This is a genomic window from Micromonospora sp. CPCC 205539 (genome assembly GCF_036906815.1).
GTDB lineage: Bacteria > Actinomycetota > Actinomycetes > Mycobacteriales > Micromonosporaceae > Micromonospora.
The window spans coordinates 57,672-149,548 of the sequence record NZ_JBAKHW010000019.1 but is presented as its reverse complement, the minus strand read 5'-3'; the positions used below and the strand labels follow the sequence as shown (position 1 = coordinate 149,548).

Sequence of the window (91,877 nt, the reverse complement as noted above, 5' to 3'; positions counted from 1 at the left end):
GGGGGGGGTGGGGTGGGGGGGGGGTGGGGGCGGGGGGTCGGGGTTGGGGGCCGAGGGGCGGGGGTGGGGTGGGGTGGGGTGGGGACTACGCGGCAGGGCACGGGGCGGCACGAACCACCCGCGGCAGCGGCGTCGGTCACCCCGCAGGGGGTGGCGAACGGCCGCTGGGCTGGGCAGCATGGGTGGCATGGACTACGAATACGCGCCGCTGCGGCTGCCGCCGAACGTCGACCGGTTGACCGCCGCGGCGCAGTTGGCGATCCAGGCGGAGTTCTCCGGTTGGGAGTTGGCCCGGGTGCGGCTGTTCCGGGACGGCACCCGGCAGGTGGTGCTGCGTCGGCGTCGGGTCAACCACCCGCAGCCGGGTCTGTCGTACTGACGAGCGCCCGGCGGGCCCGATCACCGTGTGATCGGGCCCGGGGCTCGGCCGTGTTTAGTGCTGGTGCCCTGCGTGGTCGTGATCGTGGTCGTCGTCGTCGAGCTCCAGGAACGGGTGCTCGTCGAGGCGGCCGACCAGCCGGTCGTCGGCCGCAGGCTGGAACGGGCCGACCGCGTCGTCGTCGTCGAACGACTCCAGGTCGACCGGGGTGCCCACCTCGCTGACCATGACCACTCCGTCGAGCGGCTCCAACTCGGGGACGTCCAGTGCGCCGAGCGAGCCGTCGCCGCTCTGCAGCAGCTCCAGCACCGCCTCGCCGACGCCCTCCACCGGGGCCGGCTCGTCGTCCTCCGGGGTGCCCTCGCGGCGGGCCACCTCGGCCACCCGCAGCAGCGCGGACACGCTCGGCACCCGGTAGTCGCGCCGCTGGCGTACGGAGATCACCCGCGGGTGTGGGTCGCTGGCCTCGGCGCCCTCGCCGCCGCCGAAGCGCTCGTCGGCCTCGTCCGGGTCGATCGAGTCGACGTCCCACGGCGTCACCTCGCCGAAGGCGTCGAGCAGTTGCTCGTCGTAGGCGTAGGAGGCGTTGTTCAACGCGACGTACGCCTGCCAGACGTCGTCGTCGTCGACGCGGCCCTGGGCGGCGCGTACGGCGGCCAGGTGGTGGCGGGCCGCTTCGATCACGCGCTCGAGAGCGGCGTCCAGCTCACCGTGCTGGTCGGTCATGTGGGGCAGTCCCTTCACAATGGGGAGGTCGCGCGCCGGATCACGCTACCGGGCACGGCTAGCAGGTGCGGAGGAACCGGTCGAGAACCCGCACGCCGAACTGTAGTCCGTCCACCGGAACCCGCTCGTCGATGCCGTGGAACAACGCGGAGAAGTTCAGGTCGGCGGGCAGTTGCAGCGGTGCGAACCCGAAGCAGCGGATGCCGAGCTTCGAGAAGGCTTTCGCGTCGGTGCCGCCGGAGAGCATGTACGGAACGGCGCGGGCACCCGGATCCTCGGCCAGCAGGGCGGCCGACATGGCCTCGACCAGATCGCCGTCGAAGGTGGTCTCCAGTGCCGGCTGCCGGTGCAGGTACTCGATGGCGATGTCCGGGCCGACCAGCTCGCGCAGTTGCCGTTCGAGAAGCTCGGACTGGCCGGGCAGGCTGCGGCAGTCGATGGTGGCGGTGGCCCGGCCGGGGATGACGTTGTCCTTGTAGCCGGCGCTCAACCGGGTCGGGTTGGCGGTGTTGCGGATGGTCGCGCCGATGATGTTGGCGATCGGGCCGAGCTTGGCGATGGCCGTCTCCGGATCGTCCGGGTCCAGTTCGATGCCGAGCACGTCGGAGACCTCTTCGAGGAACGCCCGCACGGTGTCGGTGACCACCACCGGGAAGCGGTGCCGGCCGACCCGGGCGACCGCCTCGGCGAGCGCGGTGACGGCGTTGTCGTCGTGCATCATCGAGCCGTGCCCGGGGCGGCCCTTGGCGTGCAGTTGCAGCCAGTCCAGGCCCTTCTCGGCGGTCTCGATGAGGTAGAGCCGCTGGCTGTCGTTGACCGAGTAGGAGAAGCCGCCGACCTCACCGATCGCCTCGGTGCAGCCGTCGAAGAGCTCCCGGTGCCGCTCGACCAGGAAGTGCGCGCCGTAGTCGCTGCCCGCCTCCTCGTCGGCGGTGTACGCGAGCACGATGTCGCGCGGTGGCCGTACGCCGGTGCGCTGCCAGTGCCGCACCACGGCGAGCACCATCGCGTCGAAGTCCTTCATGTCGATGGCGCCCCGGCCCCAGAGGTAGCCGTCGCGCAGCTCGCCGGAGAAGGGGTGCACCGACCACTCGTCGGCGTCGGCGGGCACCACGTCCAGGTGGCCGTGCACGAGCAGTGCGCCCCGGCTGGGGTCGGTGCCGGGGATGCGGGCCAGCACGTTCGCGCGGCCCGGCGCGGACTCGTGCAGCACGGACTCGACGCCCACCTCGGCGAGCTTCTCCGCCACGTACTCGGCGGCGGCGCGTTCGCCGACGCTGGTGTCGTTGTCGCCGGTGTTGGTGGTGTCGATGCGCAGCAGATCGCGGCAGAGGTCGACGACCTCGGCGGTGGGATCAGGTCGGGAGGGGGCTGCGTCGGTCGTCATCGCCCCTTCATACCAGCCCGGCCGGACCGGGAAGCAGGCGCACCGCCGGGGGCGGCCGGGCGCCGGTTTCGCCGTACCCGGGTTCGGGTACCGCCGGCATTGACCGAACATCCCCCTGTCGGAGCTTCCGCCCGCCAGTCGAGGAGGGCATCATGTCCGCCGTTCCCCTGCCACCGTTGCCGCCCACGCCCGAGTCCGCGGAGAGCTACCGGCCCGGTGGCAGCAGCATCGCCGAGATCGTGGCCCGGGAGCACCAGCAACTGCTGGCGCTGCTCGACCAGCTGACCGGCCCGGAGGCCTCGCCGCAGGGGGCTCCGGCGGTGCTCACCGCCGCGCTGTCCCGGCACCTCTCGGCGGAGGAGCAGTACCTGCTGCCGGCGGTGCGGGCGGCGCTGCCGACCGCGGCCGAGCGGGTGGACGCCGAGGTCGACGCCGACGCGGCACTGCTGACCACCCTCAAGGGCATGACCGACGAGACGCTGACCGAGGTCGCCGAGCGGGTCCGCCGGCACGTCGACGGGGTGGACGCGCTGGTCACCGAGCTGTGCACGGTGGCCACCCGGGAGGAGATGATCCGGCTGGGCAACCGGCTGGAGATCGCCGAGGAGGCCGCGCCGACCCGGCCGCACCCGAGCACCCCGGGCACCCCGCCGTGGAACCGGGTCGTCGAGCCGGCCGTGGGTGTGGTGGACAAGGTGCTCGACACGTTGACCGGGCGGCCGACCCGCCTGGCGGACCTGCCGGAGCCGCCACGCGGCTGAGGAGCGGCGACGCGGTCCGGGCATTCAATATCACCGATCTGCCCGGGCCCTTCCGCCGGCTGTGGTTGTCGTCCTACCGTCACCTTATGAACCTGGAGCTGCGACACCTGCGGGTGGTCTGCGCGATCGCCGAGACGGGGAGCGTCACCAAGGCGGCGTCGGCGCTCGGCCTGGCGCAGCCGGCGCTCACCGCTCAGCTCCAACGGATCGAGCGGACACTGGGCGGCCCACTGTTCGAACGGGACCGGCGCGGTGCCCGGCCCACCGCGCTCGGCGAGTTGGTGCTGGCCCGGGCCCGGGTGCTGCTGCCGGCGATGAAGGGCCTACAGGACGAGGCGGCCCGGCTGGCCGGGGCCGGCGACGCGCCCCGCCGCTATCGGTTCGGCGGGGTGAACAGCCCGATCCTGGGCCGGATGGTGCACCGGTTGGCCGCCGAGCAGCCGCCGGCCCAGATCAGCACGTTCGCGTCCTGGTCGGTGGACGAGCTGGCGCAGTTGGTGGCCGGCGGCCGGCTGGACTTCGCGCTGACCGGCGTGTGCGGCGATGCGACGCCGTCGGCCGAGTTCGGGTTGAGCTGGCGGGAGGTGGCCGTCGACCCGGTGCTGGTGCTGCTGCCGGAGAGCCACTCCCTCGCGGAGCGCGACGAGGTGCGCCTCGTGGACCTGCGCCACGAGCAGTGGGTGGCGGCGCCGGGCGACGGGTGCTTCGGCGACTGCTTCGCTGCCGCCTGCGCCCGCGCCGGCTTCACACCCCGCAAGGTGTACGAGACCGATGTGCGCGGCTGCGTCGACCTGGTGGACGCCGGCGAGGCGGTGGCGCTGTGCCAGGCGACGTTCCGGCCGGTGGCCGGGCTGGTCACCCGACGGCTGGCCGGGGTGCCGTTGCGGTGGCGTCTGCTGCTGGGGTGGCATCCGGACTCCCCCGCCGCCCGGGTCGCCGAGCTGGTGCTGGGGACGGCGAAGGCCGCGTACACCGATTCGTTGGCGCCGCACCCCAGCTATCTGGCCTGGCTGGTGCGCAACCCAGGGTTCGGTGTGCGGCAGCCCAGCGGGGTCTGACGCATCGGACTTTCAGTCAGACCTGCAAAAGTTCCGTACGAACGAGCTTAACTTCTGCTTTACACGTCCGTCATCCCATGCCTAGGGTTCGATGTCACAGTCGTCGATCCGTTGGGGTGACCGGATGACCGCTGACCCTCGCCCACCCGACCCGGTCGTGCTCGGCATGTACGGCATCAGCAAGCGGTTCTTCGGCGTGACGGTCCTCGACGACGTACGCCTGGAGTGCCGGCCCGGCGAGATCCACGCGGTGATGGGCGAGAACGGCGCCGGCAAGTCCACCCTCATGAAGATCCTGGTCGGGGTGCACCAGCCCGACGCCGGCCGGATCGAGTTGCACGGCAGGCCGGTGCACTTCCACCACCCACGGCAGGCGCTGGCCGCCGGGGTGAGCATCGTGCACCAGGAGCTCAACCTGCTCCCCGACCGCACGGTCGCGGAGAACATCTTCCTCGGGCGGGAGCCCCGGCGCCGGTTCGGCGTGGACCGGGCGGCCATGGACGAGGCCGCCACCCGGCTGCTGGCCACGCTCGGCGCCGAGGACGTGATCTCCCCGCGCAGCCTGGTGGGGCGGCTGCCGGTGGCACGCCAACAGCTTGTGGAGATCGCCAAGGCGCTCTCCTTCGACCCCCGGGTGCTGGTGCTCGACGAACCGACGGCCGCGCTCAGCCCGCACGAGGTGGACGCCCTCTTCGAGCGGATCCGCCGGCTCCGCGGGGATGGACTGACCGTGCTGTACATCTCGCACCGGTTGCCGGAGGTCTTCGACCTCACCGACCGGATCACCGTGCTGAAGGACGGCCGCCGGGTGGACACCGTGGACACCGCCGAGGTGGACACCCGCCGGCTCGTACACCTGATGGTCGGCCGGGAACTGGACCACTACTACCCGCCCCGGGCCGCTCCGGAGCGGATCGGCCCGGTCCGGCTCGCCGTCCGGGGGGCGGGCGCCGGCCCGCTGCACGACGTCGACCTGGACCTGCGCGCCGGTGAGATCGTCGGGTTGGCCGGGTTGGCCGGGTCGGGGCGTACCGAGTTGGCTCGGCTGCTCTTCGGCGCGACCCGGATGACCGCCGGCAGCCTGACCGTCGACGGGCTGGCCCGCCGGCTGCGGTCGCCCCGACACGCCATCCGCTGCGGGATCGGCCTGCTCACCGAGGACCGCAAGAGCGAGGGCCTGGTGCTGCAACGCTCGGTCCGCGACAACACCCTGCTGGCCGCGCGGTCGCTGGGGCGCGGCGCGGTCCGCCGGGTCGCCGTGGCCGACCTGCTGGACCGGGTCCGGCTGCGCGGCGGCACCGACCGGGAGGTGCGCTACCTCTCCGGCGGCAACCAGCAGAAGGTGGTGCTGGCCCGGTGGCTGGCGACAGGCGCCCGGGTGCTGATCTTCGACGAGCCGACCCGGGGCATCGACGTGGGCGCCAAGGCCAGCATCCACGAGCTGATGCGGGAGCTGGCGGACGCCGGCGCGGCGCTTCTAATGATCTCCTCCGAGCTGCCTGAGGTGATCGGGATGGCCGACCGGATCGTGGTGCTGCGCCAGGGGACGGTCGCCGGCGAGCTGCCGGCCGGCGCGAGCGAGGCCGAGATCATGCTGCTGGCCACCGGGGAGCCCGACCGGGCCGGGGCCGGCGCGAGCAGGAGGGGCGGTATCGCATGATCGCCGACACGATGCACGGACGGCTGCGCCCGCCCGGGTTGAGCCGGGACACCGCCGCCGCGTCCAGCGCGCCGGTCTGGCTGGTCTTCGGCGGGGTGTTCGCCGTCGCCTGGCTGCTGGTCGAGCTGAACGGCGGCCAGTTCATGACGGTGGACAACCTGCAGAACATGGCCGTCCGCTCGGTCGCACTGGGTCTCGTGGCGGTCGGGCAGACCATCGTGTTGATCGGCGGCTCGCTGGACCTGTCGGTGGCGTACCTGGTCAGCGTCACCGCCGTCGGCGCCTCGTTCGTCATGCAGGGCGACCCCGACCGGATGGTCCTCGGCGTCGTCGTCACGCTCGTCATCGGCGCGCTGATCGGCCTGGTCAACGGCTTGATCATCACCGGCCTGCGGGTGAACGCGTTCATCGCCACGCTGGGCACCTCGCTGGTGATGAGCGGGGTGCTCAACGCGCTCTTCACCAACTTCACCGGCTCGGTCCCCCGGCAGTTCCAGGCGTTGGGCTACAACGCGCTCGGGCCGGTGCCGGTCGCGGTGATCCTGCTGCTCGCGGTGGTCGGGCTGGCCTGGTACGTGCTGCGCCGCACCCGGTTCGGCTATCACCTGTACGCCGTCGGCGGCAACGCCGAGGTGGCTCGGCTCTCCGGGGTCCGCACCGACCGGACGGTGGTGCTCGCGCACGTGCTGTGCAGCCTGACCGCCGTGCTGACCGGGCTGTTCCTGGTCAGCCGGCTGCGCTCGGGCGCGCCGTGGGTCGGCCCGGATGGCGGCTACGACCTGGAGTCGATCGCCGCCGCGGTGGTGGGCGGCACCGCGTTGGCCGGTGGCCGGGGCGCGGTGGCCGGCACCCTGGCCGGCGTGCTGATCCTCGCCGTCATCGACCAGGTCTTCAACGAGTTCGAGGTGAACGCCTTCCTCAAGACGCTGATCCGGGGCGTGATCATCGTCGGCGCGGTGGCGCTCTACGCCCTGCGCCGGCGGGACGAGGGGAGTTTCTGAGATGACCACGACCGCCGAGCCGGGAGCGCAGCCTTCCGCCGTACCCCCGCAGGAGCCGGCGGGCGCGCGGGCCCGGCGGCTGCTGCGCGCGGTGCCGCCGATCTGGCTGGTGCTGGCCGTGGTGATCCTGTTGATCGCCTGGCGCAACCCCACCTTCGTCGAGCCGGCGCCGTTCCTGGCCTTCCTGCGCCGCTGCGCGCCCCTCGCGGTGCTCGCCGCCGGCCAGGTGTACGTGATCATCGCCGGTGAGTTCGACCTGTCGGTCGGCGCGCTGGTCACCGCCGTCGTGGTGGTGGCCGCCCGGCTGTCCGACGGCGACGCGGCCCACACCTGGTGGCTGATCCCGTTGCTGCTCGCCGGGGGTGCGCTGGTCGGGCTGGTCAACGGGCTGGTCACCACCCGGCTGCGGGTGCCCTCGTTCATCGCCACGCTGGGCATGTTGTTGGTGCTCAGTGGGGCCGTCTTCCTCTGGTCCGGTGGCGCGCCGCGCGGTTCGCTGGCCGACAACTTCCGCCAGTTCGGTCGCTTCGGCGTGGAGCTGCCCGGGTTCGGTCAACTGCCGTACGCCGTGCTGATCCTGGCCGCCGTCGGGGTCGGCCTGTGGTTGCTGCTGTCGCACAGCCGCTTCGGTCACCAGGTGTACGCGGCCGGCGGCAACCCCCGCGCCGCCGCGCTCTCCGGGGTCGACGTCCGCCGGGTGCGGACCGCGGCCTTCGTTCTGTCCGGCCTCTCGGCCGTGGTCGCCGGGATCCTCCTCGGCGGCTTCACCGGGGTCACCGCCGAGGCCGGTGCGGGTTACGAGTTCCAGGCGATCGCCGCCGTCGTGCTCGGCGGCGCGGTGCTCGGTGGGGGGCGCGGCAGCGTCGGCGCGTCCGTGGCCGGCGCGCTCACCCTGCAGTCGGTGTTCACCCTGCTCAATCTGCTCGGCCTGGCCAAGTCACTGCGGGACGCGGTGCAGGGCCTGATCATCATTGGCGCGGCCGCGTACGCCGCACACCGGCTACGCCGGTCCGGCTGACGCCGCGCCTCGACCCGTCGCGAGGAGAAGCCCATGAGACGTCCGATGCGATCCCTGTTCGCGGTGCTCGGCGCCGCCGTCCTGGTCGTCGCCGCCGGCTGCACCTCGACCGCCCCGGAAGACGGCGACGACGGCCCGGCCGGCAGCGGCACCGGTCAGCAGTCGACCTTCTTCGTCCAGGCCGACTACGACCGGCAGATCGCCCAACGCGACACCGCGCCGACCGGGCCGGCCGACCAGCCGTGGTTGCAGGCGATCAACCCGCAACCCTTCGACACCACGAAGTACAAGAAGGCGGGCAAGCACACCATCTGCTTCTCCAACGCCGCCGTGAACAACCCGTGGCGGGTGGTCGGCTGGACCACCATGCAGGCCGAGGCGAAGCTGCACCCGGAGATCGCCGCGCTGACCGCGGTCGACGCCGAGGGCAAGGACGACAAGCAGATCAGCGACATCGACGGCCTGCTGGCCAGCAAGAAGTGCAGCGCGCTGATCGTCTCGCCGAACACCACTGCCGCGCTCACCCCGGCGGTGGAGAAGGCCTGCCAGGCGGGCCTACCGGTGATCGTCTTCGACCGTGGCGTGAACACCGACTGCCCGGTGACCTTCATCCACCCGGTCGGCGGGTACGCCTTCGGCGCCACCGCCGCCGAGTTCCTCACCGGCGAGGTCAAGAAGAACGGCAAGATCCTCGCGCTGCGGATCCTGCCCGGCGTGGACGTGCTGGAGACGCGCTGGTCGGCCGCCAAGGTGATCTTCGACAAGGCGGACGTGGACGTGGTCGGGGTGGAGTTCACCGACGGCGACGCGGCCAAGGTGAAGACCATCGTCAACGACTACCTGGAGCGCTACGGCAGCATCGACGGCGTGTGGATGGACGCCGGGGCCACCTCGGTCGCGGCGGCCGAGGCGTTCGAGGACGCCGGTCAGAAGGTGCCGGCGATCACCGGTGAGGACCAGCAGGACTTCCTGCGGCTCTGGCAGGACAAGAAGCTGACCGCCATCGCACCCACCTACCCCACCTACCAGTGGCGTACGCCGATCATCGCGGCGCTGGACATCCTGAACGGCAAGCCGGTCGCCAAGGAGTGGGTGCTGCCCCAGCCGACCATCGCCTCGGACAACCTGTCGAAGTACCTGCTGCCGCAGTTGCCGCCCCTGCACTACGCCCTGTGCGGCTGCGAGCAGATGCCCGGCTTCCCGCAGAACTGGGGTGGCACCCAGTGACCGTCGCCGTCGGCGCGAACACCTGGATCTGGGTCTCACCCCTGACCGACGCGCGGCTGGCGGATCTGGCACCCCGGATTCGCGGCTGGGGCTTCGACACCATCGAGCTGCCGATCGAGTCGCCGGGCGACTGGGACCCGGACCGCACGGCGGACCTGCTGGCCGGGCTCGGGCTGACGGCGACCGTCTGCGCGGTGATGCCGCCGGGGCGGGACCTGGTCACCGACGACCTGGAGGTGGTCGAGCGGACCGGCGACTACCTGCGGTACTGCGTCCGGGCCGCGGCCCGGGTCGGCTCCGGCGTGGTGGCCGGTCCGATCTACGCGCCGGTCGGCCGGACCTGGCTGCTGGACCGCGACGCCCGGGCCGCGACCGTACGCCGGTTGCGTGAACGGCTGAGGCCGCTGGGTGAGGAGGCCGCCGCGCAGGGGGTCACCCTTGCCCTGGAGCCGCTGAACCGGTTCGAGACCAGCCTCCTGAACACCGCCGAGCAGACCCTCGAGGTCGTCGACGGCATCCCCGGGCTCGGTATCGCGCTGGACACCTTCCACATGAACATCGAGGAGCGCGACATCCCCACTGCGATCCGTACCGTCGGCGAGCGCCTGTCGCACGTGCAGGTCTGCGCCAACGACCGGGGCGCGCCGGGCAACGACCATCTGGACTGGCCCGGCATCGTCGCGGCGCTGCGCGACGTCGACTACACCGGGCCGCTGTGCATCGAGTCGTTCACGGCGGAGAACCGCACCATCGCCACGGCGGCGGCGATCTGGCGGCCCCTGGCTCCGAGTCAGGACCAGCTCGCGACCGCCGGGTTGGCGTTCCTCCGGGCCCTGCTGGACCGGGCGACGGCGAGCGCCCGCTAGGCGGCCGGGACAAGTCCACAGCACCGGGCTCGTCGCACCGCCGGGGCACCCTCGGCCGGCGGTGCGACGAGCCCTGCCCCGAAATCTCCCGAAACTTGCGGTGATTTCGCAATCTCTGCATTAGACGTTGACATGTATCGATTGCTGGCGGAGGGTGGCGACAGCACCACGGCGAGCGCGGGGGAAACCCATTCGGCGGCGTATCGCGACCCCTCCCGCCCGGCTTCGTCGGGCGGCCACTTCCGCATTTCGAGGAAGGGAGCCGGCATGCGCCGCCGACACCTCGTACTGGGTGCGCTGTGCACCCTGCTGCTGTCCCTACTGGTCGGGCCGGCCAACCCGGCCACCGCCGCGGCACCGTTCCGCGCGCTGCTGTTCTCCGAGACGGCCGGCTACCGGCACGACTCCATCCCGGACGGCATCGCCATGTTCAACGACCTCGCCGCCCAGAACGGCTTCACCGTGGTGCACTCGGAGGACTCCGCCGTCTTCACCGCGGCCAACCTGGCCACCTTCGACGTGGTGGTGATGTTCCAGACCTCCGGGATGGTGTGGGACAACGACGCCCAGCGCCAGGCCCTGCAGAGCTACGTCGCGGGTGGCGGCGGGATCGCAGCCATCCACAACGCCACCGACATGGGCATCGAGAGCGCCTTCGGATGGTGGGACGACCTGGTCAACGCCGGCGCGCACATGCCCGAGCACTCCCCCGGGGTGCTGGCCGGGACCGCGCACGTCGCCGACAAGGTGCACCCCTCGACGACCGGGCTGCCGGACCGCTGGCAGCGCAGCGAGGAGTGGTACAACTTCGACAAGAACCCGCGCGGAGACGTGCACGTGCTGGTCACCGCCGACGAGAGCACCTACAACCCGGGCGGCAGCGCGATGGGCGCGGACCACCCGATCTCCTGGTGTCGCAACGTCGGCGCGTCGCGGGTGTGGACCACCGCGATGGGCCACGCCAAGGCGTCGTACACCGAGGCGTTCTTCCGTCAGCACGTGCTGGGCGGCGTGCAGTGGGCGGCCGGGGTGGCCGCCGGTGACTGCGGCGGCACCGTCTGGGGCAACTTCGAGAAGGTGTCCCTCGATCAGAACACCGCCGACCCGATGGCCCTGGACGTCGCGGCCGACGGGCGGGTCTTCTACGCCCAGCGCGCCGGTCAGCTGAAGATCTTCAAGCCGGCCACCAGCGGCACGGTCACCGCCGGCACCCTGCCGGTCTACACCGGCGGCGAGGACGGCCTGGTCGGTCTGGCACTGGACCCGAACTTCGCCACCAACGGCTGGATCTACCTCTACCACTCGCCCCAGGCCAGCGCGACCGACGTCAACCGGCTGTCGCGGTTCACCATCACCGGCGACACCCTCGACACCAGCAGCGAGAAGGTGCTGCTGGAGGTGCCGGCGTACCGGGACCGCAGCTTCCCCGAGCCGGGGCACACCGGCGGCTACCTGGCCTTCGGCCCGGGCGGCAACCTCTACCTGTCCACCGGCGACGACAGTCCGCCGAACTACGACCCGGCCTGGCAGGGCTACGCGCCGCTGGACTGGCGGCCGGGCAAGAGCTTCCTGGACGCCGCCCGCTCCGCCGGCAACACCAACGACCTGCGCGGGAAACTGCTGCGCATCCACCCCGAGCCGGGCGGGACGTACACCGTGCCCAGCGGCAACCTGTTCGCGCCGGGCACCGCGAAGACCCGGCCGGAGATCTACGCGATGGGCTTCCGCAACCCGTTCCGGTTCTCCGTCGACCCCGTCCGGGGGTGGGTCAACCTGGCCGACTACGGGCCGGACCGGGGCGGACCGACCACCGAGCGTGGCCCGGAAGGGCTGGTCGAGCTCAACGTGATCAAGCAGGCCGGCAACTTCGGCTGGCCGTTCTGCCACGGAAACAACCAGCCGTACGCGCCGTACAACCCGGACACCGGCGTGGTGGGGGCGAAGTTCAACTGCGCCAACCCGGTCAACAACTCGCCCAACAACACCGGCCTGACCACGCTGCCGCCGCTGGTGCAGCCGCAGGTCTGGTACGGCTACGGCGCGTCCCCGCAGTTCCCGGAGGTGGGCTCCGGCGGGGCGGCGCCGATGGGCGGGCCGGTCTACCGGTACAACGCCGCCAACCCGTCGCCGACGAAGTTCCCCGCGTACTACGACGGGGTGCACTTCTTCTATGAGTGGTCCCGCAACTACCTCAAGGAGATCCACTTCGACGCGAACGGGGCGCTCGTGAAGATCAACCCGTTCCTCCCGGCCGGCAACTTCGTCAAGCCGATGGATCTGCGCTTCGGCCCCGACGGCGCGCTGTACCTGCTGGAGTGGGGCTCCAACTTCGGCGGCGGCAACAACGACTCCGGGCTCTACCGGATCGACTACGTCAGCGGCGGCCGAGCCCCCCTCGCCCGGGCCTCCGGCACACCGACCAACGGGCGCGCGCCGCTGGCCGTGCAGTTCTCCAGCGCCGGGTCCGCCGACCCGGACCCGGGCAACACCATCACGTACGCCTGGGACTTCGACGGCAACGGCAGCACCGACTCCACCGCCGCCAACCCGACGTACACGTACACCGCCAACGGTGTCTTCACCGCGAGGCTCACGGTGCGGGACAACACCGGTCGCAGCGCCTTCGCGAACGTCCCGATCACCGTGGGCAACACCGCCCCGACGGTACGGATCACCGGCCCGCCCAACGGCGGGATGCTCGAGTTCGGGCAGCAGGTCGCGTACACGGTCACCGTCACCGACCCGGAGGACGGCACGATCGACTGCCCACGGGTGCTGGTCAACCCGGCGCTGGGGCACGACGACCACGAGCACGGCACCACCGACTACCCGGGCTGCTCGGGCACCATCTCCACCGACCTGCTCGGCGGCCACCCCGACGGCGCGAACCTGTACTACGTGCTCAACGCCCGCTACCAGGACCGGGGCGCGAACGGCGTGCCGGCGCTCACCGGGTACGGCCGGGCACTGCTGCAACCCAAGCACAAGCAGGCCGAGTTCTTCACCGCCCAGTCCGGGGTGCGGGTCGTCGAGCAGGCCGGCGCGGAGAGCGGCAAACGGATCGGCGACGTCAGCAACGGTGACTGGATCATGTTCGACCCGATGAGTCTCCAGGGCATCAGCACGATCAGCCTGCGGGTCTCCTCGCCGTCCGGCGGTGGCACCGTCGAGCTGCGCGCCGACTCGCCGACCGGGCAACTGCTCGCCACCCAGGCCGTGCCGAACACCGGCGGCTGGGACGCCTACCAGCAACAACCCGCGGTGAACGTGGCCGCGCTCGGCGGCACCCACAAGCTCTACCTGGTCTTCCGGTCCGGCCAGGACAACTCGTTCGACGTGGACTCGATGACCTTCGGCGGCGCCGGGGTCGGCACCACGCCCACCGGCGGGATCGCCGGGAAGACGTACACCCTCACCGCCCAGCACAGCGGCAAGCTCGCCGACGTCAACGGGGTGTCCACCGCCGACGGGGCCGTCGTCCACCAGTGGGCGGCCACCGGCGGCGCCAACCAGAAATGGCAGGCGGTCGACGCCGGCGGCGGTTTCGTCACGCTGCGGGCCGTGCACAGCGGCAAGTGCATGGCGGTGACCGGCGGTTCCACCGCCACCGCCGCCGCGGTCGTCCAACAAACCTGCGGTACGGCCACCAGCCAGCAGTGGCAGGCGGTGCCCACGGCCACCACCGGGGTGTACGACCTCAAGGCCCGACACAGCGGGCTCTGCCTGGACGTCAACGGCAACTCCACCGCCGACGGTGCACCGCTGATCCAGTGGACCTGCACCGGCACCCCCAACCAGCGGTGGCGGTTGACCGTGACCAGCTGAGCCGCGTACCGCCGGTAATGCCTGGCCGGTGGCGGTGCGAACCGCCGCCGGCCGGGTATCTGGCGGACATGACCGACCTCTACCCGACCGCCGACGACCGGGAGCTGCTCCGCCAGGCGGCCGCCGCGCACACCGCAGCCACCCGTGAGGTGGAGGCGTTCCTGCGCCGGCTGCCGGAGGTGCCCGACCCGGCCGACATCACCGAGTACGCCAATCTGCTCAGCCGCGAGGACCGGGCCCGTGGTGAGCGGGACACGGCCGCCGACGCGGCGGGGCTGATGATCGGCAGCATGGAACCCGACCAGGGCTGACCGACGCCGCGGTGCCGTCCCCGGACCGGGGGCGGCACCGTCGGCGTGGTCGGTCAGCGTTCGACGAGCGGGTCGTGACCCAGGTCGAGCAGCGAGTGCCGCCAGTCGTCGTCGGCGTTGCCGCGCTTCGGCTTGGCGTCCATCAGCTCACGGATCCGGTCGACCGCGTCCTGCATCACCTCGATGTCCTCCGGGGTGAGGTCGACCTTGCGCTTGTTCAGCACCTTGAGGATCTCCCGGCCCGGCTGGGGCAGGTCGAGATCCGGGCTCGACCCGAACGACTCCTCCCCGGAGCCCCGGGTCATGAGCCAGGTGCGCAACTGCTCCGACGGGACGTTGACCTCGGCGTGGAAGTCCTCCCAGAGCACTTCCACCTCGGGGTCGAGCCGCGTTTCGCGTACCATCAGGTCTCCTCTCCGGGCGGCGACCCGGACGTCTCCGGGTCATCCTGGTCGGTCTTCGGATGCAGGCCCTCTGGCGGCACCCGCGTCCTCCTGGGGTTCGCGGTGGGCGGCGCCAGGATCGGGTCGGGATGGTCGTCGGCGTCGCGCGATTCCGCGGACTCCGCGGCCTCGTGCGGTTCCTCGGGTTCCGGCCGTCGCGCCGTCCCGCTCATCGCGGATGCGACGTCGTGGCGGGGGCGTAACCCCGCTCGCCGGCCCCCACGTCGAACGTGAGGTTGCCGTCGCGGGCGTCCACGGTGACCTTCTGCCCGGGCGAGATCGCCGACTCCAGCAGCATCCGGGACAGGTGGTTGTCCACCTCCCGCTGGATCACCCGGCGCAGCGGGCGTGCACCGAACTCCGGCTGGTAGCCGTGCTCGGCGAGCCAGTCGACGCCGGCGGTGGTGAACTCCACCTGGATGTCCTGTGCGTGCAGCCGGCGACGGGTCTCCTCCAACAGCAGCGCGGTGATGTCGCGCAGCTGCTCGGCCTCCAGCCGGCGGAAGATGATGACCTCGTCGATCCGGTTGAGGAACTCCGGGCGGAAGTTCTCCTGCAGGCGGCGCATCAACCGCTCCCGCAGCTCGTCGTTCTCCTGCTCGCTGCCCACGTCCCCGGTGCCGAAGCCGACCGCGCGCTGGGCGCCGGTGATCAGCTCGGAGCCGAGGTTGCTCGTCATGATCAGTACGGTGTTCTTGAAGTTCACCGTCCGGCCCTGACTGTCGGTCAGCCGCCCGTCGTCGAGCACCTGGAGCAGGATGTTGAACACGTCCGGGTGGGCCTTCTCGATCTCGTCGAGCAGCACCACCGCGTACGGGCGGCGACGTACCGCCTCGGTGAGCTGGCCGGCCTCCTCGTAACCGACGTACCCGGGCGGGGCGCCGACCAGCCGGCTCACGGTGTGCCGCTCCTGGAACTCGCTCATGTCGACGCGCACCATCCGGTCCGCCTCGCCGAACAGCGCCTCGGCCAGGGCACGGGCCAGCTCGGTCTTGCCGACACCGGTCGGCCCGAGGAACAGGAAGCTGCCCATCGGTCGCTCCGGGTCGGCCAGCCCGGCCCGGGAGCGGCGGACCGCCTCGGCGACCGCGGTGACCGCGTCGTCCTGCCCGACCACCTTCCGGTGCAGGTGCCCCTCGAGGCGCAGCAGTCGGTCGCGTTCCTCCTCGGTGAGCTGGCTGACCGGGATCCCGGTCGCCCGGGAGACGACCTCGGCGATCTCCTGCGGACCCACCTCGGGCACCTGGGAGGAGGACGAGCCGTCGGCGCCGTGTGCCCGGCGCACGTCCTCCTCCAGCTCGGAGATCCGGTCCCGCAGCGACGAGGCCCGCTCGTACTGCTCGTCGGCGACGGCCTGCTCCTTGTCCCGGCGTACGTCGTCGAGCTCCTGCTCCAGCTCGCGCACGTCCGACGCGGGCGTACGGGTGCGCAGCCGGACCCGGGCGCCGGCCTGGTCGATCAGGTCGATGGCCTTGTCCGGCAGGAACCGGTCGGTGACGTACCGGTCGGACAGCTCGGCGGCGGCGACCAGCGCCTCGTCGGTGAAGCGCACCTGGTGGTGGGCCTCGTACCGGTCGCGCAGACCGCGCAGGATGGCGATCGTGTCGTCGACGCTCGGCTCGGGCACCAGCACCGGCTGGAAGCGTCGGGCCAGGGCGGCGTCCTTCTCGATGCTCTTGCGGTACTCGTCCAGCGTGGTCGCGCCGATCACCCGCAGCTCGCCACGGGCCAGCGCCGGTTTGAGCATGTTGGACGCGTCCATTCCGCCCTCGCTGCCGGCGCCACCGGCGCCGACCAGGGTGTGGATCTCGTCCAGGAAGATGATCAGCTCGTCCCGGTGCGCCCGGATCTCGTCGATCACCTTCTTCAGGCGCTCCTCGAAGTCACCCCGGTAGCGGGTGCCGGCGACCAGGCCGGCCAGGTCGAGCTGGATCACGCGCTTGCCGAGCAGGGTCTGCGGCACGTCGCCGTCGCAGATCCGCTCGGCGAGGCCCTCGACGATCGCGGTCTTGCCGACGCCGGCCTCGCCGATCAGCACCGGATTGTTCTTCGTGCGCCGGGACAGGATCTCGATGGCCTGCTCGATCTCGTCGGCGCGTCCGACCACCGGGTCGATCTGGTCCATCCGCGCCAGCTCGGTGAGGTCCTGCCCGTACTGGTCCAGGGTCGGGGTGCCACGGTCCGGCTTCGGCCCGGTCATCGGCCCCCGCTCGGCGTTGGCGGCCTGCAACGACTCCGGCTGGATGCGGCCGGCGGCGAGCATCCGGCCGGCCGGCGACTCCGGGTTCAGCGGCAGCGCCATCAGGATGTGCTCGGGGCCGATGTAGTTCGCCCCCATCGCCCGGGAGAGCTGGTGGGCGTCGAGCAGCGCCCGCTTCGCGGCTGGCGTCAGCGACAGGTTGGGCGGCACCTCCCCGCGCGGCGCGCCGTCGCCCTTGCCGCCCAGCGCGTTGAGCAGGGTGTCCGGGTCTGCGCCGGCCCGGCGTACCAGGTCACGCAGGGGTTCGCGTTGCAGCGCCGCCCAGAGCAGGTGGTCGGTGTCCAGGTCGCTGCTCTGCCGTTGCGCGGCCCTGCGGGCGGCGTCGGCGAGCATCTCCCGGGCGTCGGCGGTCATCAGTCGGGTGATGTCGACCCGGTGTGGCGGTCGGCGTCCTCCCTCACCCCGGCCGAAGTACCGGGCCAGGAATTCATCCCACGGGTCGGAGCCGAGGTCACCGGGTCCCATCATGTCTGTCCTCCGCAGTCGGGCGCGGCACGGTCGCCAGGGGCTACCCGGCGCTCGCCCTGACAAACGCCGCAGGCGACGGCGTACGGGAGTGGCGTCGGGCCGTTCACCGGCCGGCGGTGGCAGGCTGACGGCATGGATGACACCCCGCTGCTGATCGTGGACGGCGCCAACGTGGTGGGCTCCCGTCCGGACGGGTGGTGGCGGGACCGGGCCGGCGCGGCCGCCCGGCTGCGTGACTCGCTGGCGCCGGTGGCCGCCGGCGGGCTGCCGGCCCGGCTGGCCGCCCCGGTCGAGGTGGTGCTGGTGGTCGAGGGCGCCGCGCGGGACGTACCGGGCACCGACGGCGTCCGGGTGGTCTCCGCCGCCGGCTCCGGTGACGACGCGGTGGTCGAGCTGGTGGCGGCCGACCCGCAGCGCCGCCGGCTGGTGGTCACCGCCGACCGGGAGCTGCGCGGCCGCGTCACCGCCCTGGGCGCCGAGGTGTACGGCCCGCGCTGGTTGCGCGAGGCCCCCGCCAACAGTTGAGAAGCTCTCGTATTGGGACTCCCACAGAACGGACTCCCGGCGCATCCGGGTGGCTTACGGACAGCCGGGCAGGAACACCGACAGGGCGGATGTTCTCCCACGGACACCGATAGGCTCTAATGGAGATCTCCCCGCCCCCAGGAGGTTCCGCCGTGGCGAGCGTCGCCGAGCTGAAGGCTGCCATCGATGTCGCCCTCCAACAGATCGGCGACGGGCAGACAGCCGTGCAGGCCGCCGGCGAAAAGCTGGCCGAGGCGCAGCAGACCCTGGCCGGCGCGCTCGAGGGCAGCGGGCACGAGACGGTCGAGGCCGCCCAGGCGTCACTGACGCAGGCCAGCCAGGAGCTGGAGGATTGTCTCGCCGCGACACTTGTCGCGGTGGAGCAGGCGCAGCTCTACGTCTCCACCCTGTAGGCCGCCATGTCCATCATCGAGGACGTCGGTGGGCAGGTCCGCGCCGCCAGCGAAGAGTTCCCGGTGGGCCTGCTCGGGCAGGCCCTGGAGAAGTTCGGCCTGGCCGCCGAGCGACTGCGCTGGGTGCGGCAGGAGTCGGCCAACCCGATGGGTGTGCCCGAGCTGTCGGCAGCCACCGAGCACGCCGAGACCGCCGGCTACGCGCTGCGGGTGGCGCAGGAGCAACTGTCGGCGTACCTGGCCGCGATCGGGCTGGCCGCGGACGGCGCGCCGCCGCCCCGACCGCAGCCCGGCGGCGAGCCCCGACACGACGCGCCCCCGGCAGCCGGCCCGACCGCGGTGGCAGCCGAGCCGGCCGAGCAGGTCCGGCTGCGCCGCTGGTGGTCGGTGCGGGTGGCCGAGCTGACCGGCGGGCGTGACGGCGGCGCCGACGAGCCCGACGAGCGCGTGGACGACTCACAGGAGCTGCTCCGCCGCGTGGTGCGCGGCGTCCGCGCCGGCGACCGGGACCGACTGCGTACCGAACTGCGCCGCGCCCCGGCGGACGTGGGGCTGGGGATGGCGGCACTGGCCCCACCGCTGCTGCGTGAGCTGGCCGGTGAGCTGCTGGGGCATCCACCACGCGCCGCCGACCTCGGGCGACTGCGCGGGGAGTTGGACGGGCGGGTGCGCGACCTGCTGCCCGGCCTGCCGCCTCCGGTGCTGGAGACGCTGCTGACCCGGGTGTGCCGGATGCCGCCGCCCCGCGCCTCCGGAGAGCCGCCGCACGCCGCGGACTCCGCGGTGACCGCCGGTGTGGCGGCCGGGCTACTGTTCGCCCGGCTCGGCCGGGACCTGCCCGCCAATGCCGGCGCCGCCAGTGGGCAACCCGGCGGTCCGGCCCCGCGCTCGGGCAGCCCGTGGCGGGACGCGCCCGCACCGCCGCGCCGACGGGGCTCCGATGGCTGACCGGCGCGGCCAACTGGCCACCCGGGTCCGGGACACCCTCGCCGAGGCGCTGGGCTCCACCCGTACCCGGCTCTCCGCCGCGCAGGCCGAGCTGACCGCCGGGCGGGAGCAGCTGACCCGGGTCCGCCGGGCCGCCGCCGCCGTCCCGAGCCGGGTGGGCGCCCAGCGCGACCGCCGGTTGGCCGAGATCGACGCCCGGCACGCGACCCGCATCACCGAGCTGGCCCGCGCCGCCGCCGACGCCGCCCGCCGGGAGGCCCCCGGGTGCGCCGGGGCCGACTGGCCGGGTTGGACGCCGACCCCCACCCAGCGCGCCGAGCCGCCCGGCGCGCTGCGCGTCGGCACGGTCCGGATCGACGGCACCGACCCGGTGCCCGCCCTGGTGCCGCTGCTCGACGCCGGGCACGTGCACCTCTCCGGGGCCGACCGGAGCGGCTGCGACGCGGTGCTGTCCGCGCTGCTGCTGCGGGCCGTCGGCCGGGCCGAACCGGGCGCGGTCCGGCTGGTCGGGTACGACCCGGAGCACCTCGGCGGCGGCCTGGCCGGTTTCGCACCGCTGGGCACGGCGGGGCTCCTGACCTTCGTCGGCCCGGGCGGGCTGGGTCCGCTCCTGGACGACCTGGTCGAGCAGATCCGGCGTATCAACGAGACCGTGCTGGCCGGCGAGTACGGCTCCCTGCGGGAACTGGCCGCCGCGACCGGCCGCCGCCCCGAGCCGTGGCGGATAGCGGTGCTGCTCGGCGGCGACGAGCTCAACCGGCACGAGCGCGGGCAACTGGACCGGGTGGTGCGGGCCGGCGCCGCCTGCGGGGTGCACCTGGTGGTCCGTGGTGTGCCGCTGCCGGAGGACCCGCCGGTCACGCGGGTGGTCGCCGAGGCCGGCGCCCGGATCGGCGGCCCGTCCGGCCTACCGGTCCGGCTGGACCCGCCACCACCGGCGGCGCTGGTCACCGAGACCTGCCGGGAGATCGCCGCCCGGGTGAACGCCGGCCCGCCACCGACCCCGTTCGCCGACCTGCTGCCCCCGCCGGAGCTGATGTGGCGGGAGGACTCCGCCAGCGGGCTGACCGCCCCGATCGGCGAGGGCCCCCAGGGCCGACCGGTCCGGCTGACGCTCGGCGACTACCCGCCGCACGCGCTGATCGGCGGCCCGTCCGGCACCGGCAAGACCAACCTGATCTTCGCCTGGATCGGCGCGCTGGCCTCCCGCTACTCCCCCGCCGAGCTGGAGTTCTACCTGCTCGACTTCAAGGAGGGCGTCTCCTTCGCCCGGTTCGCGCAGGGCCGACGCGACCCGAGCTGGTTGCCGCACATGCGGCTGGTCGGGATCAACGTCAACACCGACCGGGAGTTCGGGCTGGCCCTGCTGCGGTTCCTCACCGAGGAGTTGCGCCGGCGGGCCGACGCGGCCAAGAAGCACGAGGTGACCAAGCTGGCCGAGCTGCGCGCGGTCGACCCGACCGGGCACTGGCCGCGCATCGTGGCGGTGGTCGACGAGTTCCAGATGCTGCTGGCCGGTCGCGACGTGGTCGCCCGGGAGGCGGCCGACCTCCTGGAGGACCTGGCCCGGCGGGGCCGCTCGCAGGGCATCCACCTGGTGCTCGCCTCGCAGGACGTCCGCGGCATCGAGGCGCTGTGGGGTCGCCCCGCGCTGGTCGCCCAGTTCACCCTGCGCATCGCGTTGCCGAAGGCGTTGCGGATCCTCGCCGAGCGCAACGACGCGGCGCAGTCACTGCCTCGCTGGCACGCGGTGGTCAACGCCGAGTCGGGCATGGTGGAGGGCAACGAGGTCGCCCGGATCCCCTCGGCCAGCGACTGGGAGACGTGGAGCGGTCTGCAGCACCGGCTCTGGCGGATGCGTCCCGCCGACGCGGCGCCGGCCCGGCTCTTCGACGGCGACGCGATCCCGCAACTCGCGGAGGCCCCGGATTACCGGGCGCTCGCCACGCCACCCGACGGGACCGCGCCGCGCAGCCCGGTGGCCCTGCTCGGCGAGATCATCGACGTGCAGTCCCGCTCGGCGGCGCTGCGCCTGCCGCGGGCGCCCGGGCGCAACCTCGCGGTGCTGGGCACCCGGGTGGACGAGGCGTGCGCGGTGCTCGACGCGGCGGCCCGGTCGCTGGCCAGCCAACACCCGCCGGGTACGGCCCGGTACTCCATCGCCTGCCTGGACGCCGACGCCGACCCGATGGCCCGGGCGCTCTACGACGACCTCGCCGACGACGCCGCCTGGTACGACGAGGAGACCGTCGGCGAGCTGATGGCCGAGACGGCCGACGGGCTGACCGGCCCGGGCACCGCGCACTACCTGCTGCTGTTCGCGGTCGACGCGGCGGCCGGCGCGCTCGCGGCACGGGCCGGCCGCCGCACCGGCCTGGAGCACCTGCGCCGGATCCTGCACGACGGCCCGGAACGGCGGACCCACGTGCTGGCCTGGTGGCGGGGGGTGGCGCGGATGCGCGCCGACCTGGGCGGGCCGGCCGCCCGTACCGATCAGATCGGCGCCTGGGTGGCGCTGGACGCGCACGGCGGCGAGTTGGGCGCCTCGCTCTACCCGGGCACGGGCGGCCCGGACTGGTATCCCCGACCGTGGCGGGGGCTCTTCTTCGACCGGGCGGTGCACCGCACCGGACAAGTGATCATCCCCTATGGACCGGCACGATGAACCAACCCGTGGCCAGTGACACGTACGCGGCGCACCTGCGCAGGTTGGCCGAGCTGACCGCCCGGGTGCACGAGCAGCGCGCCGAGGCGCACACCTGGTACGACCGGCAGTGCGCGGCGGCCGACCGTGCCGTCGCCGACGCCGTTGACCAGGTCGAGCGGGCCGAGGTGGAGCTGGTCGCGGCACGGGAGCAGCAGGAACGGGTCGACGCCGAGGTCGCGCACCTGTGGCAGCAGGCACGCGCGCGGCTCGGCTCCGGCGCCCGCCGCCTCGGCGGCCCACCCGCGCCGGCCAACGGCGGCACCGCTGATCCGGTGCTGCTGCTCGGTCGCGCCCGGGACCTGCTCGACCGGGCCGGGCAACCGGGCGAGTTGCCCGGTTCGGTCAACCCGCTGCTGGCGCTGTGCGGGGTGGCCGGCGCCGTGCTGGCGTACGGGCTGGGTGCCGGCGCCCGGGCGCTCGGGGTCGGGTACGGCGGGGACCTGGCGGTCGGGATGCCCGTACTGGCGCTGGTGGTGACCCTGCTCGGCCCGCTGATCGGCCTGGTGCCGGCGCGGGTGCTGGCCGACCGCCGACACGCGGTGCTCGGCCCCCGCCCGATCACCGTGGTCCTCGGCGCCGGCCTGGTAGCCACCGCCCTGCTGCTGATCGTGGGCCGCTGACCCGCGCCCCCTGCGAAGCCGTGATCAAGAGGTTTGCGTCAGCGCCGGGACGTTTCCTGACGCAAACCTCCTGATCACCGCCGTCGGGCGAGGGTCACGCTGGGACGAGGACTGCTTCGCGCAGGAGGCGGCGGGCCAGGGTCACGCGGTCGTTGTCGTCGGGGAGGCCGGGGAGGTCGCCGACCCGGGTGACCTCGCCGCTGAGCAGGGCGCGGGCCGCTGGTTCGCAGGTGGTCGGCAGGGTTATGGTCCGGTCGAAGAGCCGCAACGCCACCGTGTCCGGCCCGTGCGGCACGAGCTGCCAGCGCAGCCCCGGACGCAGGGTCAGTCGGGAGTCGGCGTCCAGCGCGGCCAGCGCGCCGGCCTGGGCGAGCGGCCGGATCGGCGCCGGGCGGGCGGCCGGCCAGGCCCGCTGCCGCAGCCGCGCCGCGACGGCGGCGGGGTCGGCGCGCAGCAGCCAGTCCCGAAGCGCCTCCACCGTCTCCGTCAGCTCCGGTTCGATGGCGTCCGGGTCGGCCACGTCGGTGCCGAACGGCAGGCTGGCCCGCAGCCGCTGGTCCTCGGCGGCCAACGCGAGCAGCTCCTCGACCATGGCGTACCGGGTCAGCGCGCGGATGCCCACGGTCAGGTGCAGCGAGCTGGCATCCTGCGCCTGCGCGCTGTGCAGCCACCCGCGCGGCAGGTAGAGGGCGTCACCGGGGGCCAGCACCACGTCCAGCGCGGCGGGGCCCTGCGCGGTGGCGCCGACCTCGTCGGCGCGGCCACCCCACGTCTGCTTCTCCAGCGGGTCGGGCAACACCGGCGGGTGGATCCGCCAGTGCTTGCGGCCGTCGACCTGGAGCACGAACACGTCGTGGGTGTCGTAGTGGGTGGCGAAGCCCTGGCTGCCCGCCGGGGTGAGGTAGGCGTTGATCTGCAGCGGTTGGTTCAGCGCGAGGCCCAGGTCGCGGGCGAAGTCGACCAGCGGCGGCCAGATCCGGTGTAGACCCTGCACGACGAGGGTCGCGCCGCCGGCGTACTGCTCCAGGATCTTCTCGTCGAGCACCTGGTCGCCGATCTCGGCGCCGGCGCCACCACCGCCGGTCCACCGCGCCGCCGGCACGAGCTGGCCGTCCTTGGCGACGCGCAGGAAGGGGGTACGCAGGCCACGCCGACTGAGCAGCTCGTCGGCGTCGGCGGGGCTGAACAGGTCGGTGAACCCGGCCGGGTCGGGCAGCTCGGCGGCGCGGGACAGCAGCGGGGTGTGCCCCCAGTGCGCGGCGGCGAACTTGGCCGGCTCGACCGAGACGCAGCGTGCCAGCGCCGCGGCGGCCGCCGCGGACGGAACCGCCGGGCGGCCGTGGCCGCCCGGCGGATCAACGTACGTCATGACGGAGCTACCGGGCGCTGCCGTCGGCGCCACCGTCCTGGTGACCCGGGGTGGCACCGCCGTCGGCGGGGCCCTCCGCGCCACCGTCAGCGCCACCGTCCTGGTGACCCGGGGTAGCTCCACCGTCGGCCGGGCCCTCCGCGCCACCGTCAGCGCCACCATCCTGGTGACCCGGGGTAGCGCCACCGTCGGCCGGGCCCTCCGCGCCACCGTCAGCGCCACCATCCTGGTGACCCGGGGTCGCACCGCCGTCGGCCGGGCCCTCCAGGCCGCCGCCGCCCGTGGTCTGCATGTCGTCGTCGTTGAGTGCCATCGGTACTCCCTCGGGTGTGCCGCCCCGCCCGTGCGCCGGGGTCCGTCGTGCAGCGGGTGGTACCCCACGCGCGATCTTCTCTAACCCACACCGTAGACGCCGAATTAGGGCGACATGGGCAGTTCACCAGTGGCTGGCCCCCGTGGCGTCAGGGCAGCATCCGGGCGAGGTCCTTGGGCATGGTGGCCTTCACGTCCTGCCACTCGCCCTGGGTCACGTGCCGACGCAGCGTGTCCAGCACCACCTGCGCCAACCGCTCCGGGCCGCCCTCCACGTCGTACGGGAAGCCCTGGCGGACCTCGTAGAGGAAGTCGTCCCGGTTGAGCTTGATCGGCACGTCCGACGGGTTCCACCCGTCGAAGTAGATCCCCCGGACCAGCACCGGCAACTGCTGGGCGAACTCCACGCTCTCCTGCACCGCCAGTCGATCGCGCAGCAGATGCAGGACCGTGCGCAGCGCCGCGTACGACTGGTTGCGTCGGTCCTTGGGCCACCCGTAGGCGGTCTCGATGTCCTTGAGGATCAGATTCGTCTTGTCCAGCGAACTGTCGAACGCCGAGATCAGCGGGTCAGCCATCGGTCGTCCCCCGTTCCGGGGTCTCCCACCGTCGTTCGTCGGTCCGGGGCGGCGGCCCCACCGGGCCACGTCGCGCCCGGACCGGGCTGCCCTGCGGGGCGCGTCGGGCGTTGTCGGCCGTGCCGACCACGTGCAGGACGGCACCGCGCCGTCGATCAGTCACCACTCGAGCCGTCATTCCCCGTCACCTCCGAGTCGTCTCCGGCGCCGGCCCTGGGCGGGCCACGCGCACACGTCCAGCCTGTCGCTCGGGCGGGTGAGGCGGCCCCACCCCGATCGGGTGAGTCAGTCGACGCCGAGCAGACCCGCCAGGGTCGTCGCGTTCGTCTGCGCGTAGTCGCGGTAGCAGTTGTTCATGAGGACGTGCGTCTGCTCCGCGTCGTCGGCCAACTCGCGCAGCTTCGGCGCCCAGTCGGCCAGCTCACGCTTCGAGTAGTCGTACCCGAACTTCTCGTGGATGTCCTTGCTGGTCCACTTGTCGCTGTGCCCGTGGAAGCGCATCACCGCGAGGTCCGCGGTGGCGGCCAGCACCGGCGGGAGTGACGAGCGGTGCCCCTGCGGCATGTCCACACAGACGTACGGCAGCTTGTGCTCGCGCAGGAACGCCAACGTCTCGTCGGCGTTGGCACCGTCGAACCAGGAGGCGTGCCGGAACTCGTAGACCGGCCGCAGTGGCGCGCAGCGCTTCGCCACCTCCAGCAGATACTGCTTGTTGTCCCGCTTGATGGTGAACCAGGGCGGGAACTGGAACAGCAGCGCGCCCAACTTGCCCGCCTCGATCAGCGGGTCCAACGCGGACAGGAAGCGCGTCCACACCTCCTCGTACGCCTGCGCGGGCAGGTCGTCGGGGTAGACGTTCTTCTTGTCGGTCTCGGGCCGCAGGTCCTTGTAGAGCGCGCTGACCTTGGTGGGGTGCCCGGTCAGCAGGCTGAACGCCTTGATGTTGAACGTGAAGCCTTCCGGGGTGCGCTCGGCCCAGAGCCGCGCGGTCGCCTCGGCGGGCGGCGCGTAGTAGGTGGCGTCCACCTCGACCAGCGGGAACTGCCGGGCGTAGTACGCCAGCCGCTTCTCCGGCGTGTCCGCGGTCTGCGGATACCACCCCGAGTCGAGCAGCGTGCGGTCGGTCCAGGACGCCGTGCCCACCAGGATCTCACCCATGGAAGGAGTCCACCGCGTCCCGGACCGACCGGCAACCGCCGACGTCGCTCAGGCCGCCCGCCGCTCACGGGTCTGCTTGCAGGTCACACAGGTGGTGGCGGATGGGAAGATCTCCAGCCGCTCCACCGGGATCGCCGCCGAGCAGCCCTCACACCAGCCATAGGTGCCCTCGGCGAGCCGGCCGAGGGCGCGCTCGTACTGGGCTCGACGGTCCAGGATGGTCCGCAGCAGGGATTGCGCGGTGTCCCGCTCGGCCGTCTTGGTGCCGCTGTCGGCCTGGTCGTCGCCAGCGGTGTCGCCGACCTCCACCAGCCGCAGGACCTGGCTCTGCAGCATGGCCTGCTCGTACTCCGCGGACAGCTCGTCGTAGCGCGCCTGGAGGGAGAGCCGGATCTGGTCGATCTCCACCTGGGAACGGCCCGTACCGACCGTGTCGTGGACGAGCATCGCTGCCTGCCTTTCCTGAGCCTTGAGTAAACCGGCAGGTCAGCGGCGGGCTGGCCCCGGTCACGGTCGCATTCGGTACGCGGGCCGTCACCCGCGCTCTGTGAGCCGGGCGAGTACCCGCCCGACTGGTCGACCAAACCGGCCAGTTTTCGGCGGGTTCAGGCGTCGGCGTCGGGCTCCACGAGCGCGGGACGGCGGGGATCCTCGACCCGGACCACCACGTCGGCGAAGCTGGCCGGGACGACCTCCTCGGCGTACCGGTCGAAGGCCGGCAGGGTCCACTCCTGGCCCGGCTCGGTACGCCGCCGCAGCGCCGCCGGGGACACCTCCAGGTGGACGGTGACGTCGAAGGGCAGCCCGCCGCCGAGGAGCAACGCGCCGCTGACCAGGACCACACCGCCGGGCGGCAGGTCGACGTAGCGGGCGCGGCTGGCACGGTCGGCGGCGGCGTCCCACAGCGACGGAAGCACCCGTCCGTGGCCGCCGGGGCCGGTCGGGTCGAGCACCTCCCGGCGCAGCCCGGCCTCGTCCACCCAACCCTCGTAGTAGGCGTCCGGGCTGTTGCGACCGAACTCGAAGCGCAGCGAGGCGGGCCGGAGGAAGTCGGCGGCCCGGACGTGCAGCACGGGACGGCCCCGGGCCCGAAGCGGGTCGACCAGCGCGGCGGCCAACTCGTCCGGGCCGGCGGCGGGAGCGCCGTCCACCGCGACCCGCAGCCGCTCGACGGTCGCGGCTTTCGCCGCGGCATCGGCGAGCCGGTCGGTCAGCTCGGCGACGAGAAGCTCGGGCGAGATGGGACGGATGCGCACCAAGCCATCCTGCCCCCACGCCACCTCGTGCGCCCACCGCGCCCGCACACCCCGTGTCCGCCTTGCGCCGCGCGCCACGTCCCCGCGCCCCGGCTCCGCGCCCACGGCCCGGCGCCCCGCGATCGTGCAGGCGGTGTCCGGTCGTCGTCTTGGCGATGATCCACTCGAGTTCACCGATATCGCGGTGTCTGGCGCGACGGGAGACCGCGATATCGCCGACCTCGTGTCGATCAAGCGAGCCGGGCACGCCCAAGGTCGCGCTCGATCCTGGATCTAGTGGTCACGCACGCCTACAAGGCCACTACATCCAGGATCGAGCGCGATCACGCACCTCCGAGGCGACGCTCCAACCGGGGACGAGCGCGAGCGTGCGGGAGCCGGGAACTTCGGCGTGAGCCGACCCGCCGTCAGCCGGTGCGGTCGACGGTGACCAGGGCGTCGTCGGCGAGCCGGTAGCCCACCCCGTAGACGGTCGTGACCAGGGGGACGTCCACGCCGACCTTGCCCCGCAGCCGGCGGACGTGCACGTCGACGGTGCGGACGCCCGCGTGTTCGTAGCCCCACACGGCGTTGAGCAGTTGCAGCCGGGTGAACACCCGACGGGGGTGGGCGACCAGGTGCAGCAGCAGGTCGAACTCCAGCCGGGTCAGGGGCAGCGGACTGTCGTCGCGCAGCACCGACCGGGACGAGGCGAGGATGTGCAGCGCCGGAATGGTCGGGGTGAGTGGCCGGCTGGGCGGCCGGCTGGGCGGGGTCGCGTCGGGGCGGCGGTCGGCAGGGACCGAGCTGGTGATCACGCCCTCACCGCGTTCCAGCAGCTCGCGGGCCGCCTCGAGCAGCCGACGCGCCGGTGGGGTCAGCGACTCCTCGCAGGCCAGCGGGATGGACAGCGTCACGGTGATCATGGGTGCGGCGGTGGTGTTCGACGGGCGGCGTTGGCCGCCCGGGGGCCGACCGGGGACCGCGGGTTGGGACGTATGCCATCCGGCGCGCGACGAGGCGGGGCTGACCGACATGGTCCTCCTTGGGCTGATCCGGGTATCTCCCCACGGCCCGGGATGCCGCTTCATCGATGTTTCCCGGCGCCCGGGCGAGGGTCAAGAGGCGGCTGCGTTGCATGAATGTGACAATTGACGAACACATCGGAGCCGAATGCTCGCTCTGCGTACGACGCCCGATGATTACAGCAGAGCCGCCGAGATGACCCGATACGGGGGTCCCCGTCCCGTTCACCACTGCCAGGTCCACCGCCCGCGGGCCGCCGGCCGGCCGGCGCTCACCGGCTGTGGTCCACGATGATCGGGGCCTCGTCGGCCAGCCGGTAGCCCACCCCGTACACCGTGGTGACCAGCTCGGCGCCGGCCAGCTTGGCGCGGAGCCGCCGGACGTGCACGTCCACCGTCCGGGCCACGGCGTGCTCGTAGCCCCAGACGCTGGAGAGCAGTTGGAGGCGGGTGAAGACCCGGCGCGGCCGCTCGGCCAGGAACAGCAGCAGCTCGTACTCGATGCGGGTCAGCGCGATCACCTCATCGCCCCGACGGACCATCCGGGAGCCGGCCAGGATGCGTACCGGATCTCCGTCGGCCGCGTCGGCCGCCACCCCGACGGACCCCACCTCGGTGGGACGCGCACGGTCCGGGACGGGCCGCGGGCCCGGGACAACATCAGCGGTACGCAGCTGGCCCTCCCCCGCCTCGGCCAGCTCACTGAGCAGTTGCACCAGCCGGGCCAGCCGAGGGCTCAGCGGCCCCGGGGCGAGGTCGAGGGTGATGGTGAGGGTCGGGCCGGTGCGCTGGCGGGCGGGAGCGGCCCGGTCGGGGCGACCCGTGGGATGGGGGCGCGCGAAGCTGGCGACGGCGGACATGGTGCCTCCTGAAACTGGCGGTACGCCCGCCACGCCGGGTGAGGCGTGGCGGTCAGCGGAGCGCCCGGCCGGCGGTCACCGGGGACGCGAGGGGGGACGCGCGGTGCAGCGGGGTCGGGCCGAGGGCCGGCAGACCGGCGATCCGCCAGGCGGCGAACCCACCGTCCACGTCGGTGGCCCGGTGCAGGCCGATGTCCTGCAGGGCGGCGGCGGCCAGCGACGAGGTGTAGCCCTCCTGGCAGATGATCACCACGGGGACGTCGTAGTCGACCGCCTGTGGCAGCCGCGCCGGGCAGCGCGGGTCGAAGCGCCACTCCAGAACGTTGCGCTCGACCGTGAGCGAGCCCGGCACCATGCCGTGCGCGGCCCGCTGGGCGGCCGGGCGGATGTCGACCAGCAGCGCACCGGCCCGGTACGCCAGGTGGGCCCGCTCCGGGTCCAGCCGGTCGAGCCGGGCGCGCGCGGCGGCCAGGATCTCGTCGATGCCCCGGGAGCCCGGCGGCGGCACGGGGGCCGGACAGCGGGCGGCGGTTACCTGCATTTCTCGATTCCTTCCGACGACAGGGGTGGTTCGTGGCAGGTCGGCGCTCACCAGGACCGCCCGGCCTCGGCGACCTCGGCGACCCGCAGCCGGCCGTCGACGAGGTGGTAGCGGGTCATCCGGGTCAGGGCGGGCCGGTAGACGTGCACGCTGACCGCCGGGACGTCGCCCCGGTTGGTCACCACGTGCACGTGCCGGGGGCCGAAGCGGCGACCCGAGCCGGTGACCAGCAGGCGTGGACGCAACCGGCCGCCGGTGACGACCTCCTCGGTGAGCGCGCCGGCGACGACCCGGAACCCTCCGGAGGAGCCGCCGTGGTCGTGCAGGTCGGTGCCCTGCCCGGGCAGCCAACTCAGCGCCCACACCTCGTGGTCGGCGTCGGCGGCGAGGCGCGCGTACCAGCGCTCGACAGGGTCGAAGCACAGCGAGACCGGCCAACCGGCCGGGTCGGCCCATCGGGCGGCGACGGCGAGCAGGTCGAGCTCTGGGCGTTGGTGGTCCATGACGGTCCTCGCGGGTCGTTCGGCGGGGTGCTCCCGCACTCTATCCGTCAAACCCTATAGGTTTAGTAGGTAATTCCACCTGTCGGGACGCGGCGGGCGGGCTCGGGACCTCCCCCACGCGCCGGCCGAGCGACCTGCGGGGTCCCGGCGACTAATCTGGACTGGTGACCGACGACCTCGACGCCGAGACGCTGGCGTTCGCGCACCGGATGTTCGACCTCGCCCGCGCGGGCTCCACCGAGGAGCTGGCGGCACAGCTCGACGCCGGGCTGCCGATCAACCTGACCAACGACCGGGGCGACACGCTGCTGATCCTGGCCGCGTACCACGCTCAACCGGCCACGGTGGCCGCCCTGCTGGCCCGCGGCGCCGACCACTCGCGGACCAACGACCGGGGCCAGACGGCGCTGGCCGCGGCGGTCTTCCGCAGCAGCACCGACGCGGTCCGCGCGCTGCTCGCCGCGGGCGCCGACCCTGCACACGGCGAGCCGTCCGCGGCGGAGACGGCGCACTTCTTCAACCTGCCGGAGATGGCCGAGCTGCTGCGCGCCGGCTGACGCGGGCCTCGGCGGGCCGGTATACAGGGTCGGTGGAAGATCCTCTGCCCGAGCAGATGCGCGCGGCCGGCGTCGCGCTGCTGACCGCGCTCGATCCGGCGGCCCGAGCGAGCGCCGCGTACCCCTTCGACGACGAGGCGGCCCGCCGCTGGCTGGAGTACCGGCCCCGGCCGCGCCCCGGCGTCTGCCTCGCGGAGCTGGACGTCGCCGGGCGCAAGGCCGCGCATCGGCTGCTGGCCACCGCGCTCAGCCCGTCGGCGTACGCGCAGGCGATGGCGATCATCGCGCTGGAGGAGGTGCTGGACCGGACCGAGGGCTGGCGGCGGGGCCGGCACAGCGGCGACTACTGGATCGCCGTATTCGGCGACCCGGCGCGCGACGACCGCTGGGCGTGGCGGCTGGAGGGGCACCACCTGTCGGTGAACATGACCGTGGTCGACGACCAGGTCTCCCCCGCGCCGATCTTCTTCGGTGCCAACCCGGCGGCGGTCCGGTACGCGGGGCGCCCCGTCTCCCGGCCACTCGGCATCGAGGAGGACCTGGCCCGCGCCCTGCTCGACGCTCTGGGCCCGGCCGGCCGAGCCGCCGCGATCATCGCCGACGAGGCGCCCACGGACATCATCAGCGCCACCCGCCAGCAGGTCGACGGGCCGCTGGAGCCGCTCGGCGTGCCGGCCGACCGGCTCGGGCCGACCGGCCGGGCGCTGCTCGACCAGGTCGTGGCGCTCTACCTGGACCGGCTGCCGCCGGAGCTGGCCGTCCGCGAAGCGCGCCGCCTCGACGGCGGCCACCTGCACTTCGCCTGGGCCGGCCCGACCCGCCCCGGGCAGCGGCACTACTACCGGGTCCAGGGCGACGACCTGCTGATCGAGTACGACAACACCACCGAGGACGGCAACCACGCGCACACCGTCCTGCGCCGCCCCGACAGCGACTTCGGCGCCGACGTCCTAGCGACCCACCACCAAACCCACCACCACTAACCCGTCAGCAGGACGCGTGGACGTGTCGGCGGCCTGAACGCGATGATCATGAGGTTGACGGGCGAATTCGGCCGTCTGCCGCCCGCCAACCTCATGATCATCGAGACTGGCCGCACCTCGGCGGCTGCGCCCGGTGTCGGCAGCGCACGGGTCAGGGGCGGGGGCGGGCGATCTCGACGGGAGCACCGGCCAGCGCATCCAGGCTGCCGGCCTCGGCCCGGCCGGTGTCGAACTGGCGCATCAGCCGGGCCCCCAGCCGTACGCCGATTCCGCCCACGGCCAGCGCGACCAGCTCGGTGACCAGAATCGCGACCGACGCGCCGCGCTCCGGGGAATGGGCCCGGACCAGACAGGCGACCAGGAACATGCCGGCCATCGCCGCGTTCACCAGGTTGAAGGCGATCGCGGTCCGGCGGGTGCGGTCACCGGGGACGTCCCAGAGGTCGACCATGCCGGCCACCACGGTCAGCGCGGCGGCGAACAGCGCGGCGACACCGGTCCAGTAACCGACCTCGCCCAGGAAGGCCGGCCCACCGGCGACGTCGGTGAGGTCGAAGACGGTCGCGCTGACGAAGAGCCCGAACGGGAACGTCACCAGCATCGGTTGGATCGGGTGGCCCTGCACTCGCAGCCGGCTCTGCATCGGGGCCTCCCCGGGTCGGCGCAGCTCTGAGACCAGAGTGCTACCCGAGCGCCAGCGTGGCGAAACGACACCGCCCGACTCGCCACCCAGCGACAGAAAGGGCAGCCGGGCGGCTGTCGCCGCGGAGCCCGGCCCGCCCGGGGTAGGCCCATCACGGCCGGGCGGGCGGGTCAGCGCGGCCGGGCGGGCGATCAGCGCGGCCGGTCGGGCGGGTTAGCGCGGCCGGTCGGGCGGGTTAGCGCGGCCGGTCGGGCGGGTTAGCGCGGCCGGTCGGGCGGGTTAGCGCGGCCGGTCGGGCGGGTTAGCGCGGCCGGTCGGGCGGGTTAGCGCGGCCGGTCGGGCGGGTTAGCGCGGCCGGTCGGGCGGGTTAGCGCGGCGCCGCCAGGACGTCCCGGAGGACGTCCTGGAGCGTGACGCGGGCCAGCTCGCGCCGCAGCGACTCCTCGATACCGTCGTAGATGCCCTGCATCGCTGGCTGGATGCCGTAGCCCACCACGCATTCCTGGTCGGGAGTGGCGCGGTGCATCGCGAACAGCGGCCCGGGCTCCACCGCCTCGTACACGTCGAGCAGGGTGATCGACTCCAGCTCGCGCGCCAGCGACCAACCGGCGCCTCCGCCACGTCGGGACTCCACGAATCCGGCCCTGCGCAGCTCACCGAGGAGCCGCCTGATCACCACCGGGTTGGTGTTCGCGCTGGTCGCGATCTGCTCGGACGTGGCGACCGCGTGACCCTGGCGCTGGTAGAGGCCGATCCAGGCCAACGCGTGGGCGGCGATGGTCAACCTGCTGTTGGCGCTCATGGCCCTCTCCCTTCCGAGGTAACGCTCCATGTTACGACCGCCACGTCGTAACAGAAGTTGTTGCGACTGGCCGGTTGTAACTATTAACGTTACGACCTCCTGACGGATCAACACGCGAGGTGGGACGAATGGACAAGCCACTGACGGGCAAGGTCGCCCTGGTCACCGGAGGCTCCCGCGGGCTGGGAGCCGCCACCGTACGGCTGCTGGCCGAGAAGGGCGCCGACGTCGCCTTCACCTATGTCAGCTCGGTGAGCCGGGCACAGGCCGTCGTCGACGAGGTGCGCGCGAAGGGTACGAAGATTGCCGCCTTCCAATCCGACCAGGCCGACCTGAGCGGAGCGCCGGCACTGATCGAGGACGTGGTCGCAGAATTCGGCGGTCTGGACATCCTGGTGAACAACGCGGCGATCTCGCCGGAGCAGGGCCGCACGGTGGACGACCCGGACGTCGACACGGCCGCGCTGGACCGGATGCACGCCACCAACTACCTCGGCGTGATCGCCATCATCCGGGCCGCCTCCCGGGTGCTGCGCGCCGACGGCCGCATCATCACGGTGAGCTCCGGGCTGGGCTCCCGGGTCGGCCTTCCGGGTCTCGCCGACTACTCGGCGACCAAGTCGGGCATCGAGCGGTACACCATGGGCGTCGCGCGGGACCTCGGGCACCGAGGCATCACGGCCAACGTCGTCGAGGCCGGGCTGATGGAGAGCGGCATGGAGCCGCCGGACCCGGAGACCCTCAAGGCTCTCGTCAGCTCGCTGTCCCTGCAGCGCATGGGTCACCCCGACGAGATCGCCGCGGCGATCGGCTTCCTGGCGAGTCCCGCCGCGTCGTACGTCACGGGCGCGGTGCTGGACGCCCACGGCGGCTACAACGCCTGAGCCCGGAGCCGGGTCCGGTCAGTTCCCCGGGCCCGGCACGGACAACGAGCAGCAGCGCGGGCGCGAGTGGCACGCAGCGCGGGCGTGAGTGGCGCGGCCCCTGATCGACTCGACGTCGGCGATATCGGGGCATCCCGAGGACCCGGACACCCCCACATCACCGAAACGGAGTCGATCAACCGCGGGTAGGCCCCGAGTGGCCGGCCGGCCCGGCGAACCAGGCACCAGATCAACTCGACTTCGGCGAAATCGCGGCATCCCCGCCATCCGGACACCCCTCCATCACCGATACCGAGTCGATCACCCGCCCGGACACCCCCACATCACCGATACCGAGTCGATCACCCGCCCGGACGCGGCCCACCCGACTGCGGCCCACCCGACCGCGGCCCACCCGACCGCGGCGCACCGTCCGCGGGGCCGCGGCCTGGATGGCCCACCGACAATCAGGCCATCCAGGCCGGGCGGGCGGGCGGACGGGTTAGTTGTCGCGGGGGCGGGACACGGTCCGGACCAGCCGCTCGGCCACCTCGCGCAGCGGGATGGCCAGCGAGGACGCCGCGGAGCGCAGCACCTCGAGGGCCTCGGCCGGTGGGCACCCACGCTGCGTCATGATCACGCCGACGGCCTGCCCCACCACGCCGTCCTGGAGCAGCGAGGCGTCCCGCTCGCCGGCGAACACCACCTGCCGGCCCCGGTCGCGGACCGCGGCCAACAGCAGGCCGGCGTGCTCGGCGAGCAGCATCGCGGTGAGCTGGTGCTGTGGGGTGAGCAGGTCGGGTGCTCCGGCGTACAGGTTGATCGCGCCGATCACCTGGTCGTCGATGTCCACCGGCGCGGAGATCACCCCGTGTACCCCGAGGTCGCGGGCCCGCGCCGTCCAGGCCGGCCAGCGGGATTCGTCGGTCAGGTCGGCGGCGAGGATCATCTCGCGGCGTCGGATCGCGCTCATCGCCGGCGAATCCGGGCCGTGTCGCAGGTCGTCGAGGCCGGCCAGCCGCTCGTCGGAGGCGGCCACCCCGGCCGGCTCGCCGGCCCGCAGGGCGGTGAACCCGCACCAGCGCACGCCCGCCACCGCGTCCCGGGTGACCCGGACGAGCGCCAGCAGCGCCTGATCAAAGTCGGTCAGCGCGATCAGGCCAGCGGTCAGTTCACGCAGCAGCGCGGCGGTCTCCAGCACGCCGAGGCGCTCCCCCACCGGCTCCCGCAGGTCCCGGTCCATCGGTCGACAGCCCCCGTACGCCTGTGTCATCGTCTGCTCTCTCCCGATTTGACGGACCCGGCCTTCTACCCTCGGCGACCGGGGTCGAAACGGCGTAAATCGGGGCCCCTGCGGCACGCGGACGTGCGACAGGGGCCCCGGAAGCCGTACCCCCGGTGGGTCAGCGAGCGCCGCTGAGCCGCCGCCCGATGGAGGCGATGAGCCGGTCCAGCTCGGAGCCGAACGGGTTGTCGTGCACCAGGTACGTCCAGGTGGCCGTCGGTCGGACGAGGGCGCCGTCCTCGGGCTCCCAGTCCTCGTCGATCTCGGCCTCGTTGAAGGTGGCCAGCGTCCGGGCCTCGATCTCGGGGATCAGGTCGTTGAACGCCGGCACCGCGGCCCGGTGGAACTCGTCCAGCGGGTCGAGCCGGCCCAGCGCGCGCAGGTGGACGCCCTCGCGGACCTCGGACAGCTCGGCGAGGTGCTCGGCCCAGAGCCGGTCGAGGTGGAACAGCGCGATCGACCGGGCCGCCTGGGCGAGCAGCTCCTCGTCCATCTCGCCGGCCCGCTCGGGCTCCTTCTCGAGCAGCATGACAGCGGCGATGTCGCTGGTCAGCAGCCGCTCCCGCCGCTCGGCGAGGGCCTTGCGCTGCTGCTCGATCACCACGCTGTAGCGCCAGGTGTTGCGGTGGATCTCGTGGTTGACGCCCTCGGCGACCCGCTGAGCGTGCTCCACCGCGTAGTCCACCTGCTCGTCGGTGACGAGGCCGTCGGCGTTCATCCGGGGCGATGCCGGCACCGCGTCGGCGGCGTGCCGGACGACGAGGTCGTCCTCCAGGCTGACGAAGAAGACCGAGCCACCCGGGTCGCCCTGCCGGCCGGCCCGGCCACGCAGCTGGTCGTCCACCCGGCGGCTGTCGTGCCGGCCGCTGCCGATGACGTACAGCCCGCCCAGCTCGGCGACCCGCTCCTGGTCGGACTGGTCGCTGCCGCCGAGCCGGATGTCGACGCCCCGGCCGGCCATCTGGGTGGAGACGGTCACCGCGCCGTACGCGCCGGCCTCGGCGATGATCGACGCTTCCTCGTCGTCGTTCTTGGCGTTGAGCACCACGCAGGGCACGCCGGCCGCGTTCAGCCCGGCGGCCAGCCCCTCGGACTCCTTGACGTCGAGGGTGCCGACCAGCACCGGCCGCCCCGCCTCGTGGCAGCGCCGGATCTCGTCGATCAGCGCCTCGTCCTTCTCGGCCCGGGTGGCGTAGATGCGGTCGGGCTCGTCCTCCCGGATGCACGGGGTGTTCGGCGGGATCACCGCGACCTCGAGGCCGAAGAACTCCCGGAGCTGGTCGCCGACCAGCACCGCGGTGGCGGTCATCCCGCAGACCTTCGGGTAGAGCGCGATGTACGCCTGCATGGCGATGGTGCCCAGCACCTCGCCCTCGGCGGTGGCGTCCAGGCCCTCCTTGGCCTCGACGGCCGCCTGCAGACCGTCCGGCCAGCGGCGACGCTGGGCCACCCGGCCGCGCATCTCGTCGATCAGCTCGACCGAGCCGTCGCGGACGATGTAGTCCACGTCGCGGTGCAGCAGGGTCTGCGCGTGCAGCGCCACGTGGACGGCGGAGAGCTGCTCGACGTGCTCCTCGTCGTACAGGTCGATGCCGAGCTTGGCCTCGACGGCGGCCAGGCCGGCGGAGGTGAAGGCCACGCTGCGCCCGTCGTCAGCGACCGTGTAGTGCTTGCCCTTGCGCAGCCCGCGCACCTGCGCGGCGGCGGCGTGCACCGGGTCCTGCTCGCCCGGCACCGCGCCGGCGAGCACCATCGGCACCCGAGCCTCGTCGATCATGATCGAGTCGGCCTCGTCCACGATCGCGGTGGTCAGCGCCGGCTGGACCCGGTCCTCCACGTCGGTGACCAGTTGGTCGCGCAGGTAGTCGAAGCCGGCCTCGCTGACCGAGACGTAGGTGACGTCACAGGAGTAGGCCTCGCGGCGCTCCTGCGGGGTGGACGCCTCGTTGACCCAGCCGACGGTCAGGCCGAGCAGGGTGTAGACCGGCTCCATCCACTGGGCGTCGCGGCGGGCCAGGTAGTCGTTGACGGTGAGCACGTGCACCGGCCCGTTGCCGAGCCGAACGTGCCCGTACGCGGCGATCGTGGCGGTCAGCGTCTTGCCCTCACCGGTGGCCATCTCGGCGACCTTGCCGGAGAGCAGCGCCATCGCGCCGAGCAGCTGCACGTCGTACGGCCGCTGGTCGAGGCCGCGCCGGGCGGCCTCGCGGCCGACCGCGCAGATCGCCTCGTAGTCGGCGGCGGCACCGGCCGCCTCGGTCAACTCGGCGTCGTCCAGCGCGGCGAGCTTCTCCTCGCGCGCCTCGATAGCCGGCAGCAGCTTCTCCAGCGGAGCAAGATCCACGGTCGTGCCCGGGCGCTGGAGGAACCGCCGGAACTTGCTCTTGAACCGTTGCGACACACCCATGAGCGGCAACGGTACGCGATTCGAGCCGACTCCTGCGGCCCGGCCGGCCGACCACCCGTCGGCATGTCGACACCGAACCCCGGCGGGCTCAGCCGACCAGCAGTTGGTGGGCGGCCAGCTCCCGGTAGAGAGGGTCGGTGGCGGTCAGTTCGGCGTGGGTGCCGACGGCCACCACCCGGCCTCCGTCGAGCACGACGATCTGGTCGGCATCGACCACGGTGGCGAGCCGGTGCGCCACGATCAACAGCGTCCGGCGGGCGGCCACCGCGTCGATGGCCCGACGCAGCGCGGCCTCGTTACGGGAGTCCAGGTTGCTGGTCGGCTCGTCGAGCAGCAGCACCGGCGGGCCGGCCAGCAGCGCCCGGGCGATGGCCAGCCGCTGCCGCTCACCCCCGGAGAGCAGCACGCCGCCCTCCCCGACCTGGACGTCCAGGCCCAGCGGTGTGCGGCCGGTCAGATGGCTCAGGTTGACCTCGTCGAGCACGCCGTGCAACCGCTCGTCGCTGGCGTCCGGCGTGGTGATCAACAGGTTCTCCCGCAGGGTGCCGGCCAGCACCGGGGCCTCCTGCTCGACGTAGCCCAGCCGGGCCCGCAGCGCGTCGCGGGGCAGGTCGCGCACGTCGGCGCCGTCCAGCCGGACCGCGCCAGCGGTCACCTCGTAGAAGCGCTCGACCAGGGCGAGCAGCGTCGACTTGCCGGCGCCGGAGGGACCGACCAGCGCGGTACGCGTGCCAGCCGGCACCGCGAAGCTGACCTCGTGCAGCACCGGCGCGCCGCCCGGGTAGCCGAACCCCACCCGGTCGAACTCGATCATCGGGGCGGGCGGGCGCGGAGTCGCCGAGACGGCGGGCGGCGGCCGGTCCGCCGCTCCCTCCGCCGGCACCGTCAGGATCTCCTCGATCCGTTGCAGCGCGCCCAGGCCGGACTGCAACTGGGTGTACGCGCGCAACACCTGACCCAACGGCAGGGCCAGGAAGAACAGGTACATGACGAAGGCGACCAGGTCACCGACCGTGATCGCCCCGGCGGCCACCCGTGCCCCTCCGATGCCGAGCACCAGCAGGAAGGCGCCCTGCACGGTGACCGAGCCGACGGGTCCGACCACCGCCTGCACCCGGGCCACCCGCAGCCCCGCCTCGTACGCCGCCCGCGCGCTCGCGGTGACGGCGTCCGCCTCCCGGGTCTCGGCCCGGCTGGCCCGGATGGTCCGGGCCGCCGAGATGGACCGCTCGACGGCCGAGGTCATCTCGCCGATCCGCTCCTGGGCGGTACGCGCCAGCGCCCGGACCCGCCGGGCGAAGGTGGCCGCGAAGCCCAGCCCCAGCGCCACCCCGAGCAGGGTGACGCCGAACAGCAGCGGGTCGAGCAGCACCATCGCCGTGCCCGCGCCGAGCACCATCACGGCACCGGTGACCGTCTCGAAGAGCCCGGAGGTGACCACCGCCCGCAGCAGGGTGGTGTCCGAGCCCACCCGGGAGAGCAGGTCACCGGTGCGTCGGCTGTCGTACTCGGCGATGGGCAGCCGCAGCAGGTGCCCGGCCAGCCGCCGTCGGGTGCCCAGCACCAGCCCTTCGGCGGTGCGTTGCAGGAGGTAGTCGCGCAGCCCGCCGATCGCCGCGCCGAGCACCACCAGGCCCACGAGCACCGCGACCAGCCCGGACACACCCTGGGCGGTGCCGACCCGGTCGAGCACCGATCGAGTGAGCAGCGGCTGGCCCAGCGAAGCCGCCGCGCCGACCAGCGACAACGCACCGACCACGGTCAGGGTGCCGCGGTGCTCGCGCAGGTAGGGCAGCAGGGCGCTCAGACCGACCGGCCGGCCCTCGGGGGTGCTCATGCCCGGAACGCTAGCCCGCTGTGGCGCGCTGCGGCCCCGGCTCAGCCGGACAGCACCACCTGCAACTCCTGGCGTCGGCGCTCGGCCAGGTCGGTGAGCAGCGTGGGCGCCTCGTCGAAGGGCACCACGGCCGAGACGAGGTGCTTGCGGATCACGTCGCCGTACGCCCCGAGCAGGTCGATGGTCTCGGCGGAGAGCCGTTCCCGGTCCCAGGTGGGTGCGAGCCCACGCGGCACCCGGCCGATCTGCGCGCAGCGCAGCGACAGCCCGTTGTGGTGGAACTCCTCACCGAGCCGGACCGCGTCCGCGCCGCCCTGGTAGAAGGCCAGGTCGATGACCGTGCCCTGCGGCCGCAGCAGCCGCAGGGCGAGCTGCAACCCCCATGCCTGCCCCCGGCACTGGAACACCACGTCGGCGCCCCGGTCACCGGCGGTGTGCGCCCAGCGGGTCTTGAGCACCGCCGCCGGATCGTCCGCGTCCGGGTCCAGCGTCTCCAGGCCGAACGCCTCGGCGACCTGGCGGCGCTGCGGGGTGGGGTCGAGCACGACCACCGACGCGGCGCCGTGCCGCCGGGCGAACAGGGCGGTCAGCAGCGCCACCACACCCGCGCCGACCACCGCCACCCGCCGGCCGCGCACCCCGTCGCCGAGCGAGCGGACGTCGGTGCCGTGCAGGTCGGCGGCGGCGTGCAGCAGGCCGTTGGCGCAGATCGGGCCCATGTGCGCGACGTAGACGCCGAGTAGCGGGTCCAGGTCGTCGGGCAGGGGAACGAACCGCTCGGCGACCGGGTCGGCGAGCCAGCCGGTGCGGTGCCCGTACGTCATCGCGCCGACCGCGCCCACCGCGACCGCCGGGGTGGCGCTCTCCACCACCCGGCCGACCTGCATGTAGCCGAGCCGGTTCACCGGGTACGGGGTGCTCGCCGCGCCCGGTTGGAACAGCCCCAGGTCGGCGTTCCAGGTGACGTTCAGGTAGGGATTCGTGCCCTTCACGTAGCTCAGCTCGGTGCCGGCGGAGACGCCGCTGTAGAGCGTCTCGACCCGGAAGGTCCCGGGGCGCAGCGGCTCTGCGGCCTGCTCCACCAGCTCCACCCGACCGGGGCCGGCGACCACCACGACCTTGTCACGCATTGACGGTCACCCCACTGCTCAGCATCGGCGCGGCGGCCGGCACGAGCCGCACGGTACGGCCGCTGCGGGCCGAGTCGGCCACCGCGAGGGCGAGCCGCTGGGTGCCCAGAGCCTCGGCGTACGGGACGCGCACGTCGTCGCCGACGCCGCGCACCGCGTCGACGAAGGCCCGGTCCACCGCCACCCGGGCGGCCTCCGGGTCGGCCGGGACGTGCCGCTCGCCGTCTGCGTCGCGGATCAGCAGGCCGTCCTCGCGAAGCGACAGGGCCAGCCCGTCGGCGAGGATCTCCAGCCCCGCCCGGTGCTTCCAGCCGAGCACGCAGGCCGCGCTGAGCGTGCCCACCGCGCCGTTGGCGAAGCGCAACGCCGCGGTGGTCACCGAGTCGATGTCGGCGCCGTCCACCGGCGGCGGGGTGCCGTTGCCGTACGCGGTGACCTCGGTGACCTCGCCGACCAGCGCCCGGATCAGGTCCAGCACGTGCGCGGCCTGCTCGACGACCGGCCCGCCGGAGCGGTCCCGCCGCGCCCACCAGGCCACCGGCGGCACCTTGTCGAGCCAGGCGCCACTGACCATCCGCACCGGCCGGTCGGCGAGCAGCTCGCGGACCTGATCGAGCACGCTCAGGTAGCGCCAGTGGTGCCCGACGGCGGTGAGGAGCCCACGCTGGGCGATGAGGTCCGCGATCCGCTCGGCGGTGCTCAGGTCGACCGCGACGGGCTTCTCCACGAACATCGGCACCCCGGCATCGATCACCGCCTCCTCGGCGGGGCCGTGCGCGAACGGCGGCACGCAGACGTACACCGCGTCCGGGCCGGCGGCCAGCAACTCGGCGACGTCGCCGTAGGCGCGGCCGCCGTAACGGGTCGCCAACGCCGTCGCCGCCTCCGGCGCCACGTCGGTCACCCCGATCAATTCAACGTCATCAAAATCGGTCAACACCCGGGCGTGCCGCTGTGCCACTCCGCCGGCGCCCACCAAACCCACCCGGCAGTTTCGCATTTCGGATAACCCCCTCGTGGACGGAATCTGCTCTGATGGGAGCACTCCCCTGGTGTGGGCGCAATCAAACGTTCATCCCCAGGGAACAGGGCCGCGTCACCCTTGTGATCAAGCTGTTGCCCTGGAAGCGGTTAGCGCTGGGTGGAGATTGGGAACTACCAATGCTGGTGATTTCCGCCCACGATTCGGGAGGGGTGCCCGTGCGGGATACGACATCAAATGTGTCGCCGGTGGTGGAGGCGTGGGCCACGTACCGGACGACGTCGGCGGCTGACTGGCCGGCGCAACGGCTACTGCAGGCCAAGGGGGAGAGCCGGGTCAGCGTGGTGCTGCCGGCGCGCAACGAGGAGGCCACGGTCGGCGCGATCGTGTCGACCATCCGGGAGCACCTGATGGATCGGGTGGCCCTGGTCGACGAGCTGATCGTGGTGGATTCCCGGTCGACCGACCGTACGGCGCAGGTGGCTCGGGCCGCCGGCGCGGAGGTGGTCAGCCAGGATGCGATGACCCGTGGGCTGCCGCGGTTGACCGGCAAGGGCGACGCGCTCTGGGCCGGCCTGGCCGCCGCCGAGGGGGATGTGGTGGCGTTCATCGACGCCGACCTGCGGGAGTTCCGCCCGCACTTCGTGAGCGGGCTGCTCGGCCCGCTGCTGACCGACCCGTCAGTCGATTTCGTGAAGGGCTTCTACCACCGGCCGTTGGTGGGGACCGCCGGCGTGGAGCAGGACGGCGGTGGCCGGGTGACCGAGCTGATGGCCCGGCCGTTGCTCAACCTCTTCTGGCCGGAGCTGGCCGGCTTCGTGCAGCCGCTCGCGGGCGAGTACGCGGCCCGGCGTGACGTGCTGGAGAAGGTGCCGTTCGTCTCCGGGTACGGGGTGGAGACGGCGATGCTGATCGACCTGCTGGATTTGGTCGGCCTGGACGCGTTGGCGCAGGTCGACCTCGGTGAACGCAAGCACCGGCACCAGGACACGGCGGCTCTCGGCCGGATGTCCGCGCAGATCATGTTGACCGCCTGGTCCCGGCTGCAACGGAGGGGCTGGGCGACGCCCGGCATGATGCCCGAGGCGCTGCTGACCCAGTTCCGCCGGGGCGGTTCGGACACGCTGCCGCACCTCGACCGCGAGATCGTGGTGAGCGACGTGTCCATCGAGGAACGGCCACCGTTGGCCGAGCTGCGGCACCGGGTGCCCCGCCGACGGGTGACCGCGGCGTGAGCGCGACGAATCTCACCGTGCTGATGAACGCGGGTCCGTGGCTGTCGGTGCCGCCGCCCGGCTACGGCGGCATCGAGAACGTCATCGCCACGCTGGTGCCGGAGCTGCGGCGACTCGGCGTACGGGTGGTGCTCGCCTCGGTGGGCAGCAGCACCCTGCCGGCGGACGAGCGGGTCTCGGTCTTTCCCGATGGGCAGTTCGCCGCGTTGCAGCGGCCGTACAACCAGGTGTGCGGGATCGCGCAGGCGCACCTGGCCGGCGTGGTCCGCGAGCTGCACTCCCGCGACGACATCGACCTGGTGCACGACCACGTGGAGGCGGTCGGGCTGGCCACCCTCGCCGCCATGGGGCCGAGCGGCCCGCCGACCCTGCACACCCTGCACTGGGATCTGGCCAAGCATCCCGCGCTCTACGACAGCCTGGACGGCGGCGACCGGGTGCGGGTCAACGGCGTCTCCGCCTCGCAGCTGGCCCGTGCGCCGCGCGCGCTGCGGGAGCACGCGGTGGGGCATGTGCACCTGTCGACTCCCCTCGCGGTGAACGCCGACCGGCGGCCGCGCCCGGAGAAGGGCGAGCACCTGCTCATCCTCGGTCGGATCAACCCGGGCAAGGGGCAGGACGTGGGTGCCCGGCTCGCGCACCGGGTCGGTTTCCCGCTGGTGCTGGCGGGGCCGGTCGGCCCGTACCATCGGCCGGCCGACCTGGCCGCGGCCGGCGACGAGGCCAGGCAGAACCCGGACGCCCGGTTCTTCCTCGACGAGGTCGCGCCGCACGTCGACGGTGACCTGGTCCGCTGGGTGGGCACCGTGGCCGGCCAGGCCCGCGACGACCTGCTCGCCAGCGCCCGCGCGTCGCTGTTCCCGCTGCGGTGGGAGGAGCCGGGCGGCACGGCGGTGGTCGAGTCGCTCGCCCTGGGCACCCCGGTCGTGGCGACCTCCCGGGGCTGCCTGCCCGAGCTGATCGAGCACGGCCGGACGGGGCTGCTCACCGCCGACGAGGAGGAGCTGGGCGAGCTGGTGCTGGCGGCCGACCTGCTCGACCCCGACGAGTGCCGGCGGGTGGCGGCGCAGCGGTTCACCCCCGCCGTGATGGCTCAGCGCTACGTCGAGCTGTACCAGCGGGTTCGCGAGGTGGCCGGTACGCCGCGGCTGCAACCGGCCTGACCGGTACGCCGGGTTTGCCGGCGGTGACCGTGGGTAGCCGGCAGCGCCCACGCCCGCCGCGCAGCTGAGGAGTCGGTGATGGTCGGACCGATGGCCCACTCCCGAGCCCGGGCCAACCCGGCCGACGGCAGGGCGCCGGTGCGCCGAGCGGCCGGGACCGTGGCCGTGCTGTTCCTGCTGATCGGCGCGCTCGGCTTCGTGCCGGGGATCACCAGCGGCACGGGTGACCTGCGGTTCGCCGGGCACGGCTCGGGAGCGCACCTGTTCGGCGTGTTCCAGGTGTCGGTGCTGCACAACCTGATGCACCTGCTGTTCGGGGTTGCCGGCCTGGCGCTGGCCCGTACGATCACCGGCGCCCGGGCGTTCCTCGTCGGCGGCGGGGCGGTCTACCTGGTGCTGTGGCTCTACGGACTGGCCGTGGATCATGACAGCGGGGCGAACGTGCTGCCGGTCAACGGCGCCGACGGCTGGCTGCACCTCGGCCTCGGCCTCGGCATGATCGCGCTGGGCACGCTGACCGGCCGCGTCCGCCGCTGAGGGCGAGCGGCCCAGGTCAGGGCCACCGCCGGTTTGATCCAGCTCGGCCTCGGGTAGTTGGCAGATCCCGAACGAGCAGCGAATTGAGGGCCCCTGATGTCCAGCCGGATCACCTGCGAGGTGCGCAGCACGGTGCCCGTCACGGTCGTCCGGCTCACCGGTCCACTGGATCTGGGCACCATGCGGTCGGTGCACCAGGCACTGGACGGGGCGCTGGCCACCGAGCCGGAGGCGCTGGTGGTCGACCTCACCGACGTCACCGTCCGTGACCGGCTGGCGCTGTCCGTCTTCGCCGCGACGGCGCGCCGGGCCGAGGAGTGGCCCGCCGTGCCGGTGGTGCTCTGTGGCCCCCCTCCGGGCACCGCGCGCTGGATGGCGGAGTCCCCCGCGTGTCGGGCGGTCCCGGTGTCCCTGGACTGCGCGGAGGCCACCCGGGCGGCGGGCGCTGCCACCGCACCCCGGCTGCGGGCCCGGTTCGAACCGGTGGCCGAGGCCTGCCGGCGGGCTCGGGAGCTGGTCGTCGACGCGTGCGCGCGGTGGAACCTGCCCGAGGCGGCCGGGCCGGCCTCGTTGGTGCTCAGCGAGCTGGTCGGCAACGTGGTCCGGCACGCCGGCACGCCGATGCAGGTGACGGTGACCCTGCGCCGGCCGTACCTGCATCTGGCCGTGGTGGACGGCAGCCGGGCGGCGGCCCGGCCGGCGGCCGCGGATCAGCGCGCCGAGGGCGGGCGCGGGTTGATGCTGGTCCGGGAGCTGGCGCAGCGGTGGGGCAGCGTGCCGGCCGGTGAGGGCAAGGCCGTCTGGGCGATGCTGCCGGCGACCTGATCGTTCGAGGTGGTTGCACCGGGTACCGGCGATCTGACCGAAATTACCGCTCTGGGCTGGTTTCATGGTCAGGGGGCCGGGTAGGCACGCCCGTCCTTTCTGTCTCTCGACGGGGTGAGCAGCCATGCCCAAGCGGGTAACCACGGAACCCGGTCGCGATCGGGGCCCGGCGATTCTGGCACCAGCGCGCTTCGGGGGCTTCCCCGGAGCCCTACGGACGCCGGTCCCCGGCAATTCGCTGATCAAGTTCCTCGCCACGACCGACCACAAGCAGATCGGCCTGCTGTATCTGCTGACGTCGTTCGGGTTCTTCCTGGTGGCGGGGCTGCAGGCGATGCTGATGCGGGCCGAGCTGGCCCGGCCGGGGCTGCAGTTCCTCTCCTCGGAGCAGTACAACCAGCTCTTCACCTCGCACGGCGCGGCGATGCTGCTGCTCTTCGCCACCCCGGCGGCCTTCGGCTTCGCCAACTACATCGTGCCGATCCAGATCGGCGCGCCGGACGTGTCGTTCCCCCGGCTCAACGCGCTGGCCTACTGGCTGTACCTGTTCGGCGGGCTGATGGTGGTCGGCGGGTTCCTCACCCCCGGCGGCTCGGCGGACTTCGGCTGGACGGCGTACAACCCGCTGAGCAGTGTCGAGAACAGCCCCGGCGTCGGCGCGAACATGTGGGTGGTCGGCCTGGTCATCTCCGGGCTGGGCACGATCCTCGGAGCGGTCAACCTGATCACCACGATCCTGACCCTGCGCGCCCCCGGGATGACCCTGTTCCGGATGCCGATCTTCACCTGGAACATGCTGTTCACCAGCGTGCTGGTGATCCTGGTCTTCCCGCTGCTGGCCGCCGCGCTGCTGGCCCTGTCTGCGGACCGGCTGCTCAACGCGCACGTGTACGACGCGGCCACCGGCGGCCCGATGCTCTGGCAGCACCTGTTCTGGTTCTTCGGCCACCCCGAGGTCTACATCATCGCGTTGCCGTTCTTCGGCATCATCACGGAGATCATCCCGGTCTTCTCCCGCAAGCCGCTGTTCGGCTACACCGGGATCGTGCTGGCCACCATCGCCATCACCGTCTTGTCCATGACGGTCTGGGCGCACCACATGTTCGCCACCGGGCAGGTGCTGCTGCCGTTCTTCAGCATCCTGAGCTACCTGATCGCGGTGCCCACCGGTGTGAAGTTCTTCAACTGGATCGGCACCATGTGGAAGGGCCAGCTCACCTTCGAGACGCCGATGCTGTTCGCCATCGGCTTCCTGGTCACCTTCCTGCTCGGCGGCCTGACCGGGGTACTGCTGGCCAGCCCGCCGGTCGACTGGCACACGCACGACAGCTACTTCGTGGTCGCGCACTTCCACTACGTGGTCTTCGGGACGGTGGTGTTCGCCCTCTTCGGCGGCTACTACTTCTGGTGGCCCAAGATGACCGGGCGTCTGCTCGACGAGCGGCTCGGCAAGGCGCACTTCTGGACGATGTTCATCGGCTTCCACGGCACCTTCCTGGTGCACCACTGGCTGGGCGCCGAGGGCATGCCCCGCCGGTACGCCGACTACCTGCCCAGCGACGGTTTCACGACGCTGAACACCGTCTCCAGCATCTTCGCCTTCATCCTCGGCCTGTCCACCCTGTTCTTCATCTACAACGCCTGGAAGTCCTGGCGCTACGGGGCGGTGGTGACGGTGGACGACCCGTGGGGCTTCGGCAACTCGTTGGAGTGGGCGACCAGTTGCCCGCCGCCGCTGCGCAACTTCGACCGGATGCCCCGGATCCGCTCGGAGCGTCCGGCCTTCGACCTGAAGTACGGGCCGCTCGTCGCCGACCTGGGCCGCGACCTGCCGCAGCGCACCACCAAGCCGCCGCAGCACTTCGCCGAGGAGCTTCGGATGGAGCACCACACGCCGGAGTCGCCCTCCGCCGAGGGAGCGCACGGCGCCCGCGACGCGACCGCGTTCCAACCGGCGCCGCAGTCCGGTGCCCGGCCCGTGGACGTGCCGGAGCCCGAGGGCGTCCGCCGGCCGAGCTTCGAGCAGAGCGACCCGCCGCAGGACAGCGACGACGCCCCGAAGCCGCACGAGCGGTGGCGGCACCCGCACAGCGACGACGACAACACCGAAGAGCACTGACCAGGGGTACGCGGAGAAGGGCCGGCACCCGTGGGGTGTCGGCCCTTCGCGTACGTGTGCGGTCAGTCTCGGGCGGGTGCCAGGCCGGCGGCGGTCAGTGACCGGCGTACCGCGGGCTGCACCCGGGTCAGCCGCAGCGGCACACCGGTGCGGGCCGCCGCGTCCCGTCCGGCCATCAGCGCGGCGATCCCTCCGGCGTCGAAGCCGCCCGCGCCGACCAGGTCGACGACCACCTCGCTCGGCTGGCCGGTGACCGCCTCCAGCATCGCCCGGCGCAGCTGGTCGGCGCCGTCCCGGTCGACCTCACCGCCGACCTCGACCACCACCTGGTCGCCGTTCTGCTTCACCGAGATCCGGGTCTTGCCCGGGTCCGGTTCGGCGGCGCCGTTCTGCCACGGCGGCGGCGCGTCGGCGAGCATCGCCTGCCGCAGCCAGGTCAGCGCCCGCGACAGCAGCCGGGACACGTGCATCTGCGAGATGCCGAACCGGGCGGCGATCTCCGCCTGGGTCTGGTTGCCGTAGAAGCGCATCGCCAGGATCCGTCGCTCCCGCCACGGCAGCCGGTGCAGCAGACCGCTCACGGTCACCCGGTCGTCGACCGATTCCAGCGCGTTGTCCGACTCGCCGACCAGATCACCGAACTCGGCGGAGCTCTCCCCGCCCACGGGGGCGTTGAGCGAGGCAGGGCTGTAGCCGGCCGCCGACTCCAGCGCGGCGAGGATCTCCTCCTCCGGCGTCTCCAGGCGGGCCGACAGCTCGGCCACCGACGGTGCCCGGGACAACTCGCTGGTCAGCGAGGCGGTCGCCTGCCCCACCTCGAGGATCAGGTCGCGCAGCCGACGGGGCACGTGCACGCCCCAGGTGCGGTCCCGGAAGTGCCGTTTGATCTCACCGACGATGGTGATCGCCGCGTACGCGGTGAACGAACCCCGTTCCGGGTCGTACCGGTCGACGGCGTTGACCAGGCCCAGTCGGGCCACCTGCTCCAAATCCTCCAGCGGCTCCCCGCGCCCCCGGTATCGGCGGGCCAGTCGACCGGCGAACGGCAGCGCGAAGCGGACCAGATCGTCCCGGGCCTCGCCGTGCCGCTCGGGTGGTAGCCCGGCGATTCGGGCCGCGTACGCCATCGCCGCCGCGTCGAGGTCCTCCAGACCACGATCGGTGGGTGGTGGTGTGGTCGTGCTCGTCTGTCCGAACATCCGCGCCTCCCTCAGGAAGGTCCCCCGCCCGGATCGGGAAACCGGTCGTGCGCGTGGTCATGCCACGCACCGGGCCGGAAAGTGGGTCAGTGACTGGGATGCCAGCGGGCGACACCGCCTCTGCGCAGGGCAATCAGGCCGTCGCAGTCAGCGATGTTCCCGCTCCGTAGGTACTCAATCACGGGACCCCGGGTTCGCGAGGATGTTTCGCCGGGCTCCGCCTCAGGAGACCAACAACCCCTGGTTGCCGCCGCTGTCGCGGAGCACTGCCAGGGCTTCGTCGACCCCCAGAGGGGGCGGAGCGGGCAGGTCGTACGGCTGGGTGCGCAGCACCTCGGTGGCTCGCCGGGTGGGCACCGAGGTCACCGGGTAGCCCCGGGCCGCCGTCCGGTCCAGCGCCCGGCGCCGCCGGCCGAACCCGGCCACCGCCAGCCACTGGGGCAGACCCGCGAGGGCGGGTGAGCGCACGCCGGGTGGTTCGGGCAGCACGTCCACCGAGCTGAACGCCTCGCTGCCGGCCAGCCACCACTCGGCCTCGTCGACCGCGCGCCGGGTGGCGTTCTCACACCAGTACGGCACCAGCCCCGCCCGCACCACCTGCCACGGATCGAGCAACCGGCCGCACTCCACCACCAACCGGTCACCGGTCTTGCCGGCCGCGCGCAGCCAACCCCGGTAGAGGTCGGCCACCGCCGCGCTCAGCGCCGCCGGTCGCGGGACCAGGACCCGGTGCATCGGATGCTCCCGGCTGGCCGCCCAGTGCCGCGTGGTCAGCTCGAAGCCCGAGTCGACGCCGTGCTCGGCGTAGCCCGCGGTGGCGGACACCTCCGGCGGCTGCCAACGGGCGGCGTCCCCGCCGGCGGAGCGCAGCACCTGCCGCAGCGCGTGGCTGTCCGGGTGGAAGTCCACCGGGTCCAGCCCGCTGCCCGGGCAGCCCATCTGGAAGTCGTGCCCCGCGCCGCGCTCCAGCACCGGCCAGGTCCGTACGTCACGCAGCAGCAGCACCGGGGCTCCGGGGAGCAGCCGGTCGGCCAGGAACTGCGCGTACGCCGCCGGTAGCGCCCGCCAGCGGGCCGCGAGGGAGACGGTCGCCCCCGCCAGCGACCCGCGGCTGGCGGGGCAGTGCACCTGGCGCAGGTGCAGGTCGGCGTTCCCGGCGAGCAGCCGCGGTGCGAGCGCCGCGCCGTGCTCCAGGGCCGCGCCGGGGCGGTCCACGGCGCCGTCGGTCCAGTGCACGGTCATCTCGAAGCCGGCGGGCAGCCACGGCACCCCGAGGGCCATCGCGAGGTGCGCCGTCGCGCCGTGCGGGGAGCCGAGCAGGACACCGGGGTAGCGCTGGCGGGGGTACTGCTCGACGAACCAGCGGGCGACCCGGGCGGCGTCCACCTCATCGACCTGAGCGACGGTGAGCGCGACCCGGCCGGCGGCCCGGGTGACCGCGGCGCGGCGGACCGGCTCCGGGGCCCCGGGGAAGCGCGACACCGGCCCGGGGTGCCCGAGGTCGGCGCAGTCCAGCCCGCGCAGCGCCCGGGCGGTGGCGGCGACCAGGACCCGGGCGGCGCTGCCCGCCGCCACGACCCGGTCGCCGGCCAGACCGGCGCCCTCGGCCGCGAGCCCCTTGTGCACCTTGTGCACCGGCCCCACCTTGCCTCGTTCGCTCACCACGCGGCCCGGCTTCCCGTCCCGATGGGGTTCAAACGGGTCATCACCCACGCGGGGTTTCGGCGAGGCCAGGGCGGGCACTTCCGGGCCTATGCGCACCGACGACGCCAGCGAGCCCGCTGCTGCCACGATCACCCCGTACCAGGACGGACCGCTGCTGGTCCGCGGTGACTTCGCCCTGCTGACCCCGGACGGCGAGACGATCGACGCGCGTCGGGGCACGGTGGCGCTGTGCCGGTGCGGCAAGTCGGCGCTCAAGCCGTTCTGCGACGGCACCCACAAGGCGGTCAACTTCCGCGCGGGCACCGCCCGAGAGCACTGATCCTGGGCGCACCGGCGCCCGACTCCCCGCCGATCTTGCACTTTGTGTCGGGCACCCCGCCGATCTTGCACTTTGTGTCGGGCACCCCGCCGATCTTGCACTTTGTGTCGGGACTAGAGCCGCAATAGCGACGTTTCGCCGACAGCAAGTGCAAGATCGACGCGCGGGGAGGGACGCGCCGCGGGGCGGTCAGGCCGTGACGGGTTGGGGCGGTGGCGCCGCGGCGGCGGCCACGGCCAGCGAGACGGTCGGCGGGGTGTCCGCGCGCAGCGAGCTACGGCCGGCGGCCCAACTGTCCAGCAGGTGCGCGGCGAACAGCCGGTCCACCGCGAGCGCGGCCGCCGCGCCGAAGAGCACGTCCCCGGCGAGGTCGGGCTCGACGCGGACCAGGCCGCCACACAGGTCGTGCGCGGCGATCTGCTCGTGTACCGCGTCGGCCTCCACGTGCTCGTCGTAGAAGCGGGTCGCCACCTCGTCGAGGCCGAGCCGGCGCAGCCCGTTACCGTAGCGGCGGTTCGGCGCGGACGAGGTCATCTCGAACGCCGCCAGGTGACCGAGCAGCGCGCCGCGCAGCCGTCGGTGCAGCCCGAACAGCGACATCAGGTTGTTGGTCGCCAGCGTCACCGACGGCACCTTGTCGAGGTGGGCGCCGTAGTCGGTGTCCAGCCCGAGCCGGTCCAGCGTGCGCCGGAACAGCTCGGCGTGCATCCGGTCCAGTTGGCCGTTGCCGTACTCGTCGGTCTGGATCTCCACGAGGGCGGCCTTCGCCGGACCGCCGAGGCGGGGCAGCGCCCAGCTGTGCGGGTCCGCCTCGCGCAGGTGGTAGACCGAGCGGTGGGTGACGAACTCGCGGAACTGGGCGAGGTCGGCACGGCGCTGTAGCGTGGCGGCCAGCGGCGGCCCGTCGTCGGCCGCGACCAGCTCGGCGAGACCGGCCGGCACCCCGGCGGGCGGCACCGACGGGGTGCCGACCAGCCGGCGCAGCGCCGCCTCGAAGGGTCGTTCGGCGCGGGCTCGCAGGGCCAGCAGGCTGGGCTGCCACTCCCACCTCTCGTCCACCCCGCGCCAGCCCCGGTAATGCAGTTCGTAGCAGAGGAACAGCGTGAGCTGCAGATCCTCGTCGGTCAGCGGGTCAGCCGGGTCGAGGTCGGCGCCGAGGTCGGCCGCCAGGTCGTGCGGCGGGCGTCGCAGGGCCACGGACACGGCCGTGGACAGCGGGCCGCGCGCCCGGGGCAGGGACGCGGGACCGTATCGGCGGTCGGTGGGCTGCGGCATGGTTCCTCCAGGGTCGTCGGGCCAACAGATGCCCTCCTGGCGTACGCCTAAACGACGTCCTGGACGGTTACGGCGCGTTCCACCTGCTCTCGGATTCCCCGTGCGGCGTCCCCGGCGGCGTACACGCTCCGCAGGTCGGCGAAGGCCGGCTCCGGCGGCGCGAGCGACACGGCGGGGTCGACCACCGCCTCCACGACGCACGGCCGGTCCGCGGCGAGCGCCTCGTCCCAGGCCGCGCCCACCAGCTCCGGGCGGTCCACCCGGACGCCGTGCAGCCCGAGCAGGCGGGCCCAACCGGCGTACGGCACGTCGATCCGACGACGGCTCGGGTCGGTCGACGGCTGCCGGCCGGCGCCCGTGCCGGACTGGTCGCGGTTGTTGAGCACCAGCACCACCAGCCGCGGATCCCGCCACTCCGGCCAGTGGTGCGAGATGGTGACCAGCTCGGCGAGGCCGTTGCGCTGCATGGCTCCGTCACCGAGCAGCGCGATCACCGGCTGGTCGGGGGCGGCGAGCTTGGCGGCGATCGCGTACGGCAGGGCGCAGCCCATCGAGCCGAGTGTGCCGCAGAGCTGGGCGTTGACCCCCGGTGGCAGGACGAGGTGCCGGGCGTACCAGTAGATGACCGAGCCGACGTCGACCGCGACCGCGCCGTCGCGCGGCAGCCGCGTGGACAGCTCCTGGAGTACGAGTTGCGGGTTGACCGGTTCCGCTGGCGTGGCGGCCCGCTCGGCCGCCTTCTGCCGCCACCGGTCCACCGAGGTCTCCACGGTGCCGCGCCACTCCCGGCTGGGCCGTTGGGGCACCCGGGCCAGCAGCGCGCGGAGCGTCTCGGCGGCGTCGCCGACCAGGGGCACGTCGACCGCGTACCGGGTGCCGATCCGCCGGCCGTCGATGTCGATCTGCACCGTCCGGGTCTGCCCGGGCATCGGGAAGTAGTCGGTCCACGGGTCGTTGGTGCCGACCATCAGCAGCGTGTCGCAGCCGCCCATCAGCTCCGCCGCGGCCGGGGTGCCCACCTCGCCGAGCACCCCGGTGTGGAACGGCAGCCGCTCGTCGAGCACCGGCTTGCCCAGCAGCGAGGTGGCCACCCCCGCGCCGAGTCGGTCGGCCAGCTCGATGATCTCGTCGGCCGCTCCCCGACCGCCCTGGCCGACCAGGATCGCCGTGCGCTGGCCCCCGCCGAGCAACTGCGCGGCGGCATCCAGGTCCACGTCGTACGGCAGCACCCGGGCCAGCGGCTCCCCCGGGGTCGCCGACATCACGCCGGTCACGTTCGTCTGCAGGTCGGGCACGAGGGCCTCCTGCAGGTGCCGGGGCAGCACCACACAGACCGGGCTGCGGGTCGCCGCCGCCGTACGGAACGCCTGGTCCAGCAGCGCCGACACGTGCTCGGGGCTGCGGCCGTACCGGACGAACTGGTTGCACACGTCGCCGAAGAGCCGGCTCAGCCCGATCTCCTGGTGGGCGCCGCCGAGCGGCCCGGAGATGTCCTCCCCGACGATCGCCACCACCGGCTTGCTGTCCAGCTTGGCGTCGTACAGGCCGTTGAGCAGCTGCACCGCGCTGGGCCCCTGGGTGGCCAGGCAGACCCCGATGCCGCCGGTGAACTTGGCGTGCCCGGTGGCCATGAACGAGGCGGTCTCCTCGTGTCGGGCCGGGATGAACGCCGGGTCGCCGCCGGAGCGGTCCAACGCCTCGACCACCGGGGCGATCGCGTCCCCGGGGTAGCCGAAGGCGCGCGGCACCCGCCAGGCCCGCAGTCGCTCCACCACGAGGTCGGCGACGCTCCGGTCAGCCATTGCCGCGCCCCGGGGTGCCGGCGTCGACGTAGCGCAGCACCGCGCCGACTCCGTCGATAAGCTCGGGCGCCTCGTCCGCGCCGAGCACGGTCAGCTCCGCGTCGGTGCCGACCAGGGCCCGGACCAGCGCCGCGTCGGCGCGTACCCGTTGCGGGTCGGCCACCGACATCGCGGTCAGCTGCCCCGCGTCGACGGCGATCTCGGTCGGCTCCGGGCCGATCCACAGCTCACCGTTGGCCGACGGATCGTCCACGATCAGCATGGTGTCCACCTGGTTGCGTTGCAGCGCCAGGACGACCGCGTTCAGCCCGCCGCCCACGTCCTCCTGCACGTTGAACCGGTCGAGCGCGGCGGTGATCCGCTGGTCGGCGACCTCCGCGATGGTCTGCACGGTGAGGTCGTCCAGCAGGGTCTGGTCGGCGCCGCCGGCCCGCGAGCCGGCATCGGTGCGGACCACCTGGTCCTGCCAACGTTCCGGCATCTGGGCGGCGATCATTCCGGTGGCGCGGACGTCACCAGCCACCACCACCACGTCCGCGCCGACCCGGTCGGCCAGTTCCACGGTCGCCGCGGTCACGTCGCCGGCGTTCTGGTGCCACGCCTCCATGGCGGCTCGCTGGTAGCGCGACTGCGACCAGCCGCCGGGGCGCGCACGACGCAGTGGGTACTCGTCGCGGCCGGCGATGTGCGCCCGGCGGGGCACCCCGCCGGCGCTGACGGCCATCGCGTCCGCGCCGGTACGGTCGGCCAGCACCCGGACCCACGCCACCTGTTCGCCGCGCTGCGCCAGCAGCGGCATCACGTGTGGCAACGCGTCGAAGCTCGCCAGGTCCCGCAGCGGCGGCGCGGACAGGTACTCGGAGAGCACCACCCGCCCTCGGGTGGCGAAGACCGCCAGCCCGTAGTCGCCGACCATCGGGGTGTGGCCCCGGATCACCCGGTCCAGCGCGGCGAGGGATGCCTCGTCCGCCCCCTGTTCGGCCAGTTGGCCGTGCAGGGCACGCCAGCGCAGGTCCAGCGCTGGTTTGGCGTCCTCCGTGTCAGCGGAGGCGTCCAGATACACCGAGCACCACGGCCCGGGTCGGTCGTAGAGCGGGCGCAGGAAGGACAGCTGCATGCTCGACCCCTTTCCAGCTCGGCCCCCCGCTTACCCCGGCCTTCCGGGATGTCACCTCGTGAGCGTGAGCCCGTGACCAGGTTTCATTCACGTCGTTCAACCGAGGACGTCGATACGATCAGTGAACACAAGCGGACTCTCGGTGGTGGTTATGGACAGCGGACTCGATACCCGACGGATCACGCACCCGACGGAGCGGATCGTCACAGGGCGCCTGATTCGCCTGCTCGACGGCTACACCCGCGAAGTTCGGATCGGCCAACCGGTGCTGGTCGGGGTGCTCGCCGCGGCGGGGATCGCCCTGCTGCCCGCCCTGCTGCTGCGCACGGTGTTCTCCGCCGGCGGCGGTGGCACCAGGCGGCGCTGGAAGGAGTTGAAGCAGGGCCCGGAATACCTGGTCACCCCGGTGCGGCTGCGCAACACGGCCGGCCAGCTCTGCGAGGTGGAGTTGCACGGCCACCTGCCGCAGAGCGCCCTGCACCCGGCGGACCACGTGCAGCTCACCCTGCGCCCGCAGCGCGACCCGGAGCTGCCGCCCCGGATCGAGCGGATCGTCAATATCACCACCGGGCAGTTGCTCACGCCGCGTACCGCGACGCTCTGGTCGCACCTCGGCCCGCCGCTGCTGTTGCAGGCGATGCTGGGCGCGCTGCTGCTCGCTGGCGTGGTGGCCTGCTCCGCGCTGACCTGACCGGGTTTCCGGGCCGGGCCCGGCGGGCACCGGCACGGGCATGTTCCCCGGATTCACGCTCGAGGAGATCGACGTCGGCCCGGTGCGCCTGCGGGTGCGGCACGGCGGGTCCGGTCCACCGGTGGTGCTGCTGCACGGTCATCCGCGCACGCACGCCACCTGGCATCGGGTGGCACCGCTGCTCGCCGAGCGGCACACGGTCATCTGCCCCGACCTGCGCGGTTACGGCGGCTCGACGAAACCGGTGGAGACCGCCGACCACTCCGCGTACGCCAAGCGGGCGATGGCCCACGACGTGGTCGCGCTACTCGACGCGCTGGGCCACCGGCGGGCCGCAGTGGTCGGCCACGACCGCGGGGCGTACGCGGCGATGCGTACCGCGCTGGACCACCCGGCCCGGGTGAGCCGACTCGGGGTGCTCGACGGGATCCCGATCGGCGCCGCATTGGACACCGCCGACGCCCGGTTCGCGTCCCGCTGGTGGCACTGGTTCTTCCTCGGCCAGACCGACAAGCCGGCGGAACGGGTGATCAACGCGGATCCGGACGCGTGGTACGGCGGCTCCCCCGCCGAGATGGGCGAGGAGGCGTACGCGGACTACTCGCGCGCGATCCACGACCCGGCGACGGTGCACGCCATGTGCGAGGACTACCGGGCCGGCCTGGGCCCGGACCGGGCGGCCGACGACGCGGACCGGGCCGCCGGGCGGCGGATCGGCTGCCCGGTGCTGTTCGTCTGGGCCGAACGCGACGACAGGGTGGAGCTGCACGGCGACCCGGTGGCGATCTGGCGGGAGTGGGCCGACGACGTGCGGGCCACCTCGATCGACTCGGGCCATCACCTGGCCGAGGAGGCCCCGGAGGAGTTGGCCGCCGTCCTGGGCGACTTCCTCGCCGACTGAGCGGTCAGCTCGACCGGCGGCGGGTCAGCCGACGGGGGCGGGCTCGCGGGCCGGTTGCCGGTCGGCGCCGAGCATCCCCCGACGGCGGGCCCAGCGCTCGAAGGCCAGCGTGGCGAACGGCGGCACCGCGCAGGCCAGCGCCACCACCGTGGCCGGCAGACTCCACCGGCGCAGGCGCGCCACGGCGAGCACCAGCACGGCGTACGCGATGAACAGGCCGCCGTGGATCGGGCCGAAGATCTTGACGCCCAGCTCGTTGCCGGGCGGCCCATACTTGACCGCCATGCCGACCAGCAGGGCCAGCCAGGAGCACGCCTCGGCGATCGCCGCCGCGACGAACAGCCCCGTCACTTTCTCGCGCATAACCTCCGCCACCACCTCTCGGGCCGCAATGGTAGCGGGACGGGCCGGCTGGGTAGGAAAAGACCATCGGGTCTTCCCCCGCCCGCCGGGCCGTGCGAGGTTAGGGGGAGCCAGCGGTGACAGGGCGGTGACCATGGGCGAGGAAGTCGACGTACGCACCTTCAGCCGGGAGGATCGAGCCCGCTACCGCGAGAAGGTCCGCCGCTGTCTGGACGTCTTCGCCGAGATGCTGCGCGAGGCGCGGTTCGACATCGACCGGCCGATGACCGGTTTGGAGATCGAGCTCAACCTGGTCGACGAGCACTCGAACCCGGCAATGCGCAACGCCGACGTGCTGGCGGCCATCGCCGACCCGAGCTTCCAGACCGAGCTGGGCCAGTTCAACGTCGAGATCAACGTGGCGCCCCGCCGGCTGACCGGCGTCGGCACCGCGGAATTCGAGGAGACCGTCCGGGCCAGCCTGAACGCCGCCGAGCAGAAGGCGCGCTCGATCGGCGCGCACATGGTGATGATCGGCATCCTGCCGACGCTGCGGCCGGAGCACCTGACCGCGGAGACGCTGTCGGCCAACCCTCGCTACAAGCTGCTCAACGAGCAGATCTTCGCCGCCCGAGGTGAGGATCTGCCGATCTCCATCAGTGGGGTGGAACGGTTGGCGGTGACCGCCGACACGATCACCCCGGAGGCGGCCTGCACCAGCACGCAGTTCCACCTCCAGGTCAGCCCGGCCCAGTTCGCCGACTACTGGAACGCCGCCCAGGCGATCGCCGGCATCCAGGTGGCGCTCGGCGCGAACGCGCCGCTGTTCTTCGGCCGGGAGCTGTGGCGCGAGACCCGCATCCCGCTGTTCCAGCAGGCCACGGACACCCGGTCGGAGGAGATCAAGGCCCAGGGGGTCCGCCCACGCGTGTGGTTCGGCGAGCGCTGGATCACCAGCGTGTTCGACCTGTTCGAAGAGAACGTCCGCTTCTTCCCGGCGCTGCTGCCGGTCTGTGACCCGGAGGACCCGGCGCAGGCGCTGGCCGCCGGCGAGGTGCCCAACCTCGCCGAGCTGCGGCTGCACAACGGCACCGTCTACCGGTGGAACCGCCCGGTGTACGACGTGTCGCGCGGCCGCCCGCACCTGCGGGTGGAAAATCGGGTGCTGCCGGCCGGTCCCACCGTGGTGGACACCATCGCCAACGGCGCCTTCTACTTCGGGCTGGTCCGGGCCCTGGCCGAATCGGACCGGCCACTGTGGTCGCAGATGTCGTTCAGCGCCGCGGAGGAGAATTTCACCAACGCCGCCCGGCACGGCATCGACGCGCAGGTCTTCTGGCCCGGTCTCGGCTACCTGCCGGTCACCGAGCTGGTGCTGCGTCGGCTGCTGCCCATGGCGCACCACGGTCTGGACCGGTGGGGGCTGGCTCCCGCCGAACGCGACCGGCTGCTCGGCATCATCGAACAGCGCTGCCTGACCGGCCGTAACGGCGCGAGCTGGCAGGTGGAGACGCTGCACCGGCTGGAGTCCGCCGACCACCTGGACCGGCCGGCGGCGCTGCGCGAGGTGGTCCGGCACTACGTGACGCTGATGCACAGCAACCGGCCGGTGCACGAGTGGCCGATCCCGTAGTTAACAGTCCCGCCTAACGGGTAGCCGACCTGGGCTCTACCAGCGCCCGGGGAGGTGGGATGACGGCGACCAGCGCCTTCTTCGAGCGACTGACGGCTGCCGGCCACGACCCGCGGTTCAACAAGGTCTGCGGCAGTGTGCGGTTCGACATCCGCGACGGCGACCGGCTGGAGCAGTGGCTGCTGGACATCGACCGCGGCGACCTGCGGGTGTCGCAGAGCGCCGCTCCCGCCGGGACGGTCATCCGCGTGTCCGCGCAGGTCGCCGAGGCGATGGCGCGGGGCGAGGTGAACGGCCTGGCGGCGATCACCCGGGGCGAGATCCTGGTCGACGGCGACCTCAACCTCGCGCTGCGGATCGGGCGGTTGTTCCCGCGCACACCCGACCGGTCCGAGCGGGCCGACCCCGACGGCGGATCTCCGGGATGAGGGACATCCCGGGCACCGTGTCGTGCATCGACGGCAACACCTTCATCGTGTCGGACGCCAGCGGCGACGTGGAGTCGTCGCCCGCCACCCCGGTCGGGCTGTTCGCCGCCGACACCCGGTTCCTGTCCCGCTGGGTGCTCACCGTCAACGGCCAACGGCTGACCGCGCTGTCGGTGGACGACAGCCAGTACTACGAGGTCACGTTCTTCGTGGTGCCGGGCGGGGCGGTCGACTACGTGGCGGAGGACGTGTCGGCGATCCGGCGGCGTCGGATCGGCCCGGACCTGACCGAGTCTCTGACGATCTTCAACTACGGTCAGCGGGACGTCGATCTCGACGTACGGCTCGAGGTGGCCGCCGACTTCGCCGACATCTTCGAGATCAAGTTCGACCTGCACGACAAGGCGGGCAGCCCCTACACCCACGTCGACGCGAACGAGCTGCGTCTGGGCTACCGGCGCGGCACGTACCGTCGTGAGGTCTCCGTGTCGGCGAGCAAGCCGGCCACCTTCGACCCGCACGGGCTCCGGTTCTCGGCGCGCCTGCGGCCCGGGGAGCAGTGGTCCACCCGGTTGCACGTGGTCATGCGCGCGCTACGCCCGGACGGTCTCGACTTCCGGTCCGCCCTGCGGGCGCAACGGCCGGACGAGTCCACGCTGCCGGCCAGCGTCGAGGCATGGGTCGCGGACGCCCCGAAACTGGACACCGAGAGCACCGCGCTACAGCAGGTGTACCACCGCAGCCTCGTGGACCTGGCGGCGCTGCGCTTCGCGCCACTCTCGCTCGGCGGCGCGACCGTGCCGGCGGCCGGGCTGCCCTGGTTCATGACCCTGTTCGGCCGGGACAGCCTGCTGACCTGCCTGCAGACCCTGCCCGTCACGCCGTCACTGACCCCGCCGACGCTGCGGATCCTCGCCTCGCTTCAGGGGGCCCGCAACGACAACGTGCTGGAGGAGGATCCGGGTCGGATCCTGCACGAGCTGCGCTACGGCGAGTCTGCCGCGTTCGAGGAGCAGCCGCACTCCCCGTACTACGGCACGGTCGACGCCTCACCGCTGTTCGTGGTGCTGCTCGACGAGTACGAACGGTGGAGCGGCGACGCGGCGCTGGTGATGGAGTTGGAGCAGGAGGCTCGCGCGGCTCTGGCGTGGATCGACCAGTACGCGGACCTGACCTCCACGGGCTACATCTGGTACGAGAGACGCAACCACGCCACCGGCCTGGACAACCAGTGCTGGAAGGACTCCTGGGACAGCATCTCCTACGCCGACGGGAGACTGCCGGGCTTCCCGCGGGCCACCTGCGAGACACAGGGGTACGCGTACGACGCCAAGATCCGGGGCGCGCGGCTGGCGCGTACCTTCTGGGGCGACCCGGACTACGCCGAGCGGCTGGAACGCGAGGCGGCGGCGTTGTTCAACCGCTTCAACACGGACTTCTGGCTCGAGGACCGTGGCTACTACGCCCTGGCACTCGACGGTGACGGCACGCCGGTCGACAGCCTGGCCTCGAACATCGGGCACCTGCTGTGGAGCGGCATCGTGCCGCCCGAGCGGGCCTCGCGGGTCGTCGAGCACCTGATGGGTCCGGCGCTCTTCTCCGGCTGGGGCGTCCGCACCCTCGCCGAGGGGCAGAGCCGCTACAACCCCCTCGGCTACCACAACGGCACGGTCTGGCCGTTCGACAACTCGTTCATCGCCTGGGGTCTGCGCCGGTACGGGTTCGCCAGCGAGGCGGGCCGCATCGCCGAGGGCATCCTGTGCGCGGCGACCTACTTCCAGGGTCGACTGCCCGAGGCGTTCGGTGGGTTCGACCGCCACACCACCCGGTACCCGGTCCGGTACCCGACCGCCGGCAGCCCGCAGGCCTGGTCCAGCGGGGCGTCCCTGCTGCTGCTGCGAACGATGCTCGGCATCAACCCGCACGAGGACCACCTCGCCGTGGACCCGGCGCTGCCGTCCGCCTTCGCGCGGATCGCGCTGCTGGACATCCCCGGCCGCTGGGGCAAGGTCGACGCGTTCGCCCGCCACCGCCCCGAGCAGCCCTAGCCGAAGCGCCGGCGAGCGGGGCGCGGTTCGATCAGACCGTGAGCAGCACCTTCGTACAGTCGTCCTGCTTCTTCTGGAAGATCTTGTAGCCCTTCGGGGCGTCGGCGAGGCGCATCCGGTGGCTGACGATGAAGCTGGGGTCGATCTCGCCGCGCTGGATCCGCTCCAGCAGCGGCCGGGTGTAGCGCTGGACGTGGCACTGACCGGTCCGCAGGGTCAGCGACCGGTTCATGAACGCGCCCATCGGGAACTTGTCGACGAAGCCGCCGTACGCGCCGATCACCGAGACGACCCCTCCACTACGGCAGGCCAGGATCGCCTGGCGCAGCGCGAACGGCCGTTCCGTCTCCGTCCGCGTCGCCTGCTTGGCGCGGTCGTACGCGTACATGGCGGCGTTGCCGTGATGGCCCTCCAGACCGACCGCGTCGATGCACGCGTCAGGCCCCCGGCCGGCGGTCATCTCGTTGAGCGTGTCCAGCACGTCGGCCTCTTCGTAGTTGATCGTCTCGGCGCCGAGATGCTCCTGCGCGAGCCGCAGCCGGTACGGAAACCGGTCGATGACGATCACGCGCTCCGCCCCCAGCAGCCGCGCGCTGGCCGCGGCGAGCAGCCCGACCGGCCCGGCACCCCAGACCGCGATCACCTGCCCGCGTTTGATGTCGCACATCTCGGCGCCCATGTAGCCGGTCGGGAAGACGTCGGCGAGCAGCACCGCCTGGTCGTCGGGGACCTCGTCGGGCACCTTGAGCGGGCCGACGTCGGCGAACGGCACCCGGGCGTACTCGGCCTGGCCGCCGGCGTAGCCGCCGAGCAGGTGGGAGTAGCCGAAGATGCCGGCCGGCGAGTGCCCCATGGTCTTCTCGGCGATGCCGGCATTCGGGTTCGAGTTCTCGCAGACCGAGTAGAGGCCGCGCTGGCAGGACGAGCAGTGCCCGCAGGAGATGGGGAACGGCACCACCACCCGGTCGCCGACCGCGAGGTTGCGGACCTGCGGGCCCACCTCGACCACCTCGCCCATGAACTCGTGGCCGAGGATGTCGCCCTTGCGCATCCCGGGGATGTAGCCGTGGTAGAGGTGCAGGTCGGAGCCGCAGATCGCGGTGGTGCTGACCCGGACGATCGCGTCCCGGGCGTTCATGATCCTCGGGTCCGGTACGTCGATCACCTTGACGCGGTCGGTGCCCATCCAGGCGGTGGCTCTCATCGTCGGTCCTCCCTGGTCGGGTCGTGGTCAGCGGCGGAACGCGGGCAGGGGCTGCGCTGGGCGCTGCATGACCTGCTGGCGGACGGAGATGCCGTTCGGGCTGCCCTCGGAGCGGACCACCTCGCCGGTCTCCAACACCTGCTTGAACCGGCGTAGGTCGTCACGGACCTGCTGCTCCGGCTCCTCGCCGAAGAGCTTCGCCACGACCCGGCCGAGCGCGCCGGCCGGTGGCGCGTAGCGCAGCTCCACGCGCACCTCGGTGCCCCGGTCGCCCGGGGCGGGCACGAACCGGACCCGCCCGGCGTTGGGCACCCGGGTGCCGGGCAGCGAGCGCCAGGTGATCGACGTGTTCGGCTGGTCATCGATGATCTCGGCGTCCCACTCGACGCGTCGACCCACCGGGCCGTGCGCGACCCAGTGCGAGCGGCGCAGGTCGTCGGCGCGCACCGACTCCAGATGCGCCATGAACCGGGGCAGGTTCTCCACGTCCCGCCAGAACCGGTACGCCTCGGCGGGCGAGCGGTTCACCGTCACCGCGACCTGCATGCGGATGACGCGGGCCCGGGCCCGTCGCGCCTGCCCGATCCGTACGGCGGAGAGCACGTCGACGGCGGTGACACCGGCGATCGCGAGGGTGGTCAGCGCGACCCGGCGTCGTCGTTCACCCCCGCGGTCGGCCAGGGCCCGGCCGAGCAGGGTCAGGTCCATCACGTCGCCGGCCACCCGCGTCCACGCCCAGCCGGCGGGTCGACGGCCGCTGAGCAGGCCGACGGCGTTGGCCACCTCCCGCACGCCGACGCCGAGGAGCACGGCCCGCGCCACCGGGGAGTCGTCCAGCCCGGTCAGCCGCGCGATGGGCCCGGGCGCGGCCAGGGCACCCGCGCCGAGGGCCACACTCAGCAGTCCCAGGGCGCTCGGCAGCGTCGCCGGCACCGGTCCGTCCAGCTCCGGCAGGAGCACGGTGTCGACGCGGGCCATCTGCGGTTCCCCCTCCGGTCGGGCGTGCCCGCCGGCGAGCCGGCGGGGCGGTGGCGGTCCCCCGCCCCCGTGACGCTAGGGGGTATATCCGGCGCGTGCGCCCGGTTCGCTCCAGAACGCCCGATGCGTGCAAGCCCGCTACGGAGGGAACCTCAGGCCCGCTCGTAGCGGGTCCCCGTCCAGCGGTAGGTGCGCTCCACCGAGTTCTCGGTGTACTTCTTGGTCGAGGCGATGGTCAGCCGTTCGTCGGTGATCTTGATGTCGTCGACCACCTCGGCCACCGTGCCGACCCAACTGCCGACCAGACGACCGCTGCGCCCGGTGACGACCAGGAGCTGACCAGAGCCGTCCTCGTCACCGGCACCCGCCATGCAGGACGCCCACACCACCGCTTCGTCGCGGCCGTCGCCGTTGAGGTCCCCGAAGGTCGCGGCGCCGTCGTCGTAGGCCGAGCGGATCGCGATGTGCGGCGCATCGCCGGGCGTGCCTCCGATGCCGTCGACGAACCGGATCCTGCCGGTCAGGCACGTGTCGCCCGTCGACGCGGAGATCGTGATCGTGGTGTTCTCCCAGTCGACGCCGCGCACGCTCAACGGCGCCACGGCGCTGCCGGTCCCGGTCGGTGTGCCCTTCGGCGACGACGACCGCGAGCCTGACGAAGGTGGCGGCGCCGGGGGCGAGGTCGTCGCCGACGGGGTCGGTGACGGGGGCGGGGCGGGAGCGGTCTCCGATGGTGAGGGAGGGCCGATGATCGGTGGGCTCCGGTCCGCGTCGGGCTGAATCGCGTTGATCGCCGCGACGCCACCTGCGGCGACCGCCACCACCGCCGCGAGGGACAGCGCCATCTTCGTGGTGGCGCGACGCCGCGCCCGATGCACGATCACGTCGGGCGAGGGCGCGGTGAACGTCAGGTGACCGCCGTCGGCGTACGACCTCAGCAGAAACGCGGCGGCATCGTCTCGACCGGAATCCGGCTCCGTGGATGTCATGACGTCACCGCCTCTCCGCTCGATGTTTCGCTCAGATGGTCCGCCAGCTTCGCCCGCCCACGGTGCAGCCAGGACAGCACCGTCCCCTGCGCGACGCCCAGGGAGACGGCTATCTCGGCGGTCGGCAGGTCGGCGATGTAGTGCAGCACGATCACCCGGCGCTGCCGTTCGGGCAGCGTGCGCAGGGCAGCGACCAACGCGACATGATTCGGGTCGACCGCTGGCACGGGCGCCACCAGGGGCTGGCGGCGCAGAACGCGGGCCGCGACGGTGAGCCGGCGAAGCCTGCTGGTGGCGAGGTTCCAGGCCACCCGACGGACCCACGCCACCGGATCCTCGTACGCGGCGACGTCCGGCCATCTCTGCCAGGCCCGCAGGAACGCCTCCTGGCTCACGTCCTCGGCCTCGGCCCGGTCACCGAGGTACGCGTGGATCTGCGCGGTGACCCGGCCGTACCAGGTCTGGAAGAACCGGTCGAAGGCGGCGCGGTCATCCGGCTGGTCGCCTCGCACGGCACCTCCTGCGGTCACGGATCACTCACTACAGACACGCGCAGGTCGGGGTGCGTATTGCACAGACTTCCCGCAATCGTCGACGACCGCGCCGCGTGTTCCCAACGAAGGATTCCCACCGACGTCCATGGAGGAACCTGTGATCCGCACCGGCCTCATCGCCGCAGTCACCGCCCTCACGCTCGGCACGCAGACCTGCGCCAGTCCGGTCGGCGACGGTCCCGCCGCAGCACCGACCGTCCCGGTGGCGACGCGTCCGTCGGGACCGCCAGCGCCGGCATCGCCGACCTCGTCTTCGCCGGCCCCGACGGCACCACGCGGTGACGTCTTCTCGGGCACACGGAAGGTCGCCATCTCGATGGAGTCGGGGTGGCCGGCCTACCTCGTCGTCGGGGCCGACGGGAAGGTCATCGGCAACGTTCAGCTGACGGAGCGCAGCGTCTTCGTCCTCGTCCCGTCCGGTGCCCGCCACCGGATCAAGGCGGCCTTCGCCGACGACTCGTGCGTCGGGGTCCAGCGGCACGCCGACGGGCCACCGACCCTCGTGGTCGCCGACTGCGACCCCGCGGCGCAGGGTCAGCTGTTCCGCTTCGTCCGGACCGAGGAGAGGGACAGCCAGGGCCGCCGCAACTACCGGGTCGTGACCGCCGACGGTCCACTGACCTTCGACTCGTTCCACGGGCTGCACGTCGACGACCGCAGCCAGGGCGGGCCGGTCACCGGGTTCGCGGTCAGCGACCAGGGACCTGCCTGATCAAGCGACAGGGCCGGCTGGGCGGGAGCAGCCGGCCCCGGCGCACTAGTGAGCTGCCACCGGTCCACCGGGTCGGCCAGGTCAGAGGGCCCAGCGGAGCACGGTGACCAGCCCGACACCGGCCAGGGCGAGGCCGAGCAGGCCGAGCACCGCCGCCAACAGGCAGGGCACCTCGTCGCGCCAGGAGCCGGGCGCCTGCGGCCGGGGGCCCACCTCGGTCCAGTCGACCGGGGCCGGGCCTTCCTCGTTGGCCTGCTCGACCAGCCGAGCGAATCGCGCGCCCGCCGTCGGTCCGAGCCTGTCGGTGGGGTCGGCGTGCAATTTCAGGACGAGCAGACGCGACCAGACCCGCGGGTAGGACCTTTCGAAGGCGGCGACCTCCTCGGCCGTGACGTCCTCGCTGAGAAACCCCCAGCGCCCGGCCTCGGCCAGGTTGCCCACCTGCCGATAGAGCGCGGCACGCCGGGCCCGCAGGTCACCATCATCGGGGTACGCGGCGGTGAGGCTCGCCAGTCGCTGCATCGCGGGGTGCACGTGCCCGCGGCGCAGGTCGGCCTCCACCTTCGCCAGCACGCGTTCTTTCGCCATGGCGGTCATTCTCAGCGGTCATCGACCTGACCGACAGCTCAATTCGTGGGCGGCCGGGCCCCTCACACCTCGCCGCGGACCATCCGGATCAGTCGGTCGAGGACGCGGCCGCCGCTCACCCGCAGGCCGTCGTGCTCGTACTCGTTGGTGACCCAGGTGCGCAGGCCGCGGACGGATCGCGCCGTGGCCAACGAGCCGTCGGTGTCGACGTACATGTCGTCGTGGTAGACGGCGGCGGCGACCGGCACCTCGTTGCGGGCCAACTGTTGCGGGTCGTACAGGTCCGGCCAGTCCGTGTGCCGCGCCAGCAGCTCGGCGGTCTCGCGGAGCGGTGCCAGCGCCGGATCGTCGACGAACATTCCCGGGTAGATCATCTCGCCGGTCAACAGCACCGGCCTGTTCTCCGCCAACGCCCGGTCGGCATTGAACTGCCCGAACTCGGCACGCACCGCCTCGGCCGCCCACCCGGTGGCCTCGGGTGTCACCGAACGCTGGCCGTAGATCGACTCGTGCAGCACCGTGAAGAGCGGACGGCCCGCGTACGAGAGCTGACGCTCAACCTCGACGAGGAACGAGTCGGAGAGCCGGTCGGTGGACACTCCCGGCAGGAAGGCGTCCTCGAGCAGGTAGTGCAGGGTGTGCGAACCACTGCCGGTGCCCAGCAGCATGCCGATCGCCTGGAACGCCTCGACGCTCAGCAGCCCGCCGCCGGGCAGCCGTACCTCCCGTTCCCGCAGGTGCCGGACGAGTGCGCGGACGGTCCCGACGTCCTCCGGGTAGCGCGCGTAGTGCGCCTCGACCTTGCGCTGTACTCGCGGATAGGCGGCCCGGTAGACCTCCTGCGGGGTGCTGCGCAGAGCGGGGAGCCCGCCGGTCACGAAGGCCTCGCGGATGCCCTGCGGCGCGTACGACAGGTAGGTGAGCGTGCAGAAGCCGCCGTAGCTCTGGCCGAGCAGGCTCCACCGCCCGTCCTCGCCGAGGAGGTTCCGGCGGATCAGCTCGCAGTCGCGGACGATCGAGTCGGCCCGGAAGTGCGTCAGGTACCGGGCCTGCTCGGTCGCGTCGCCGCGTAGCGGCAGCGTGTGCCGGTCGGCGGGCGTGGAGCGGCCGGTGCCTCGCTGATCGAGCAGCAGCACCCGGTAGTCGTCCAGCGCCCGGTCCAGCCAGCCGTCCCGGCCCACCGGACGCGGCGAGCGCCCACCGGGGCCGCCCTGGAGGAAGAGCAGCCAGGGCAGCGCCTCGTGCTCCTTGCCGGCGGCGACGACCTCGCGGGCGTACACCTCGATGTGCTCTCCGGCCGGGTCCGTGTGGTCCAGCGGCACCGGGAAGGTGTGGTCGGTGATGATGGTGCCCGGGTGGCGGTAGGTCGGCACGGAAGCCCTTCTCTTCTACGGCAGAAAATCGAGTAGCTGCCGTGCAGTCTCGTCGGGTGCCTCTTCGGGGATGAAGTGCCCCACCGGAATCGGCCCGCCGCGCACGTCATCGGCCCATTCCCGCCAGATCCCGAGCGGATCGTCGTAGAGCTTCGCGACCTGACCCTCCTGGCTCCAGAGGAACAGGACGGGGCAGGTGATCTTCCGATTGCCTCGCTCCGCCTCGTCCTGCTGGTAGTCCACGGTCGCGGCCGCGCGGAACTCCTCGCAGATCGCGTGGACGGTCGCGGGATCGCCGAACTGCTTGACGTACGCGGCGCGCACCTCGGCCGGGAACGCATCTTTCACGACCGGCCAGGTGCCGAGCATGAAGTCGACGAGTACGGCGGGTGCCGCGCCGATGAACTGCTCGGGCACCGGCTCCGGGGCCGAGAGGAAGGACCAGACCCAGTAGGAGAGGCTGAACGCCTTGTCGGCACGGTCGTACACGTCGCCGACCGGAACGACGTCCATGACGGCGAGGCGCGTGACCACGTCGGGGGCGTCGAGCGCCAGACGGTAGGCGCACCGCGCGCCTCGATCGTGGCCGACGAGTCGGAACTGATCGAAGCCCAGGCTCCGCATGACCTCGATCTGGTCGCGGGCGATCGCCCGCATGCTGTACGGCTCGTGATCCGGGGTGCTCGGCGGTTTGCCGCTGGCGCCCCAGCCCCGCAGATCGGTGACGACCACGGTGTACCTCTCGGCGAGCCGCGGCGCCACGCGGTGCCACATGAGGTGTGTCTCGGGGATGCCGTGCAGGAGGAGGACCGGTGGGCCGCTTCCGCCACGGAGACCGTGGATCGTCGCCCCCGACGTGGGGATGTCGAACGCCTCGAACCCGTCGAACATGGCCTGAGATCCCTCCGCGACGTCTGCTACCGCCGTGATGGTCCCGCAGGTCGTGCACCATTCGCGGCAAAGCCGGATAAATGGCCCCGACCTTCCCGGCCGCGCGCACGGCTAAGAATTCTCGTTGGTGGACGGCAACCATTCTCGTTCGGGGGGGCTGTCACCAGGTATGAGTCACCACACTGGGCTTCGCATGCTCGTATCCGCCGTACTGGTGGCCGGCGCGGCAGCGGGCTGCACCGACGGTCAGCCGGTCGCCTCGGCGCCGTCCTCGGCCACGCCCACCACCGGCTCCCCCGCGGTCACTTCCAGCCCGCCTTCGCCGACACCGACCGCGGTGCCGTCGCCGTCCGCGACGAGGACGCCGGCCGGCGGCGGCTGCCCGGTGACGGCGGCGACCCTGGACCGCGTGCCGGGCCTACCGAACGCTTACCGCATCACCCCGGACACGGTGAGGTGCTGGAGGGGGTGGGCCGCCGGGTGGGACCGCAACCAGAAGGGCGATGGCCTGTACGCCTTCCAGAACACCCCCGATCAGGGTTGGCGCATCAAGGGACAGGGCAGCGCCATCGAGTGCGAGCAGCTCGGCATCATGATCGATTCGAGCGACCCGCCGCCGTTCTGCTACTAGCAGGCGGCTGATCGGCGGTTTGCGGTGATGTTCCGATGACGGGGAGCAGAGCGATGGTGGCCGACGAGGCCGAGTTTTGTGCGTTCGTCCGAGCACGGACGCCCGCGCTGCAACGCAGTGCCTTCCTCCTGACCGGCGACCGGCACCTGGCCGAGGACCTGGTGCAGGAGGCGCTGGCGCGCACCCATCGGGCACTGGGTCGGCTCGCGGACAGCGGGCACTTCGAGGCGTACACCCGGGTCGCGATGTACCACCAGCACGTCCGCCGCTGGCGGCGGACCCGGGTCCGCGAGAGTCTGCCCGGGGAGTTGGCCGACGTGGCCCATCCCGACAGTGACCATGCCGGTCGTAGCGACCTGAAGCTGTCCCTGCTCCGCGCGTTGGACCAGCTCACCCGCCGCCAGCGCGCGGTGCTGGTGCTGCGCTTCTTCGAGGACCGCAGCGAGGCCGAGGCAGCCGATCTGCTGTCCTGCTCCATCGGCACGATCAAAAGCCAGACGAGCAAGGCGCTGGCGCGGCTGCGCCAGATCGCGCCCGAGTTGCTGTCGGGGACGGAGACGAAGGGGGTGGCAAGTTGACCGACGACCTCGATCGGCTGCGCGAGGCCATGACCGATCTGGCGGAGCACGGTGGCAGCCCCGACCTGTACGAGCGGGCGCTGAACACATCCCGTCAACTACGCCGACGCAGCATGCTCACCACGAGTACCGCCGTAGCCACCGGCGTGCTGGTGATCGTCGTCGGGGCGACGGTGACGGGCGGCCGAGTACTCGGCCCGCCGACCCCACCGGCCACCAATCCGCCGAGCCCCACCAGCTCACCGTCACCGGCACCGACCTCGGCGTCGCCGACACCGTCGACAGTCCCGCCGTCGAAGACGTCGACGTCGCCGGCACGGCCGTCCGCGGGTGCAACGGGTACGCGTTCCTCAGTCGGTTGCCCGGTGACGGCGGCGACCCTGAACCGCGTGGCCGGGGCTCCCCAGTGGTTACCAGATCACCCCGAGCACGGTGGACTGCTGGAAGGGTTGGGCCACCGGCTGGGACCGCGACCAGGAGGGTGACGGCATGTACGTCTTTCAATACAATGCGGGTCAGGGCTGGCGCATCAAGGGGCAGGGCAGCGCCATCGAGTGCGGGCAGCTCGGCATCACGATCGATCCAGACGACCCGCCGCCGTTCTGCTACTAGGCGGAGGAAAGGACTGAACGTGGGTAACCGAGTTCTGCCACGGCTCCTCTCCATCGTGCTGGCGGCCATGGTCGCCACCGGGCTGTCCATCCCCGGCGCCGGCCCGGCCGACGCCGCGAAGACCACTCTGCGGGCCGCCGATCCGAGCGTGATCCGCGTCGGCGGCACCTACATCTCCGTCCAGTCGCTCAACGGCGGGGTCGCCGTCCGGCAGGCGTCGTCGACCGACGCGCTGGCCGCCGCACCCGCGCGGCAGGTCTGGACGGACACCCGCAACCTGGGCGAGGTCTGGGCTCCGGAGATCATCACCGACGGTGGCCGCTACTACATCTACTTCTCGGCCGGTCGCGGCCCCGCCCACCGCATGTACGCGATCAGCTCGGCGTCGCCGGCCAGCGGCTACACGGCCGAGCGGCAGCTCGCGCTGCCGGGCGGCAAGTGGGCCATCGACGGCAGCCTGTTCACCTTCAACGGGCAGCGGTGGTTCGTCTGGTCGGGGTGGGCCGGCGACACCAACGTCGAACAGAACATCTACCTGAGCAGGATGAGCGACCCGGTCACCCCGACGGGCAACCGCTACGTCATCTCCCAGCCGCGGGAGAGCTGGGAACGCGTCGTCGGCAACCCGTACATCAACGAGGCTCCCGAGGCGATCCGGGACCCGAACGGGCAGCTCCACATCGTCTACTCCGCGAACGGCAGTTGGAGCAACCAGTACTGTCTCGCCGACCTGAGGCTGCGAGCCGGCGGCGACCCGACGTACGTGTGGGACTGGTACAAGTCGAACGGCTGCCTGTTCGGCTCGAACCGGGCCACCATGATGGCCGGTTGGGACCCCACCCTGTCCGTCGACGGCCCCGGCCACCACAGCTTCGTCCTGCTCAACGGCGACATCGCCACGAGCCCGCCGGCCGGGCCGAGGTTCCCGCTGATGTTCCACGCCGTGTCGAAGGGCACCCCGTACGCCTGGGAGAACCGGTACTGGTACACCGGCACCTTCTGCTGGTGGGGCAACACGACCTACCGCCGCGCCAACGTGCCCGGCCCGACGACCGACACCGGGTTCAGCATCAAGTTCTTCGAGTGACCGGGCGCGGCGGACGTCGCCGGGGTGGGCCCTGGGTGGCGGCCTCAGGCCAGCGGAACGAGGTACGAGTCCACGCGCGCGATGAGCCCGTCGCGGAAGGTGAACAGGTCGTTGAACGCGAAGCGGAAGGGCCCGTGGTCGATGCTGACGCCCCGACCCTCGCCCGTGGTCACGACGACCGGGCCGTCCTCGTGGACACGCTGGACGTCGAGCTCGGGGCTGCCGGTGAACCCCGGATTCTCGATCTCGCCGTCGAACTCGGCCTTGCCCCGGGTGGTCCGGTGGCCGTGGATCACCCACTCGACGTCGTCGGTGAGCGTCGCGAGGATCCGCGGGTGGTCGCTCGTCCGGAAGCCGGCGAAGTATTCCGCGACGAGGTCGCGTTGGGTGGTCTGAATCATGGCGTTCTCCATCCTGGTGTGGCCTGGTCGTGTCGCAGGTGCGCGGCGAGGGCGTCGAGGATCGAGGCGAGCCCGTCGGCCGCCTGGGTCGTCCGGAGTTCGGGGGGAAGCCGACGCTGGTGGACCGTGAGGTGTGTGCCGTCGCCAGCGGGGCGGATGGTGACGGTCGTGCGCAGGCCGGTGACCGGCTCGTCGAACACGAGGTCGTGCGGTGCGGCGATGCGCACGTAGACGAAGCGGAGCCGTCGGCTCAGGCCGCCCGGCGCACGGGTGTCGAGCGCGAACTCTCCACCGGACCGCAGGTCGACGGTCACGGACTCCGGGGGCACGGTGGCGTGCGAACCGCCCCAGAACGCGGCGATGCCGGCCGGTGAGGTGAAGGCGACCCAGACTCGGTCGGGGGCCGCCGGGAGGTGGCGGGCGGCGATCAGCTCGTCGCCGCGCAGCTCTGCGCTGGTCAACGGGCCACTCCGTCGTCGCTGAGGTGTTCCGCGAGGGCGTCGAGTCGGTCGTCCCAGGTGCGGCGCTGGTCGTCGATCCACGTGCCGAGCAGCGCCAGCTGCTCGACCCTCAACCGGCAGGGGCGCCGGGTGCCCTCGCGCCGCTGGTCGACCAGGCCACATCTGCGGAGGACACCGATGTGGTGCGAGATCGCCTGCTGGGTCAGCTCGAACGGCTCAGCGAGCTCACCCACTGTGGCGTCGCCCTGGGCGAGACGGGCCAGCAGGGCGCGACGGACGGGGTCGCCGAGCGCGGCGAAGGCCGAGTCGAGGTCGGGGCCGGGGGCCACGAGCGAGGAAGGCATGACCCAAGCCTAATACAAGTCATCATTTGCACAAGTGGTGGTTTGCATAGGCGGTGCCTGGTCGATGCCCCCGGCAGCCTCGGATGAGGCGGCAGAGCGGTGCGACAGCGCTCCACGAACGACAGACGGCCCCTGCCCTGTTGGGAGGGGCCGTACGGCGCTCGCGTCACCCTCGGGCATCCAGCCCCGGGCGGGTGCGCTCAATCGTGCTGGCGGCGTTCATTCTGGCGAAGGGCGTCTTCGAGTTGGTCCTCAAGGATGATGATCCGGCAGGCCGAGGCCATGTCGGTGCCCTGATCACACATCTCCCGGGCCCGCGCGGCGAGGCGCAGTTGATAGCGGGAGTAGCGGCGGTGCCCGCCACCGGAGCGGTGCGGCTCGATCAGTTTCGCGTCGCCGAGCCGACGCAGGAAGTCCTGCGAGCAGCCGAGGATTTCGGCGGCGCGGCCCATCGTGTAGGCGGGGTAATCCTCATCGTCGAGCATGTCGCCCAATTGGGCCATGGAACCTCCATCACGAGGGCCCCGGTGCTCGGAAGCACCGGGGCCCAAGGGTTGTGGGTCAGGAACACCATCGACCGACAGAACGTCGGCTTGTCGTAACCGCACCAGCCTCCAGTGAAGACTTCGGGTGCGAGGATCGCATAAGCGTGACCGGAGACCACCTCTCGTTCGATGGAAACTGCGGTGTCCGCGCCCAGCCCACGAATGCGACTGGCAGCGGGCGATCCAACGGTGTATTGCCCTCCCTTGCCTCTGAATTCCTCTGTCGTACTCCGTGCTGGCCGCCGGTGTCCGAGCCCCACGCGACTTCATGGCCCCGACACGTACGACGAACCTTTCCTGCCTCGGATGAAGCCCTGAATCCTGCGTCGGCCTCACCCGCTGTCGTGCATTCCACCTGTCCACGGCAAATCTCTGCCGCCGAACCGGGCCGAAGCCGGCACGTTCCCGGCTCAACCCCTTCGCCCTCGGGTGGGGCGGTGACGTCCGCGTCTTTGTTACCTTCGTTCTTGACGTCAGGAACGTTAGCCGACGGCTGAGAGCATGTCTACCGCTTCGCTCATAGATTTCTTCTGAGCACATACGTATACCCGCGCGGGTGACATCACCACGGGCGGCGAGCACGCCCTGCTGGAGACGAAGAGGCTCTCGGCTGTGAGTAGCCGGCATCCACCACGGTGGATGGTGCTGGTAGGAAGAAGGGCAGTTGCCTCACCCTTGGGAGATCATCGTGGCACGTTCCCAGCTGTCCCGTCGTTCACTGCTGACAGCCGGTGGTGCTGCCGCCGCTGTCGCGCTCGGCGCGGCCACGGCCAGCCCGTCCGCCGCGGCCGCCACGCCGGCCGACGATCCGGTCGAGACGCCAGCCGAGGCGCTGCGCCGGCTGCGCGCCGGCAACCGGCGGTTCGTCTCCGGCCACGGCCGGCACCCGCACCAGGGCCTCGCCGACCTGCACCGGCTCGCCGCCGGCCAGCACCCGTTCGCCATCACGGTCGGCTGCGCGGACTCCCGGGTGGCTCCCGAGGTGCTCTTCGACCAGGGGCTGGGTGACCTGTTCGACAACCGGGTGGCCGGCAACATCGTCGACGACCTGCTCCTGGGCAGCATCGAGTTCGCGGTCGAGGAGTTCGGCAGCCTGGCGATCGTCGTCCTCGGCCACGAGCGTTGCGGTGCGATCAGCGCCACCATCAACGCCATCCGGACCGGCGGTACGGCGCCTGGGCACATCCGCACGATCGTGGACAGCCTGCGCCCGATCGTCGAGCCGGTGCTCGGCCAGCCCGGCGACCCAGTGGAAAACGCGGTGCGAGCCAACGTCGCGGCTCAGGTGCAGGCGCTCTCGGCACGCAGCACGATCATCGCCGAGCGGGTGGAGCAGGGCACGCTGCGAGTGGTGGGCGCCCGCTACGACCTGGACAACGGTCAGGTTTCGCTGGTGGCCTGACGTTGGTTCCACTCCCCTGGCCGCCCGGGTGACGCGGGCGGCCAGGGGAGATCGATCAGAAGTTGACGCTGACCCCGACCGCCTTGCACGCGGCGGTGATGTCGGTGCCGGCCTTCTCGAAGGCCGGGTTGTCGGCGGCCTCCGCCGGGTCCGCCGCCGCTGCCGCCTTGGCCGCCTCGGCGTTGAACTGCTGGACGGCCGTGGCCACCTTGCTGTCGCCTCCGGCCGAGGCCGCCGCGCTGAGCTGGTCCTTCAGCCCGATCAGGATCTTCTTGAAGTCCGCCGCCGACGGCTCACCGGCCATGGCGACCTTGAGCAGCTCGGCCTTCATGTCGTCCCCGGCCTTCTTCACCGTCTCGCAGAGCTTCTTGTCGCTCGCGCCGGCCGCCGCAGCGGGCGCGGAGGCGGCTGCCGAGGTCGGGGCGACAGACGTGGAGACAGAGGTGGAGGCAGACGGCGTGGATCCGGCCGTCGTTGCCTTGTCTGCGTCGCCGCAGGCGGCGAGCGCGGTCGTGGCGGCAAGGATCAACAGGGCGGAAGCGAAGCGATTGGGTTTCACGGACGCGCACGCTAGCCGATGTCTGAGCGTTGATCCAATCCCGGATACCTCGCATACCACCCCAAGAACCGCCCTTTCGGGGTGATCCAGGGCACCGAGCGGGTCCACGCAGGTCCAGATTAAAAAAATTAAGGTTTAACTCTTGGAAGTTGAGGTTTCGCCGAGTACAAATTTAGTTATGACAGAGCAGGCGATGGACTGGCAGGAACTCACGAACCTGACCCGGGGCCAGCCGTTCGTCGTCGAGCGGGTGCGCCTGGCGGGCAACGGCATCGCGATCGAGGGCGAGTTCGGGGTCCCCCAACTGGCTCAGCTCAACGTCGAGGATCAGGTCTTCGTCACGGCGTTCGTGCGGTGCCACGGCTCCATCAAGGAGATGGAGCGGATCTTCGGGGTGAGCTACCCGACGATCAAGTCACGACTCAACCGGATCACGCAGATGCTCGACTTCGTCGAGGTCGACCCGGCGCCGTCGCGGGCGGACATCATCGATCGGTTGCGCCGCGGTGAGATCACCGCACAGGAGGCGTTGGCCGAGCTGGACGGTCGGCAGTGATGCCGCAGTTGGTGACCGTCCGGGTCAGACGCCCAGAGCATCGGCCCATCCGGATCTGGGTTCCGGTGCTCCCCGTGGTGCTGGTGCTCCTCCCGGTCGTGGTCCTGGTCGTGCTGGCGGCGATTGTGGCCTGCCTCGTGTTCCGCATCAGAGTGGTCCGGGCGCTCGGCTCTGGATGGCGCGTCATCTCCGCGCTGCCCGGCGCCCGCTTCGACATCGAGCAGGGCCGCACGGCCGTGCTCGTCGCTATCCGATAGGGAGAGGTTCGAATGAACGAACAGCGCAAGGACATCCTCGACATGCTGGCCGAGGGCAAGATCACCGCAGAGGAGGCGGAGCAGCTCATCGCCGCACTCGACCGGGACCAGCCGGCGACGGCGTCGGGCCCCGACGCCCGACCCAAGGGCAAGGTGAAGTACCTGCGGGTGCTGGTGGACGCTGTCGACAACGGCGAGCCGTCGCGGGTCAACGTGCGGGTGCCGCTGCAACTGCTGCGGGCCGGCGTACGGCTGACGGCCCTGATCCCGCCGCAGGCGATGGTCAAGGCCAACGCCTCACTGAGCGATTCGGGCGTGCCGTTCGACCTGACCCAGCTCAAGCCCGAACAGCTCGAGGCGCTCATCGAGCACCTCGACGACGTGACCGTCGACATCGATTCGCCCGATGCCAAGGTGCGTGTCTTCTGCGAGTAGGTGGCCGTCCCGTTGGACGGCCCCTCGAGAGGGTGCTGGAACACCCTCCCGAGGCCGCGCCCGACAGAGCAGAGCACGGTTGACCTGCCAACCTGAATGCTAGCCGCTCATCGGCACACAGCGAGGGGCCACTCGGACGAGTGGCCCCTCCGCTGCACCCCAACGTCACTACTGAGGGCAGTGATCTCATCACTGTCGTTGGTATCTTCGCTGGCATGAGTCGGGGGCGGAAGTCGGGCGGTCGCAGCACGCGACAGCGCGGGACGGCAGAGCAACGAGCCGAGGCCACGGAGGCCTATCGCGCGTCGGTCGGCAGGCTCCAGCACACGGCGTCCCGAAATCTGCGGCAGACGATCGCCAACGCCGCCATCTTCTTCGCGGCGGTCGCCACGTACATGATCGTTGTTGGTGAGGCCAGCCCCGCGCGCCTGCCCTGGTTCACGGCCTCGGTGGTCGGCGGCGCGCTCGGGCTGTGCACCTACGCCGTGCGCGAGCCGCGCCCCCGCCTGCACCTGCTCGTCGCCGCCGTCACCCTCGCGGTCGTCGGCCTGGCCGGCGTCTTCCTCGTCGACTGAGAGTCGTGATGACACTGTTCGTCGAGCCCGACGCGGTGGCCGGCTTCGCGCGGCAGGTCGACCGCGCCGCCGAGGACGCGTGGGCCATCCGCGGCTACTACGACCGCCATGCCGAGGCGGGCACCGGCGGTGAGGCGTTCAGCATCGCCAAGACCGGTCACGACCACGCGGTCGTCGTCATCAACGGAGTCCTCAACCGGCTCGCGTGCCTCCTGGAAGCCTCCGCCCCCGAGCTGCGCACCGCCGCGTCCTACTACCGCACCACCGACCTCTCCGCCGCCGACCGCCTCGACCGCACGCTGCCCGCCGCGCTCGAACGCTGCATCACACCTCTCGAACTGGAGCTGATCACCAATCCCTGCGACCCGGCAAACTTCGTCGACCCACGCGACGTCACCGGCTCCCTCGACCCTCCCGGCGAGTCGGGCACCCCGTCGAACGCGCTGGGTTGGATGGATTACCTGAGTCCATCGGCCTGGCTCAATGGGGTGTTCGACCACGTGTTCGGCTTCGACCCGGTCGGCGAAATCCAGACCCGGATCTTCGGCGACTGGGAGTCCCTCGCCGCCATGGCCCCCGTCGCCACCAACATGGGCCGGGCGCTGCACGACCTGGCCTACAACGTCCAGTCCGGCACCAGCACCCTCCACCCGCAATGGCGGGGCGTCGCGGGCGACGCTGCCTTCCACTACTTCACCACCACGGCCAACGCCATCGCCGACCTCCACGGTCCCCTCGGCAGGATCAGCGACGCCTACCGGGGCATGGCCGACGCGGTCTGGTCCGCCGGGGAGGCCCTCGGCGGGGTCGTCAAGAGCATCCTGGACGCCGCCATCATCGCCGGCATCGCCGCCGCCGCAGGCACCGCCACCAGCGCGACCGGCATCGGCGCCGCAGTCGGCTACGGCCTCGCCGCCGCCGAGGTCGCCAACCTGCTCCGCCTGTGGGGTGAAGCCACCAAACTGTGCCAGCAACTGACCGCCGCCGTCCTCGCCTTCCGCGCGGCCCTCGCCCGCGACCTCAGCGACCTCGACTCCGTCACGCTGCCCGCCCTGCCCGACGGCGGTCGCTACGACCACCCGCTCGTCGGCGCGACGGCGTAACCCTCGGATGGACGAGTTCGACGACCTGGCCGGCGGCGACGAGCAGCGCGCCAACCTGCTCCGCGCCGCACTCGCCGACCTGCGCACCAGCGCCAACCCCGTCGTCCGCGAGATGGCGACCGCAGTGCAGAACGGGGACCTCACCCTGCGAGCGGCCATCGCGAGCGGCACCTACGGGGACGAGTTGGCCACGGCCTTCGACGACTTCTGGACGACGTACCAGGAGATGACGCCGGAGGGCCGCGACAGCCTCGCCGAGCAGGCATCGGCTTGAGCCGCCCTCGGCCAGCAGCCTGCGCCACGCCTTCCACCGGCTGGCTTGCTCGTCAGGTGTCGCTGGGCTGATCCCCCGGCGTCGCCGCATCGCTTGCACCGCCGCGCCTCCGCTGGACCTCGCTGTTGATCTGCGACGCCCTCTCCTGCAGGGGCAACGCTTCGTCCGACCGCCCCAGATCGATGAGCGTGTAGGCCAGGTTTTCCAGCCGCAGTGCGATGCCGGGGTGCTCCGAGGGCAACGCGGCTTCACTGATCTTCAACGCCCGCTGTCGTAGGCGTAACGCCTCCTCCGGCCGCCCCAGACGACTCAGCGTGTACGCCAGATTGTCCAGCCGTAACGCGATGTCGGGATGTCCTGCCGGCAACGCCGCTTCGCTGATCTTCAACGCCCGTTGTCGCAGGGCTAACGCCTCCTCCGGCCGCCCCAGCCCACCGAGCGTGTACGCCAGATTGTCCAGTCGCAGCGCGATGTCGGGATGCCCTGCCGGCAACGCCGCCTCACTGATCTCCAACGCCCGCCGCTGCAGGGGCAACGTCTCCTCGGACCGCCCCAGATCTTCCAAGGTCTGTGCAAGATTGTTCAGCCGGGTCGCGATATCGGGATGCCCAGCCGGCAACGCCGCCTCACTGATCTCCAACGCACGCCGCAGCAGGGGCAACGCCTCCTCCGACCGCCCCAGATCCCCCAACGTGTGCGCCAGATTGTTCAGCCGGAGGGCAATGCCGGGGTGCCCAGCCGGCAACGCAGCCTCACTGATCTCCAACGCACGCCGCTGCAGGGGCAACGCCTCTTCGGGCCGCCCCAACGTCGTGAGCGTGTACGCCAGGTTGCCCAAGCGGTTTGCGATGTCGGGGTGGTCTGCCGGCAGTGACGCCTCACTGGTCTCCAGCGCCCGCCGCTGCAGGGGCAACGCCTCTTCGGACCGCCCCAACGTCGTAAGCGTGTACGCCAGGTTGCCCAGGCGGACCGCGATGTTGGCCTGTTCAGCCGGCAACGCCGCCTCACTGATCTCCAACGCACGCCGCTGCAGCGGCAACGCCTCCTCCGACCGCCCCAGATCCCCGAGCCTGTGTGCCAGATTGTTCAACCGCAGGGCGATGCCGGGATGTCCAGCCGGCAACGCCGTCTCACTGATCCCCAACGCCCGTTGTTCGAACCTCATCGCCGCTTCGTACCTGGCCTGGGAGCCGTAGTAGATGGCAAGTTGGCCGATCAGAGAGACGTACGTCAAATCGATGCTGTCGTCGGGTATCTGTTGGGCCAGCGCCTCAATATGTGGGGCGACGGCTCTCCACTGCGGCCAGGTGTCGACGGCATCCGACGGGTTCCCCCCGGGCCGCGCACGGTTGAGCATCTCCACTGCTCGATGCGTGACCCGCCACCACAGGGTGCCCTGCCGGTCGCCGCTCTCGTCGCTGGTGTCCGGCTCGGTCTGCGCGTGGTTACGGACCACCGTCTGGAGAAGGCGGTGGGTGCTGGCCGTCGTCTCGGCGAGCGTGACGAGATTGAAGGACGCCAGCGCGGACAGGGCCCGGTCGACGTCAGCGGGGTCCTCGGCGAACGTCACCAGCGCCTCGCGGGGCACGTCGTCGGCCGCGTAGCACGACAGGATCCTCAGCAGCTCGATCGCCGTCGGCCGCTCGTTGCGCAACCGGCCCAGCGTCTCCAACCACACCTGCGCGACCGCCCGCTCGGCCTGGTCACCCTCGGCGATCGTGTTCAACACCTCGACGGGCTGGGCCCGGAGACGATCCAGGTAGACGGACATCGACAGGCGCGTCTGCCGCAGATATCCGGCCGCCTGCTGCAACGCCAGCGGCAGATACCCCAGCTCGTCGGCCAACACCGCCGCCGCCAACTGGTCCGACTGCCCTCCGCGCTCCAGCAGCAGTCGTACCGCGGCCGCACGGTCCAGCATGTCCAGGCGCAGACACCCGTCGACCAGCACATCCCAGTTCACGTCGCGCCGAGTGGTGATCAGGACGTGTCCGCTGTCCAACTGCGCCAGCAACGGCTCGACGTCAGAGCGCTGCTCCACGTTGTCCAGCACGAGCAGCCAGCCGGACTGGTTCTGCAGCCAGCCGATCGCCCACGCCGCCGCCTCGGCGGTCGTCGTCGTCATCGCCAGGTCCGGGTTCACCCGTGCCGTGAGGGCCGCCAGACCGCTCTCAATCGTCGCCGGGCTGTCCGCACTCACCCACCACCGCACCGCATACCGGTCCCGCCATCGGTGGGCGTACTGCAATGCCAGTTCGGTCTTCCCCACCCCACCCAGGCCATGCACCGCCTGGCAGATCACCCCGCTGCCGGCCGCCATCACCTCGTCCAACTCGGCGGCTTCCTCGGTACGGCCGACGAACAGCCTGGTTGGTGGCCTCGGGAGGTTGTGCAGCCGCTTTCCGACCTCCGGATCGCTCGCTGGGCGGTGCAGCTCGATTCGACGAGCATCGACAACGGAGTTGTCACCAGTGACCGCGAGGCCACTGATCTCACCCGCGGCGACCGACCGTCCGCCGCTGGCGCTCGCGCTCGCAGGCTCCCCAGCCGCGCCCCCCGGACCGGTCACCGGGTCACCTCCGCGCCGTCCCCGGTCACCACCACCCCACTGATCGTCTGCGCCGCCACCGAACGCACACCCGACGCCGTCACCACCACACCGGCGGAAGCCAGGATCTGCGACAGATCAGTGGCCAACTGCGCGTCGGCGGCCAACGCCTTACCGACCTGCACCCGCAACGCCGCCACGCGGTCCTCGTCGGCCGGGTCCTCGGCCAGGTCCGTCACGGCCGCCTCCACCGCCGGCGCCGACTCCGGCCGCCTGAGCAACCGACGCAACAACCGGCCGCCCAACCCGACCGTCGCGTCCGCCGCCACATCCTGCAGGCGGGTGACGACCTCGGTGCCGTACGCCTTCGCGGCCACCGCCACATAAGGCACGACAGTTGCCGCGAGAGCAGTAACCTCAGCGTCCACCTGCGCCACCTCCGACCAGAGCGACCACGAACCCCGATCAGTACCACAGACCTGCACACTGCGACGAAGGAGTGACGGCAGTGCGACACGCGGCCGTCATCGGTCAGGAACGGTCCTTTCGGAGCTGCTCGAACCGCTTCCGTAACCGGTCGCGAGCAGCTGTCGCCCGTACCCGGACCACCTGCCCCGCCACCATCGCCGCTGCCGCCGCACCCACCACCAGCAGACCACCCAGAACAAGGTCAACGCTCGTTTGTGCCACCGTCAGGCAACCGACCCCCAGCACGACGACAGCGAGCGCGGAGGCGAGCAATGGTCCGGCGGCACCCCATCGGCGACCGCGCGACCAGTCCCGCGCCCCGTACCAGATCACGACCGACACCACCGCGGCGACCGCCGTCAGCATCAGCGCGATGAGTAGCACCGCGAGCGAGGCCGCCCGACCAAACACCGCCTGGTCCGTCGCACCGGGCGAACGGAGCCAGGTGTAGAAGACCGGCGCAATGCAGAACACGGCGACGATCCCCCACACCAGACCGACGTCCCGCCCACGGGGGCCCGCTACTCCACCACTCATGAATTGCGAGCGTAACGGCTCGCGTCTCTGCCGTTAGGCCGGAGAGATGTCGTCGTGGGCACGCCCGGCCTCGATCACGGCCCGTACCGCTGCATCGTCTGTCAGCGACGGCCGGTCCAGGTCGGTGACCAGCAGCGGTGCCCGTTCAGCGAGCAGGCCGAGTACACCTTCGGTGGTCCACTGCTGAACGGCCTCGTACTCGTCGCCGGTCAGGCCCACCACCTGCAGGAACTGCATCTGGCCGTGCGGGGTGGGTATCGTACCCAGCTCCGGGTCCTCGACGAAGGCCAGCGCTGTCACCGCGGTCTCGTAGTCCTGCCAGATGGGCCCGTTCGCGTCCATGTGATGGCCCGACTCGAACCAGTTGCCGCTGGAGTACACGTACCGGGCGAGGTTCTGCAGCATATTCGCCGCCCACATCGGCGGATCGGTGTCTTCGATGTCGCGGGTGACCCGGAAGGTGAACTCGAAGCCCCAGCCCGACTCCTCGGGGTTGTCGGACTCCTTGGCATACAGCTCGCTCATGCCGTAGCTGACGATGTGCCAGTGCGACACCGGCGAGTCACGCGGATAGAAGCTGATGCCGTCCAGCGGGTCCGGGCCCCCCAGAGCGAAACGGTGCAGCGTGCCGTAGTGCTTCGGCTCGACATCGGGGTACAGCACGTCGAGACGTGCGTCGATGGCTTCCCAACCAGGGGCGTCGGAGGTCATTGAAAGATCAAAACATGCTGGTACGGGAGCGGCGCCCCTCGCCCCCCGGTGGGCGGCCGGCAACGTGACCGATTCGTCGCCCCACCACGGCACACGGCCGACATCGTCCAGCGCAAGGGCCTCGATGGTGGCGTCGGCGTGGGCTGCCGCGCGGCGGTACAGGCCGACAATTTCCTCGCGGGTCTCATCGGCGGTCGCCCACATGTCGGCATTCGGCTCCGCTGCCTCGCCGGCATAGGGCAACTCCTCCTGATCGGCCGACCGAACACGAGGCCGAAGTAGAGGATCTCCGAAGCCGCCGAGTGCTTCACCAGACCGAGCAGGTTGGTGGCGGTCCGGGTCAGCGGGCGCCGTACGTCGTACTCGCTGAGCCCGTCGAGCTTCCACAGCAGCGCCTCGCGGCCGTCTCTCAGGTAGCTGTGCAGGTCTGCCTTCATCGTGCCACTGTGGCAGCCGACGGGGTGTCGGCGCTGCCCCGACGAGCTCGCCCAGGCGGCGATCCGCGTGCGGCTTACTCCAGCGTCCAAGTGATGGCGGGAGGGTGGACCCGAGCGCACAGCGGCCCGCCGCTGGCATCGGTCAAGCCGACTCGGCCGACCAGGAGCCCGCTGCCCTCGTGTGCGGCACGGAGCAAGTCGGTCGGGATGTCCGTGAACATCAACTTCGCCCGTCTGAACATCGCGAAGCCGTCTTCGGTCACCGCGCCCCAGCTCAGACACAGGAACCGTGCTCCCGGCCGCCCATGCACCCACGGGCCGCCGACATCCAGCATCCCGTCGACGTCGCGGCTGGACACCTCGAAGCTCCAGGTCGCCTCCGCCGCGTCGGCGCGTACCTGATCGACGACCTCGGTCTTGCGCTGGAGTCCGACGTGCACGTTGCCGAGCCGCAGCGCGTCGGCTTCGGCACCGACGCGCCGCCCCGGGAGGTCGCTGCCGTCGATCCGGATCCGCACACCACCGACCCTAGATGCTCCGGCCGCGAGGACCGTACGGGTCAGTGGATGGTGGGTCGGTAGATCAGCTCTTGGATGTGGCCGTCGAGCGTCCGGCTCTCGAGCAACTCCAGGTCGAAGTCGGCGGCACCCTGGAAGACCGGGGCCATTCCGCTCTGACCGGTGACGACCGGGAAGAGCGTGACCTGCACGCGATCGACCAGGCCGGCGGCCATCAGCGCCCGGTTCATCGAGAGGCTGCCGTGCGAGCGCAACGGCACCTCCGACTCCTCCTTGAGTCGGGCGACGACGTCGACGGCGTCACCGCTCACGACGGTCGCGTTCGGCCATTCGAGGGGTGCTTTCAGCGTCGTCGACACCACCGTCGCCGGCGAGTTCCACATTCGGGTGACCCACGGGTCACGCACCTCGGAGTCCTCGGTGCTGCCGGCCAGCATGTCGACGAACTCCCGATAGGTGGTGGCTCCGAAGACCATCCGCTGCTTCTCGTCGTAGAGGGAGAGGCGGCGGTCGAGCAGCTCGGGGCCTTGCTTACCCCAGTAGCCGGCCCAGTCGGCCCCGGCCGCGCCGTAGCCGTCGAGGCTGGAAAAGACGTCGAACGTGTAGGTCACGGTCATGTCGTGCTCCTCAAGCGCGGCGGCCACGGACCAGTATTCCCGCGAGGTGGACCGTACACCGGCAGAGCGTCAGATCGGCGGCACCGCGCGTCGAAAATTGCCCGCCGGTGGCATCATCGACGCATGGACGTTCGTCGTTTGGCGGCCATCGACATGTACGGCGCCCGAGGCACCATTCGTCGGCGGCGCATCATTCTGGCCGAGTTCCTGGTCGGTGTGGTCTTCATGGTGACGTTGGGCGTCTGGCTGTTGGCGTCATCGAGCGGCGTCGGCGGTCGCGCGTTCGGCCTGTGGTTTGTCGGTGTGGGTCTCAACTACGCCCCGCTGTCCGCGTACGCGATCGCGCTGACGCGGGCCGGCGCCCTCGATGCCGAATTGGCTGGCGTCGACACCACCCGAGAGCTGCGCCGCTACACGATCCTTCAGCTGTGGGTCTTCGTCCCGCTGTCGCTCGTCGTCTTTGCCATTCGCGACGCGCTCACCCGGCGCAGGGCGCGGACGACGCCTCTCTGACCACGAGCTGCACCACCGGTCGACGCCCCGCCGGCAGCGCGATGCGTGGCACGCCGGACAGAGGATGCGATCGGCCGGGACACACCACCTAGCTCGACAGGAGGCGGCGCAGCCCGTCCGGCACCTCGACAACCTCGGCCGCACCAGGCTTCTCGATCTTCGCGGGCTTGCCGAAGTCGGAGAACGTGGCCGTGCTCGCGAAGGTCGGCAGCGTGACCGTCAGCGAGGTCAGGTAGCCCTGAGCGTCCACCGCCGCCTCGTACGGCACGGACTGCGAGACACCACCGTGGTGCTCCAACTGCTCAGCCGTCGCTGGCAGGAGGCCCCGGGACACCCCCGCCGGCGCCACGGTGAAGTCGAGCTTGCCGGTGTAGGTGCCCTCACCGGTACGCGTGGCGCCCGTCATGGCCGCGGAGAGGCCCTTGATCCCCGCTGGGTCGAACGTGTCTCCCAGGTGCAGCAGGGACGCCGTGGCGAAATCCGACGTCGGGAACCAGATGAACTTCGTCGGGTCGATGTTCGGCAGGTAGGTACTGCCCAGCGTCCTCCACGCGTCGTCGCCGACCACCCGTACCTTGGACTCGACGGCCTTGCCGTCGGCAGTCGTGGTGACGGTCAGGGTCAGCGCCTTTCCCACCGGATCGGTGTCGCCGGCGACCTCGACGTTGGGCACGCTCAACGTCACGTGCGCCGGCACCCCGGCGGTCTTGGCGGCCGCGGCACGCACCTGGGCGAGCGCGTCGACGGTGGCCGGCTCCGGCGAGGAATTACCGCCCGAGTCGCAGCCCGCTACCAGCACCAGTAAACCGACGAGCATCCATCTGCGAACCATGGCCGAAACTCCCCGTTGATCGACGACCGGCGCAGCCTACCGACCACTCACCTTCGATTAACGGCCCGGTGCCCTCGACGCCGAGTTGGCTGGCGTCGACTCTGGCCGGGCCTCCCTTACTCGGCTCGCCGACCCGGAGCGCGCGAGCCGTACGCCGGGCCGAACACCACCAGCAGCGCCAGGTCCTCGGTCACCTCGACGAACCGGTGCTCCTCGCCAGCCGGCACGAAGATCACCGAACCCGGGCCCACCTCGGCCGCGCCGTCCGGAGTCACGATCCGGGCCCGCCCCGCGGTGACCACGTAGATCTCATCCTCGGTGTGCGGGCTCTGATCGTCGAGACCACCCGCCGGGATGCAGTACGTCCCCACCGACAGTGCCGGCACCCTCAACTGTTCGACCCAGTCGTTGGCGGCCCCGGCGGGTGCCGTCCACCGGCCCGCGCCTTCGATGATCTGCATGGCGGGAGCCTAGATGCTGTGCCCACAGAGTCGCGCCGCCGATGTTAGGTTCGCCGACATGACTGCGCAGATCACGGCCGCGCAGTTCCACGCGGCCGACGGTGTCGAGGACTGGCGCTCCCTCTACCACCTGGTCTCGGCCTACTTTCCGACCGGCTCGCTGACCGAGGGCATCGCGCTCGTCGACGAGATTGGCCGGCTCACCGACGAGGCCCAGCAGCAGCACCTCACCGTCGACCTGCGCGCCACCGGCGTCACCGTGAGCCTGACCCGGCGCGACATCTCGTTGGCCCAGCTCATCTCGGGCGTCGCCAAGGAGCTGGGCATCCCCGCCGACCCGACCGCCGTCCAACTCATCAACGTCACCCTTGACGCACTCGCCGGCGCGGACGTGCTGCCGTTCTGGCGGGCGCTGCTCGGCTATCGGCAGATCGGCGACGACTACCTGGCCGACCCGGCGCGCCGCGGCCCGGGCTTCGGGTTGCAGCCGATGGACGCGGCGCGCCCACAGCGCAACCGCCTGCACCTCGACATAGCTGTCCCCCACGATCAGGCGGAGGCTCGCATCGCCGCCGCCCTGGCCGCCGGCGGCCACCTGGTCTCCGACGCGCACGCACCCAAGTGGTGGGTCCTGGCCGACGCCGAGAGCAATGAGGCGTGCGTCGCCACCTGGCTCGGCCGCGAATAACACACCCCCTCGGGGCGCTCCCGAGCGACGCTTCAGTTCTTGGCCCGGCTGCGACGGACCCGCCGACGGGGGGCGTCGTCGCCGCCGGCAAGCCGGGTGAAGGTGAGCATGTTCGCCAACGCCACGGCGATGATCGCGACGCCGACCTGGATCGCGAGCACGACCCAGTCCCAGCGCAGCACCCACACCTCCACGCCGGCTCCGTCGTCGATATCAAGCGCCCTGGCGACCACGGTGCCCAGCACCGCCGAGCCGACGCCGATGACGAACGTCGCGAAGAGACCGATCCGCTGCCTCCCTGGCAGGATGAGTCGGCCGAGCAGGCCGATGAGGGCACCGATGAGCACCGCGCCGAGATAACCAGTCACCAGCATTTGCCGTCTCTCCCCTCCAGCAGTGTCGGGATACATGCCCGAATCTCACGTTCCCGGAAACCCCACCCGGGCCGTCGGCCGGTCGCGTGTCATGTGGAGGGTTGCGTCGTTCAGGGTGAACGGTGCTGTTCGTGGACGGCCGCGTGACCCTTCATCGGGTGGGGCCGGCTTACGTCCGGTTCGAGTGCGGCTGGGCCTACGAGCACACGGTCGACGCCGGTGAGGACGTTCGCCTGATTCCGGTCCCCGGCGCCGACTGGCCGGCAGCCCTGCCGCACTACGACTACTGGTTGTTCGGCTCCTCACAGCTCGTGGCGATGTAATAGGACGACGCGGGCCGGTTCGTCTTTGGCGAGCTGATCACCGAGCCGGGGAAGGTCGTGCATGCACCGACGCTGCGCCACATTGCTGGCCCTGCCACTGCTGGCACTGCTCGCCGCGTGCGCCACGCCGGCCGCATCGGCCGACCCGCAGCAGCCGTCCACCTCGGCGACGCCGCTGCCGCAGCAGTCGTACTGGCCGGGCCAAGAGGCACTGATGGACGCCGCTACCCAGGTGGAGAACGCCGCCCTCCCCCGCTGGCCCCACACGTACGCCGGGGTGAGCCTCGACGTACCCGGCGATGTGCTGCTGGTGTATCGCGTACCGACCCGCGACTTCGACGCCGAGATCCGGGCGCTGGTGCCGGCCGTAACCGTGCGCTTCGTCGACACCCCGTACTCCGCACGGACCCTCGACCGGTGGATCGAGCGGGTCCGCGCCGACGTGGCCCACTGGCAGAGCCGTGGTGTCGTCGTGCACAGCTCCTTCGTGGAGCTCGGCGAGTGCGTCACCCTGGAGGTGGCCGAGCCACAACGCGACGCGGCGAAGCTGGCAGCCTTCTACCCGGGCATCCCCCTGTGCGTAAGGAAGGGCTGGCCTGCCGTACCACTCAACGCGGGCTGACGGCAGCGCCCTGCGACACCGGCTTCGGGACGCGACGACCTCCCCCGCGAGCAGCAACACTGGGCACCCCCGCGGGTGTTAAATTCGATCATGATGCAGCCCCTACGCCGTACCGCCTACCGGCTCTACGCTCGCCGCCTCCGCACCCAGCTCACCGGCAAGCCGCTCCCCCGGCACGTGGCGATGGTGATGGACGGGAACCGCCGGTGGGCCAAGCAGGCGGGCTTCGATGATCCCCGGGTGGGCCACCGATACGGCGCAGAGCACATCCACGACGTGCTGGGCTGGTGTGCCGAGATGGGCATCCGCCACGTCACCCTGTTCGTCGCCTCCGTGGACAACATGCGTAAACGGGCATCGGACGAGGTAGAGAACCTGATGCAGATGATCGAAGAGGTTGTCGCGGAGCCTCTTCTTCGGCCGGCCAACCCCTGGCAGCTTCACCTGGCCGGCCGCGCGGACGTCCTGCCCGACGCGACACGCCACGCCCTGAAACTCGCGGAGGACGCCACTCGTGAACGCGGCGCGGACTTCCATCTCACGGTCGCCATCGGCTACGACGGCCGCGAAGAGATCGTCAACGCCGTTCGTTCCTTGTTGGAGCAGGAGGCAGCGACAGGCGCCACAATCGACGAGGTCGCACAGCGGCTAACCGCCGACGATCTGGCGGCACACCTCTACACCGGTGGTCAGCCCGACCCCGATCTGGTCATCCGCACGAGCGGGGAACGCCGCATGTCCGGCTTCCTGCTCTGGCAGGCGGCCTACTCCGAGCTGTACTTCTGTGACGTCTACTGGCCGGGCTTCCGGCAGATCGATTTCCTCCGTGCCCTGCGCTCCTACGCGGCCCGTAGTCGACGGTTCGGAGCCTGACGATTCCAGACCGCGCGGTGACCGGTCAGCGGGTGAGGCCGACGAGCGTCGCCAGGCGAGCCACGCCATCCCAAAACCCGTCAACCTCATGATCGGCGAGGCGGGACGGAGTACCGGTCCAGGGCGCGGACGCCGCGCCAGGCTCGACGGAGAAGGTCATGACAGACGGTCCCCGATGATGCCCGTCACGACGAGCAGGGCCGCGGCGGCGAGCAGCGCAAGGCCCATGATCCGACCACGCCGTTTCGACTCGGCGTTGGTGGTCGCGCGGTAGACACCGAGGCCGGTCGCCGCAGCCACCCCGAGCGGGATCGCCACCGACATGAACCGAAGGAACGACCAACCGCTGAAAGTCCCATCGTCCTCGACGATCGCCAACTGGTAGAGGAGGAAACCCAGGCCGACCACGCAAAAGAAGAACAGCACCATCGACACCAGCGCCACGCTTTTGCGAAAGTCATGCCACTCATCCAGCTTCTCCGGCACCGCCGTCACCCGATCCGTCTGCCCGGCCTCACTGACGACCGCACCATGCCACAACGTGACCACTCACCGCGACACCGCCGTCACCCAAACGATCAGCCGTGGAGGCAGCGCAACCTGCCCAATCAGCGGGTGAGGCCGACCAGCGTCGCCAGTCGCGCCACGCCGGCCGGCGCCGGGTGTGCGCGGGCGACGTCGGCGATCACGGTACGCGCCAAAGGCCGGCACCGAACCTCAGCCGGCGCGACACTGTCCGCCTCGACCAGCGCCCGCGCGGCGCCACGCAGGTCACCAACCTGGAGGTACGCCCGCGCGACATCAACGAGGTACGCGCCCCGATACTCGGCCGGCAACCGCCGCCACGCCTCCCGCCGAAGCACCGCCGCGTGGAGCGCGACGGCCACCCCCGCCTCACCCCGATCCACCGCCGCCACCACCCGAGCCAGGTCCACCGCGACAGGCCCAAAACAGGTTCGATGGACGTCGTCGTACCTTTTGATCTGGGCAGCGATCATGGTGGCCCGGTCGGTCAGCTCCTCGGCGTGGCGGGGGTCGCCGCAGCCGGCGGCGGCCAGGGCAGCCTGGAGCAGCAGCGTCCCGCAGACGGCCGACTCCCCCGCCGGCCGCAGCGGCGCGACGCGGTCCACGGCGGCGACCGTCGCGGCGAGCGCCAACCGGTCCCGACCCAACGCGCGCAACGCCTGCCCAATCGACACGGCCGCCGTCGCCGACAACACCGGATCGCCGCCCGCCACGGCCATCGCGCGATCCGCGGCCAGCCAGCCGAGGTCGGCCTCGCCGAGCTTCACCAGCGCCGATGAGGTGATCCGGTACGCCTGCACCAGCAGCTCCGGTGACCGCGCAGCCTGGGCGGCGTCGAGCACACCCGGCAGGACTCGCACCAACTGCTGGTAGTGCGCGTGCTGGTAGGTCAGCCACGCGTGCCCAACCTGCCGACGCAGCTCGCCCGCCTCCTGGGCTGGGGCTTGGTGGGTGTCGTAGCTGGCGAGAGCGGCGCGGATCTCGTCGACCCCGTCCAGCGTGCCGGCCGGCGTACTGCGCTGCTGGCCGAGCAGCACCTCCGGATCGACCCGCAGGACGCGGGCGAGGTCCTGGATCACCGAGTACCGGTCCAGGGCGCGGACTCCGCGTTCGACCTTGTCGACCCAACTCTTCGACCTGCGGACCCGGTCGGCGAGCATCTGCTGCGTCATCGACCGCCGCATCCGCCAGTGCGTCACTCGTTGGCCGATCGGCAGCTCTTCAGCGGTCACGCTTCCACCGCCGATCCGGGACAGCGCGAGTGGTGTCGTCCACCGGGACTCGATCGGCCTCGGCCTGGGCGAGGAGGCGTTGTCTGGCGGCCTCGCGCTCGGCCGCCTCAGCCTGCTCGCCTGTGTTGTCCGGCGCGTTGTCCTTCATCCCACCTCCGTCAACCGGTGCACGGCGGCAGGTCAGCGCCGTCACCCATGGACTTCCTGGGATCAGCGAAGCCGACTGCGCAGTGTCCAGCCAGATGGCGAGCGTTGCGCCCCTTTGCGCTGTTCAGGGCGTGGGTTGCGCGGGGTTGCGCGGGCACCCACAGGACCTCAGCCACCCATAGGCTTGTCACTGTTGGTAGTTGCTCGATGGCTGGAGGCAAACCATGGCGCGGCCGGTCACAAACGCGGCATTCGAAGCGCTGCTCCGTGCCGCCGGTTACGGCAACGCGCACGCCGCCTTTGCCCGTCAGCTCAATCACGCTGGCCGTAACCACGGCGCGTGGCGCTACGACGCAGCTAGCGTCTACTGGTGGCTACGCGGTCGCCGCCCTGGAGAGGATGTCCAGGCAGCCATGGCCGAGACGGTCACCCGCAAACTCGGTCGCACCGTCGCCGTCAGCGAACTGGGGTTTCGCGGTTCTCACGGCATCGGAGCCTGCGACTACCCCACGTCCGTCGGTCGGGCGATCGACGCCGCCGAGCAGCTGTGGACGACGCTGGCCAAGCATCCGAACCCACAGGTCAGTGGAACACTCGACAACGGCAAAGCCCTGCAGGCCGCGCTCGGGTGGCGGTATGACCTGCCCGATGAGACCGTCAGTCGAAGTGGCCGACAGCAGGTCACCTCCGGCGACGTCCAATCGCTGTACGCGCTGGCGGACCACTTCACCGACCTGGACCGACGACACGGGAGCGGGTCTCCGCGCACCCGGGCACTCATGGCCGACTTCCTCGTACGTCAGGTGGCCCCCATGCTGCACGGCACCTACACCGACGCGGTGGGCCGTGACCTCATGCGCGCCGCTGCGACGCTTTCCGGCCAGCTCGCCTTCATGTCGTACGACGCAGGCGACCATGCCGCTGCCCAACATCACGTGACCATCGCCCTTCGGCTCGCCAAGGCCGCCTGTGACCGTCTCTACGGTGCTCATCTACTGGCTAACCTCGCCACCCAGGCTGTGTTCCTGGGGCACGCCCGAGACGCGGCACGACTCGTCGAGGCGGCCATCGACGGGGCAGGCCGCGCGCCCGGTGCTGTCCTCGCCCGGCTGTACAGCACCGCCGCCACCGCCTACGGACAGTCAGGCGAACGTCGCGCCTGCCAAATCGCGCTCGCCAAGGCTGAGCGTGCCCTTGATCGGACTGACAGAGGCACTGCTCCTCGCTGGGTCAACTACTTCAGCCACGCTCATCTCGCCGGTGCCGCGTTGCGGTGCTTAGGCGACCTGCATTTGTACACGCAGGCTCTTCGACAAGCTCCCGACGCGCTTACGCTGAACAGCGCGAACACGCGAACGCGCGCACTCCAT

The 91,877-nt window shown here is 71.8% G+C and carries 99 protein-coding genes and 1 pseudogene (1 of these 100 only partly in view); 47 read left to right on the top strand and 53 right to left on the bottom strand.

Translation table 11 applies throughout. From position 1 onward, the window contains the following. Positions 1-187: 187 nt before the first annotated feature. Positions 188-379 carry a DUF5703 family protein gene (locus V6V47_RS18765; protein ID WP_252414786.1) on the top strand — a complete coding sequence of 64 codons (192 nt, stop codon included), beginning with the start codon at positions 188-190 and terminating at the stop codon, positions 377-379. Positions 380-433: 54 nt separating this feature from the next. Here V6V47_RS18765 and V6V47_RS18760 read toward each other — a convergent pair whose 3' ends face one another. Both V6V47_RS18760 and V6V47_RS18755 read right to left on the bottom strand, forming a co-directional pair. Next, the gene (locus tag V6V47_RS18760; RefSeq protein WP_334629565.1) at positions 434-1,105 is read right to left on the bottom strand and encodes a hypothetical protein; all 672 of its coding nucleotides are present in this window, start codon (positions 1,103-1,105) and stop codon (positions 434-436) included. A gap of 58 nt (positions 1,106-1,163) precedes the next feature. Further along, positions 1,164-2,492, bottom strand: coding sequence for a M20/M25/M40 family metallo-hydrolase (locus V6V47_RS18755; protein WP_334629564.1), 1,329 nt, complete (start codon positions 2,490-2,492; stop codon positions 1,164-1,166). Between the two features lie 152 nt (positions 2,493-2,644). Between V6V47_RS18755 and V6V47_RS18750 the strand changes: the two genes are divergently transcribed. From V6V47_RS18750 to V6V47_RS18710, 9 genes are all read left to right on the top strand, one after another. After that, entirely contained in the window at positions 2,645-3,253 is a 609-nt protein-coding gene (locus V6V47_RS18750) for a hemerythrin domain-containing protein (RefSeq protein WP_334629563.1), read from the top strand. Positions 3,254-3,339: 86 nt separating this feature from the next. Beyond that, positions 3,340-4,311 (top strand): LysR family transcriptional regulator, encoded by a 972-nt coding sequence (locus V6V47_RS18745; protein ID WP_334629562.1) that lies wholly within the window; start codon positions 3,340-3,342, stop codon positions 4,309-4,311. Positions 4,312-4,435: 124 nt separating this feature from the next. Next, positions 4,436-5,971: a sugar ABC transporter ATP-binding protein gene (locus V6V47_RS18740; protein ID WP_334629561.1), complete on the top strand. Its 1,536-nt coding sequence runs from the start codon at positions 4,436-4,438 to the stop codon at positions 5,969-5,971. Beyond that, entirely contained in the window at positions 5,968-6,972 is a 1,005-nt protein-coding gene (locus V6V47_RS18735; protein WP_334629560.1) for an ABC transporter permease, read from the top strand. Before V6V47_RS18740 ends, V6V47_RS18735 begins: the two co-directional genes overlap by 4 nt. A 1-nt stretch (position 6,973) precedes the next feature. Then, positions 6,974-7,990 carry an ABC transporter permease gene (locus tag V6V47_RS18730; RefSeq protein WP_334629559.1) on the top strand — a complete coding sequence of 339 codons (1,017 nt, stop codon included), beginning with the start codon at positions 6,974-6,976 and terminating at the stop codon, positions 7,988-7,990. Between the two features lie 33 nt (positions 7,991-8,023). Further along, positions 8,024-9,217 (top strand): substrate-binding domain-containing protein, encoded by a 1,194-nt coding sequence (locus tag V6V47_RS18725; protein ID WP_334629558.1) that lies wholly within the window; start codon positions 8,024-8,026, stop codon positions 9,215-9,217. Next, positions 9,214-10,083: a sugar phosphate isomerase/epimerase family protein gene (locus V6V47_RS18720; protein ID WP_334629557.1), complete on the top strand. Its 870-nt coding sequence runs from the start codon at positions 9,214-9,216 to the stop codon at positions 10,081-10,083. Before V6V47_RS18725 ends, V6V47_RS18720 begins: the two co-directional genes overlap by 4 nt. A gap of 267 nt (positions 10,084-10,350) precedes the next feature. Further along, a complete protein-coding gene (locus V6V47_RS18715) occupies positions 10,351-13,908 on the top strand; it encodes a ThuA domain-containing protein (RefSeq protein WP_334629556.1) in 3,558 nt (1,185 codons plus the stop codon). Positions 13,909-13,976: 68 nt separating this feature from the next. After that, on the top strand, positions 13,977-14,219 hold the full coding sequence (locus V6V47_RS18710; RefSeq protein ID WP_334629555.1) for a hypothetical protein: 243 nt from the start codon (positions 13,977-13,979) through the stop codon (positions 14,217-14,219). Positions 14,220-14,272: 53 nt separating this feature from the next. Here the strand turns inward: V6V47_RS18710 and V6V47_RS18705 are convergent, their stop codons facing one another. Further along, positions 14,273-14,623, bottom strand: a complete 351-nt coding sequence (locus V6V47_RS18705; RefSeq protein ID WP_334629554.1) for a DUF3140 domain-containing protein — start codon at positions 14,621-14,623, stop codon at positions 14,273-14,275. Between the two features lie 208 nt (positions 14,624-14,831). After that, positions 14,832-17,390 (bottom strand): ATP-dependent Clp protease ATP-binding subunit, encoded by a 2,559-nt coding sequence (locus V6V47_RS18700; RefSeq protein WP_334629553.1) that lies wholly within the window; start codon positions 17,388-17,390, stop codon positions 14,832-14,834. Positions 17,391-17,522: 132 nt separating this feature from the next. Between V6V47_RS18700 and V6V47_RS18695 the strand changes: the two genes are divergently transcribed. The 5 genes from V6V47_RS18695 (at position 17,523) to V6V47_RS18675 (ending at position 22,603) form a co-directional block, all read left to right on the top strand. Beyond that, positions 17,523-17,915 carry a hypothetical protein gene (locus tag V6V47_RS18695; protein ID WP_334629552.1) on the top strand — a complete coding sequence of 131 codons (393 nt, stop codon included), beginning with the start codon at positions 17,523-17,525 and terminating at the stop codon, positions 17,913-17,915. A gap of 152 nt (positions 17,916-18,067) precedes the next feature. Then, positions 18,068-18,328, top strand: a complete 261-nt coding sequence (locus tag V6V47_RS18690; RefSeq protein ID WP_334629551.1) for a hypothetical protein — start codon at positions 18,068-18,070, stop codon at positions 18,326-18,328. Positions 18,329-18,334: 6 nt separating this feature from the next. After that, the gene (locus V6V47_RS18685; protein WP_334629550.1) at positions 18,335-19,276 is read left to right on the top strand and encodes a hypothetical protein; all 942 of its coding nucleotides are present in this window, start codon (positions 18,335-18,337) and stop codon (positions 19,274-19,276) included. Further along, entirely contained in the window at positions 19,269-21,941 is a 2,673-nt protein-coding gene (locus tag V6V47_RS18680; protein ID WP_334629549.1) for an FtsK/SpoIIIE domain-containing protein, read from the top strand. Before V6V47_RS18685 ends, V6V47_RS18680 begins: the two co-directional genes overlap by 8 nt. Beyond that, positions 21,938-22,603 carry a hypothetical protein gene (locus V6V47_RS18675; RefSeq protein WP_334629548.1) on the top strand — a complete coding sequence of 222 codons (666 nt, stop codon included), beginning with the start codon at positions 21,938-21,940 and terminating at the stop codon, positions 22,601-22,603. Before V6V47_RS18680 ends, V6V47_RS18675 begins: the two co-directional genes overlap by 4 nt. A gap of 94 nt (positions 22,604-22,697) precedes the next feature. Here V6V47_RS18675 and V6V47_RS18670 read toward each other — a convergent pair whose 3' ends face one another. The 11 genes from V6V47_RS18670 to V6V47_RS18620 all read right to left on the bottom strand — a co-directional run bounded on the left by V6V47_RS18670 (position 22,698) and on the right by V6V47_RS18620 (position 30,184). Continuing rightward, positions 22,698-23,972 carry a cupin domain-containing protein gene (locus V6V47_RS18670; RefSeq protein WP_334629547.1) on the bottom strand — a complete coding sequence of 425 codons (1,275 nt, stop codon included), beginning with the start codon at positions 23,970-23,972 and terminating at the stop codon, positions 22,698-22,700. Between the two features lie 7 nt (positions 23,973-23,979). Then, entirely contained in the window at positions 23,980-24,285 is a 306-nt protein-coding gene (locus V6V47_RS18665) for a hypothetical protein (RefSeq protein ID WP_334629546.1), read from the bottom strand. 148 nt (positions 24,286-24,433) lie between these two features. After that, positions 24,434-24,862, bottom strand: a complete 429-nt coding sequence (locus tag V6V47_RS18660) for a DUF2267 domain-containing protein (protein ID WP_334629545.1) — start codon at positions 24,860-24,862, stop codon at positions 24,434-24,436. Beyond that, entirely contained in the window at positions 24,855-25,040 is a 186-nt protein-coding gene (locus tag V6V47_RS18655; RefSeq protein ID WP_334629544.1) for a hypothetical protein, read from the bottom strand. Before V6V47_RS18655 ends, V6V47_RS18660 begins: the two co-directional genes overlap by 8 nt. 107 nt (positions 25,041-25,147) lie before the next feature. Beyond that, positions 25,148-26,020: a DUF72 domain-containing protein gene (locus V6V47_RS18650; RefSeq protein ID WP_334629543.1), complete on the bottom strand. Its 873-nt coding sequence runs from the start codon at positions 26,018-26,020 to the stop codon at positions 25,148-25,150. A gap of 48 nt (positions 26,021-26,068) precedes the next feature. Then, a complete protein-coding gene (locus tag V6V47_RS18645) occupies positions 26,069-26,467 on the bottom strand; it encodes a TraR/DksA family transcriptional regulator (protein ID WP_334629542.1) in 399 nt (132 codons plus the stop codon). Between the two features lie 158 nt (positions 26,468-26,625). Then, positions 26,626-27,276 carry a uridine kinase gene (locus V6V47_RS18640; RefSeq protein ID WP_334629541.1) on the bottom strand — a complete coding sequence of 217 codons (651 nt, stop codon included), beginning with the start codon at positions 27,274-27,276 and terminating at the stop codon, positions 26,626-26,628. 407 nt (positions 27,277-27,683) lie between these two features. After that, the gene (locus V6V47_RS18635; RefSeq protein ID WP_334629540.1) at positions 27,684-28,292 is read right to left on the bottom strand and encodes a winged helix-turn-helix domain-containing protein; all 609 of its coding nucleotides are present in this window, start codon (positions 28,290-28,292) and stop codon (positions 27,684-27,686) included. A gap of 260 nt (positions 28,293-28,552) precedes the next feature. Further along, the gene (locus tag V6V47_RS18630) at positions 28,553-29,140 is read right to left on the bottom strand and encodes a winged helix-turn-helix domain-containing protein (protein WP_334629539.1); all 588 of its coding nucleotides are present in this window, start codon (positions 29,138-29,140) and stop codon (positions 28,553-28,555) included. Positions 29,141-29,192: 52 nt separating this feature from the next. Further along, positions 29,193-29,681: a rhodanese-like domain-containing protein gene (locus tag V6V47_RS18625; protein ID WP_334629538.1), complete on the bottom strand. Its 489-nt coding sequence runs from the start codon at positions 29,679-29,681 to the stop codon at positions 29,193-29,195. Positions 29,682-29,728: 47 nt separating this feature from the next. Beyond that, the gene (locus V6V47_RS18620) at positions 29,729-30,184 is read right to left on the bottom strand and encodes a cysteine dioxygenase (RefSeq protein WP_334629537.1); all 456 of its coding nucleotides are present in this window, start codon (positions 30,182-30,184) and stop codon (positions 29,729-29,731) included. A gap of 164 nt (positions 30,185-30,348) precedes the next feature. On the opposite strand from V6V47_RS18620, the gene V6V47_RS18615 reads away from it, so the two are divergent. Together V6V47_RS18615 and V6V47_RS18610 are read left to right on the top strand one after the other, a co-directional pair. Continuing rightward, positions 30,349-30,741, top strand: a complete 393-nt coding sequence (locus tag V6V47_RS18615; protein WP_334629536.1) for an ankyrin repeat domain-containing protein — start codon at positions 30,349-30,351, stop codon at positions 30,739-30,741. A gap of 32 nt (positions 30,742-30,773) precedes the next feature. After that, positions 30,774-31,724, top strand: coding sequence for a DUF3500 domain-containing protein (locus tag V6V47_RS18610; protein ID WP_334629535.1), 951 nt, complete (start codon positions 30,774-30,776; stop codon positions 31,722-31,724). 151 nt (positions 31,725-31,875) lie between these two features. Here V6V47_RS18610 and V6V47_RS18605 read toward each other — a convergent pair whose 3' ends face one another. Both V6V47_RS18605 and V6V47_RS18600 read right to left on the bottom strand, forming a co-directional pair. Further along, entirely contained in the window at positions 31,876-32,367 is a 492-nt protein-coding gene (locus V6V47_RS18605; RefSeq protein ID WP_334629534.1) for a DUF2231 domain-containing protein, read from the bottom strand. Positions 32,368-32,734: 367 nt separating this feature from the next. Continuing rightward, positions 32,735-33,169 carry an Rrf2 family transcriptional regulator gene (locus tag V6V47_RS18600; protein ID WP_334629533.1) on the bottom strand — a complete coding sequence of 145 codons (435 nt, stop codon included), beginning with the start codon at positions 33,167-33,169 and terminating at the stop codon, positions 32,735-32,737. Between the two features lie 128 nt (positions 33,170-33,297). Between V6V47_RS18600 and V6V47_RS18595 the strand changes: the two genes are divergently transcribed. Beyond that, positions 33,298-34,053 (top strand): SDR family NAD(P)-dependent oxidoreductase, encoded by a 756-nt coding sequence (locus tag V6V47_RS18595; protein ID WP_334629532.1) that lies wholly within the window; start codon positions 33,298-33,300, stop codon positions 34,051-34,053. Between the two features lie 481 nt (positions 34,054-34,534). Here the strand turns inward: V6V47_RS18595 and V6V47_RS18590 are convergent, their stop codons facing one another. The 5 genes from V6V47_RS18590 to V6V47_RS18570 all read right to left on the bottom strand — a co-directional run bounded on the left by V6V47_RS18590 (position 34,535) and on the right by V6V47_RS18570 (position 41,691). Continuing rightward, a complete protein-coding gene (locus V6V47_RS18590; RefSeq protein ID WP_334629531.1) occupies positions 34,535-35,275 on the bottom strand; it encodes a GAF and ANTAR domain-containing protein in 741 nt (246 codons plus the stop codon). A gap of 160 nt (positions 35,276-35,435) precedes the next feature. Continuing rightward, positions 35,436-37,724: an accessory Sec system translocase SecA2 gene (secA2, locus tag V6V47_RS18585; RefSeq protein WP_334629530.1), complete on the bottom strand. Its 2,289-nt coding sequence runs from the start codon at positions 37,722-37,724 to the stop codon at positions 35,436-35,438. 88 nt (positions 37,725-37,812) lie between these two features. Then, a complete protein-coding gene (locus V6V47_RS18580) occupies positions 37,813-39,561 on the bottom strand; it encodes an ABC transporter ATP-binding protein (protein WP_334629529.1) in 1,749 nt (582 codons plus the stop codon). Between the two features lie 41 nt (positions 39,562-39,602). Further along, positions 39,603-40,691 carry a zinc-dependent alcohol dehydrogenase gene (locus tag V6V47_RS18575; protein ID WP_334629528.1) on the bottom strand — a complete coding sequence of 363 codons (1,089 nt, stop codon included), beginning with the start codon at positions 40,689-40,691 and terminating at the stop codon, positions 39,603-39,605. Beyond that, on the bottom strand, positions 40,684-41,691 hold the full coding sequence (locus V6V47_RS18570) for a Gfo/Idh/MocA family protein (RefSeq protein WP_334629527.1): 1,008 nt from the start codon (positions 41,689-41,691) through the stop codon (positions 40,684-40,686). The genes V6V47_RS18575 and V6V47_RS18570 overlap by 8 nt, the downstream gene beginning before the upstream one ends. 200 nt (positions 41,692-41,891) lie before the next feature. Here V6V47_RS18570 and V6V47_RS18565 point away from each other — a divergent pair, with 200 nt between their 5' ends. From V6V47_RS18565 to ctaD, 5 genes are all read left to right on the top strand, one after another. Next, positions 41,892-42,908, top strand: a complete 1,017-nt coding sequence (locus V6V47_RS18565) for a glucosyl-3-phosphoglycerate synthase (RefSeq protein ID WP_334629526.1) — start codon at positions 41,892-41,894, stop codon at positions 42,906-42,908. A gap of 23 nt (positions 42,909-42,931) precedes the next feature. Then, positions 42,932-44,071, top strand: coding sequence for a glycosyltransferase (locus V6V47_RS18560; RefSeq protein ID WP_334629572.1), 1,140 nt, complete (start codon positions 42,932-42,934; stop codon positions 44,069-44,071). A 78-nt stretch (positions 44,072-44,149) separates the two neighbouring features. Continuing rightward, positions 44,150-44,608 (top strand): DUF4383 domain-containing protein, encoded by a 459-nt coding sequence (locus V6V47_RS18555; RefSeq protein WP_334629525.1) that lies wholly within the window; start codon positions 44,150-44,152, stop codon positions 44,606-44,608. Between the two features lie 96 nt (positions 44,609-44,704). Beyond that, a complete protein-coding gene (locus V6V47_RS18550) occupies positions 44,705-45,433 on the top strand; it encodes an ATP-binding protein (RefSeq protein WP_334629524.1) in 729 nt (242 codons plus the stop codon). 124 nt (positions 45,434-45,557) lie between these two features. After that, complete coding sequence (gene ctaD, locus V6V47_RS18545) at positions 45,558-47,552, top strand: aa3-type cytochrome oxidase subunit I (RefSeq protein WP_334629523.1); 1,995 nt, start codon at positions 45,558-45,560, stop codon at positions 47,550-47,552. A 62-nt stretch (positions 47,553-47,614) separates the two neighbouring features. Here ctaD and V6V47_RS18540 read toward each other — a convergent pair whose 3' ends face one another. Beyond that, positions 47,615-48,751, bottom strand: a complete 1,137-nt coding sequence (locus V6V47_RS18540) for a SigB/SigF/SigG family RNA polymerase sigma factor (protein WP_334629522.1) — start codon at positions 48,749-48,751, stop codon at positions 47,615-47,617. 222 nt (positions 48,752-48,973) lie between these two features. After that, positions 48,974-50,386, bottom strand: a complete 1,413-nt coding sequence (locus V6V47_RS18535) for a hypothetical protein (protein WP_334629521.1) — start codon at positions 50,384-50,386, stop codon at positions 48,974-48,976. 118 nt (positions 50,387-50,504) lie between these two features. On the opposite strand from V6V47_RS18535, the gene V6V47_RS18530 reads away from it, so the two are divergent. Beyond that, positions 50,505-50,735, top strand: coding sequence for a CDGSH iron-sulfur domain-containing protein (locus V6V47_RS18530; protein WP_334629520.1), 231 nt, complete (start codon positions 50,505-50,507; stop codon positions 50,733-50,735). Between the two features lie 189 nt (positions 50,736-50,924). On the opposite strand, the gene V6V47_RS18525 is transcribed toward V6V47_RS18530, so the two are convergent. Genes V6V47_RS18525 through V6V47_RS18515 form a run of 3 tightly spaced genes read right to left on the bottom strand, consistent with a single transcriptional unit; the run spans position 50,925 to position 54,929 of the window. Beyond that, positions 50,925-52,010: an iron-containing redox enzyme family protein gene (locus V6V47_RS18525; RefSeq protein WP_334629519.1), complete on the bottom strand. Its 1,086-nt coding sequence runs from the start codon at positions 52,008-52,010 to the stop codon at positions 50,925-50,927. A gap of 47 nt (positions 52,011-52,057) precedes the next feature. After that, complete coding sequence (locus V6V47_RS18520; RefSeq protein ID WP_334629518.1) at positions 52,058-53,812, bottom strand: thiamine pyrophosphate-binding protein; 1,755 nt, start codon at positions 53,810-53,812, stop codon at positions 52,058-52,060. Beyond that, positions 53,805-54,929 (bottom strand): baeRF2 domain-containing protein, encoded by a 1,125-nt coding sequence (locus tag V6V47_RS18515; RefSeq protein ID WP_334629517.1) that lies wholly within the window; start codon positions 54,927-54,929, stop codon positions 53,805-53,807. Before V6V47_RS18515 ends, V6V47_RS18520 begins: the two co-directional genes overlap by 8 nt. Positions 54,930-55,071: 142 nt before the next feature. Between V6V47_RS18515 and V6V47_RS18510 the strand changes: the two genes are divergently transcribed. After that, positions 55,072-55,620, top strand: coding sequence for a hypothetical protein (locus tag V6V47_RS18510; RefSeq protein ID WP_334629571.1), 549 nt, complete (start codon positions 55,072-55,074; stop codon positions 55,618-55,620). A gap of 40 nt (positions 55,621-55,660) precedes the next feature. Continuing rightward, positions 55,661-56,521: an alpha/beta fold hydrolase gene (locus V6V47_RS18505; protein WP_334629516.1), complete on the top strand. Its 861-nt coding sequence runs from the start codon at positions 55,661-55,663 to the stop codon at positions 56,519-56,521. Between the two features lie 24 nt (positions 56,522-56,545). Here V6V47_RS18505 and V6V47_RS18500 read toward each other — a convergent pair whose 3' ends face one another. Then, positions 56,546-56,884, bottom strand: a complete 339-nt coding sequence (locus V6V47_RS18500) for a DUF3817 domain-containing protein (protein WP_334629515.1) — start codon at positions 56,882-56,884, stop codon at positions 56,546-56,548. Positions 56,885-57,017: 133 nt separating this feature from the next. On the opposite strand from V6V47_RS18500, the gene V6V47_RS18495 reads away from it, so the two are divergent. From V6V47_RS18495 to V6V47_RS18485, 3 genes are read left to right on the top strand one after another with little or no spacing between them, the layout of a single operon-like run. Then, entirely contained in the window at positions 57,018-58,496 is a 1,479-nt protein-coding gene (locus tag V6V47_RS18495) for a glutamate--cysteine ligase (RefSeq protein WP_334629514.1), read from the top strand. Between the two features lie 59 nt (positions 58,497-58,555). Beyond that, positions 58,556-58,924 carry an SCP2 sterol-binding domain-containing protein gene (locus V6V47_RS18490; protein WP_334629513.1) on the top strand — a complete coding sequence of 123 codons (369 nt, stop codon included), beginning with the start codon at positions 58,556-58,558 and terminating at the stop codon, positions 58,922-58,924. Between the two features lie 5 nt (positions 58,925-58,929). Further along, positions 58,930-60,972: an amylo-alpha-1,6-glucosidase gene (locus V6V47_RS18485; protein ID WP_334629570.1), complete on the top strand. Its 2,043-nt coding sequence runs from the start codon at positions 58,930-58,932 to the stop codon at positions 60,970-60,972. Positions 60,973-61,003: 31 nt separating this feature from the next. Here the strand turns inward: V6V47_RS18485 and V6V47_RS18480 are convergent, their stop codons facing one another. The 4 genes from V6V47_RS18480 to V6V47_RS18465 form a co-directional block, all read right to left on the bottom strand. Continuing rightward, positions 61,004-62,176, bottom strand: a complete 1,173-nt coding sequence (locus V6V47_RS18480; RefSeq protein WP_334629512.1) for a zinc-dependent alcohol dehydrogenase — start codon at positions 62,174-62,176, stop codon at positions 61,004-61,006. Between the two features lie 27 nt (positions 62,177-62,203). Continuing rightward, positions 62,204-63,154: an SRPBCC family protein gene (locus tag V6V47_RS18475; protein WP_334629511.1), complete on the bottom strand. Its 951-nt coding sequence runs from the start codon at positions 63,152-63,154 to the stop codon at positions 62,204-62,206. Between the two features lie 152 nt (positions 63,155-63,306). Beyond that, complete coding sequence (locus V6V47_RS18470) at positions 63,307-64,143, bottom strand: hypothetical protein (protein ID WP_334629510.1); 837 nt, start codon at positions 64,141-64,143, stop codon at positions 63,307-63,309. Next, positions 64,140-64,655 carry an RNA polymerase sigma factor gene (locus V6V47_RS18465; RefSeq protein WP_334629509.1) on the bottom strand — a complete coding sequence of 172 codons (516 nt, stop codon included), beginning with the start codon at positions 64,653-64,655 and terminating at the stop codon, positions 64,140-64,142. The genes V6V47_RS18470 and V6V47_RS18465 overlap by 4 nt, the downstream gene beginning before the upstream one ends. Before the next feature lie 127 nt (positions 64,656-64,782). Between V6V47_RS18465 and V6V47_RS18460 the strand changes: the two genes are divergently transcribed. Continuing rightward, complete coding sequence (locus V6V47_RS18460) at positions 64,783-65,409, top strand: hypothetical protein (RefSeq protein ID WP_334629508.1); 627 nt, start codon at positions 64,783-64,785, stop codon at positions 65,407-65,409. 81 nt (positions 65,410-65,490) lie between these two features. Here the strand turns inward: V6V47_RS18460 and V6V47_RS18455 are convergent, their stop codons facing one another. From V6V47_RS18455 to V6V47_RS18445, 3 genes are all read right to left on the bottom strand, one after another. Next, entirely contained in the window at positions 65,491-65,997 is a 507-nt protein-coding gene (locus V6V47_RS18455) for a DUF6584 family protein (RefSeq protein WP_334629507.1), read from the bottom strand. Positions 65,998-66,059: 62 nt separating this feature from the next. Continuing rightward, positions 66,060-67,370: an alpha/beta fold hydrolase gene (locus V6V47_RS18450; RefSeq protein WP_334629506.1), complete on the bottom strand. Its 1,311-nt coding sequence runs from the start codon at positions 67,368-67,370 to the stop codon at positions 66,060-66,062. Between the two features lie 15 nt (positions 67,371-67,385). Next, positions 67,386-68,261, bottom strand: coding sequence for an alpha/beta fold hydrolase (locus tag V6V47_RS18445; RefSeq protein ID WP_334629505.1), 876 nt, complete (start codon positions 68,259-68,261; stop codon positions 67,386-67,388). A gap of 193 nt (positions 68,262-68,454) precedes the next feature. Here V6V47_RS18445 and V6V47_RS18440 point away from each other — a divergent pair, with 193 nt between their 5' ends. The 4 genes from V6V47_RS18440 to V6V47_RS18425 all read left to right on the top strand — a co-directional run bounded on the left by V6V47_RS18440 (position 68,455) and on the right by V6V47_RS18425 (position 71,169). Further along, the gene (locus V6V47_RS18440; RefSeq protein ID WP_334629504.1) at positions 68,455-68,892 is read left to right on the top strand and encodes a hypothetical protein; all 438 of its coding nucleotides are present in this window, start codon (positions 68,455-68,457) and stop codon (positions 68,890-68,892) included. A 35-nt stretch (positions 68,893-68,927) separates the two neighbouring features. Continuing rightward, positions 68,928-69,470 (top strand): SigE family RNA polymerase sigma factor, encoded by a 543-nt coding sequence (locus V6V47_RS18435; protein WP_334629503.1) that lies wholly within the window; start codon positions 68,928-68,930, stop codon positions 69,468-69,470. 432 nt (positions 69,471-69,902) lie between these two features. Then, a complete protein-coding gene (locus V6V47_RS18430; RefSeq protein WP_334629502.1) occupies positions 69,903-70,082 on the top strand; it encodes a hypothetical protein in 180 nt (59 codons plus the stop codon). A 19-nt stretch (positions 70,083-70,101) separates the two neighbouring features. Beyond that, positions 70,102-71,169 carry a glycoside hydrolase family 43 protein gene (locus V6V47_RS18425; protein ID WP_334629501.1) on the top strand — a complete coding sequence of 356 codons (1,068 nt, stop codon included), beginning with the start codon at positions 70,102-70,104 and terminating at the stop codon, positions 71,167-71,169. A gap of 44 nt (positions 71,170-71,213) precedes the next feature. Here the strand turns inward: V6V47_RS18425 and V6V47_RS18420 are convergent, their stop codons facing one another. From V6V47_RS18420 to V6V47_RS18405, 4 genes are all read right to left on the bottom strand, one after another. After that, the gene (locus V6V47_RS18420) at positions 71,214-71,570 is read right to left on the bottom strand and encodes a nuclear transport factor 2 family protein (protein WP_334629500.1); all 357 of its coding nucleotides are present in this window, start codon (positions 71,568-71,570) and stop codon (positions 71,214-71,216) included. Further along, positions 71,567-72,031, bottom strand: a complete 465-nt coding sequence (locus tag V6V47_RS18415) for an SRPBCC family protein (RefSeq protein WP_334629499.1) — start codon at positions 72,029-72,031, stop codon at positions 71,567-71,569. The genes V6V47_RS18420 and V6V47_RS18415 overlap by 4 nt, the downstream gene beginning before the upstream one ends. Further along, entirely contained in the window at positions 72,028-72,375 is a 348-nt protein-coding gene (locus V6V47_RS18410; RefSeq protein ID WP_334629498.1) for an ArsR/SmtB family transcription factor, read from the bottom strand. Before V6V47_RS18410 ends, V6V47_RS18415 begins: the two co-directional genes overlap by 4 nt. Before the next feature lie 200 nt (positions 72,376-72,575). After that, entirely contained in the window at positions 72,576-72,878 is a 303-nt protein-coding gene (locus tag V6V47_RS18405; protein WP_334629497.1) for a helix-turn-helix domain-containing protein, read from the bottom strand. 730 nt (positions 72,879-73,608) lie between these two features. Here V6V47_RS18405 and V6V47_RS18400 point away from each other — a divergent pair. Beyond that, complete coding sequence (locus tag V6V47_RS18400; RefSeq protein WP_334629496.1) at positions 73,609-74,322, top strand: carbonic anhydrase; 714 nt, start codon at positions 73,609-73,611, stop codon at positions 74,320-74,322. 55 nt (positions 74,323-74,377) lie between these two features. Here V6V47_RS18400 and V6V47_RS18395 read toward each other — a convergent pair whose 3' ends face one another. Then, on the bottom strand, positions 74,378-74,881 hold the full coding sequence (locus V6V47_RS18395) for a hypothetical protein (protein WP_334629495.1): 504 nt from the start codon (positions 74,879-74,881) through the stop codon (positions 74,378-74,380). 178 nt (positions 74,882-75,059) lie between these two features. Between V6V47_RS18395 and V6V47_RS18390 the strand changes: the two genes are divergently transcribed. The 6 genes from V6V47_RS18390 (at position 75,060) to V6V47_RS18365 (ending at position 78,081) form a co-directional block, all read left to right on the top strand. Next, positions 75,060-75,437 carry a DUF2089 domain-containing protein gene (locus V6V47_RS18390; protein ID WP_334629494.1) on the top strand — a complete coding sequence of 126 codons (378 nt, stop codon included), beginning with the start codon at positions 75,060-75,062 and terminating at the stop codon, positions 75,435-75,437. Between the two features lie 74 nt (positions 75,438-75,511). Continuing rightward, the gene (locus tag V6V47_RS18385; protein ID WP_334629493.1) at positions 75,512-75,694 is read left to right on the top strand and encodes a hypothetical protein; all 183 of its coding nucleotides are present in this window, start codon (positions 75,512-75,514) and stop codon (positions 75,692-75,694) included. A 12-nt stretch (positions 75,695-75,706) separates the two neighbouring features. Next, the gene (locus V6V47_RS18380; RefSeq protein WP_334629492.1) at positions 75,707-76,129 is read left to right on the top strand and encodes an SHOCT-like domain-containing protein; all 423 of its coding nucleotides are present in this window, start codon (positions 75,707-75,709) and stop codon (positions 76,127-76,129) included. A 215-nt stretch (positions 76,130-76,344) separates the two neighbouring features. Continuing rightward, positions 76,345-76,704 carry a hypothetical protein gene (locus tag V6V47_RS18375; RefSeq protein WP_334629491.1) on the top strand — a complete coding sequence of 120 codons (360 nt, stop codon included), beginning with the start codon at positions 76,345-76,347 and terminating at the stop codon, positions 76,702-76,704. 5 nt (positions 76,705-76,709) lie between these two features. After that, the gene (locus V6V47_RS18370) at positions 76,710-77,807 is read left to right on the top strand and encodes a hypothetical protein (protein ID WP_334629490.1); all 1,098 of its coding nucleotides are present in this window, start codon (positions 76,710-76,712) and stop codon (positions 77,805-77,807) included. A gap of 7 nt (positions 77,808-77,814) precedes the next feature. Next, positions 77,815-78,081, top strand: coding sequence for a hypothetical protein (locus V6V47_RS18365; protein ID WP_334629489.1), 267 nt, complete (start codon positions 77,815-77,817; stop codon positions 78,079-78,081). 52 nt (positions 78,082-78,133) lie between these two features. Here the strand turns inward: V6V47_RS18365 and fxsT are convergent, their stop codons facing one another. The 7 genes and pseudogenes from fxsT to V6V47_RS18330 all read right to left on the bottom strand — a co-directional run bounded on the left by fxsT (position 78,134) and on the right by V6V47_RS18330 (position 83,917). Further along, positions 78,134-80,650, bottom strand: a complete 2,517-nt coding sequence (fxsT, locus tag V6V47_RS18360) for an FxSxx-COOH system tetratricopeptide repeat protein (protein WP_334629488.1) — start codon at positions 80,648-80,650, stop codon at positions 78,134-78,136. Then, on the bottom strand, positions 80,647-81,057 hold the full coding sequence (locus V6V47_RS18355; RefSeq protein ID WP_334629487.1) for a hypothetical protein: 411 nt from the start codon (positions 81,055-81,057) through the stop codon (positions 80,647-80,649). Before V6V47_RS18355 ends, fxsT begins: the two co-directional genes overlap by 4 nt. 103 nt (positions 81,058-81,160) lie before the next feature. Further along, on the bottom strand, positions 81,161-81,634 hold the full coding sequence (locus V6V47_RS18350) for a hypothetical protein (RefSeq protein WP_334629486.1): 474 nt from the start codon (positions 81,632-81,634) through the stop codon (positions 81,161-81,163). Between the two features lie 33 nt (positions 81,635-81,667). Further along, a complete protein-coding gene (locus V6V47_RS18345; protein ID WP_334629485.1) occupies positions 81,668-82,549 on the bottom strand; it encodes a suppressor of fused domain protein in 882 nt (293 codons plus the stop codon). A 116-nt stretch (positions 82,550-82,665) separates the two neighbouring features. Then, positions 82,666-82,782, bottom strand: a pseudogene (locus V6V47_RS18340) (mycothiol transferase); the annotation flags it as partial. Positions 82,783-82,856: 74 nt separating this feature from the next. Beyond that, positions 82,857-83,300 carry a DUF5990 family protein gene (locus V6V47_RS18335; RefSeq protein WP_334629484.1) on the bottom strand — a complete coding sequence of 148 codons (444 nt, stop codon included), beginning with the start codon at positions 83,298-83,300 and terminating at the stop codon, positions 82,857-82,859. Between the two features lie 41 nt (positions 83,301-83,341). Then, on the bottom strand, positions 83,342-83,917 hold the full coding sequence (locus V6V47_RS18330) for a dihydrofolate reductase family protein (protein WP_334629483.1): 576 nt from the start codon (positions 83,915-83,917) through the stop codon (positions 83,342-83,344). A 123-nt stretch (positions 83,918-84,040) separates the two neighbouring features. On the opposite strand from V6V47_RS18330, the gene V6V47_RS18325 reads away from it, so the two are divergent. Continuing rightward, positions 84,041-84,430, top strand: a complete 390-nt coding sequence (locus V6V47_RS18325; RefSeq protein ID WP_334629482.1) for a hypothetical protein — start codon at positions 84,041-84,043, stop codon at positions 84,428-84,430. Positions 84,431-84,518: 88 nt separating this feature from the next. On the opposite strand, the gene V6V47_RS18320 is transcribed toward V6V47_RS18325, so the two are convergent. Together V6V47_RS18320 and V6V47_RS18315 are read right to left on the bottom strand one after the other, a co-directional pair. Next, the gene (locus V6V47_RS18320) at positions 84,519-85,262 is read right to left on the bottom strand and encodes a hypothetical protein (protein WP_334629481.1); all 744 of its coding nucleotides are present in this window, start codon (positions 85,260-85,262) and stop codon (positions 84,519-84,521) included. 116 nt (positions 85,263-85,378) lie between these two features. Further along, entirely contained in the window at positions 85,379-85,723 is a 345-nt protein-coding gene (locus V6V47_RS18315; RefSeq protein ID WP_334629480.1) for a cupin domain-containing protein, read from the bottom strand. Between the two features lie 58 nt (positions 85,724-85,781). Between V6V47_RS18315 and V6V47_RS18310 the strand changes: the two genes are divergently transcribed. Further along, positions 85,782-86,411, top strand: a complete 630-nt coding sequence (locus V6V47_RS18310; protein ID WP_334629479.1) for a VOC family protein — start codon at positions 85,782-85,784, stop codon at positions 86,409-86,411. A gap of 32 nt (positions 86,412-86,443) precedes the next feature. On the opposite strand, the gene V6V47_RS18305 is transcribed toward V6V47_RS18310, so the two are convergent. Further along, the gene (locus V6V47_RS18305) at positions 86,444-86,785 is read right to left on the bottom strand and encodes a GlsB/YeaQ/YmgE family stress response membrane protein (protein ID WP_334629478.1); all 342 of its coding nucleotides are present in this window, start codon (positions 86,783-86,785) and stop codon (positions 86,444-86,446) included. Between the two features lie 131 nt (positions 86,786-86,916). Here V6V47_RS18305 and V6V47_RS18300 point away from each other — a divergent pair, with 131 nt between their 5' ends. The 3 genes from V6V47_RS18300 (at position 86,917) to uppS (ending at position 88,603) form a co-directional block, all read left to right on the top strand. Then, positions 86,917-87,108: a DUF6879 family protein gene (locus V6V47_RS18300; RefSeq protein WP_334629477.1), complete on the top strand. Its 192-nt coding sequence runs from the start codon at positions 86,917-86,919 to the stop codon at positions 87,106-87,108. 61 nt (positions 87,109-87,169) lie between these two features. Then, complete coding sequence (locus V6V47_RS18295) at positions 87,170-87,730, top strand: hypothetical protein (RefSeq protein WP_334629476.1); 561 nt, start codon at positions 87,170-87,172, stop codon at positions 87,728-87,730. Between the two features lie 90 nt (positions 87,731-87,820). Beyond that, positions 87,821-88,603 carry a polyprenyl diphosphate synthase gene (gene uppS / locus V6V47_RS18290; protein WP_334629475.1) on the top strand — a complete coding sequence of 261 codons (783 nt, stop codon included), beginning with the start codon at positions 87,821-87,823 and terminating at the stop codon, positions 88,601-88,603. Between the two features lie 156 nt (positions 88,604-88,759). Here the strand turns inward: uppS and V6V47_RS18285 are convergent, their stop codons facing one another. From V6V47_RS18285 to V6V47_RS18275, 3 genes are read right to left on the bottom strand one after another with little or no spacing between them, the layout of a single operon-like run. After that, the gene (locus V6V47_RS18285; RefSeq protein WP_334629474.1) at positions 88,760-89,152 is read right to left on the bottom strand and encodes a hypothetical protein; all 393 of its coding nucleotides are present in this window, start codon (positions 89,150-89,152) and stop codon (positions 88,760-88,762) included. 59 nt (positions 89,153-89,211) lie between these two features. Then, a complete protein-coding gene (locus V6V47_RS18280; protein ID WP_334629473.1) occupies positions 89,212-90,360 on the bottom strand; it encodes a helix-turn-helix domain-containing protein in 1,149 nt (382 codons plus the stop codon). Continuing rightward, complete coding sequence (locus V6V47_RS18275) at positions 90,350-90,508, bottom strand: hypothetical protein (protein ID WP_334629472.1); 159 nt, start codon at positions 90,506-90,508, stop codon at positions 90,350-90,352. The genes V6V47_RS18280 and V6V47_RS18275 overlap by 11 nt, the downstream gene beginning before the upstream one ends. 223 nt (positions 90,509-90,731) lie before the next feature. On the opposite strand from V6V47_RS18275, the gene V6V47_RS18270 reads away from it, so the two are divergent. Next, positions 90,732-91,877: the 5' portion of a hypothetical protein gene (locus V6V47_RS18270; protein ID WP_334629471.1), read on the top strand. It continues 216 nt past the right edge of the window; 1,146 of the gene's 1,362 nt are visible here — the first part of the coding sequence; its start codon is at positions 90,732-90,734; its stop codon lies off the right edge, out of view.

Bases quoted from the DNA above. Each gene is read 5' to 3' on its own strand.
- V6V47_RS18500 (WP_334629515.1), bottom strand. From the start codon at position 56,884: ATGCGCGAGAAAGTGACGGGGCTGTTCGTCGCGGCGGCGATCGCCGAG.
- V6V47_RS18325 (WP_334629482.1), top strand. From the start codon at position 84,041: ATGGACGTTCGTCGTTTGGCGGCCATCGACATGTACGGCGCCCGAGGC.
- V6V47_RS18625 (WP_334629538.1), bottom strand. From the start codon at position 29,681: ATGCAGGTAACCGCCGCCCGCTGTCCGGCCCCCGTGCCGCCGCCGGGC.
- V6V47_RS18680 (WP_334629549.1), top strand. From the start codon at position 19,269: ATGGCTGACCGGCGCGGCCAACTGGCCACCCGGGTCCGGGACACCCTC.
- V6V47_RS18435 (WP_334629503.1), top strand. From the start codon at position 68,928: ATGACGGGGAGCAGAGCGATGGTGGCCGACGAGGCCGAGTTTTGTGCG.
- V6V47_RS18645 (WP_334629542.1), bottom strand. From the start codon at position 26,467: ATGCTCGTCCACGACACGGTCGGTACGGGCCGTTCCCAGGTGGAGATC.
- V6V47_RS18455 (WP_334629507.1), bottom strand. From the start codon at position 65,997: ATGGCGAAAGAACGCGTGCTGGCGAAGGTGGAGGCCGACCTGCGCCGC.
- V6V47_RS18750 (WP_334629563.1), top strand. From the start codon at position 2,645: ATGTCCGCCGTTCCCCTGCCACCGTTGCCGCCCACGCCCGAGTCCGCG.
- V6V47_RS18495 (WP_334629514.1), top strand. From the start codon at position 57,018: ATGGGCGAGGAAGTCGACGTACGCACCTTCAGCCGGGAGGATCGAGCC.
- V6V47_RS18310 (WP_334629479.1), top strand. From the start codon at position 85,782: ATGACTGCGCAGATCACGGCCGCGCAGTTCCACGCGGCCGACGGTGTC.
- V6V47_RS18665 (WP_334629546.1), bottom strand. From the start codon at position 24,285: ATGGCACTCAACGACGACGACATGCAGACCACGGGCGGCGGCGGCCTG.
- V6V47_RS18580 (WP_334629529.1), bottom strand. From the start codon at position 39,561: ATGAGCACCCCCGAGGGCCGGCCGGTCGGTCTGAGCGCCCTGCTGCCC.
- uppS (WP_334629475.1), top strand. From the start codon at position 87,821: ATGATGCAGCCCCTACGCCGTACCGCCTACCGGCTCTACGCTCGCCGC.
- V6V47_RS18560 (WP_334629572.1), top strand. From the start codon at position 42,932: ATGAACGCGGGTCCGTGGCTGTCGGTGCCGCCGCCCGGCTACGGCGGC.
- V6V47_RS18730 (WP_334629559.1), top strand. From the start codon at position 6,974: ATGACCACGACCGCCGAGCCGGGAGCGCAGCCTTCCGCCGTACCCCCG.
- V6V47_RS18670 (WP_334629547.1), bottom strand. From the start codon at position 23,972: ATGACGTACGTTGATCCGCCGGGCGGCCACGGCCGCCCGGCGGTTCCG.
- V6V47_RS18620 (WP_334629537.1), bottom strand. From the start codon at position 30,184: ATGGACCACCAACGCCCAGAGCTCGACCTGCTCGCCGTCGCCGCCCGA.
- V6V47_RS18650 (WP_334629543.1), bottom strand. From the start codon at position 26,020: ATGGGTGAGATCCTGGTGGGCACGGCGTCCTGGACCGACCGCACGCTG.
- V6V47_RS18735 (WP_334629560.1), top strand. From the start codon at position 5,968: ATGATCGCCGACACGATGCACGGACGGCTGCGCCCGCCCGGGTTGAGC.
- V6V47_RS18700 (WP_334629553.1), bottom strand. From the start codon at position 17,390: ATGATGGGACCCGGTGACCTCGGCTCCGACCCGTGGGATGAATTCCTG.
- V6V47_RS18315 (WP_334629480.1), bottom strand. From the start codon at position 85,723: ATGCAGATCATCGAAGGCGCGGGCCGGTGGACGGCACCCGCCGGGGCC.
- V6V47_RS18755 (WP_334629564.1), bottom strand. From the start codon at position 2,492: ATGACGACCGACGCAGCCCCCTCCCGACCTGATCCCACCGCCGAGGTC.
- V6V47_RS18550 (WP_334629524.1), top strand. From the start codon at position 44,705: ATGTCCAGCCGGATCACCTGCGAGGTGCGCAGCACGGTGCCCGTCACG.
- V6V47_RS18380 (WP_334629492.1), top strand. From the start codon at position 75,707: ATGAACGAACAGCGCAAGGACATCCTCGACATGCTGGCCGAGGGCAAG.
- V6V47_RS18490 (WP_334629513.1), top strand. From the start codon at position 58,556: ATGACGGCGACCAGCGCCTTCTTCGAGCGACTGACGGCTGCCGGCCAC.
- V6V47_RS18515 (WP_334629517.1), bottom strand. From the start codon at position 54,929: ATGCAGCTGTCCTTCCTGCGCCCGCTCTACGACCGACCCGGGCCGTGG.
- V6V47_RS18390 (WP_334629494.1), top strand. From the start codon at position 75,060: ATGACAGAGCAGGCGATGGACTGGCAGGAACTCACGAACCTGACCCGG.
- V6V47_RS18705 (WP_334629554.1), bottom strand. From the start codon at position 14,623: ATGGTACGCGAAACGCGGCTCGACCCCGAGGTGGAAGTGCTCTGGGAG.
- V6V47_RS18530 (WP_334629520.1), top strand. From the start codon at position 50,505: ATGCGCACCGACGACGCCAGCGAGCCCGCTGCTGCCACGATCACCCCG.
- V6V47_RS18555 (WP_334629525.1), top strand. From the start codon at position 44,150: ATGGTCGGACCGATGGCCCACTCCCGAGCCCGGGCCAACCCGGCCGAC.
- V6V47_RS18695 (WP_334629552.1), top strand. From the start codon at position 17,523: ATGGATGACACCCCGCTGCTGATCGTGGACGGCGCCAACGTGGTGGGC.
- V6V47_RS18715 (WP_334629556.1), top strand. From the start codon at position 10,351: ATGCGCCGCCGACACCTCGTACTGGGTGCGCTGTGCACCCTGCTGCTG.
- V6V47_RS18420 (WP_334629500.1), bottom strand. From the start codon at position 71,570: ATGATTCAGACCACCCAACGCGACCTCGTCGCGGAATACTTCGCCGGC.
- V6V47_RS18745 (WP_334629562.1), top strand. From the start codon at position 3,340: ATGAACCTGGAGCTGCGACACCTGCGGGTGGTCTGCGCGATCGCCGAG.
- V6V47_RS18540 (WP_334629522.1), bottom strand. From the start codon at position 48,751: ATGTTCGGACAGACGAGCACGACCACACCACCACCCACCGATCGTGGT.
- V6V47_RS18480 (WP_334629512.1), bottom strand. From the start codon at position 62,176: ATGAGAGCCACCGCCTGGATGGGCACCGACCGCGTCAAGGTGATCGAC.
- V6V47_RS18740 (WP_334629561.1), top strand. From the start codon at position 4,436: ATGACCGCTGACCCTCGCCCACCCGACCCGGTCGTGCTCGGCATGTAC.
- V6V47_RS18460 (WP_334629508.1), top strand. From the start codon at position 64,783: ATGGAGGAACCTGTGATCCGCACCGGCCTCATCGCCGCAGTCACCGCC.
- V6V47_RS18600 (WP_334629533.1), bottom strand. From the start codon at position 33,169: ATGAGCGCCAACAGCAGGTTGACCATCGCCGCCCACGCGTTGGCCTGG.
- V6V47_RS18330 (WP_334629483.1), bottom strand. From the start codon at position 83,917: ATGACCGTGACCTACACGTTCGACGTCTTTTCCAGCCTCGACGGCTAC.
- V6V47_RS18635 (WP_334629540.1), bottom strand. From the start codon at position 28,292: ATGTCGGTCAGCCCCGCCTCGTCGCGCGCCGGATGGCATACGTCCCAA.
- V6V47_RS18525 (WP_334629519.1), bottom strand. From the start codon at position 52,010: ATGCCGCAGCCCACCGACCGCCGATACGGTCCCGCGTCCCTGCCCCGG.
- V6V47_RS18570 (WP_334629527.1), bottom strand. From the start codon at position 41,691: ATGCGAAACTGCCGGGTGGGTTTGGTGGGCGCCGGCGGAGTGGCACAG.
- V6V47_RS18375 (WP_334629491.1), top strand. From the start codon at position 76,345: ATGAGTCGGGGGCGGAAGTCGGGCGGTCGCAGCACGCGACAGCGCGGG.
- V6V47_RS18365 (WP_334629489.1), top strand. From the start codon at position 77,815: ATGGACGAGTTCGACGACCTGGCCGGCGGCGACGAGCAGCGCGCCAAC.
- V6V47_RS18605 (WP_334629534.1), bottom strand. From the start codon at position 32,367: ATGCAGAGCCGGCTGCGAGTGCAGGGCCACCCGATCCAACCGATGCTG.
- V6V47_RS18590 (WP_334629531.1), bottom strand. From the start codon at position 35,275: ATGGACCGGGACCTGCGGGAGCCGGTGGGGGAGCGCCTCGGCGTGCTG.
- V6V47_RS18475 (WP_334629511.1), bottom strand. From the start codon at position 63,154: ATGGCCCGCGTCGACACCGTGCTCCTGCCGGAGCTGGACGGACCGGTG.
- V6V47_RS18660 (WP_334629545.1), bottom strand. From the start codon at position 24,862: ATGGCTGACCCGCTGATCTCGGCGTTCGACAGTTCGCTGGACAAGACG.
- secA2 (WP_334629530.1), bottom strand. From the start codon at position 37,724: ATGGGTGTGTCGCAACGGTTCAAGAGCAAGTTCCGGCGGTTCCTCCAG.
- V6V47_RS18630 (WP_334629539.1), bottom strand. From the start codon at position 29,140: ATGTCCGCCGTCGCCAGCTTCGCGCGCCCCCATCCCACGGGTCGCCCC.
- V6V47_RS18505 (WP_334629516.1), top strand. From the start codon at position 55,661: ATGTTCCCCGGATTCACGCTCGAGGAGATCGACGTCGGCCCGGTGCGC.
- V6V47_RS18655 (WP_334629544.1), bottom strand. From the start codon at position 25,040: ATGACGGCTCGAGTGGTGACTGATCGACGGCGCGGTGCCGTCCTGCAC.
- V6V47_RS18295 (WP_334629476.1), top strand. From the start codon at position 87,170: ATGCACCGACGCTGCGCCACATTGCTGGCCCTGCCACTGCTGGCACTG.
- V6V47_RS18575 (WP_334629528.1), bottom strand. From the start codon at position 40,691: ATGCGTGACAAGGTCGTGGTGGTCGCCGGCCCCGGTCGGGTGGAGCTG.
- V6V47_RS18350 (WP_334629486.1), bottom strand. From the start codon at position 81,634: ATGAGTGGTGGAGTAGCGGGCCCCCGTGGGCGGGACGTCGGTCTGGTG.
- V6V47_RS18520 (WP_334629518.1), bottom strand. From the start codon at position 53,812: ATGGCTGACCGGAGCGTCGCCGACCTCGTGGTGGAGCGACTGCGGGCC.
- V6V47_RS18275 (WP_334629472.1), bottom strand. From the start codon at position 90,508: ATGAAGGACAACGCGCCGGACAACACAGGCGAGCAGGCTGAGGCGGCC.
- V6V47_RS18675 (WP_334629548.1), top strand. From the start codon at position 21,938: ATGAACCAACCCGTGGCCAGTGACACGTACGCGGCGCACCTGCGCAGG.
- V6V47_RS18410 (WP_334629498.1), bottom strand. From the start codon at position 72,375: ATGCCTTCCTCGCTCGTGGCCCCCGGCCCCGACCTCGACTCGGCCTTC.
- V6V47_RS18305 (WP_334629478.1), bottom strand. From the start codon at position 86,785: ATGCTGGTGACTGGTTATCTCGGCGCGGTGCTCATCGGTGCCCTCATC.
- V6V47_RS18320 (WP_334629481.1), bottom strand. From the start codon at position 85,262: ATGGTTCGCAGATGGATGCTCGTCGGTTTACTGGTGCTGGTAGCGGGC.
- V6V47_RS18440 (WP_334629504.1), top strand. From the start codon at position 68,455: ATGCTCGTATCCGCCGTACTGGTGGCCGGCGCGGCAGCGGGCTGCACC.
- V6V47_RS18470 (WP_334629510.1), bottom strand. From the start codon at position 64,143: ATGACATCCACGGAGCCGGATTCCGGTCGAGACGATGCCGCCGCGTTT.
- V6V47_RS18725 (WP_334629558.1), top strand. From the start codon at position 8,024: ATGAGACGTCCGATGCGATCCCTGTTCGCGGTGCTCGGCGCCGCCGTC.
- V6V47_RS18405 (WP_334629497.1), bottom strand. From the start codon at position 72,878: ATGGCCCAATTGGGCGACATGCTCGACGATGAGGATTACCCCGCCTAC.
- V6V47_RS18685 (WP_334629550.1), top strand. From the start codon at position 18,335: ATGTCCATCATCGAGGACGTCGGTGGGCAGGTCCGCGCCGCCAGCGAA.
- V6V47_RS18760 (WP_334629565.1), bottom strand. From the start codon at position 1,105: ATGACCGACCAGCACGGTGAGCTGGACGCCGCTCTCGAGCGCGTGATC.
- V6V47_RS18765 (WP_252414786.1), top strand. From the start codon at position 188: ATGGACTACGAATACGCGCCGCTGCGGCTGCCGCCGAACGTCGACCGG.
- ctaD (WP_334629523.1), top strand. From the start codon at position 45,558: ATGCCCAAGCGGGTAACCACGGAACCCGGTCGCGATCGGGGCCCGGCG.
- V6V47_RS18345 (WP_334629485.1), bottom strand. From the start codon at position 82,549: ATGTGGGCGACCGCCGATGAGACCCGCGAGGAAATTGTCGGCCTGTAC.
- V6V47_RS18445 (WP_334629505.1), bottom strand. From the start codon at position 68,261: ATGTTCGACGGGTTCGAGGCGTTCGACATCCCCACGTCGGGGGCGACG.
- V6V47_RS18595 (WP_334629532.1), top strand. From the start codon at position 33,298: ATGGACAAGCCACTGACGGGCAAGGTCGCCCTGGTCACCGGAGGCTCC.
- V6V47_RS18710 (WP_334629555.1), top strand. From the start codon at position 13,977: ATGACCGACCTCTACCCGACCGCCGACGACCGGGAGCTGCTCCGCCAG.